The organism is Pseudomonas sp. PA-7-1E (assembly GCF_021605325.1).
GTDB classification, from domain to species: Bacteria; Pseudomonadota; Gammaproteobacteria; order Pseudomonadales; family Pseudomonadaceae; genus Aquipseudomonas; species Aquipseudomonas fluorescens_BV.
Genome location: NZ_WKFA01000016.1, coordinates 1 through 115343, shown reverse-complemented (window position 1 = coordinate 115343; position 115343 = coordinate 1). Strand labels below are relative to the sequence as shown.

Here is a 115343-nt window from a genome sequence, read left to right as displayed (position 1 = left end):
GCGCAAATCACCCAGCACGAATAACGCGTGCATATCCAGATTACTGACTGCCAAGGAAACGCCCCCACATCAAAAAAGCACTGGCCGCCAAAGCGAACAGCACAAAAAATGGCCGTTACGACACGATACAGAGTCATTAAAAAACTGAAGAGAACTCGTAAGGCTAGTACAAACCTCAACGGCGGACCTCATGGGAAGTCAACCGCGATACAGCAAATCACAGGTTCAACGACCCGAGAATACGGGTCTGCCGACTTCAGAGAATAACCCAATTAAAAATGCAGTTTTCCGACACCCCAACACAAAAAAACATCTGGGCATGGAACCAGTCACGAACTACCGACGACAATACTAGAACAGCAACCAGGGTGAAAACCACCCGAAACAACGCAGACAAGCTAACCGGATCGATCGACAGGAGCTGAGCATGCAACGACGTCAACACGACGCTACGTCTTTCCACACTCGTTCACCATGTCCCGACGAACAGCAATACTACTGCCTGCTGAACCTGAATGGGTACTCCAATTCGGTGCTTTACCAAGTTGTACCCGCAGGAAAGAACTTTTTTCATATTCTTGAAGTGCCCAGCGGCAAGATCAAGGGGTTTCGCAGCGATCACATCAAAGCCTGCGAACTGGCCAAGTCCCTTGAAGCCAAGCTATACGCCTCAGGCGGCGGAATCGTTTCGTCGCCTGGATGACTTTACCGCGCCACTGCCCCTCAACAACTGCCATACTGGCCTGTCCATGGAAGTTTGCCCCCCGCGGGTCAGGTTTCATCAACGCAGTTACCTTGAAGGGAAAGCCATACGTGACGGAATTTGATATTGGCGAATTTATTATCCACGGCGATGCGAGGGAAGTAGACGGTGAGTTTCAAGCGGTCATCATCATGCGAGCCAAACCACCGCTGAACAAGGTCACCGCGCACCAGGTGGAGAAAGACCGCTGGTTCAAAACCGCCGACGCAGCGGCCGTGGCTGGCAAAGAGGCGGCCAAGGCACTGAAAACCGCCGTGGATTGCGGCGCGCTCAATACCTGACAATCCGATAGAACTCTGGCGTGCCCTGCCCCTCACATGCATGACGATAAGCCCGCATGGAGAACGCTATGGACACCACCACCCCAACCCTTGAAACCCTGTTCGAACAACTGGGGCTGGATTCCAGCCAGGAAGCCATCGAACGTTTTACCGCCGAACATCGACTGCCCGATGATGTAAAACTCATCGACGCGCCATTCTGGAGCGAACAGCAGGCGAACTTCCTCAGGGAACAATTGCAGGTCGACGCAGAATGGGCTCCCGCAGTGGATGACCTCAATGCGCTGCTGCATGAGCCTCCCCGCGCTTGATCAATGCAGGCTGTCTGACGCTTCCCTGCGCAATAGCGCTTGCCAGGCAGCCTGGCATTCCTGCGCCTCGTCCCGGCTGGCGAATGCAGTGCCGCGCTGCTCACCGTTGAGCAACACCACCCAGCAAGCTCGCTGGCCCAGGGCACGCAGGGTTTCGGGCACGCCACTGCCGATCATTACGGCCACATCGACTTTGTTTTGCATGGAGCTTCTCCGCAGCATTAGTTAGCTGGCTAACAATGTTGGCCATGCTACGGCTTTATTCCAGTTGGAAAAAGCTATCCACGGAATAGCTTCATTGCATAAACAGCAACAATGCCGATCCAGGGCGGCCAGCTAGAGAGCCGCCCCCTTCACCGCATCAGGCTTGACGCTGGTGCTTGTCGATCTGCTCGTGGCGCTCTTGCGCTTCGATGCAGTACTTGGTGGTAGGACTGATCAGCAGGCGCTTGAGGCCGATAGGCTCGCCGCTGTCGTCACACCAGCCAAAGGAATCTTCCTTGATGCGTTCCAGAGCACGCTCAAGTTGCGGCAGCATGCGCTGGTCGCGGTCAATGGCGTTTACCAGCCAGGTGCGCTCTTCTTCGACAGAAGCCGCGTCAGCCGGGTCGGCCGGGGTGTCCAGGCTCTCAATGGCGATACGGTTCTGCTCAATGCGCTCGTGGTGCTCCACCTTCATGTCTTGCAGCAACTTCTCGAAAAAAGCGTGCTGTTCGGCATTCATGTAGTCATCCGCCGGCATGGCCAGCAACTTTTCCTTTGTCATTGATTTCTCTATAAAAAATACGTGCATTAAGGCGAATTAGGGAGCGTTCCGGCCGACCTGTGCAGGTCTCGGAAGGGCGCCATCCATTCCAAGCGCCACCCGGCACTCAATTTACGAGGGGCGGCAGTCTAAGGCCGACTTGAGGGCGCAGCAACTGAAAAGACAGGCATTTTTTCCCGATCAACCCCCAAAAGCACCAGGACGGGCTTGGCGAACGGTCATCGGAGTGCGTTTATAGCAAGAAATTCAGTGTTGTGGAGCTATATAGAAGACAAACGGTTGAAAGTGCCTGATCCCCTGTAGGCGCGAGCTTGCTGTGGCGAGGGAGCTTGCTCCCGCCGACTGCGCAGCAGTCTCCGGCTTTTATTGGGGGTGCTTCGCCCCCCGCAAGCAAGCTTGCTCGCCACACAAGCTCGCGCCTACAAGGGCAGGTACTCAGCGCTTGAGCTTGCGCTTGTTGCGGTATTGATCGATCACCACCGCCACCACGATGATCAGGCCCTTGATGATGTCCTGGATATACGCATCCACCCCGACAAAGGTAAACCCGCTGGCCATGACGCCAAGGATCAGCGCGCCGATCACCGTGCCGGTGATGCGCCCTACTCCACCGGCCAGGCTGGTACCGCCGATCACTGCGGCGGCAATCGCGTCCAGCTCGTAGGACATACCCATGCCGGCCTGCCCCGTCGCTGCACGTGCCGAGGCCACCACGCCGGCCAGGCCCGCCAGGAGACCGGCGATGCTATAGACGATGATCAGGTGACGCTTGACGTTAATCCCCGAAGTACGCGCCGCCTGCATATTGCCGCCGATGGCATAGGTGTACTTGCCATACTTGGTGTAACGCAGGGCAATGTGGAAGATTACCGCCACCACCAGGAAGATAATCACCGGCATCGCGCCATGGCCGATCGCTGTGTAGGAGTCCGAGAGCATGCTCACCGGCTGGCCTTCGGTGTAATAGCGTGCCAGGCCACGGGCCGAGACCATCATGCCCAGGGTTGCGATAAACGGCGGGATGCCGGTGACCGCGATAATGCTGCCGTTGATTGCCCCCGCTAAAAGCCCTACGCCCAAACCCATCGCCACCGGGATCCACACCGGCAAGTCGGTGAGGGACGGAAACACCGCCCGGGAAAAGTCGGAGGTCTGCGCCAGGCTGGCGGCGATCATCGCTGACAAGGCCAGCACCGAGCCGGACGACAAGTCGATGCCCGTGGTGATGATCACCTGGGTCACACCGATGGCCAGCAGGCCGATGATCGACACCTGCAGGATCATCAGCACCAGACGCTGGGAGTTCATCAGAAAGCTCTGGTCGCGCACGATCCAGCCGAACAATTCAAACACCAGGCCGATACCGATCAGCACCAGGAAGATACTCAGCTCGGTGGGCATGCGTCGACGGTTCTTGACCGGCGCGGTTGCCGGCTTGTTGTCTGTTATTGCGTTCATAACCCATCACCTTCTTATTCTGTAGATCAGTGGACTGCGGTCATCCCGGAAGCCAACTGCATGACTTTTTCCTGGGTCGCCTCGGCGCGATCCAGAGTGCCCATCAGTTCACCTTCGTGCATCACCATCACCCGGTCGCTCATGCCGAGCACTTCGGGCAGTTCGGAAGAAATCATGATCACCGCCATGCCCTCGCTGGCGAGGAAGGCGATCAAGCGATAGATCTCAGCCTTGGCGCCCACATCGATACCACGCGTCGGCTCATCCAGGATCAGCAAGCGTGGGTTGGTCATCAGCCAGCGCGCCAGCAAGGCCTTTTGCTGATTACCGCCGGACAAGGTGTCGATGCATTGCTCCAGTGACGGGGTTTTCACCCGCAGCTTCTTGCACATGTCTTCACACAGGGCACGCAAGGCTTTCTGCTGGATAAAACCGTTGCCCGAATAGTGCGGCAACACCGCCATCTCCATGTTCTCCAGCACCGACAGGCACGGGAACAGGCCGCTGAGCTTGCGGTCTTCGGTCAACAGCGCAAAGCCTTTCTCAATGGCCATATGCGGGTCGGTAATGCGCACCGCCTTGCCGTCCAGGGTGATTTGCCCGCTGGAACTTGGGGTGATACCAAAAATGGTTTCCGCCACGTTGGTGCGCCCGGAGCCCATCAGCCCGGCGATACCGAGGATCTCGCCGGCGTGCAGGTCGAACGATACATCCTTGAATACGCCGTCCAGGCTCAGGTCGCGCACCGACAGTAACAGCTCACCAATAGGCGTTTCGCGCACCGGGAACAGCTGGCTCAATTCACGCCCGACCATCATCGAGATGAGGCTGTCGCTGTTCATGCTGTCGGCCCGTTGCAAGCCGATGTATTGGCCGTCGCGGAACACCGCCACTTCATCGGCGATGGCGAACACTTCGTTCATCTTGTGGGTGATATAGACGATGCCTTTGCCCTGGGACTTGAGGTCGGCAATGATCGAAAACAGGTGGGCCACTTCCTTGTCGGTAATGGCCGAGGTGGGTTCATCCATGATCAGGATGTCGGAGTCGTAGGACACTGCCTTGGCAATCTCGACCATCTGCCGTTCGGCAATGCTCAGGTTGCCGACCTGTTCTTCGGGGTCGAGGTTGATGCGCAGGCGCGCCAGCAACTCGGCGGTGCAGCGGTGCATTTCGCGGTGGTTGACCATGTGCAGGCTGTTGAGCTGTTCGCGGCCTATCCAGATGTTCTCGGCGATGCTCATATGGGGCATCAGGTTGAGTTCCTGGTGGATCATCGCGATCCCGGCCTTTTGCGCGGCCAGCGGCGTTTCAAAGGTGATCGGCTTGCCACGCAGGCGAATTTCGCCGGCGTCGGGCTGGTAGATGCCGGCGATGATCTTCATCAGCGTCGACTTGCCCGCACCGTTCTCGCCCATCAACGCCAGCACCGTGCCGGGGCGCACCCGCAGCTGCACATCGTCCAGGGCCACGACACCGGGAAAGCCTTTGCTGATGTTGAGGATTTCCAGCAGGTAGGGTTCGTCCAGCGCCAGCGCCGGGTGGGCGGCGGGCTGAGACGTGGCGGCTTGAGCAGGCATAGGGAGGTACTCCATCTGCAGGGCGGCCGTGACCGCCCTGCCAGCTTTTGTTGTTATGTCGGGGCTACTTGAAGTCTTTGACGTTGTCCGGGGTGATCAACTGGAACGGGATCACCACGTTCTGCTCGACCGGCTCCTTCTTGGCCATCTTGCGCGCTGCCTCCACCGAACCTACCGCCTGGCCCTTGGCGTCCTGGAAGGCCGACACGGTCATGTCGCCCTTGGTGATCGCGTTCAAGCCATCGGGCGTGCCGTCGACACCGGCAATCAACACGCTGCCTTTTTCCTTGCCGGCCGATCTCAGGGCCATGGACGCCCCGATCGCCATCTCATCGTTGTTGGCCAGCACCGCATTGAACTCCCGGCCCTGGGTCAGCCAGTCGTTGACCAGGGTCATGCCCCTGTCACGCAACCAAATGCCGGTCTGTTCCTGCTCGATCTTGATGTCCGGGTACTTGGCCAGCACTTCCTTCACGCCCTTGGTGCGATTGGTGGTGGAGTTGTTCGCCAGGTCACCCAAAAGGATCACGACCTTGCCCTTGCCACCGAGTTTTTCGGCGATGTATTGCATTTGCAGGCGGCCGGCCTCGACGTCATCGGAGGTCACGGCCACCACGTCCTTGGGCAAGTCTTTCTGGTCGGGGCGGCGGTTGACGAACACCAGCGGTATACCCGCCTTGGTGGCGGCACTGATGATGTTCTTGGTCGACGCGGTATCGACCGGGTTGACGATAATCGCGTCGACCTTCTGGCTGATGAAGTTCTCGACCTGGCTCAATTGCTTGACCACATCGGCGCGGGCATCTTCGAATTGCAGTTGCACGCCATCACCTTTTGGATAGGACTTGGCTTGCTTATCCATATCCTCGCGCAGGTAGGTGAGGAAGGTGTCATCGAACGCGGACATCGTCACGCCCACCTTGAGATCGGCGGCGCCGACAACGCCACTGGCCAGCAGCATGGACAAGGCCAGGGCGGTAAAACGGATCGGGGTCTTCATGAACGGTCTGTCTCCACTTTCTTGTTGGTTTTTTTCGACGTTGCGTTGATCAGGACTCGGCTGTCAGTCGCACCACCGGCGCGCCTGGAATGCAGCACACCAGCGCGCCCTGGTTTTCGACGCACAGCACATTCAGGAAGGAGAAGTAGAACGGCCGGGCGCGGGGCAGTCCGCGTGGCGCTTGGAGGGGGCGTAAAACTCGCAGTACAGCGTTGAAGATTTTCATCTGACGGTACCTGGTTGTTTTTGATCTTGTTTTTGTTGAGTCGCCCGTAGGTTCCGGGACGTACTTTATGCAACCTGGAAAAGACTGTATTAGAAAATAATTTCCATATCAACCTGTTTTAGAATTTTATTCTATTTTCGTCGAAACCACCTGCTGACGCTCGGCACTCAGCCGCGCGGCGTCCAATATACGGGTGGTTTCCAGGGCGTCATAGGCATTGACCGGCAGCGGTCCCTGCCCCACCACGGCCGCTTGCAACTGCCGATAGAATTGGGGCCAGCAGCCCTTCTCCGACGGCACCCGCTCACGCTCCGGCCCTTGCTCAAACCAGCCCCAGCGTCGATGCTCCTCGGCGCCCCAGTGTTCACCTTCGGTTTTCGGTGACTTGCCGGCCAGCAGCGCTTCTTCCTGGCCATCCAATCCGTCGACGGTGTAGCAGCCCAGGCTGCCACTGACGCGAAATCGCGGCGCCTGGCTGTTCTGCAACGCGTTGCCCCACAGGTGCGAAATCACGCCATTGGCATGGGTGAGGGAGACAAAGAAGCCGTGGTCCACCGTGGGATGTTCTGGTGTGTAGTGCAATTGAGCGAACACCCGCTCCACCGGGCCAAACAGTTGCAACGCCTGGTCCACCAGATGGCTGCCCAGGTCACGCAGCCATCCTCCACCGCTGGCATTGCCCACGGCCTGCGGACTGTAACGTTCCACACGGGATTCAAAGCGGGTGATGGTGCCCAGGGCGCCAGCGTCGATCAGTTTGCGCAGGGTCAGGTAATCCGAATCCCAGCGCCGATTCTGATAAACACTGAGCAACGAGCCCTGACGTTCGGCAGCGGTAATCAGGGCCTGGGCTTGTTCGGCGTTGGCGGCAAAGGGTTTATCGCTGACCACCGCCACCCCGTGCTCGATGGCTTCCAGCACCAGGGCCGGGCGACCTTTGAGGGTGGTGGAAATCACCAGGGCATCGACGCCGGCTTCGACGATCTGGCCGATGGAGTCGAAGGCTTTGACACCCGGAAGGTCAGTACTCAGTTGCTTGCGACGTTCGGGTGAACGCGTCACCACGCCGACAAAGGTGGCGCCAGGCAGGGTGGCGATCAACGGCGCATGAAAAAAGCGTCCGCCGTGGCCGTAGCCCACTAGTCCGATTCGCATGTTCAACTCCAGAATTGATTTGGAAACCCAATCAACTGTGGGAGCTGGCTTGCCTGCGATAGCAGTGAGTCAGGCAATCAATCTGTCACTGATAGACCGCTATCGCAGGCAAGCCAGCTCCCACAGTGTCAACCACTTTTCTGCAGTGAGTTAGCCGTAGAAGCGCGGGCGATCCGGCAGGCTGACTTTCACAATCTGCCCACTGCCCTGGGCTTCAATACACGCATCCGCCGCCACCGCCGCCGCAAACCCATCCCAGGCCGACGGCCCGCCGACCTGCCCGGCCAGCACGCTGTCGATAAACGCCTGCAACTCCACGTCATAGGCACCGATAAACCTATCCTTCCAATCCATCAGGATTGCGTTGGACAGCTTCGCGTCGCTGCGCAGTTGCACCTGAGATGGTTCCGGCAACCTGGCGATGCCGCTCTCCCCTACCACTTCGCACTGGATGTCGTAGCCGTATTGGCAGTTCACAAACACTTCCACGTCGATACGCGTGCCTTTGGCAGTTTCCAGCAGCACGATCTGCGGGTCGCGCAGGTGCGCCAGCGCCTTGCTGGTCTTGCGCGGGAACACCACCTGCACGGACACGTAGTCGTCGTTGAGCAGCCAACGCAGCACGTCCAACTCATGGATCAGGGTGTCGGTGATCGCCATGCCGGTGTTGTAGTTCTCGCCCACCGTGGGGTTACGGTGCGCGCAGTGCAGCATTAACGGCTCGCCAATCTGGCCGCTGTCGATCACCGACTTGAGGGCACGATAGCCTTGGTCGTACGGGCGCATGAAACCCACCTGGACCAGGCGCTTACCGTGTGCCACTTCGGCCTCGACAATGTTGCGGCAGCCCTCGGCCGTCACCGCCAGCGGTTTTTCACAGAACACCGGTTTGCCGGCAGCAATCGCGGCCAGCACAAACTCTTCGTGGCTCGGCCCCCAGGACGTCACCAGTACCGCTTCGACCTCTGGCGCGTTGATCAACGCATGGCCGTCCGGGTACACCTCGGCGTCCAGCTTCAAGTCCGCCACCACCTGGGCCGCCTGCTCAAGGTTGATGTCGGTGACAGCCACCACCTGGCTGTTGAGCAAGGCCTGGCTGCAACGACGAATATGGTCCCGGCCAATGGCGCCCGTACCAATCACTCCAAGTTTCAAAGACATGCAAACACTCCTCTTGTTGTTAGTACTGCCGGGCCTTGGCCAGGTGTTCATTGAGTTTTTTTGCCGCTGCATTCGTGCGTTCACTGGTGGACACTTGCGCCACACCCACCCGCCACCACGACAGGTAGCCGTGGATCATGGTCTTGGGCAGTACCTTGATATCGATCAGCGTGGAGACGCTTTGCGTGCGGGCATCCGCCAACGCCGCTTCCAGCTGTTCCAGCATGCTGACCTTGTAGGTCTTGCAACCGTAGGCCGCTGCGCTCATGGCGAAGTCCACCGGCACCAGGCCACCGTCGAGCTTGCCGCTCTCGGGGTTGCGGTAGCGGAACTCGGTGCCGAAGCTGTCCATGCCATTGCCAATCTGCAGGTTGTTGATGCAACCGAACGCCATGTTGTCCAACAGCACCACGTTGATCTTGCGGCGCTCCTGGATCGAGGTGGCCAGCTCCGAGTGCAGCATCATGTAGGAGCCATCGCCGACCAGGGCGTACACCTCCTTGCTCGGCTCGGCCAGCTTCACGCCCAGGGCGGCATTGATCTCGTAGCCCATGCATGAATAGCCATACTCGACGTGGTAGGTGTTGACGCCCTTGCTGCGCCAGGCACGCTGCAAATCGCCGGGCAGGCTGCCGGCGGCGGCCACGATGATTGCGTCATCGGCCAGGCGTGCATTGAGCACGCCGAGCACAGCGCTCTGGGTCAGGCACGAACCGGTCAGCTCGATGAATTCCCGCAGCACGGCACGGTCCAGGTGGTCGTCGACTTCGGGGACAAACTCATCGCCCTGGTAGTGCACCTGATGCACGCGGTCCACTTCAGCGTCGAATTGCGCCTTGGCGTCGGCGATCTGCTCGCCCCAGCCCGAACGGTAATCGCCCAGGGCATCGGCCAGTGCTTCAAGGGCGACTTTTGCATCGGCCAGCACTTGCACGCCGTCCAGCTTCAACGCATCGCAGGGGCTTATATTGAGGTTGAGAAACTTCACCTCGGGGTGCTTGAACAGCGATTTTGAGGAGGTGGTGAAGTCGGTATAACGGGTGCCGACACCGATGATCAAGTCCGCCTCAGGCGCCAGCAGGTTAGCCGCCAGGCAGCCGGTTTCGCCGATGCCGCCGACGTTCAGCGGATGGCTGGACACCACGGCGCTCTTGCCCGCCTGGGTTTCCGCGAAAGGAATATCGAAACGCTCGGCAAAGGCTTGCAGTGCCTGGTTGGCGGCGGAGTATTTGACCCCGCCGCCGCAAATGATCAGCGGCTTGCGCTTGCCGCGAAACGCAGCCAGCGCATCGCCGATCATGGCGCTGGTGGCCGGGCGTCGGTCGATGCGGTGCACGCGTTTTTGCAGGAAATAGTCGGGGTAGTCCCAGGCTTCGGCTTGTACATCCTGGGGCAAGGCCAGGGTCACCGCGCCGGTTTCAGCCGGGTCGGTCAGCACGCGCATGGCATGGATCGCCGCGGTCATCAGTTGCTCGGGGCGGTTGATGCGGTCCCAGTATTTGCTCACGGAGCGGAAGGCGTCGTTGGTGCTGATGCTCAGGTCGTGGAACTGCTCGATCTGCTGCAACACCGGGTCGGGCTGACGGCTGGCATAGACATCGCCGGGCAAGAGCAGCAACGGGATGCGGTTGGCGGTGGCAGTCGCTGCGGCGGTGAGCATATTGGCCGCGCCCGGCCCGACCGAGGCCGTGCACGCATAGATCTTGCGGCGCAGGTGCTGCTTGGCGAACCCGATGGCGGCGTGGGCCATGCCTTGCTCATTGCGGCCCTGATGCACCACCAGGTCGCCGCTGTCCTGCTCCAGAGCCTGACCGAGGCCCAACACATTGCCATGCCCGAAAATAGTGAAGACCCCGGCGACAAACTTGCTCTGTACGCCGTCGACTTCGATGTATTGGTTGTCCAGGAACTTCACCAGGGCCTGGGCCATGGTCAATCTTGTTGTGGTCATCACTTGCACCTTGTATGAATGCAATTGGAATGTTCAACACCGATCCACTGTGGGAGCTGGCTTGCCTGCGATAGCGGTCTATCAGTTGCACAGGTATTGCCTGACACACCGCTATCGCAGGCAAGCCAGCTCCCACATTTTTGATCGCGTTATGGCAAGGGCTTTTGCAAATACGCCATGCTGCTGCCCAACGCCTGCCGGATATCCGCCAACCCGTGCACGCTTTCGGCAAACGGTTCGAACGACAGATAGCCGCTGTAGCCAGTGCTGAGCAAGGTGTCGATCTGCGCCGCATTCCCGAGGATATCGTCCTCGCCCACGAGCACGCGGTGGCCGTCGCGGATCGAGTCCAGCGGCGCCTCGCGGTCTTCCACCCCGGAGATGTGCACCAGCCCGGTCAGCTCCGGGAAGAACTCATGCTCGCCGGCCAGGTGATGGTGAAAGGTGTCGTGCACCACCCGGAATACATCCAGGCCACCGATGGCCTTGATTGCATCCACTGCCACGCGCTTGCGGCGCAGGGCGGATACGGTGAAGCCCAGGGGCTCGATAAAACCCAGAATCCCGTACTCGCGCAGGATCAACGCCAGCTCGCTCAACGCCGTGCGCAAACCAGCCGCGCGCTGCGCGTCGTTGCGCGTATCGCCAGGCTGATTGAACGGGCACATCACCAAGCCTTCGGCCCCGCACTCACGGGCGTAGGTGGCCAGTTCGATTGCCTGGGCACGGCGTTCGTCATTCCACACATCAAAGGGGTACAGCGCGTTGATCGACAGCACCTTGATGCCCTGCGCTGCGCACAATTCACGCACGCGGCTGGCGGGTGTGCCGTATTCGATTTCACGGTTCTTGAGGTCGTTGCGGATCTCAATGGCCTCGCAGTTGAGAGCCGCCGCCAACTGGATGAAATCTGGCAGGGACAGGTTGGGGGCGACCATGCGGTTAAGGGCAAAACGTAGCGGCGACTTCATTGTTTTTGTTCTCCGTGCAACACCGTTTACAGGTCCAGCAGCCAGCTGTGCTGCGGGTCGTTATGGAAATGCCAGGCGCGCTTGGGGCCGGCCATCACGTTCAGGTAATAAGACTCGTAGCCATACGGCACGCTGACCGGGTGATAGCCCTTGGGCACCACCACCAGGTCACTGTTTTCCACGGCCATGGCCTGGTCGATGCTGCGATCATCGGTGTACACGCGCTGGAACACGAAGCCCTGGGGCGGGTTGACCTGGTGGTAGTAGGTCTCTTCCAGAAAGCTCTGGTGCGGCAGGTCGTCGGTGTCGTGCTTGTGCGGCGGGTAGCTGGAGGAATGCCCCGACGGCGTGCGCACTTCCACCACCAGCAGCGAATGGGCCGGCTCGCTGTCAGGCAGGATATCGCAGACGTAGCGAGTGTTGGCGCCTTTGCCGCGCACACTGCGCTTGCACTGCTCGGGGCGGATCAAGCGCGGGGCAAAACCCGTAGCACCCGGCGCTGCACAGACGGCAATTTGCACATCGCTCAGGGCCGTGACTCGGGCGCCAGTGCCCGGCGGCAAATAGGCGGCGAACGGTGACTTGTCTTCGAACACCGACTGGCGATCCCCCAGGTTCTGCCAATTGAAGCCTTCGCCTTCAATATTCACCCGACCGCTGAGCAGCACCAGGCACAGTTCCTGATCGCCCGCACTGACCGGCAGGGTTTCACCCAGACTCAGGCGGTACGCGGCAAAGCCTACGTACTCCAGGCGACCCGCCTCCAGGGCAACCATGGTTTGCCCGCGTTTGCTGCTTTTGACCAACAAGCTCATCACTCAAGTCCTCTGGTTGAGAAGCGCACGCAGGGTGTCGTAACCCTTCTTCGCGTAGATATAGCTGGGCGCCACGGCCGGGTCCTGCTCGGCTTCCACCACCAGCCAGCCCTTGTAGTTCGCCGCGAGCAACACATCCAGCAACGGTGCGAAGTCGATATCACCATCGCCGGGCACGGTAAAGGTGCCGTTGACGATGCAGTCCGGGAAGCTCCACATCTGGTTACGCGCCAGTTGCACCACGGGTTTGCGTACATCCTTGAAATGCACATGGCAGACGCGCTCGATATGCTTGCGCAGCACCTCGATGGGTTCGCCGCCGCCCATGTAGCAGTGGCCCGAATCGAACAGCAAGCCGACTTCCGGGCCCGTGCGTTTCATCAACTGGTCGATGTCCTCGGGGGATTCGACGTACGCGCCCATATGGTGGTGATAGGCCAGGCGCACGCCCTGGGACAGGGTGAAACGCGCCAGCTCGGTAAGCTTGTCGGCGTAAGCCTGCCAAGCCTGTTCACTGTGAAAACGCGGGCGCTCGATCAGGCGGATGCGCGAGCCCTGGATCGAGTCAGCCACTTCGCCGTATACCAGTACCGAGGCGCCGTTGTGTTTGAGTAGTTCGACATGGGCGGCAATCGCCTCGATTTCTTCAGCCACCGAACGGTGGGCCAGACGGCTGGAGTACCAACCGGACACCAGCGCCAGGTCATAAGGACGCAGCACGTCAGCGACGCCCTTGGCATCCTTGGGGAATTTGCCGTTGAGTTCAAAACCTTCGTAGCCGATGTCCTTGCCTTCGCTCAGGGCCGTGCTCAGCGGGGTCTCACCGCCGAGGGCCGGGAGGTCGTCGTTGCTCCAGGAGATCGGGTTGATGCCAATTCGGATTGCGGGCATGGCTGCACCTTTTGTTTTTATCTTCAGAATTCACTGGGATCTGCTTTGTGTGGGAGCTGGCTTGCCTGCGATAGCAGTGTGTCAGGCAATACATTTGCAACGGATAGATTGCTATCGCAGGCAAGCCAGCTCCCACATTTGATCGTATTTACTGTCGGGCGCTGAGCCAGGCATTGATGAGCTGTTCGAAGGTCGCCTGCACCTGCTGGATCAGCGTTTCATCATCAATCTCCCCCGCCATCCACGCCCGGCTCGGCTCGTGGAAGATCGTGCGGCCCACGGCAAACCCACGGCAGGTGCTGCTCTGGCTGGCTTGCTTGAAGCCATCGGCGAGAAACTCGGGGGAAGCATTCAGGCCCAGCAACACCACGCCACGGCAGTAGGGGTCGCGTTCCTGGATCAGTTCGTCGAGCTTTTTCCAGTCTTCGGCCGATTGGGTTTCGATCTTCCACCAGGCCGGGTAAATGCCAAGGTTGTACAGGCGTTTAAGGCTGCGGTAGAGCACGTCCGGGTAGGTGGACGGGTGATCCTTGGGTGGGATGACTTCCAGCAGCAGTTCGTGGCCACTGACCAGCGACGCCTCGTACACCGCCTTGAGTTGCGCTTCCTGTTCCAGGCGCAGCATCGGCTCGTCATCGGGGTGAAACTGCACCAGGCACTTGATGATGTGTTCCTGGGGCCAGGCAATCAGGTTGCTGCCGATCGAACGCCCGTGCTCGAACGCCAGGGGCCGCGAGTTCTGCACTTCCACCGGGCGAGCGATCCACCAGCCGCGACCGCTGGCGGCGTTGAGTGCATCCTGGCCAAAGCGTTGGTCGGCGAGCAGGCCCACATCCGCCTCGACGCCCTGCTCGCTGAGTTTGCGCTCCACGCGTTCGATGGCCTGGATAAACAACTGCTTGATGTCGCTGATACGCTCAGGGGCCTGGCCGCCTTTTTGCGCCAGCTCCACCAATTGCCAGCGGTGGTCGAAGGCAAAGACGAACAGTTGCTTCCAGGCTTTGCGCGGCACCGTGACACGGTGCAGGCGTTGCAGGGTCACGTCCTGGTCCGGCCGGGTGATGGGCACGGGGCTGTTGAACAGGTAATCGAGTTCGGCGGGGGTCGGCATCGCTGGCGCACAGGCGTGGCGCGATACCACCAGGCCGCCACAGGCATTGGCCAACTGGCTGCAACGCTCATCGCTGGCGTCATTGATCCAGCCGCTGAGAAAGCCCGACATAAAAGCATCGCCTGCGCCCAGCACGTTGAGCACTTCAACCCGCACGCCAGGATAGATGGCCCCGTCTTCCAGGCGCGCCGGGATTGCGCCGTGGATCACCGTGCAGCCCTGGGGGCCGAGCTTGACCACCAGGGTGGCCGGGGTCAGTTCACGCACGGTGCGCAGGGCGGTGAGCAGGTCTTCACCGCCGCCGGCAATCAGGAATTCCTCTTCGGTGCCGACGATCAGGTCGAAACGCGGCAGGATCTTCTGCACATGCTGGCTGACATTCTGGTCGGCGACGAAACGGGTTTCGCCATCGGCCTTGCCGGCCAGGCCCCACAACACGGGGCGGTAGTCGATGTCCAGCACGCGCTTGACGTTGTGCCTGGCCGCGTAATCCAGGGCCTGGAGGCTGGCCTTGTACACGCCGTCGGTGGAGAAATGCGTACCGGTGATCAACAACGCTTTGCTGGAGGCGATAAAGGCTTCGCTGATGTCTTCGGCGCGCAGGGCCATGTCGGCGCAGTTTTCGCGGTAGAACACCAGAGGGAAGGTTTCGCGGTCCTTGAGGCCCAGCAGCACCAGGGCGGTGAGGCGCTCCGGGTCGACCTTGATGCCGCTGACATCACAGCCTTCACGGGCCAGGGATTCCACCAGGAAACGGCCCATATGGTCATCACCCACCCTGCTCAGCATCGCCGACTTGAGCCCAAGCCTGGCCGTGCCGAAAGCGATATTGGCGGAAGAACCGCCCAGATACTTGGCGAAGCTGGACACATCCTCAAGCCGCGCACCGACTTGCTGCGCATAGAGATCGACGCCCAGGCGCCCGAGGCAAATCAGATCCAATTGACGCCCACTGGCAAAACGAGTCTGGCCCATGCTGGCTCCTGTTATTTTTATCAGCCTGCGTTGTGCCGCCGTGGCGACGGCAAACGCTCTTGGTGGGAGCAGACTAGAACGTCCGCTGGCAGCAATCAATATTTATTCCATAATTATTTTTAGTGGAATATTTTTTCCAATACCTCAGGATAGCGGCACTCCAGCGCCCATGCATCGTTTCAGCAGGCCACGCGGGCCGTGATGCCGGGGTATTTTTTTGCGCCTACCCTGTAGACTTGCGCCACCTATCAGCGCATCAGACGAACACGCCAGAAGGATTGCCCATGTCCCGCACCGATCCCGAGACCACCCTGGAAGAAACTGTCGCCAGCCCTCCGATCAATGCCGAACGCCTGTTGCAGCTGATCACCGACGAATACGAGAGCCTGCCGCGCCAGCTCAAGCGTATCGCCAGCTACATGAGTCAGCAGAGTGACCGGATCATGGTCGACCGGATCAGCGACATCGCCCGGGAATGCGAAGTGCACCCTTCGGCCATCGTGCGGTTTTCCCAGCGCTTCGGTTTCAGCGGGTTCAGTGAGATGCAGGCGCTGTTTCGCGAGGCGTATACGCACAAGACTACGCCGGTGCAAAACTACCAGCAGCGCATTCGCAGCATGATCGCCAACAAGTCCCAGAAGGCCAGCGGCGGCGACCTGGCGCGCGAGTGCGTCAACGCCACCCTGTCGGGCATCGAACGCTTGGGGCTGGAGTTGGACGACGCTGCCTTCGAGAAAGCCGTGGACCTGGTAGTCAATGCCGACAACATCTACGTGGTCGGCGTGCGCCGCTCCTTTGCGGTGGCCGACTACCTGGTCTACAACCTGCAGCACACCAACAAGCGCATCCACCTGATCTCGGGGCTAGGCGGCAGTTATCGCGAGCAGATGCGCAGCGTGCGCGCCAATGACCTGGTGATAGCCATCAGCTTCACGCCCTACGGCAAAGAGACCCAGCACTGCCTGCGCATCGCGCAGCATCACCAGGCCAAGACCCTGATCATCACCGACAGCAACCTGTCGCCCCTGGCCAAGCGGGCGAATGCGGTGTTGTTGGTCAATGAAGGTTCCTCGTTTGCTTTCCGCTCGCTGAGCGCCACGCTGTGCCTGTGCCAGGCGCTGTTTATTGCGGTGGCGTATCGGTTGGAACTCAAGGTGGATGAGATTCACGAACAGGTCGGGTTCGACGACTGAACCTCCAACTGTAGGAGCGAGCTTGCTCGCGAAAAACGCAAGAACGCCGCGGCCATTTTGAATGAACGCGGCGCCCAGCAGTTCTTCGCGAGCAAGCTCGCTCCTACAATTAGTGCATGAAAATCGCGATCAGGATGATCACCGGAATCGGCACGCCGAGGAACCACAGCAGTAATGAGCGCATCATGTTCTCCTTGAATTAACGAACGTAGTTTTCGGTTTCGACATACACCACGGCATCCCGGCGGCGACCGCCGAAGGTGGCGGCGAAGCTGGCGAAGAACGCACCGATGAGCAGGGCCACGAAGGTCCACAGCGAGGTGTAGGCCGCTACTTTCGCAGCGGTGTCAGCGGCTTGTTTGGCTTTGAGCTTGGCGTCTTCAACGGCCTTGCGCGCGTCGCCATAGACCTTGTCGATACGGGCTTCGGCATCGGCCTGGCTAAGGTTGGTGCGCTGGCTGATCAGTTGGGCCAGGTAGGCGCGATCTTCCGCTGCCAGTTGGCCGTCGTTGCTCAACGTACGCGTCAGGATACGACCGACCACGGCGTGGGCTGCATCATCGCTGACCGCCGCTGGGCGATCATCGCGGAACAGGCTGTCGACGTAATAACCGAAGTCACCACTGTCGGCACCTTTTGCCGCGCTGCCAGCAGCTTGGGTGAGGCCGCTGGCGGCGCCCGATGCCACGCTGGCGCCAGCTTTCACGCCGCCGCTGACCACACTGCTGACCGAGCCGACCACCAGCATCGCCGTGATCAATGTGGCCACTGCCCACGCCAGGAAGCCATGGGCGGTGTCGCGAAAGTACACCTCGTCCCCGTGCATATTGGCCCACTTCACCCGCAAACGACCGGCGATGTAACCGCCCAGGCCCGAAGCAACGATCTGGGTGAACGCTAGCCAGACAATTGTGGAAATGCCAAGGCCCTTGGCGCTGATACCGCTGTCAGCCCAAGGCGACACCGCCGAAAAGCCCAGGCCGAAGCCCAGCAATACCAAGATCAATGACAGTGCAGCCGCCGCAGCGGCACCGGCGAAAATCGCCCCCCAGGAAACCCCGGAGAGCGTGCTTGACTCTTGCAGCGTGGTTGAGGATGTGATCATTGTTGTTTTGCTCCAGGCACGAAAAATGATGTTACAAGTTTCAAAACGGACAGTGCAGGCAGCGTGCCAGCGGCGATTAAAATTAAATTCCTTTAATTTCAATGATTTATTTAAATTGAACTTAGCCAGATCATGCAGGTTGCAATAAACGGCGATATTAGGCGGGCGTAATGCACTCCCCTGTGGGAGCTGGCTTGCCTGCGATAGCGGCATGACCGCCAACGAATATGCCAGCAGGTAAGCCGCCATCGCAGGCAAGCCAGCTCCCACAGGGCGATGTCGGTTTGAAGAAGATGAAGTTTTATTTAGGAAACATTCAGCAACTTCTTGGCAAAATGTCGTCACTTCTAGTGTGAACGCTCACCAGGTAATCCTATGACCCGCATTTTGACCATCGAGGATGACGCCGTAACGGCCCGCGAGATTGTCGCCGAGCTGAGTAGCCATGGACTGGACGTAGATTGGGTGGACAACGGCCGCGAGGGCCTGGTCCGTGCCGTGAGTGGGGATTACGACCTGATCACCCTCGACCGCATGCTGCCCGAGCTGGATGGCCTGGCCATCGTCACCACGTTGCGCACCATTGGGGTGTCTACGCCGATCCTGATGATCAGCGCCCTCTCCGATGTCGACGAGCGCGTGCGCGGCCTGCGTGCCGGCGGTGATGACTACCTGACCAAGCCGTTCGCCTCGGATGAAATGGCCGCCCGTGTCGAGGTGCTGCTGCGGCGTAAAAGCACCGTTCAGGAATTCGAAACCGCTCTGCGCGTGGCCGACCTGGAACTGAACCTGATCAGCCGCGAAGCCAGCCGGGCCGACCAGCCGCTGACGCTGCTGCCCACTGAATACAAACTGCTGGAATTCCTGATGCGCAACACCGGGCAGATCCTGTCGCGGATGATGATTTTCGAGGAAGTCTGGGGCTATCACTTCGACCCCGGCACCAACCTGATCGACGTGCACATCGGCCGTCTGCGCAAGAAAATCGACCCACCGGGCCTCACGCCGCTGATCCGCACGGTACGAGGCTCGGGCTATGTCATTGCTGAACCCCTCTAAAGGCTGGCGCTCTTCCAGCAGCCGCTTGCTGGCGCTGTACAGTTCGTTGTTCGTGGCGTGGAGTTGCATCCTCATGGGGGTGCTGTACTACGAGGTCTCAGGCTACCTCAGCGACTTGTCGCGCCATTCCCTGTTGCAGCGCCAGCATCTTTTCCAGCGTTTCGACGGCGAAGAACTGGTGGAAGCGCTGACCACCAGCATGACCTTCGACATGAAGGGTGTTGACGCCTATGGCCTGTTCGATGAGCAATTTCGCCCCTTGAGCGGGCCGATCCGCGCCGTACCACCCGACCTGCCGCTGGATGGCAAGATTTACGCCCTGACCAATTGCGTGCAATCCGATGACCCCAAACTGCCCAAGGACAGCTGCGACGCCGTGGCCACCCACACCGAAGACGGCCGCTGGCTGGTGTTGGTACGCGCCAACGGCTCGTTGTTCGGGGTAACGCGGATTATCTGGCACGCCCTGCTGTGGGCGCTGTCCTTGACCATCATTCCTGGCGCTGCCGGCTGGCACCTGCTGCGCCGCCGCCCGTTGCGGCGCATTCGCGGGATCCAGGCCAGCGCCGAGGCCATCGTCGCCGGCGACCTCACGCACCGGTTGCCGCTGTCCAACCGGCGCGACGAGCTGGACATGCTCGCCGCCATCGTCAATGCCATGCTCGACCGCATCGAAAAACTGATGAACGAGGTCAAGGGCGTGTGCGACAACATCGCCCACGACCTGCGCACCCCGCTCACTCGCTTGCGCGCCCAGCTTTACCGCATCAAGCAACAAGCCGAGGAAGACTCGGCCCACGCGGTAAAACTCGATGACGCCATCGCCGAAACCGACACGCTGATGGCGCGTTTTCGCGGGTTGCTGCGCATCTCGGAACTGGAAGACCATCAGCGTCGCTCAGGCTTCCTGGTGCTGGACCCGCTGCCGTTGCTGCGCGAACTGCATGATTTCTACCTGCCCCTGGCCGAAGAAGGCGAACTGGAGTTGGTGCTGCAGGCGCCTGACTCACTGCCGTGGATTACCGGTGACCGTGCGCTGTTGTTTGAAGCCCTGGCCAACCTGCTGAGTAACTCGATCAAGTTCACCCCGCCCAATGGCAAGGTGATCCTGCGAGCAGTCAACGACCTTGGGAGTACGCGCATCGAAGTGCTCGACTCCGGGCCAGGCATTCCAGCCGCCGAGCGCGCGTCGGTGTTCCAGCGTTTCTATCGGGTCGATGAGAGTGATCAGCAAGGCGGCTTTGGGCTGGGCCTGTCGATTGTGGCGGCGATCATCAACTTGCATGGCTTCAAGCTGGAGGTCGGCACCAGTGAGTTGGGCGGCGCCCGCCTGGTGCTGGAATGCCGCCAGCAACTGATGCCGGAATAGAACGTAGGAGCGAGCTTGCTCGCGAAAAACTCACAGACGCCGCGTTCATTCAGGAAGCACGCGTTATCGTTGGCGTTTTTCGCGAGCAAGCTCGCTCCTACATTCATATCAAGCCATCTGACGCTATAACACGCTGCCCATGGCCTTGATCAACACCGGGTCACGCGCATAAATATCCGGCGCGTACACCAACTCGCCCTGGCGATCCACTTCTACCGTCCAATACCCCAACAGCACCGGTACCGGCGTGGCCAGCCTGAATTCATGGGTTTCGCCGGTCGCCAGCAGCTCATCGGTGCGGGTGCGTTCGGCGGGCGTTACGAGCAGATCGCGCAATAACAACGGTTGCTCGACCCGCACGCATCCCGAACTGAACGCCCGTGGGCCCTTGGTGAACAAGGGCTGGCTGGGGGTGTCATGCAGGTACACCGAATACGGATTGGGAAAGCGCATCACAATCTTGCCCAGCGGATTACGCGGGCCGGCCTGCTGGCGCAGCAGGATATTGCCGGGGCGTGCCCAGTCGACTTGGTCGGGGGTCAATGGGTGACCTTCGGCGTCGAGCACCTGCAGGTTCTGCTGGCGCAGGTATTCAGGGTTGAGGCGGATGGCGGGCAGTTTGTCCTCGCGCATGATGGTCGGCGGGATGGTCCAGGTGGGGTTGAGGGTCAGCCGGGTGATGCGCGACTTGAGCAATGGCGTCTGGCGTTCGGCCCGGCCCACTTGCAGGCGGGTTTGCCACACCGGGATGCCGCTCTGATACACGCTCAGCTGCGCGGCGGCCACATTGACCACGACGCCTTCAGGCTCCAGGTCCTGGGCCAGCCAGCGGAAGCGCTCCAGGTTGATGCGCAGCTGTTCACGACGCACCGCCGGGCTGATATTGAGTTCGGCCACGGTGCCGGCGCCGACCACGCCGTCGGCCTGCAACGAGTGGCTGAGCTGAAACGCTTTCACCGCTTTGACCAGTTCGCCCTGGTATTGCTTGCCGTTGCCACTGGGCAACTGGGCCAGGTAGCCACCGCTGTGCAGGCGCCGCGCCAGTTCCGGCACGCGGGGGTCGTTCATCCCCGGGCGCAACAACGCGCCCTCGGCGACCGGGTCCCAATGGGGCAGCGGTTGCTGGCGCACGCCGGCGTAGGCATTGCGCAGGCTGCGATACAAATCAGCGCTGGGCCGCGCCTGATCGAAGGCTTGGGCCATGTCTTGCAGGCCGGTGGCGGCGAACGCCAGTACCTCGGCATTAGGATCGCCACTGGGCGGCTGTGAATGCCATAGAGGCTCAAAGCGCGATTGCTGTAGACGCCCGTAATGCAAATCCTGCAGGGCTTGCAGGTACTGCTGGCTGTTGGCGATATCGCTGCACAGCACGTTGGCCGTGGCATCCGCCGCAGGCAAGCTATAGTGGGTGGGGTCCAGGCCATCGTCGGCAAGCATCAGCAACTGGCTGTGCAAGGCTTGCCGGCGTTCGTCAGCCGACCATAGCGGGGCATCGCCCTGCTGCTGGTAAAAGGCTTGCAGGCGCACCAACGCGGCAGCATCGATACGCGGCGCAAGGTGCGGGCAGACACTGGTCAACTGCGCCAACGCCTGTTGCAGTGGCGCCAGCGCGACCGGTGCAGGGGTGGTGACGGGCAATGGCTCCAACGGCAGCGTTTCGGCTGTAGCGACCAATGGTGCAACGAGCAGGCAAATGCTCAAGTAACATGCGTGTTTTTTGAACAATTGACTTAGCTCCACTCCACAGCGGGGACTCGACTGTAGATGCTGACTTTTATACGCCTGCTCAGGCTAACCAGCCTGGGCTTGATCACTGGGTGCCTGGCTTTATTGAGCAATGTTGCGCTCGCCGCCAATGGCACCTCTCCTTCCCTGTATAGCAGCCTGGCGCGCTCGGCTCCAGAACTCAATCCCACCGTGCTGAAAAGCGCCCTGAGCGCCGTACAGTGCGCGGTCAATAACGGCGAGGAACGTTCCGATCGCCTAGCGGTTATTGACTACTCCCAGCCCTCGACCGCCCGTCGCCTGTGGATCTTCGACCTGCGCAAAAAGACCCTGGTATTACGCGACCTGGTGGCCCACGGCGCCAAGTCCGGGGAAAACTTCGCCACCCAGTTCTCCAACCTCGAGGGCAGCCACCAGTCGAGCCTGGGCTTGTTCCGCACCCAGGAAAGCTACCTGGGCGCCCATGGCTACTCGCTGCGCATGGACGGTCTGGAACCCGGTTTCAATGACCAGGCCCGCGACCGCGCCATCGTGATTCATGCCGCCGACTACGTCAGCCCCTTATGGAGCAAGCGCGAAGGCCGCATCGGCCGCAGCCAGGGTTGCCCGGCCGTGCGCCCGCAAGTTGCCCGTCAAGTGGTGGACAAGCTCAAGGACGGGCAGTTCATGTTTTCGTGGTACCCCGACCAGCGCTGGCTGAAGTCGTCGACCTACCTCAATTGCAAACCCCAACAGGTGGCGAGTAGTCGTACAATCCGTGGCGGATAGCCTGTCCCCATAGATAAAAGAGAGCGTCGCATGCTTCTACACACCTCCACCTGGATCGAAATCGGGCAGTTCCTGGAACGCAGCCGCACGGTGGTGATTCCCATCGGTTCCAACGAGCAACATGGCCCCACCGGCCTGCTGGGCACGGACTGGATGTGCCCGGAGATCATCGCCCACCACGCCCAGAAGCACGCCGATATCCTGGTCGGCCCGACCTTCAATATCGGCATGGCTCAACACCACCTGGGCTTTCCCGGCACCATCTCCCTGCGCCCTTCCACCTTTATCGCCGCAATTGGCGACTGGGTGCGCTCGTTGGCCGGGCATGGTTTCGAAAAGATCCTGTTCCTGAACGGCCACGGCGGCAACATCGCCACGATTGAAGCGGCGTTCTCCGAGCTGTACGCCGAAGCCAGCTTCGCCCGCCGCCCGGCCGGGTTCGCGCTGAAGCTCGTGAACTGGTGGGACCTGGAAGGCGTCACTGACCTGGCCCAGCGTCAATTCCCGGTCGGGCATGGCAGCCACGCCACGCCGTCGGAAATTGCTGTGACGCAGTGGGCGTATCCGGACGCGATCAAGTCTGCCGACTACTCACCACGAATTGCCAACACCGGCCCGATCCGCGAGGCCCTGGACTTCCGGGCGCGCTTCCCTGACGGCCGCATGGGCTCGGACCCGGCGTTGGCTACTGTGGAGAAAGGCGGTGAGTTGGTGGCATTGGCGGCGCAGGGATTGGTCAAGACTGTCGACAGCTTCAGCAACGAAGCCAAACCCTGATCCAAATGGGGCCAATACCCTGTAGGAGCGAGCTTGCTCGCGAAAAAATCATAGGCGCCGCGTTTATTCAGGGGGCGCGCGTTACCGTTGACGTCTTTCGCGAGCAAGCTCGCTCCTACAGGGTGTCAGAAGTTGCCCCCGCCCACCTTTGGATTTGCGTTGTGCCTGGGTTTATCTGCAATCCTGTGCGGCCTGCTCCAGCCGCGATGGCTTGATCGCCGAAGCCAGCGGCTTGCGCTCGTACAGGAAGACCTTGGTGCCGTCCTGGGACTTGTAGGCCTCCAGCACATCATCGGCGGCAATCTTGCTGGTCAGCAGCACCTTGGCGTGGCGCGAGTTCTGGGTGACGGTCGAGGTGATGCCGTGCTTTTCCAGCTTGGGCAACACGCATTGCACATAGCCGTCGGGGGTCTTGTTGGTTTGCAGGGTCAGTGATGGGGCATTTGGCGCCGTGATACAGCCGGTCAGCAATAACGAAGCACAAGCCAGGGCCGGGGCGAAGAAAGAGCGCATAAACATTCCTGAAAATAACCAAATAGGGTTCACAACCATTCGCGGGTCAACCTGCGCGAACCAGGGCCTTGAGCGACGCATCGAACTGCTTCAGGGCATCTTGCTGTACATCGCGTTGTTGCTCGATCAGTGCAGCAATCTCCGGCGCCGCCTTGTCGTGCACCCACACTGACGGCACGTGCTTGTCCACCGAGCCTTCGGCCTTGGCGATAAACTGCAGGTTCGCGTCGTAGAAGCGTGCGACAAAGCGTGCTTCGACCCGGTCATTACGCTGGGTCAGCAATTGGTTATGGGTATCGAGCACCACCACCACATCCGGGCGCGCCTGCACCAGGGCATCCAGGCTGCTATAAACCGTCACCGAGAAAAAAGTGCCCTGCAACGAGTGCATCAACCAGTCGATCGCCAGTTCCGGGTCGGAGCTGTTGACGAACGCCTCGCGAATCCGCCCATCCAGGGCATCCTTGGCGCCGTTCAGCGCCATGGCGTGGTAGCGTTCAAGGTAGCTGAGGTTGTCGCGGGTGTTTTCGCTGAACAACACCCCCACCGACTGGGCACGCTGCAGAGAGTCTACGCTACCCACCAGTGGCAGCAAATGGCCTGTACGCACGTCATCGGCCATCGCCGGGGTGGTCATGACCGCGGTGCCCAGCATCAGGGCCATCAAAGCCAACTGGATAATCGTCCTCATCGCGCATTTTCCTTGGGCTGCGTCTCGATGTGCAGATTCTGCGCGTTTGGCGAAAAAACAGAACTTGTGATCCTTGATGGTGACTATCATTTGAACCGATAGTGTCAGGCCGCCCATAAAATCTATAAGGACCCGCCATGAAGCCCTACCAGAAAATCTTCGATCGTATCCGCGAGGCAGTCCTGCCAGAGTTTCGCGAGCGAGTCGCCGACTACCTGGTCGAGTACGAAACCGTGCTGCTGGACTCACACGCCGACGCCGCAAAAGGCAGCGCCAGCGCCGAGCAACTGCGCGGCTACTTGCGTGGTTTGAACACCATGCGCGTGTTGGGCATGGCCGATTGGGAAGACCTCGACCGGCGCGTTGCCCAGCAGGCAGAGCTAGAGCGCGGGCCGTCGCAGCTCGACCCACTCGCGCACTGACGGCCGCTGCCACTGGCGTTGCGCGTAGGTCACCAGCTGCGCTGGCATGGCGTCACCGTTGAGGATCAGGCGATTGAGCATCACCGCCAGGTCCACATCGGCAATCGACCACTGGCCGCACAGGTACTCGCGGTTATCCGCCAGCAAGGCTTGCGCCGCGGTGATCAACTTGGTCGCGGCGGCTTGAGCCTCTGCTGACAACGGCGGCCTCTTCTGCCCGCAGAACACCACCAGCGTCGAGCGCTCCTGGCGAATCGGCAGCAGGTCGCTGCGCAACCACGCTTGAACCTGTCGCGCCCTCGCCCGCTGCTGCACATCCGCCGGGTACACGCGGGTCTCAGGGTAGGCCTGGTCCAGGTACTCGGTGATGGCCGAAGACTCCGACAGCGCAAAATCACCGTCTACCAGGGTCGGCACTCGCTGGGTCAGGGAGCGTTGGACGTAATCTGCCGCCTGGTTCTGCCCGGCATCGAGGTCCAGGGTGAGGGTCTCGAACGCCAGGCCTTTTTCGCGCAAGGCGACAAACACCGACATGGCATAGGGGCTGGTGAACAGCGAATCAACGTAGAGGTGCAGCGGGCCTTGGCTCATGGACAATCTCCTGGTGTGAGGCATCACGCTACGAGATCAGGGCCGATAAAGACAATGCAGGGTTTTTATGGGGGCATTCCTGGCAGGAATAGCGCGGCTAGTGGCAATATTATGGCTCACGCTGATTTTCAAGGAAGGAACAGCACATGAAACAAGCAGTTGTGGTTATCCACGGCATCGGCGAACAGCGCCCAATGGACACCTTGCGCGGCTTTGTCGAAGCGATGATCCCCACGGACACCCCCGATGGCACACCTCTGTACTGGAGCAAGCCGGATCGGCTGTCGCGCAACTTCGACCTGCGCGTACTGAAGGCCTCGGGCCGTACCTCGACGGATTTCTATGAGTACTACTGGGCCCACAAGATGCAGGGCACCAAGTTCGGCCATCTGCTGGGCTGGCTGTGGGACATCTTCAAGCGCCCGCGTCGCGACATTCCCGAGGCCATCGTGCCGATCTGGCGCAGCACGCGCTGGACGGTGCTGGTGTTATTGCTGCTGGTTGCCAGCGGTACATTGGCCACGGCCTGGGGCCAATTGCCCCCCAGCGACAACCCCTTCGCGCTGATCCCCCTGCTGCTCGCGGCCATGGGACTGGCGCTGCGCTATTCGGCGCTGGCCTACCTGGGAGACGCCGCACGCTACCTCAGCCCCAACCCGCAAAACGTGATGGTGCGCGAGCAGATCCGTGCTGATGGTGTCGACCTGCTGCGCGCTCTGCACAATCAGGGTGACTACGAGCGCATCATCGTCGTGGGCCACAGTTTGGGCAGCGTGATTGCCTATGACATCGTCGGCTACCTCTGGCATGAGTACCACGACAAACTGACCCAACTGACGCCCAGCAACCGTGAGCTGGCAGCCCGTTATGCCAACCGCGAACCGCTGCAACCGGTGGTCAAGGAGGCCCTGCCCGCAGCCGGCGCCTTGCTGGACGGCAGCCTAAGCAGCCTGTTGAATTTTCGTCAGCAACAGACCGAAGCTTTTGCCGAACAGCGCGGCCTGGGCAACCCCTGGCGCATCACCGACCTAGTCACGGTCGGCAGCCCGATGGCCCACGCCAGCCTGTTGCTGGGCCGCAGCGTCAGTGACTTCAAACAGCGCATGGAACGCCGCGAAGCCCCGGCCTGCCCGCCGACCGAAGACACCCAAGGCTACGGCCACAACGCTCGCCAACCGCTGATGCTCGGCCAAAAGCCCTTCACCCCGCACTACCTGCACCACGCCGCAGCCTTTGCCGTCACGCGCTGGACCAACCTGTACTTCCCTGCCCCCTTCGGCCTGTTCGGCGACATCGTCAGCGGCCCGGTCAAGCCCGTGATGGGCGGCGGCGTGCTGGACTTGCCGGTGACCGTGGGCAACGGCAAAGGCTGGCTGGCCAAGTCCTGGCTCAGCCATACTCACTATTGGAGCGAACGCGGCGGTGCCCAGGGTTACCTCGACGCACTGGGCCAGGATGAACAGGCGATCACCCAAGGCCCGCGTCCTTCAGCCACTGAAGCGTTGCGGTGGGCGATAGACCTCAAGGGCGTGCGGCGGTTTCGCCGTGTCGCCACCCAGCAGAGCCTGGCGCCAGAACACGCCTAACCGGCGAAGCCACCGGCCTTGAGGAAGGCGAGTTCTTCATCGGTGCTCGCCCTGCCCAACACCCCATTACGATGGGGAAACCGCCCGAACCGCTCGATGATGTCGGCATGCTCCTTGGCCCAGTGATAGGTGCTGGCATCCAACTGCTGGTTCAGGGCCAGGGAGCGTTGCTGGTCCTGCGGGTCTTCCGAATGTTCAAAAGGCAAATAGCAGAACGCGCGCAACTGAGGTTCAACCTGTTGATCCAATCCCGCGTCCACCATCTTTCGCGCATAAAACCGCGCCAGCGGGTCGGTGGCGAACATATGCGCCGTGCCGCGAAAGGCGTTGCGCGGGTACTGATCCAGCAGGATCAATAACGCCAGCGCGCCATCCGCCGTGGTCAACCAACCTTCGAGTTCACGCCGTGCAGCCTGCATATGAGTCGCGTTGAATCTATCGCGAAAGTCCCTATCGAACCCCTCGTCCTTGGCGAACCAACGCTTGGGCCCCGCCTGTTTCCAGAACGCGATTACAGCTTCGGCCGAGTGTGGGGTCATGCTTGTCATCAGCGCCTCGCTTAATGTTATAGAATAACGTCAATATTTTGCCTGCGTGTGATCCTTAACTTATGACTGACGCTATGACTTTACGCAAACGCCTGCTATCCATCGACGCCCTGCGCGGCCTGGTGATCCTGTTCATGTTGCTGGACCACGTGCGGGAAACCTTCCTGCTGCACCGCCAGGTCAGCGACCCCATGAGCATAGACAGCACCGAGCCTGCGTTGTTTTTCAGCCGCACCCTGGCTCACTTGTGTGCGCCGGTGTTTGTGCTGCTCACCGGATTGTCGGCTTGGCTGTACGGTCAGAAATATCAGGGTCGTCGCGACGTGTCGGCATTCTTGTTCAAGCGCGGGCTGTTCCTGGTGGTGCTGGAATTCACCCTGGTCAACTTCGCGTGGACCTTCCAACTGCCGCCCAGCGTGATCTACATGCAAGTGATCTGGGCCATCGGCATCAGCATGATCGCCCTCGCCGCGTTGGTCTGGCTACCGCGTGCCTGGCTGATCGGCTTGGCGCTGGTGATTATCGCCGGGCACAACCTGCTCGATGGGCTGCACTTCGCACCGGGTTCGATGTTGCATGTGCCGTGGGCCATCCTGCATGAACGCACCTGGATTGAAGTCTCTGAAAACCTGCGCCTGCGCACCACCTACCCGGTGCTGCCATGGATCGGTGTGATTGCCCTGGGTTACGGCCTCGGGCCATGGTTTGCCAATGCCACGCTGCCGGCTGTGCGTCAGCGTTATTTACTGGTCGCAGGGGTGGGCGCGTTGGTGGGCTTTGGGTTGTTGCGAGCGCTCAACGGCTATGGCGAGCAGCCTTGGCAGGCGTATGACAGCAGCGTGCTGACGCTGATGAGCTTTTTCAATATCACCAAGTACCCGCCTTCGCTGTTGTTCCTGGCGTTGACCCTGGGGATTGGCTTGCTGTTGCTGCTGGCGTTTGAACGCGCCGGGCATAAGCGCTGGATCGGCGTGCTGGCGGTGTTCGGCGCGGCGCCGATGTTCTTTTATCTGTTGCACCTCTATGTATTGAAAATCCTCTATGTAGCCTGCGTTGCGCTGTTTGGCCTCAACCATGGCACTTACTTTGGCTTCGACGATATCGGTGCGGTGTGGTTGGCAGCGCTGCTGTTGCCGATTGCCCTGTACTTGCCCGCGCGTTGGTTCGCCGGCCTGAAAGCACGGCGGCGGGATCTGGCGTGGCTCAAATACCTCTGACCTGATGCAGGGGGCGAATATTGCCCCCTCCCCTTGTAGGAGCGAGCTTGCTCGCGAAAAACTCACAGGCGCCACGTTCATTCAGAAGCTACGCGTAATCGTTGGCGTTTTTCGCGAGCAAGCTCGCTCCTACAGTTTGACTCAGCACGCAGTTGCCGAGCGGCGGTGACCATATGAATGAGCGCCGCCTCGGTCTCCGGCCAGCCCCGCGTCTTCAAGCCGCAATCGGGGTTCACCCATAAGCGCTCTGCCGGAATCCGCTTGGCGGCCTTGCGCAGCAAGTTGGCCATTTCCGAGGCATCCGGCACCCGTGGCGAGTGGATGTCGTAGACCCCCGGGCCGATCTCATTCGGGTAGGCGAAGGCTTCGAACGCGTCGAGCAGCTCCATGTCCGAGCGTGAGGTCTCGATGGTGATCACGTCGGCATCCATGGCGGCGATGGACTCGATCACATCGTTGAACTCGCTGTAGCACATGTGGGTGTGGATCTGGGTTTCATCGCCCACGCCACTCGCGCACAAACGAAACACCTCAGTCGCCCAGTCCAGGTAGTGCTGCCACTGCGCCTGGCGCAACGGCAAGCCCTCACGAAAAGCCGCTTCGTCGATCTGCACGATCTTGATGCCGGCCGCTTCCAGGTCCACCACTTCGTCACGAATCGCCAGGGCCAGTTGCCGGGCCTGCACTTCGCGGCTCAGGTCTTCCCGTGGGAACGACCACATCAACATGGTCACCGGGCCTGTGAGCATGCCCTTCATCACCTTGTCGGTGAGGCCTTGGGCATAGCGAATCCACTCCACGGTCATGGCGTTCGGGCGGCTCAGGTCACCGACAATCACTGCGGGTTTCACACAGCGCGAACCATAGCTCTGCACCCAGCCGAACCGGGTGAACGCGTAGCCATCCAGTTGTTCGGCGAAGTACTCGACCATGTCGTTACGCTCGGCTTCACCGTGCACCAACACATCCAGGCCGAGATTTTCCTGCACCTCGACAGCGTGCTTGATCTCACTGTGCATGGCTTCGACGTATTCGGCGTGGCTCAACTTGCCCGCCCTGTACGACTGACGCGCCAGGCGGATCGACGCGGTCTGTGGGAACGAGCCGATGGTGGTGGTCGGGAACAGCGGCAAGTTAAGGCCGGCCCGTTGCTTTTCGATGCGCTGGGCAAACGGCGACTGGCGCTGGCTGTCCCGTGCAGTGATGGCCGCTACACGAGCTTGAACGGCAGGCTTGTGAATGCGTGGCGATGCAGCACGAGCTGCCTGCACCGCGCGGCTCGCAGCCAGGGCGGTGAGTACGCCAGGGGCTTCGGGCTGATCGACGGCCTTGGCCAGTAGCGCCACTTCCGCGCACTTCTGCACGGCGAAGGCCAGCCAGCTTTTCAGTTCGGCACCCAACTGATCTTCCCGCTCCAGGTCCACCGGGCTGTGCAGCAGCGAGCAGGACGGCGCGACCCACAGGCGATCGCCCAACTTCTCATGGGCATGCTGCAAGGTGGCCAGGGCTTTTTCCAGGTCGCAACGCCACACGTTTCGGCCGTTGACCACGCCCAGGGACAGCACCTTGTACGCTGGCAGGCGGTCGAGAATGGTCGGGTACTGGTCCGGCGCACGCACCAGGTCGATATGCAGGCCATCCACCGGAAGGTTGGCAGCCAGGCCAAGGTTTTCTTCCAGGCCGCCGAAGTAAGTGGCCACCAATTTTTTCAGCGGGTCGCGCTGGATCAGGTTATAGGCGCGCTCGAAAGCGTTCTTCCAATCCTGAGGCAGATCGAGCGCCAGGATTGGCTCGTCGATCTGCACCCACTCAACGCCCAATTCGGCCAGGCGCTGGAAGATCTGGCCATACAGCGGCAGCAGTCGCTCGAGCAGGTCGAGCTTGTCGAAGTCAGCGCCCTTGGCCTTGCCCAGCCACAAATAGGTCAGCGGGCCGATCACCACGGGCTTGACGCTGTGCCCCAGGTCGAGGGCTTCCTGGACCTCTTCGAAGAGTTGGTCCCACGCCAGGTGGAATTGCTGATCGACGCTGAACTCCGGCACCAGGTAGTGATAGTTGGTGTCGAACCACTTGGTCATCTCCTGGGCATGGGCACCGCCGCAGCAGCTGTCACTGACGCCACGGGCCATGGCGAACAAGGTATGCAACGTGGCCTGGCCATCCGCCGGGCGGAACCGCTCAGGGACCACACCGAACATCAACGAATGGGTCAGCACCTGGTCGTACCAGGCGAAATCACCGACCGGCAACAGTTCGATACCGGCTTGCTGTTGCAGCGCCCAGTGGGTACTGCGCAAATCACGGCCAACGGCGCGCAGGCCGGCTTCGTCGAGCTCACCCTTCCAGAACGCTTCCTGCGCTTTTTTCAGTTCACGATCGCGTCCAATGCGCGGAAACCCGAGGGAATGAGCGACTGCCATGACTTACAACTCCGATGGTGTGATTGATGGCGGTCATTGTCGGCAGAGGGGTTTCTTGAGACAAACTCATTCTGTTCTAGATCATCACAAGATTTACTCATGTTCAGGTAAGCATGATATTCGCGGCGCTATTGTTGATGTGTGGGGTGCCAGGACGGCCGTCATCGCGGCCTCGCTTAGGCTCGAGCGCTCCCACAGGAGGCGGCATGATTCTTATGAACGGTCATACTTACGCCCTATGCTTAACGTGGCGCGCAAAATCCGCCGGCTAACCTTTCGATCTGTTCCAAGTGCGGGCACAATGCGTGTCCTTTTTTGGCAGGCACCGCCGCAGGCTCTCAAAAATGATCAAAACGCCGTACTACCTCATCGATAAACAGAAGCTTCTGGTCAACATGCAGAAGATTGCCTACGTGCGCGAACAGTCCGGCGCCAAGGCTCTGCTGGCGCTCAAGTGCTTTGCCACCTGGTCGGTATTCGACTTGATGCAGCAATACATGGACGGCACCACCTCGTCGTCGCTGTATGAGCTCAAGCTCGGTCGCCAGAAGTTCGAAGGCGAAGCGCACGCCTACAGCGTGGCCTGGGCCGACGATGAAATCGAAGAGATGCTGGAGAACTGCGACAAGATCATCTTCAACTCCATCAGCCAGCTGCAGCGTTTTGCCGAACGCAGCGAAGGCAAGACCCGCGGCCTGCGTGTGAACCCGCAGGTGAGCAGCTCTGACTACCTGCTGGCCGACCCGGCGCGCCCGTTCAGCCGCCTGGGCGAGTGGGACCCGGTGAAGATCGATGGCGTGATCGATCAGATCTCCGGTTTCATGTTCCACAACAACTGCGAGAACGGTGACTTCAGCCTGTTCGACAAGATGCTCGGCACCATCGAGGAACGCTTCGGTGAACTGCTGCACAAGGTCAAGTGGGTCAGCCTCGGCGGCGGCATCCATTTCACCGGTGAAGGCTATGCACTGGATGCATTCTGCGCACGGCTCAAAGCGTTCTCCGAGAAGTACGGCGTGCAGGTCTACCTGGAACCCGGCGAAGCGGCGATCACCAACAGCGCCTCCCTGGAAGTCACCGTGCTCGACACTCTCTACAACGGCAAGAACCTCGCCGTGGTCGACAGCTCCATCGAAGCCCACCTGCTGGACCTGCTGATCTACCGCCTCAACGCCAAACTGGCGCCGAGCGAGGGTGAACACACCTACATGGTGTGCGGCAAATCCTGCCTGGCCGGGGACATCTTCGGCGAGTATCAATTTGATCGTCCGCTGGCCATCGGCGATCGGCTGTCGTTCATCGACACCGCAGGCTACACCATGGTCAAGAAAAACTGGTTCAACGGCCTGAAAATGCCGTCCATCGTAGTGAAACAACTCGACGGTACAGTCGAGGTGGTTCGTGAATTTGGTTACGACGACTACCTGTCCAGCCTGTCCTGAGCTGGCGGATAAAGGAGAGATAAAGCAATTGAAAAAGAACGTTCTTATCATTGGTGCAGGAGGTGTCGCCAAGGTGGTGGCCCACAAGTGCGCGCAGCACAACGACGAACTCGGTCGTATTGCTATCGCGTCGCGCAACATCTCCAAATGCCAGGCCATCATCGACAGCGTCAAGGCCAAGGGTAGCCTCAAGGTTCCCGCCGATATCCAAGCCTTCGCGCTGAACGCCCTGGACGTGGAAGCGACCAAGGCCTTGATCCGCGAGACTGATTCGCAGATCGTCATCAACGTCGGCTCCGCCTTCCTCAACATGTCGGTACTGCGTGCCTGCATCGACACGGGCGTGGCTTACCTCGACACCGCCATCCACGAAGAGCCGGGCAAGGTCTGCGAGACCCCGCCGTGGTACGGCAACTACGAGTGGAACCACCTGCAAGAGTGCAAACAGAAGAACATCACCGCCATCCTTGGCGTGGGCTTCGACCCAGGTGTCGTCAACGCGTATGCCGCGCTGGCGCAGCAACAGCATTTCGACCGCATTGATTCGATCGACATTCTCGACGTCAATGCCGGCTCCCATGGCAAATACTTCGCCACCAATTTCGATCCGGAAATCAACTTCCGCGAATTCACCGGGCAGGTGTGGAGCTGGCAGAACAGCCAGTGGACCAGCAACACCATGTTCGAAGTCAAACGCACCGACGACCTGCCGGTAGTCGGTTCGCAGAACCTCTACCTCACCGGCCACGATGAAGTGCACTCGCTGTCGAAAAACCTCGACGTGCCCAACGTGCGTTTCTGGATGAGCTTCGGCGAACACTACATCAACGTGTTCACCGTGCTGAAAAACCTCGGCCTGCTTTCCGAACAGCCGGTCAAGACCGCCGAAGGCCTGGAAGTGGTGCCGTTGAAAGTGGTCAAGGCCGTGCTGCCCGACCCGTCCTCGCTCGCCCCGGGCTACACCGGCAAGACCTGCATCGGTGACCTGGTCAAAGGCACCAAGGATGGCCAACCGCGTGAGATGTTCATCTACAACGTGGCTGATCACGAAGAGGCCTATGCCGAGACCGACAGCCAGGGCATCTCCTACACCGCAGGCGTACCACCGGTAGCCGCTGCGCTGCTGGTGGCGCGTGGCGAGTGGGATGTGAAGCACATGGCCAACGTCGAGGAACTACCGGCCGAGCCGTTCCTCAAGGCGCTGGATGTGATGGGCTTGCCGACTCGGATCAAAGACGAGAACGGTGATCGGGCCTGGGATGCGACGGCCTGATAGGCCATAGCTGACCGAGCAAAAGAATGCGCCCCAAGGGGCGCATTTTTTGTTTGGGCTCACCCACAGCTCAAAGAACAATACAGATTCAAAATGTGGGAGCGGGCTTGCCTGCGAAGGCGGTTTGTCAGTCAATGATTTTTCCACTGAACCACCGCCATCGCAGGCAAGCCAGCTCCCACAATGAGTCGCCGGTGTATCCGGGGCTTCGGCTCACTCCAGGTTCCGCGCCGAATTATTCCGCGCCCTTGAGCACTGCCACAGCACGGGGGCTCATATTGGCGCAGGCGTGGCCTGGTATAGCTTGTTGGATAGGTTGAAGGTCCGTTAGATCGCCAATCGCTCTTGCAACTGTCAATTCCAACAGGTTACCGCCTAGGGGAATGCCGTTAGTCTGAGCGAGCCCGTCATAGATTGGCTCACCCATTCACCATGTGCGAAAGGAATCGTCCATGAAACGGCAAACCTCTTCAAACACCCTCACGGCACGCTTGGCTGGCCTGGTCTATAGCACCTGCTGCTACCTGGTGTTCTTATTCACCCTGCTGTACATGATGGGCTTCGTGGGGGCTGTGGTCGTACCCAAACACATCGAGTCCGGCGCACGCATCGACTGGGCGCTGGCACTCATGATCAATGCGTCACTGATCATTGTGTTTGGCGTCCGGCACAGCACCATGGCGCGTAAACGCTTCAAGCGCTGGCTGGCAGTCTTCGCCCTGGCAGCGGTGGAGCGTTCCACCTATGTGTTGCTCTCCAGCCTGATGCTCGCGCTGCTGTTCTGGCAGTGGCGGCCTATTACGCACACCGTTTGGGAAGTTGACGCCGCCTGGGCCAAGGCATTGCTGAGCGGCCTGTTCTGGCTGGGCTGGGGCATTGTGGTGCTGGCAACCTGTTTGATCAGTCACTTCGAGTTGTTCGGGCTGAAGCAGGCCATTGATCGTTGGCGCAACGCCCCACCCTCAGGCCTGACATTCAGGACGCCGCTGCTCTACAAAGTCGTGCGTCATCCGCTGTACCTGGGCTTCCTGATCGCCTTTTGGGCAACGCCGCATATGACCGTAGGGCATCTGCTGTTTGCCCTGGGGATGTCGGTGTATCTCTTCATCGGCGCCCGTTTCGAAGAACGGGATTTGGTGGCGCTGTTTGGTGAGCGGTATCGGCGCTATCAGCGTGAGGTGGGCATGATCGTGCCACGCCTCAACAGGCCCCGTCGTTAGCGCTCGAGTGTGTCGCACGCTCTGCGTGGGAATGCACTCAAATCCAGGGCATATATTTCATCGGTAGCTGCTGCGCTGCTGGTTGCGTGTAACGAGTGGAACACGAAGTACATGTCCAACGTCAAGGAGCTGCTGGCCGAGCCACTCCTCCCAACGCTGGATGTGACGGGCTTGCTGACTCGAAGTAGAAACAGAAATGGCGATCGGGCTTAGGATGCAATCGCCTACAAGCGATAGCTGACAGAGCAAAAAATGCATCTGAAGGGGCACACTTTTAGTTTGGGCGAGCATCGACCTCGAAATCAACGAAGGTAAAAAAAAGCGATTTGATAATCCGAGATACTATTTTGGTATCATCGGATATTCGCCATCAACCCACCACATAAACAAGGATGTTGATAAATGACTCCTCGCCCATTCAAGCCCCTGGCGCTTGCTGCTCTTTTTATAGGTTTAGCAGGCTGTAAAATGGCGCCACCTCTTAATGGCTATACGCAGTATTACCAGTCGGCAAATGGATTCACGCCAGAAATCATCGCGGCAGAGCGCTCAGGGCCGCCCCCCACTGTGCCGATAATCGACCATGCCACACTAAGCACCTACGAAAACGTCGCAAGAACTTGGTTCCGTCGTGGATACGCAGCTGTTGGTAAATCCGAATTCAATTCGTCCATGCCGATTCCTGAACAACAAGCTATTGATCAGGCAAAGGCCATTAAGGCTGATCTAGTAATCATTATCGAACCGCAATACCAAGGCACCACGACTACCACGACGAAAGTATCCAGACCTACATCCAGCACTTCTGTTACGTCAGTCACGGCAGGCAAACTGAACGGTTCGGCAACCACCTCGACATACGGTACTACAACGGATTACGTGCCGATTACCCAGAAGCAAGTAGCCTATGGCGCACTCTACTTTGTCAAAGCACATATCATCCTTGGCGCAGCCACTATTGAACTGGATGAAGCAGAACGTCAGTCTCGTCAGACGAACTATGGCGTGAAAATCACGATGGTTTCCGATGACTCACCCGCTTTCAAAGCCGACTTACTGATCGGAGATACTATAGAGAAGCTTGATGGCCAGCGCATCAGCAGTGCGGCTCATCTATCGAGCTTGATTAATGCGAAGAAAGGTCAAGTCATCAATTTGTCCCTAACCCGCAAAGGTAAGGCTTTCGAGAAATCAATCCAACTCAACAATTGACGCTTGATCACCAGTCAGATAGCGCCTACCCATCGGCCTAGGCAGTGATCACTTCCAAGCTCTGCATTGGCACCAGAAAGTGCGCCCCGCAAGGCGTGGCGCTATGGTGAACGCTATCGGTAGAACGACTGTGCCGCGGCTGAACAAGCCCATAGCCAACCTTAGCTTGTTCGTTAAGATCATCAACGATAACGCAGATAACCTGGATGACCGCAGGGCCTGGGCTTTTTTCGCGAGCAAGCTCGCTCCTACAGTTCAACGAACAATAGAGATCAAATGTGGGAGCTCGCTTGCCTGCGATGGCGCTATGTCAGCCAGCATATGCGGCGCTGAAAAACCGCTATCGCAGGCAAGCCAGCTCCCACAGAGGATTTGCGGCGTTAGGATATTTCCCACAGCTGTTTCAGGTTGTCGCTCGGAACTTCACTGACTAACCTCTGGGCCGTCGCTGCCAATTCAGCGGCCGGATTTGACCGTCCGACTCCCAACTGCATCTGTGCCACATCGAATCAGGCGTTTTCTTTACGCCTGCTGTATCGTGTCGCGGCAGCTGTACGCGGGATACCTCCGGGTATGCCGGGCTCCTTGGGACCGGTCGGTCAACCCGCGTATAGCTGCCACCCTAATTCGTTTGACCGCGAACCGTGGCAGCTCCATATCCCTTGGAGTTTCACCATGATCAAAGACAGCCCCAACCCACCAGAACAACTCTTCAACGTGCGCCCCGGCCTAGGCACCGAAACCCTGCTGATCAACGCCTCCCAGGATCTAGCCTCCATCAATGACATCGCTACTCATCTTGCCTTTGAAATCGACGGTACCCAACGCAACGTAGCGCTGGGCATCTGCCGCATGCTCGAAGGTGTGCAGTTGCTCGTGGACAAGGCTCGGGATGACACCCACCCAGCCACTTGACCTGATGCTCGCGCCGCGCCCTTAACCACTGTAGGAGCGAGCTTGCTCGCGAAGATCGTCAACGATGACGCGGGCAACCTGGATGACCGCAGGGCCTGGGCGTTTTTCGCGAGCAAGCTCGCTCCTACAGTGATCGATGGCACTGAAAAACCGCTATCGCAGGCAAGCCAGCTCCCACAGGGGGACCGAGTTCAAAACACCGACCACCCAATCCGCTCACTCAACAATTCCAACGCCTTCATCCCCGCCAGCGAATTGCCCGCTGCGTTCAGCTCCGGCGACCACACGCACACCGTGAACTGCCCCGGCACCACCGCGACGATCCCTCCGCCGACCCCGCTCTTGCCCGGCAGGCCCACGCGGTATGCAAAATTGCCCGCCTCGTCATACAGCCCGCTGGTGGCCATGATCGAGTTCACTTGCTTGGTCTGGCGCGCCGTCAGCACCTGCTCGCCACTGTGGGCACTCACGCCTTCATTGGCCAGGAAGCTGAACGCTCGGGCCAGGTCCAGGCAGCTCATCTGCAACGCGCAATAGTTGAAGTAGCTGTGCAGCACCGCGTCCACATCGTTATGAAAGTTGCCGAACGACTTCATCAGGTAGGCCATGGCCGCATTGCGCGCACCATGCTGGGCTTCAGATTCGGCCACGACGCTGTTGACCAGGATCTGCGGGTTGCCCGACAGGCGCCGTACAAAGTCGCGCATCGACAGAATCGGCACGGCGAAGCGTGACTGGTTGATGTCGCAGATCACCAGCGCGCCAGCGTTGATAAAGGGGTTGCGCGGGCGGCCACGCTCGAATTCCAGCTGCACCATGGAGTTGAACGGCTGCCCCGAGGGCTCGTGGCCCAAGCGCTCCCAGATGGATTCGCCGCCATGGTCGATGGCCTGCACCAGGCTGAAGACCTTGGAAATGCTTTGCACCGAAAACAGCGTGTCTGCATCTCCAGCGCAGTAGGCCGTGCCGTCGTTGCCGTATACCGCGATGCCGAGTTGGTTGGCGGGCACGTCGGCCAGCGCGGGAATGTAATCGGCGACTTTGCCGAGGCCGATCAAGGGGCGCACTTCGGCGAGGATCGACTCCAGCAGCGCCTGCATAGCTTGTCCTGTCATCTTTGTTCGAATCAGTGGTAAACGAGGCGCGGAGGATACGTCAATGGGCGCGCAACACCCACACAATCTCTACCACCCGCTCGGCAATCACCACGTAGATCAGGATCAACAACAGTTGCAACGCCAAGTGATAACGCAACTTGGCCAGGCGGCGGATGCCGTCGCTGACGTTCAACAACATCAGCACCGTGGACAGCACAATCAAGCCCCAGCCCGCGACGCTGGAGGCGAAGATACCGATCAGCAACTCGTGCGGTCCCACCAGCGCGTTGGTCCCCGCCGCAAACAACAACGCGCAGACCAACAGGTTTTTAACATTGTCGAAAATCTGCGTGCTCAGGTCGTTTTCCAGCAACGCCAGGTACCGCGTCCATAAAGTGCGCATGCTTGAGTACCGAGTGGGAAGGCTCGTCAATCAAGGTAGTTCAATTGTGGACGCTGTCGAGCTTTGGCCAGGCTCAGAAATACGCCACATCCGACACTTCTGCATCCAGCACATCCTGGGCCAACGCCCAGGCGCGATCCTTGGACTCCACCACCAGCAGCGGGTAACCCCAGGCCTTGCCGAACGTCACGGCAAAGGGCTTGAGGGCCAGGCGCTTGGCAGCGCTGGGCTCCACCTGGATCATGCCTTTGACGTAAGCGCGCAAGGCAGCCTTGTTTTTCTTCATCCAGATAGAAGCGCGCTTGCGCTCTTCGTGGGCGTGTTCGTGATTGTTCTCATCCACGGCTTTTTCGTGCAGCAGCAAGAAGGGCTGCTCACGCGCCAGCAGACGTTCGAATGTCAGGAAGGCGTCTTCCGGCGCTCCCTCGCTAGGCGCGTCGAAAAAGATTTTCACCACCGGGAAAGTTGAACTGTCGAGTCGCATGGCAAAGCTCCTTTGATGAGATTGGTTCTCATCATAGGGCGCATGACGCTGGACAGCATTGCACAGAATAGCCAGAATATTTCGCAATCCAGCCACGGCAGTTATCAGCATGGTTCATCACCGCCTCGACCAATACGACCCCTGCCGGGTCCGGGACGCCGCCGCGATCCCTCGCTCGATTGTTGCAGTGGGCGCCTCGAGTACGTCCGAACGCTGGGAACATATCCCTCACCACCATCAACACGGGCAATTGATCTACACCTTGCGCGGCGTGGTGCATTGTGTGATCGAGGCGGGTATCTGGATCGTGCCGCCGCAATGCGCATTGTGGATTCCCGGCGGTGTGACCCACGCGGCCCGTGGCGCTGGCGAAGCAGATGTATATTGCCTGTTGATCAGCCCGGACGCCGCCAGCGCCCTGCCCCGGCAATGTTGCACGCTGTCGGTGTCGCCATTGCTGCACGAATTGATCGGCAAGGCGGTCAGCTTCCCGCAGCTCTACGACGAAGACGGCGCCCCGGGCCGGCTGGTGGCGACGTTACTCGACGAGTTGGCCTTGGCCCCCCTCGAGGCCCTGCATTTGCCCATGCCCCAGGACCCTCGCTTGCATCGGCTGGCCACCAGCTTATTGGCCAACCCCGGCGACAAATCGACCCTGGGCGAATGGGCCGTGCGCATCGGCATGAGCGAACGCAGCATGACCCGCCTGCTGCTGGAAGAGATCGGCCTGAGCTTCGGTCGCTGGCGCCGGCAGTTGCATGTAATCCTTTCACTGCAGCGCCTGGCTAACGGCGAGAGTGTGCAGAGCGTGGCGCTGGACCTGGGTTATGAAAATGCCAGCGGGTTTATCACCATGTTCCGCAAGGCCATGGGCCAACCGCCGGCGCGTTACCTGGCAGACCGAGCCAGTACCGTCGGGCCGCACAGCAACGTGTCAACTATCGCCTTGACGTGAGGTTTTGATGATCGTTCCCACGCTCTGCGTGGGAATGCCTCGTGTGCCGCTCCGCGTCACGCTTAGGGACGCAGAGCATCCTGGGCTGTGTTCCCACGCAGAGCGTGGGAACAATCCACCCGACTCAGTTCTTGTAGTCGGTATCGGTACGCTCAAGCTGGCGCACCAGCGCATTCCAATGCCGCGCCACGCCCGGGCCTTCGCCATTGCTGAACACCTTGGCCTGCTGCTCGACCTTGGCCACCACGTCAGCCGGTGGGAAGATCAACTCGGCATTCCCCGCTGCCTGTGCCGCAATCTGGATGTTGCAGGCCCGCTCCAGGCTTTGTAGTTGCTGGAAGGCATGCTCGACGCTGACGCCGCCCGTCAACAAGCCGTGGTTACGCAGGATCATCACACTCTTGTCGCCCAAATCCGCCACCAGCCGTTCACGCTCGTCCAGGTCCAGCGCCACGCCTTCGTAACCGTGGTAAGCCACACGCCCCGAGAATGCTATAGCGTGCTGGGAGATCGGCAACAACCCTTGCTTCTGCGCCGACACCGCAATACCGTCGCGGGTGTGGGTGTGCAGCACCGCTTGCAAATCATGGCGTGCGCCGTGGATGGCGCTGTGGATCACATAGCCGGCGTAGTTGATCCCCAGGCCCGTAGGGTCATCGACAAGGGTGCCGTCCAGATCGACCTTGACCAGGTTGGAGGCGCTGATTTCGTCGAACAACAGCCCGAAAGCATTGATCAGGAAATGCGCCTCGGCCCCTGGCACCCGCGCCGAGAAATGCGTGTAGATATGATCGGTCCACTTGTACAACGCCGCCAGTCGGTAGGCCGCGGCCAACTTGACCCGCACCTCCCACTCTTGCGGTGTGACCCGCTGGCGCACATTGCTCAAGACACTGGAAATCGGCGTGACGCTACTCATGGCAAATCTTCCTGGATGACCTAAGGGACTTCCAGGCAAGACTAGGGGATGGTCATAAATAATAAAAAGCACATTTTAATCTAAGCTAATTATTATATTTTTTTATAAAAAGTAGCAGTGGCAGCTTTCAGGCCGCCACAGGATCTCGTTCCTTTTCCACCGATCAACTCAGAAGGTTCAACGCCCGTTGTTGAGTTTCTCGTTGATTGCATCCGTTTGCCGTTCAATGTCCTTGATCGAGGTCGGCGTCACGACTTTGTCGATGGTTTCAGTCTTGGGGTTCGCAGGTTCAAGCGTCTGCCCTTTGGTGGTCTCGGCATTACCTTTTTGCGCGTCTTCAGAGCTGACGGGGTCGGGGGTTTTATCGGCGGTTTTACGATCAGTCACAGTGCAATCCTCCTGGCAGTGGCAGGCCCCTGAGATGGCGGCCCTATGCAGCAGAACCCTGCGAATCCGGATTGGTTCAAGTCAATTGCCTCGCCTCACCACTGGGCAAAAAAGCGCAAAAAAATTTAAACCTTTTACCCGCCTCTCGATTCAACAGTCAGGTAACGGCATCCCGCCATTTCCAAGGAGAGACACCATGAAAACTCGACTGATGAAACCGATGGGCCTTACCTTCATGCTGATTGCAGGCTCGATTTCCACCGCGATGGCGGCGACCTCCAACGACTTTGTCGACAACGCCGCCGAGGGCGGTATCACCGAGGTGGAAGCGGGCAAGCTGGCCCTGGAAAAAAGCAGCTCGGCGGACGTAAAGACCTTCGCCCAGCATATGGTCACAGACCATACGAAGGCCAATCAGGAACTGATGGCCCTGGCGAAAAAACTCGATATCGAAGTACCCGATGACGCTGCGCTCACCGACCAGGCGAAGAAAGCCATTCTGGAAATGCGCGATGAATCCTTCGACAAGGCCTATGCCAACAACCAGGTAGCGGCCCATGAAAAAACCGTCGAACTGTTCAAGAAAGAAGCGGCCTCCTCGGACAATCCCGAGCTGAAAGCCTTCGCCACCAAGACCCTGCCCACCCTTGAAGCCCACCTGAAAATGGCCAAGGAACTGCAAACCAAATACGCCCATTAATCCATCCATGACCCAAGGAGACACTCGACCATGAGCTCGCAACTCAACGGCAAGCACATCCTCGTCATCACCTCCAACACCGGCATCGAGCGCGACGAGTTGCTCAAGCCTCTGGAGACGCTGCGTGGCTACGGCGCGACCGTGACGCACGCCTCCAGCAAAGGGGGCACAACCCAGACATTTGTCGGCGACACGGAAAAAGACCAGACCGTGGAATCCGACGTGCAACTGTCGGATGTTGTCAGCGCCGACTTCGATGCGCTGGTCATCCCGGGCGGTACAGTGAATGCCGATACACTGCGCCAGGATGCCGCCGCGCTGCGCTTGATCAATGAGTTCGTGCAGGCCGGCAAGACCATCGCGGCGATCTGCCACGGGCCATGGACCCTGATCGACGCTGGCGTGGTCAAGGGCAAAACCCTGACCGCCTATAAAAGCGTGCGCATCGACCTTGAAAACGCCGGCGCTGCCGGCGTGGTGGATGCCGAGGTTAAAGAGTGCCAGGCCAATGGCTGGACCTTGATCACCTCGCGCACGCCGGACGATCTACCGGCGTTCAATGAGGCGATTGCCAAGGCCGTCGGCGGCTGATCGGTTGACCGCAATGAAAACAGGCGCCCCATGGGCTAATGCCAGTCAGTTAAGAGCTCGAGCAGACAACCAGTGACTTGTGGCGAGGGAGCTTGCTCCCGCTGGACTGCGTAGCAGTCCCATTTTTGGGGCCGCTTCGCGCCCCAGCGGGAGCAAGCTCCCTCGCCACAGTTACCGATTCTGTCTTAACTGACTGGCATTAGCCCCATGGGCGCCTGTTTTTTTATCACTTACCGTTTCAGCTTTTACGCTGCTGCGCCATTTCACGCTTGGGTCCGAACATCGCCCACGCAATCAACCCCAGCAGCGGCACGAACACCAGCACCACGACCCACAACCCCTTGGTCTCCCATCCGCCAGTGCTGCGCAAAACGATATTGATCGCCCAGAGTTCCAAGAGCAGCAGAACCACCGCCAATACGATCCAGATATATTCAATTTGCATGATTCACCTCCTGAAGTCTAAGCGTTAGGTCAAGCAGATGCCCCAAGGGTTCCATTAGAATTTTCCTGGCCACACTTTCTGGCCGCCCGTTGCGCTGGAGCGTCAGCAACCGGTTGTGCGTTGTGCAATCTCAACGCGGCCCGACCATGCAAGCTGCACGACCTCCAAGCACACAAAAAAATACAACCAACTGATTTATAAGATAATTTTTAACCATAAAAGTTGGTACGCCTGATGCAACCTTCCTCACCACGAGGCGTGCACTTCGACACGCCCGCATACCCCCCCGTGAGGTTACCTATGAATGCCATCGACCTGCTAAAAGCCGACCATGAACGCGTCAAGACCCTGCTGACCCAGTTAAGCGAATCCACTGAACGCGGGGTAAAAAAGCGTACCGAGTTGTTGGCCAAACTCGAAATGGAGATCACCCTGCATACCCAACTCGAAGAAGAGATCCTCTACCCCGCGTTCAGGAAAGCTGGTGGCAAGGAACAGGACATCATGTACCACGAAGCCAAGGAAGAGCACCGTACCGTCGACTCGCTGGTACTGCCGGACTTGAAGAAAACCGACCCCTCGTCCACCGAGTTTTCCGGTCGCGTCAAAGTGGTCAAGGAGTTGCTTGAGCACCATATCGAAGAAGAAGAAACCGAGATGTTCCCTCAGGCCAAGAAACTACTGGGTAAAGCGCTGCTCGAAGAGCTGGGGGCCGAAATGGAAGCGATGAAGGCCGCGCACAAAAAAGCCATGGCGAAAAAACCGCTGGCGGCGTAACGGCTACCTCCTCGCAGCAAAGTTCGCGCGACAGTGACCCACAGGCCCTGTCGCGCTATCGATTTGCACCGATGATTTCTCCTCGCTCACTCAGCGATCCGGCTGACCGAGCCGGCCTGGCGCCCCATGCTAGCGTGCCATTGCCCTTGGCAGTGGCCGGGGGCTTTCAGGAGATTCATCACAATGGACACGCACTCCCCCACCTATACCCACCTGTTCAAAGAGGACTGGCACCTGCTGTGTTCGGCCTCTTCCATGTCGGCAATCGACTCCCCGATCGCCTACCTGAAGGCGTTATACCTGTTTGCCCAAGCGCTGGAAAAAAGCGGTAAAGGCAAACAGCCCAAGATCACCCTCGACCGGCGACGACCCGAACTCAAGACACTGCCCCTGGACGAACGCGGCCTCAGCGCTGTGATTCCTCAACTCTCGATGATCAACGAAACCCTGTCCCGCCAGATCGACGCTCATCTCAAGCAAACCCGCCGTGAATACCGCGGCCGCTCCCTTGATGAGGTGCTCGGCAGGCAACGCTTCCCCTTCGTGCTGCCGTTCGAACGCGCGCATCGCCAGTGCTGGCTCGGTTTGTCCGGCGGCAAGCCACAATTGGGCGAACTCAGTTACCGCATCAGCCTCAAGCTGCCCACCAGCCAGCGCGCGCAAAACACTTACGGCGTGGTCAGGCACGAGGCCTATGAAGCGCAACGTTTGCTGTCAGGGCTGAGCCCTGCCCAGCAGGTGTTATTGACCGAGCCTTTGTTAATAAGAACGGGAGACGTACAGGCAGAAGATTTTTTTACCCAGCACTATGGTACCCAGGAGCAGCCCCTTGAGGAGTTGTCCCACTGGTTGCAGAAAACCGGACTCACCGCCGATCAGACCGAAGCGCTACTGGCCTGCGGCAAGTATGTGCCGATGCTGTCGAGCAATGTTCTGGCAAGCGCCCTGCCAACGCCGCCGGCCAAGCTGCGCCTGCACAACGGCGCCGCGTACGTGAACGGGCCGATCACCGAGGCCGGCGCGACCCAGTCGCCCCTGTCGATCAATGCGCAGGACAAGGATGGTGCGCGCCTGCTCAATACCTCATGGGAACGTTATCAGCGCCTGCACCGAATGATCCGCCTGCAACGCTGGACGCAATTGCCCTTCGACGCACTCGACGCCCTGTCGACGAGCGTGGTGCGGCGTGAACACGAGGGCGACCCGGCGCAGCCCGCCAACGACAATACCCTGCGCGCACTGGGCGTCTATCGCTATCTGGAGCGCCGCTACAGCCTGTCATTGCAAGCCTTTGCCGCCGTGCTGGATGAGATACCGGTGTGGGCACCCGGCACTCGTCTGTCGCTGTACGACCAGCTGTTCAATCCCGGCCCGTTGCCAGGCCAGGCATTGACGCTGGACAGGCCGACCCTGGCCTTGAGGGAGGAAATCCCGACAACCCTGCGCCACCAGCTCTGCACCGGCCTGCACCTGAGCGACACCCCGGCCTCGTTGCACTGGCTGATCAAGCAGGCCCGCCTGCATCTACCCGCTTCTTGCCCGACGCTTACGTTTTATAGCGCGCTGTATCGCCAAACCCGGATCGCGCGGTTGTTCGGGCTGTCAGTGCTCGACAGCTACCATGTGGCGGCGCTGCTGGGCGGTAAGGATTACACCGCACAACTGGTCAACCCGAGCCTGCGTCGCTCCGGCGTCAATGCCCCTGCCGACCTGCTCGATGTGCTGATGCAAATGGACTGGCTGGTCCGCTGGCTCAACGACACGGGTCAAACGGTTGATCAGCTTCGCCGCCAATTGCTATTGGATGCCCAATCTCCACCGCCCCACGTGCAGACGTACATCACCCAACTCGATGAGGTGGTCGAACTGACCCGGCATGGCCTGTTGGCGCAAGAAGACCTCGCTGACCTGTCATTGCCCCAGCCCGAGCCTGATACCAAAGCGGCGCCCATTGCCTGGCATGCCCTCATCGTACAAGGGCTGCTGCACAGCCAACCGCTGCTCAAGCCCGCGCCGCCCAAAGAACTGCCCAATGCGCTGGTGCAGCTTATCGAAGCCCAGACCCTGAGCCTCGACCCAGAAGGCAACACGGCTCTGCACAGCGATGCCAAACAGGCAGTGACCAAGAAGCTGGGCGCGTTCTACCAACAAATGCAGCCGCTGAAAGCAAAAATCGACACGCTGCTCAACGCTCCCTCACACCTTGCCGGTGACCCCGCCGCGTACCTGCAATGGCGCAAACTCGTGGTTCGACAAATTGCCCGAACCGCCACTGCCGAGTCCACCACGGATCTGCACAAAAATGTACTGCTGAGCCTGCCGGATGCCGAAGTGTCCTTGGGGCTGGCAGTGAGCCGTGAGGCCTTGCAGGCCTTCGTGCTCCATCCGCACTGGCTGAGCCCGGACCACACCGCGGCCTCGCTGCTCAAGCTGACGCTGAGCACGCTGTACCTGCTGCAACGCTTTGCCCATTGCCTCAGCACCTACGGGCTGGCCCAGGACAGCGTGCTCGCCTATTTGCAGTGCGCCAATTCATCCTCCGTCGAAGGCTCCGCCATAACTGACAATGGGGCTTGCACCTCGCAACTGGCCGCATTGCTCAAGTGGGATGTCGATGAAATCAACCTGCTCGTTGAATACCTGCCTGCCAAACAGGTGAAGACCCTGGCCGACCTGGACTGGCTCCTGCGTTGCCATGAAGCCGTCAGGCTCACCGGCCTCTCCGCCAGCGCCTTGCTCAAGGCTGCCGACCTGCATGCCACCTTGATGAATGAAGACTGGCAACACGTTGGCTCGGCATTGATCGCCACAACCCCCTAATCCCGTTGTATTTCGCCTGGTTCAAGGAATGACCATGTCTGACACCCTCACCCAACACCTCAACGAATACCTGCGCGACGCGATGCTGGGGTTCTACCTCAACAGCGTGCTGCCTGAAGACACGGCAGTGGCCGATACCGTCAAGACCGTAGACGATGTCTATACCTATTGGCTGCTCGACCCCCAGGTCAGCCATACGGTGCCTACCACCCGTGTCGCCAGCGCCATTGCCAGCCTGCAGCAGTACATCACAGGCATTTACCTGGGCCTGGAGCCCGGCTACGACGAACAGGGCATGAGCGCTGACGAGCAGAGCGAGTGGCGAGACCAGTTGCTGTCCTATTCACTGTGGCGTGCCCACCAGCAACTCCAGCACTACCCGGCCACCTACCTGAGCCCTGCATTGCGCCATGACAAAAGCGACAACTTCAGGCAACTGGAGAACCAGCTCAACCAATTTCGCATCGAGCCTGCGCCGCTGCAGACAGCCGTCCACAGTTACCTCAGCCGCTTCGAAGCACTTGCCAACATCAAGACCCTCAATGGTTATATCGACGGTGATAAAGACAGCTTTGCCAGCAGCACTTATTACTTCACCGGCAAGTCCAGTCCGGAAAACACCTATTACTGGCGCACGCTGAAAATGGCCTCGGGCGACGCGGCCACTCCGCCAGCCTGGTCCTCCTGGCAAAAGATCCCGCTGTCGATTGACGATAACGTCCCCGAACAGACGATTCGCCCGGTGGTGTTCAACGGGCGCCTCTTCGTGGTGTGGGCCCAATGCATCAACCCGACGTCCTCGTCGAGGGACATCACCCCGATTGGACGAGGTGATGTCGAATCGGAGAGGGAATACCAACAACGGCTGGAAACCCGGATAAAGACCACCTATCTACAGTTGCGCTTGTACTTTTCCTATAAAAAACTGGATGACAGTTGGAGCGTGCCGCAGGCCTGCATTCAGGAATACAGCCTTGCACAGGGCCTTGACGAATTGAGCTCGGAAGACCTGATGAGTGCCACTGCGTCCATCGCCGTACTCGATTCAAAAAGCCAACCGCCGTCACTGTTCCTGGGCCTGAGCGCACAGCCGAACCATCAAACGGCTTCCTCGCACAACGGCGTGCATCGGCATTTCTTTCAAGCGGTACGGCTGGATCAGCACTTCAACGTCCATTGGCTGGAAACCCTGGGCAGCACTCGGCGGATGTTCTCCTGGCATAAAGAGTCTGAACTGGCCGGGCGGTACCAGGCCCTGTTCGGGCACCACAACAGGTCAAGATTTCAATTCAGGGCGCCCGAAACGGTCCAGGTCAAAGTTCACTCCCTGACCAACAATGCGCCCCATGGCACCACCCATGGCTGGAATTACGAAGACAATCAACAGCATATCCGCAGTCTTTCGGCTGAGAGCGATATCCGGTTCAACCGAACGACGTCAGTACTGGAGGTCACCACCCGCCTGGCGAAACGCTTCGAACCGCACCGCACTGTCAGGTTCAGCAAGGCAGACGCAATGGCCAATTTGACCATCACCCTCAGCAGCAGCGGTCCTGCCCAGAACGAGATGCTGGCGTTAGGCCCCACCGCCGAGATTTTCCTGGAGAGCGCCAGGCTGGCAACCTTCTCCAACGTGCGCATCGACTTGACCCTCAAGTGCAACGAGACCGGCGTCAGCTATGCCCAATTCATAAAAAATGCAGCGAATCAGCCGACGACCTTTACCCTGCCGCAGATTGAAAAAGATCAAGAAACCCCGAAAAGCGCGACATTCAATCTGCGCGACCAACGCATTAGCCAAGAAGCCTTCGATTATTTTTTCAATACGCCGGACGCCACCTATACCGTCATTCTCTCGTTCTACAACAATCAAGCGGAGTCCAGCAGCCATGCCTACGACTTGGTACTGGACAAGGTCCAGGTCCAGCAGAAACAACGCCTGTACAAACCCGTGTTGATGTATCCCAGACAGGGAGACAGCGCTTTACCGGAAAGCCCTCATCGCAATAACACGGTACTCGTCGGCCTGGCAGACGCCTCTCGGCGCACCCTGCGCGACACGTTCACTGAACTCTCCGAAACGCACACGCTTGAGGCGCAGATCGAACTCTCTCCCTCGACCTTGCACCCCTACGACGAGGACTCCACTGACACGACGGCTTCCACATTGACGCTGATTCACGGCGTGTTGCTACTGGAAAGCGATGTGCATTACCCCGACCCCATCATCCTGGGCTACGCGCTGAAAACCGCGACTTTCACCCTGCCGCCCGATAACAGCACCCCCATCATTCCACTGGCTCCGTTTATCCGGCGACTCGCTACCCCGCCCTATGGCACGGCAGAGTTCATCGACTTCAGCGGGTCCACTATCGAGTCTCTCGATAAGCCTGAAAACAAACGAGCGCCCATACGCACCAACACCTGCGTGGCCGGGCTGCTGGCAAAAACCGCGGGCGCAGGTTTGCATGAGCTGTTTGCGTTGGCGCCGGATGCCTGGCGCGAGCCGCCCTTGCCAGGCGAGAAAAAGCCCAGTCCCCTGGACTTTCACGGCCCCCATGGCACCTATTACTGGGAGTTGTTTCTTTACCTGCCCTGGCTGTTGGCACAACGCCTGAACCAGGAGCAACAATACGCCGAGGCCGAAACGTGGATACGCTACGTGTTCGATCCCGTACACCCATCCGGGTTCTGGCGCCTGCCTGCGCTGCTTACCAGTGCGCCACAACGCCACGACGTCTCGTCCGTGTCCCACCCATTGGCGACAAGCAGCGCGGTACATTTTCGTCAGGCGCTGTACCTGCTGTACGTCGACATCCTGCTCAATCGCGGGGATGCGGCCTACCGGCAAATGACCCGTGACGGCCTGGCCGACGCCAAGTTGTGGTACATCCGCGTCAAGGGCTTGCTCGGGCCAAGGCCGCCGCTCAACCCGGTCGATCCCTGGGCAGCCACGACCCTGGACAAACTGCAAAACCCTTCCACGCTCGACAGCACGACAGTACCTGCGGGCACCTCGCGGCTGTGTCGGTCCCTGAGCCCTGATTTGCTGCTGCGCTGGGACAAGATCGAATCTCGCCTGCACAACCTGCGCCATCACCTGGATCTGACCGGCAAACCCTTGAGTCTGCCGCTGTACGCCGCGACCCTGACGCCTCAAACGCTGCTTGCCGCGTACCAGCAAGGGGCGGTCGGCGCCAGCCTGCGCCCGTCCCTACGCACCGCCCAGGCCGCGCACTATCGCTTCCAGGTGCTGCTGGGACACGCCTTGCAAGCGGTCGACAACCTGATCCAGTTGGGGACGACCTTATTGTCGTTGTTCGAACGCAAAGAGCAGGCCCAGTACCTGGAAACCCAGCAGCAGCAAGCCTGGGACTTGGCGAGGCTGGCCGTCGAGCAACAGGCCCAGGCCGTACAGTTCGATGCGAGGAACCAGGAGGCGCTGTTGGCAGGACGCCGCATGGTCGAAGCGCGGGTGGCGTTCTTCGAACAGCAGCTCAAGCGAGGCATCAGCCCGGCCGAGGCCCAGGCCACCCAGGAGTACCAGGACAGTGCGCGCTGGGACACCGCCGCCGCCGTGGCACAAGCCGGCGCGGGGCTGGCGATGCTGATACCGAATATTTTTGGCACCTCCAACGGCGGCGTGCGCTACGAGGGCGCTTTTCACGCCCTGCACGCGGCGTCCCAAGGCATTGCCAATGAAAAGCGCGCCAACGCTGCCCACCTGGACCGCACCGACCTGTTTGCCCGACGCGCCGCCGAGTGGGCCCATTCGCTTGAACAGGCACGCCTTGAGCTGGCCCAGGTCGACGCCCAACTGCAGGCTTATACCGAACAGCAAGCCCATACCCGCTTGCAACTGGGCCTGGCCCAGACCAGCCTGACCCAGGCACGAAGCCTGTACGACCAGCTCGGCAAACGCTTTACCAACGCCCAACTGTATCAATGGCTCAATGGCCAACTTTCCACTTTCTACTACCAAGCCTATGACTCGACCCTGTCGCTGTGCCTGGCGGCCGAGGCCTGCTGGCAGGAAGAACGGGCTCAGTGGGACAAGCACTTCATTCAAACCCAGCATTGGACCCATCAATATCGCGGCTTCAGCGCCGGCGAAGCGCTCAAGCAAAATCTACTGAGCATGAGTAACGCCTACGTCACCCACAACGAACGTTTGCTGGAGATCACTAAAACCGTGTCGCTGCGCCATCTGCACAGCCAAGACCCGATGGCCACGCGCGACATGCCCTGGGCCGCGCTTAAAGCCGAGCTGGTAAAAACCGGTACCTTGACCTTTGAACTGACCCTCAAGCTGTTTGACGACGACTACCCAGGCCATTACCTGCGGCGTATCAAGCACGTCAGTGTGTCCCTGCCCGCCACGCTGGGCCCCTATGAAGACATCAAGGCCATCCTGACCCAAACCGCCAATACCACGCACGTCACCCCCGCGACCAGACACACCGAAGCCGCGGTAAAAAAAGACCTGCGCGCCAAACAGCAAATCGCCCTGTCCAGCGGGCTCAACGACAGCGGCTTGTTCACCTTGAACTTCGACAGCGACGAACGTTACCTGCCGTTCGAATAAACAGGAGCGATCTCCACCTGGCAACTGACCTTTCCCAACCATGCCCGGCAAAACGCGCTGCTCGAATCCCTCACCGATATCATCGTGCACCTGCGCTACACCGCTAAAAACACCGGAGGTCAACGATGAGCGTGCAGTCGCCCGAACTCTTGGAACCTAAGATTCCTGCGCTGCCCAAGGGCGGTGGCGCCATCCAGGGCCCCGGCGCGCAATGGGGCGCCGTGGGCACACGGGGTGAGGCGTGCCTGGAGGTGCCCTTGCCGATTTCGCCGGGCCGTGGCTTCACGCCGGCCTTGAGCCTGGGTTATCGCAGCGCCCAAGGCAACGGGCCCTTCGGCCTCGGCTGGGCGATGTCGGCAGGCGCCATCAGCCGTGATACCCGCAAAGGCGTACCGGCCTACGGTGATGACGACCGTTTCATCAGCCCCCAAGGCATCGACATGATCCCTGAGCGTGATGCCGACGGAGCAATTCAGGCCACGACCTGGGACCACTATAACGGCCTGGCCCTGGGTGAATCCCACCGAGTGGTGCGCTATTTTCCGGTGATAGAAGCGCGCTTCGACCGTATCGAGCATTGGTCTTGCGACAGCGACAAGGCCGGGTTCTGGTTGGTTCAGGGGGCCGACGGCTGCGTGCACCTGTTCGGCAAGACCCTGATCGCGCGCTGTGCAGACCCGAACGACGATCTACGTGTTGCCCAATGGCTGTTGCAGGAAAGCCTCAACCCCCTGGGTGAGCAGATCTATTACCACTACAAACGCGACGACCAGCCACCAAGCGCCGCCAGGGACTATCGCGCCCAGCGTTATCTGGCGCGGGTGTGCTACGGCAACCTCAAGCCCCTTGAGCACCTGGCGCTGTGGCGCGCGGACGCCCTCGCTGACAAGCAATGGCACTTCGAACTGCTGCTGGATTATGGCGAACGCCACACCGGCCTGAGCCAAGTGCCGACCTATGCCGAACAACACGCCTGGCCGGTCCGCAACGACCCGATCAGCAGTTATGCCTATGGCTTTGAACTCGGCACCCTGCGGCGGTGCCAGCAAGTGCTGATGTTTCATTACTTCCCCGACGAGCCGAGCCTGGGCGCCGAGCCGGTGCTGACGCGGCGTCTGTTGCTGGAGTACACCCATCGCCACGCCATCGGCAGTTGCCTGAACGCCGTGCACAACCAGGCCTTTGACGCCCAGGGGAACGCCAGTGCCTGGCCGCCCCTGGAACTGGCCTACAGCGCCTTCGTGCCGACGCTGGACGCCGCGCGCTACCAAGCGTTCGACGCCATGGCGGGCATCAACGACGGGCAGCATTATCAACTGGTGGACCTGTACCGCGACGGTTTGCCGGGCATCCTGCACCGCACCGATAAAAGCTGGTATTACCGCGAGCCGCTCAGGGCCCCCGGCCCGGCCAGCAGCAATGCGCTGATCTATGGCCCATGGCAGGCCCTGCCACGCATCCCCCTCGCCGATACCGTCCAAGCCACGCGCCAGGCACTGGCGGATCTTGACGGCGATGGGCATCTGGAATGGGTGGTGGCGCAACCGGGGCTGAGTGGTTTTTTCAGCCTCGACTCGCAGCGGCAATGGTCGGGTTTCGTGCCTTTTGCGGCGATGCCCCAGGAGTTTTTCCATCCCCACGGGCAACTGGCCGACCTGATGGGCAGTGGGAGGCTGGACCTGGCCTTGATCGGCAGCCGTAGCGTGCGTCTGTATGCTCAGCGCCAGGACGGCGGGTTTGATCCTGGCCAGGAGGTGCGCCATGCGCCCGACGATGAGGGGCTACCCACCCTCAGCCATTCTCCGGCTGAATTGATCGCCTTTTGCGACCCCCTGGGCAGCGGCCAACAACACCTGGTGCGTATCCGCCATAACGAAATCAAATGCTGGCCCAACCTCGGCCGTGGACGCTTCGGCAAAGGGTTTGTCTTCGCCACACTGGCGTTCGACCACGCCAGCTTCGATGCCGCCCATATTCGCCTCGCCGACCTGGATGGTTCAGGCGCGGTGGACCTGATTTACCTGGCGCCTGAACACGCACAGATCTATATGAACCGCGCCGGCAGCGGGCTGGCATCGGAGCCACTGACATTGCCTTGGCCCGAGGGCGTGCGCCATGACGCGACGTGCCAGGTCAGCTTTGCCGACCTTCAAGGCCTGGGCTGTTCCAGCCTGATCCTGAGCGTGCCGCACATGACCCCCCAGCACTGGCGGTATGACTTCGTCAGTCTCAAACCGTATTTGTTAACCGCCACGCTCAACAACCGGGGGGCCACCACCCAGCTGAGCTACCGCAGCAGCGCCCAGGAATGGCTCGACGAAAAACAGCACTGGCAAACCCTGGGAGTGCCCCAAGGCAGTAGCCTTGCGTTCCCAGTGCAGGTGGTCAAGCGGCAACAGCAAAAGGACCTGGTCAGCGGCAACCGCTCCACCCAGTATTTTCGTTACCGGCAAGCCTGCTATGACCGTGAGGAGCGCCAGTTCCTCGGCTTTGGCCTGGTGTTGCACACCGAGCAACCCCCTACGGCCGATGCGCAGCCTGGGGTGTTGACCAAACGCTGGTTCCACACCTTTGAGCCCTCGCAGGAGGCTTTTTACCCGGGCGACCCACAGGCGCCCGCGCTGGGGCCAACCCTGCTGGGCCAGTTGGAGGGCGGGCGCACAGGAGACACGCTGATCGCCACGCCCGTCGCAACCACCCGCCGCGCGATGCAGCGTGCATTGGCGGGGAGCCTGCTGCGTGAAGAGGTGTATGCCGCCGCCGATTCGCCACCACAGGCAGTGCCGTATTCGGTGCAGCAACAGCGCTATCTCATACGGCAATTAAGCCCGTCGGCCAAGGCCGGCGAACCGGCGGTGCTGCTGCCACTGTTGCTGGAGTCGCTGACCTGTCGCTACGAGCGCCAACCGGACGACCCGTGCTGCCGGCACATCCTCAATCTGCGCTGGGACCGCTACGCCGGCAATCTGCACAGCGTGGTGGTCGACTATGCCCGTCGCAGGACAGCCAGCGACTCCCCACCGCCTGGGCCAGCCCACCAGCAGCAGTGGTGGCGTGACGCACACGACTCAGCGCAGCAGACGTATTACCTCAACGAAACCCGCGCCCGCTTCATTCACCTGGACGCCGCGCAGCGCTGGCGCTTGCACTTGCCCTACCAGCAACGAAGCAACGTGCTGGTGCTGAGCAAAGAGGCGTTAGCGATTGAAAAAATAAGCTATGAACACTTCATCGCGCAGGGCCCGTCCGATCCATTGGGAACAGCGGCCGAACGCAGGCTGGGGGGGCTGTCGGTGCAGCACTACTGCGTGGCGGAGCACACCGAACCCTTGCCGGCCGGCACCGCGAGTTTTCAGGCGCTGCCTGCCTATATCGAGACAGCCGAACTCGATCAGCAAGCGCTGGAGGTATATGAGGGCCGCACTGTCACTGCTACGCTCAGTGCACAGCACTATCGGGCCATGGCCGCGTTCCTGTCACCGGACCCCGGGCAGGACGAGGCCATCACCCTGTGGTCCCTCGGCCAGGGTTACACCCGCTACGGCCAGGCCGAAATGTTCTATCGGCCTCGTCGGCATCAGGCGAGCCTGAGCCATGGGTTCACGCAGTCCGAGTACGACCGCTATGGGCTGTACATCATCAAAGTGCAATTGGCGGACGGCTGCACGACCCAGGCGCAGTACGACTACCGCCTTGGCCTGCCGGTGACGGTGACTGACGCACAGCGTACACAACGCTACGCGCACTACGACGCCCACGGGCAGCTGCTGGCGACCGGCCTCAAGGGTGAGGAGCACGGAAAGCCCGTGGGCCATGACGCCCCTACGCCCTTCATCCGCACGCCCGATACGGGCCCGGCGCAGGCCCTGGCTGATCCGAAGGCGGCGTTGCTCAACGCTCAAAGCGCGTGCTTCTACGACGTGTTCAGTTGGATGGGGCGCATTCCACCCGCCAGCATCCAGGCGCAATGGGTAAGCAACGGTTACCTGCTGCCCAGCGGGCATATTCGTGCCTCGGCGTTGGCACGCCTGAACAGCCTGAGCACTGCACTCCCCCATCATCAAACCCTCAAGCGCCTGATTCAGGCGGCCAGGCAAGTGCCGGTGCACGTCGTGGTACTGCACGCCGACCGTTGGCAAGGCACGTCGCAAACGGCGCAGATCCAGGTAGCCCTCGCCTTCAGCGACGGCTTTGGCCGCGTGCGGCAAACCCAGGAAAAGGCGCAACCGGGCCCGGCCTTTGCAGTCGATGACGCCGGTATGTTGAGCGCGGGTGCCGAGCCAATCGATGCCACTCGCCGTTGGCGGATCAGCGGCCGTGTGGAGTATGACAATCAGGGTTGCCTGGCGCGCACCTGGCGACCTTATTTTGCCGACCGTGCCGGCTATATCGACGATGCGGCCTTCAACACCTTGCGTCCCAGCGAGCAGCACTTTCATGACGCGTTGGGGCGCCCGGTACGCGTGCTCAATGCCAATGGCGACACGCGGCGCCAGACCTACCACGCCTGGTACAGCATCGCTGAAGACGAAAACGACACGCACGCGCCGGCCTGACAACAGAGCCGGGCCGTTACACGGCCCGCGCTCCTTGGCCTGACGTTGCGCGTATTAACGGCGGTGAGGGTCCATCACCCTGACCGCCCGATAGTTAAGCCCACTGATGTGCTGGATCATCACCCGATAGGCGCCACGACCGCGCTGCCCGCGATAACGCGGCAAGTCAAAACTGCGGACATTCTGCCCACCCGCCATGGCATGGCCGGTATGAAAATCCAGTGTGCGGTCTTCCAGCCGATCAATCACCCTTCTGAGAATTTCACCTCCCGGGCCATGTAATTCATTCTGAATAGGTGTGACGTCAATCTCGAGGGGCTCAGGCACCAGCCCGGAGGAAGGTCCCGGGCTTACCGGTTGCGCGGCGGGCACCTCAGAAGCGGAGCCTCTGCGGCCCACGCTCGTGACTCTGGTTTGCGGTTGTACTTCGGTATGGGTCAGCCCAGCCGCTGGCAGCGGGCTGGCGCCCACTTTGCGTGCCGGGGCGCGCAGTTCTATGCCTACAAACCCCAACCTGGCAAGCGTAAAGCTAGGGTTACGCTCCGTTCGTGAGGCTGTTTCAGCCCGGTCCCGATGCTCGGTGGGCCCAACGTACCCATAGAGACCGCCCCGCGCTGCCGGGGTCAGCCCGTAGGACAGACTCTTAGTGTCAGCGGTAGCCAGACGGTGTTCCAGGAAAAATTCCGCCAACTCGCTGACTTCATGTTCGGTAGCGCCCTGTCTGCGGCCCAGCTCTTGCGCACCGACCGTTACGGACTGCTCATAGAACGCTCTGCGCTGAACGTCAGTGGTGCCTAATCGCTGAAGCGCGTAAAGCGCCACGCCCACCACACCTGAAATCAGCCCGAAATAAGCCAGTTCAGCCCTATAGCCTATCTCTACCCCTACTCCGTGCCCGATCAACAACACCAGGAGCAGAACCGTCACCACCTCCAGCATCGAGCGGCGCTGCAAACCGTCTTCGTCTACATAACCCATGGGGTTGTTCCCCACCATCGCATACAGGTTCAGCCCATCCACATCCCCCGCCGGGTCAGCGCTGATCCACCGCAACAACCACGGCGCGTAGTACCTGAAGCCGTAGTAATACAGCCCGCTGGCGTCGCGCTCCTTGCCCGAATAACGTCGGGTTTTATAGTTCGCCTCCAAGGCACTTTTTGCCGCCCACCAGGCGGTTGCGCCGAAAGGGTAATAACTTTCCTGGCTCAACAGGCCGGCTGCCTCGTCCAGCTCCAGAGTGCCGCTGCCCAAATGATCGTCGAGGCTGAACCGCAGTTGCTCGTCCTGCATCTCGTCGGGGCGCTGCTGCTCCCACTGCAGACCTCTGACCGAATGGCGCCCGCCCGAAGCAAGCACCACATTCAACCACTCGCCATCCGGCCCGTGGCGATGCAGCTCCAGCCCTGGCAGATAAAGCACTTCATGGGTGTGAGTCTGCGTCTTGCCATGTGCCACGCGACGCTTGATGACTCGCTGGCCGGCGCCGTCGTACAGATACACCTCATCGTCATGTTCGCCATTGTCACGCAGCACCTGCGCAACGCGAACCAACTGGTTGCGCCCGTTCCAGGTCAACGCCTGACCAGGCGCCAGTGCCTGGAGATTGCCACGTTGGTCGAAGCCGTTGCCCAGGCCCGGCGCCTTTGCGCCCTCGCGGGCAATCACGCTGTGATTGCTGTGTTCGCCCACCTGCATCCGTTGGGTATAACCGCTGCCGGTGCTGGGCACATGGCGCATCTGCGTCAGGTTACTGGCCGAGTCGTAGGCATAGTGGCGGGTGTAGTTGCCCCAGAGATTGTCGTCTGTGGCGCCGAACGTGATTCGCCCCGGCAGTGCGGATGCGCCAGTATTGCGCGCGTTTTCACGACCGGTGGCCTTGATCAATCGCGACAGGCTGTCGTATTCGAATGTGCTTACTGCCTCCACCTGCACGTTGCTGGCCCAGCGGGTCGGCTGCGCCGCATCGCGGATGCGCAACACATTGCCGACCCGGTCGTAGCTGTAGAAGAGGTCTTGCAGTCGCTTGCCTGCCGAATCCTTGAGGTGGGCGCTCAAGCGTGTCAAACGTCCATCGGTGTCCGAATACTCGGCAACGCTGAGCACGCCATTACCCAAGCGTTCGCTCAACACCTGGCCCGAGGCGTTGACGCTGCGTTGATCCACCAGGGTCTTGCGCGCTCCGCTTTTGAACAGGATCTCGCTTTTCGTCAATTGGCCGTCGACACCGTATTGAGATTGCTGGCGATTGCCGCGCGCGTCGACCTGCTCCAGGCGTTGCCCCAGCGCATCGTGCTGCCAGGTGGTGGTGAAGGTCTGGGCTTGCAACTGTGCATCCCGCTCACTCACGGGCAGCGGCCAGTCGGGCGCGGTGTGCGACGTGCACAGGCGCCGGGTTTGCTCGGTGATGTTGCCTTGCACGTCGTAGCGCTCAACGAGCAACGTGCCTGCCGGGTCATCGTGACGAATCATGCGCCCACAGCGATTGCGAGCCGCCTCCGTGGACGTCATGCCCGCGTAACTCATGCGCTCGACACAGCGTTCAGCCGCCGCCTCCTCCGCGCGCTCGAATACCGCGACGGGGCGCAGCAACGGGTCGTATTCGAACCGCTGGCGCGTGCCTCGACTGTCCCACTGTTGCACGACCTGGCCGCCACTGCCGAGCAAGCGCGTCTGACGGCCCGCATCCGCGCTGTCGGTGCTCAGCACTTGCCCGCTCAAGCTATAACGATGAGACAGATTGGGCAGCACGTCGGGATCGGCAGCGTGCAACTCGAACAGCCTGGGGTCCCACTGTTGCTGCAACAGGCCGCGAGCGTCGAACACCTGCCGCGTGACCTGCGCGCTGGGTGATTGCTGCGCGGTATTGCGATGGTACGCCACGCTGCGCACGGTCAACCCTCGCGGGTCGACCACCGTCAGCGTGGGCGTGTTGTGATGCAAAGAAGACATAACCTGATGACCTGGAAACCAAAGAAGCCTAGAGCCTAGTCATCAAGCCAGTGCCAGCCTGCGGGCTCCGCACGCTGCGCAGTGTGCGGCGCTTCCGAGGGTGTCGTGAGGCTTACCGGACGCGGCGCTTCATGGCACCGGCAGCCAACCGCTGAAAGCACCTTGGGCACCCAACGGGGACCAGGCAAAATCCCAGGCGGGCGACGGCAATGCCGGTCGCGGCGCGGCTATCGAAGGGTGGCCCTTCCAGTCGAACAGGGTGCAATCGCGCCAGCTCAAGACAATGCCTGCCGCCGGGCTGTCATCCGTCAGCACCCAACGCGCAGCAGCGGCGGCCATGAAGGCCTCGATCGGTTCCTCATCGATCTGTGTGCAGTACGCCGAACTCAGCAACCAGCGGCATACGTTCAGATGGTACGTCCAGTCCAGCGGCGGCTGGTTGCGATAGGCCCAGGTCATGAAGGCGCGAAACAGGTTCAAGCCCTCCGGTGGGTCGAGCTTGAGCAACGCCGGGCAGATGTCGAACAAGGTATGCCAGTGAGGCAGCAGGCGTGCGTCCAGGTGCACGAAGCAGCGCGAATTACTCGGGTAATCAGACAGCGCCGGTTGCGCACGCAGGCGCCGCGACGCCTTGCTGACCAGGCGGCCGGCGCCGGCAGGCAATTGAGGGTCCATAGAGTGTTCTCACAATCGTGACGAGAGAATGCCTCCTGGTTACAGGAAGCCCAAGGCACACGTCAGGATGCGGGAGAAGCGCGGGGGTTGGCCGAGGGCCAGGAATAGCGCGGAGGCGCCTTGTTGCGCCGCTCATGGGCGACACGCGGGGCTTGGGTGAGGCCGAGCAGCCAGGCCAGGCCGATCAGAAACACCAGGGCAACGGTAACCGCGTTGCACACCGGGCAGGCAAAGTAGTTCGAGATGTTGCTGGAGGACGGGTTCGCCAACCCTTTGTCGGAAATTGGCGACTGCCCGCCGTCCACCGAACAGAACAGCCCGCCGATGCCCTTGAGCTGCTGCCCCATCATCTGGCCATGCCCCAAACCGCAGGCGAACAGGTTCATCAGCACGCAGAAGTACAGGGCCCAGGCGATCAGTGAGCGGTCAGAGTGGCGCAATTTCATGGCGGCGACTCTACCACCGAAGCCATAAAAGGACGCAATGCGACGCGCCCCTGTGGCAGAACGTCGCAGATTACGCGCGCCGGCCAGGGTTGCTAGACTCTGCACCCTTCTCGTTACTCCTTTTCAAAGCCTGGCGGAGCAGCTCCACGGCCCTACAGGCGTTTCACAGGATGCACAGTTGATGAGTACGTTATTCACCCGCCGCAAAGTGCTGACCGGCATGGGCCTATTGGGCCTGGGCAGCCTGCTGGGCGGCTGTGACTACAGCCCCAAGCTGAACTTCAAGTACGGCAAGGACCTCAGTGACAAGATCATGGGCCGCACCTTCAAGCTCAAGAACACCGACGGCGAAACCGTCACCCTGAGCTCGTACCGCGGCCTGATGCCGGTGGTGTTCTTCGGCTTCACCCAGTGCCCGGCCGTCTGCCCGACAGCCCTGGCCCGCGCCGCCCAGGCCAAGAAGCTGATGGGCCGCGATGGCAAGATCATGCAGGTGGTGTTCATCACCCTGGACCCCGAGCGCGACACCCCCGAAATTCTCGACAACTACGTCAAGGCCTTCGACCCAAGCTTCGAAGCGCTCTACGGCACCCCGGAAGAAATCGCCGTGGCCGCCAAGGAGTTCGGGATCTTTTATGAAAAGATCCCCGCCGGCGACACCTATACCCTCTCCCACACCGCCACCAGTTTCGTGTTCGACACCCGTGGCAACCTGCGCCTTGGCTTGCAGGCATCCCTTACCGCTCAAGAGTGCGCAGAAGACCTGCTCACCGTCATGGAGGTCTGCTAATGACTGCCGTTCAACACCTCAAGCGTCTCACCCTCGGTCTAACCCTGCTGGGCCTCGCTGCCCACGCCAGTGCCCAGGTACAAGTCACTGACGCCTGGGTACGCGCCTCCGTAGTGGGCCAACCGTCCAGTGGCGCCTTCATGACCCTCACCGCCGACAGCGACAGCAAACTGTTGAGCGTGGCATCGCCAGTGGCCAAGGACGTGCAGATTCATGAGATGAGCATGAAGGACGATGTCATGCGCATGGGCCCGGTGGGCTCGGTGGCCCTGCCTGCCGGCAAAGCCGTCAAGCTCGACCCCAACGGCTACCACGTCATGTTGATGGGCCTGACCGGCCAGATCAAGGAAGGCGACCAGGTACCACTGACCCTTACGGTAGAAGATGCCAAGGGTGAAAAGCAGGCCGTCGAAGTGAAGGCAACGGCGCGTGGGCTGGATGGCATGGACCACAGCAAGATGGACCATAGCAAGATGCATTGATTGCGCAAACAAGCCTGCAGCTCTTGCTCTGCTCCCCGGTAACGTTGGTTGAGGGTTGCCCCTCAACCATAGAATCTCCCACAGTTTGATTGCCGGGAGTGATCAGATAGGCTGTCAGGCCGCCCTCCCCAGGAATCATCGGTAATGCTGTTTGTCGTCATGCTCGGGGGCAAGCACCCGCGGGCCAGGATCGAAGTACACGATGTGGTGTTCGCCGTGGCGGACACCCTGCAAGCCACCTACCCGCAATTACGCGACGCCTGGTTCGGCAGCCCCAAAGGCGTACACATCGATTCATGGATGGCCGTCGATGGCGTCGACGGCTGGAAGGTTGAACTGAGCCACCTGGCGCCCCACGGCGATGCACTCCGCCTGTACTTCATCAACCTGGGCGGTTACGAAGCCAATAGCTTTGGCGAGTCCCATCACTACCTGCTGGTGATCGCCCGTAACAAAAAGGAGGCCATGGGCAAAGGCAAGCAGCAGATGCTCAGCCACTGGTCCCAGGCCCACACCGACGCGGTGCTGGATATCGACGACTGCCTGCCCATCGACCTGGTGGACGGCCGCTATATCCACCTGGTGCAAGCGGCGCACCGCCCGATCGTGCAGCGCAACGACTACCTTGTGCTGCCTTGAATCCTCACGGCGAAAACAGTGCCGGCTGAAACCCAGTGGAACTTTGCCGAGAAATAACCGCCTGAATCCGGTACGCTCACCGTTTTTTACTCTAGGAGTTACTCACCATGGCCAAAGCCACCGCCCGTCACATCCTCGTTGCCTCTGAAGACAAGTGCAACGAACTCAAGGCCCAAATCGAAGGCGGCGCTGATTTCGCAGAAATCGCTAAAGCCAACTCCAGCTGCCCATCCAGCCGCCAGGGCGGTGACCTCGGTTCGTTCGGCCCAGGCCAGATGGTCAAGGAATTCGACACCGTGGTCTTCAGTGCCCCGGTCAACACCGTGCAAGGCCCGGTGAAGACTCAGTTCGGCTACCACCTGCTGGAAGTCACCAGCCGCCAGGATTGATTCAATCCGCGCTGATGCTATAAACAACGGCCCGCCCTTTGGTGGGCCGTTGTGCATCTGATGACTGGCGATGCCCAGGCCGTTAGCGTACAAATCCTTATGACTCTTACCCGGCGCTCAAGGCTGATAATGCGATTGGCTTTTTCATCTCTGCTCTGTTCCACCCTGGCCTTGCTAATGGCCAGCACTGCGGTGATCGCAGCCCCGCAAACCTACCTGACGGTGTACGGCGAGCCCGCCAAATACGCCGAAGGTTTCAGCCATTTCGACTATGCCAACCCCAACGCTCCCAAGGGCGGCAGCCTGCGGCGTTCCGCGCTGGAGGTGGGGCGGTTTGACCATGTGCTGCCGTATATCGACAAAGGCATCGGCGTATCCCAGGTCGACGGCTGGGTGTATGCGCCCTTGGCGTTGCGCTCGCTGGATGAGCCTTACACCGTCTACGGCCTGGTGGCGCAAAAGATGGAGCGCGCCGACGATGGCCTGTCACTGCGCTTCTACCTGAACCCCAAGGCGCGCTTTGCCGATGGCAAGCCCATCACCGCGCAAGACGTGCGCTACAGCTTTGACGTGCTGATGACCCAAGGCAGCTTGCGCTTTCGCACGCTATTTGCCGACGTGAAGCACGTCGAGGTCGAAGGTGAGCGCCAGGTGCGCTTTGACTTTTCCAGCAACGAAAACCGTACCCTGCCCCTGGATATCGCTACCTTGCCGGTGTTCCCCGAGCACTGGTGGAAGACCCGCGACTTTGCCAACGGCGGTGGCTACGAAGCGCCACTGGGCAGCGGCCCTTACAAGGTCAGCAAGATCGACTCCGGCAGTACCATCACCTTCACCCGTGACCCCGACTGGTGGGGCAAGGACTTGCCGGTCAGCCGCGGCCTGTACAACTTCGATCACCTGAGCCTGGAGTACTTCGGCGACACCGAAGTAGCGCGACAAGTGCTACGCGGCGGCGCCTATGATTTCAACCGTGAATTCTCCGCCACCGGTTACTCCATCGGCTACAACGGCCCGGCCTTGGACGATGGCCGCCTGCAGCGCGCGCACCTGGCCAAGGAGATGCCGCAGCCGGCCCAGGGCTATGTGTTCAACGTGCAAAAACCGATATTCAAGGATCGCCGCGTGCGCCAGGCCCTGGCGATGCTGTGGGATTTTGAATGGGCCAACCGGCAGATGATGCGCAACTTGTACATCCGACAGCAGAGCTATTTTTCCAATAGTCCGCTGGCCGCCAGCCAGTTGCCCACCCCGGAAGAACTGGCAATCCTCGAACCCCTGCGCGGGCAGATTCCCGACGAGGTGTTCACCCAGGTGTTCAAGGCCCCGGTCACCGATGGTAGTGGCATGATCCGCGACAAACAGTTGCAAGCCTTGGCCCTGCTGGAAGACGCCGGCTGGAAACCTGTGGGCGACAAACTCGTCAATGCCCAGGGCGAGCCGCTGGAGTTCACCTTTCTCAACGTCCAGAACGGCGTTGAGCGCCTGTTGCTGCCCTACAAACGCAACCTGGCGCAGATCGGCATCACCCTGAATATTCGCCGCATCGACTCCTCGCAGTACGTCAACCGACTGATGGCCCGCGACTACGACATGATCGTCACGGGTTTCCCGGTCACCACCTCGCCGGGCATGGAGCTGTACAACTATTTCGGCTCTGCCGCCGCGTTCGATTCGGGCGCCAATAACTACATCGTGCTCAAGGACCCGGCCGTCGATACGCTGATCCATGGCCTGGTCAAGGCTGACACCCAGGCCAAGATGCTCACCTATGCCCACGCCCTGGACCGCGTACTGCAATGGAATTACCTGTGGATCCCCAACTATTACCCACCGGGCACCTCCGCCGCATGGTGGAACCGTTTCGGGCGCCCGGCCATCGAGGCGAAGAACGACGAAGCCCTGGAAACCTGGTGGGAAGTCAGCCCCACCCCGCTGACGAACGAACAAATGCAGGCTGAGTTGAAAAAACGCGGAGAGGCCCACTGATGTTTGCCTATATCGTACGGCGCCTGCTGCTGATCATCCCGACGCTGGTGATCATCCTGCTGGTGAACTTCGTGATCGTGCAGGCCGCGCCCGGCGGGCCGGTGGAACAAGCCATCGCTCACCTGCAAGGCATTGGTGGCGGTGGTGTAGCCGGCGCATCCGGCGAAGGCATCAGCGGCTCGCGAGCCAGCCGCGGCCTGGACCCGAAGCTGATCAAGGACATCGAGAAACAATACGGCTTCGACAAATCCGCGCCGGAACGCCTGTGGTTGATGCTCAAGAACTATGCCCAATTGGACTTTGGCAACAGTTTCTTCAGAGGCGCAACGGTAACTGACCTGATCCTGGAAAAGATGCCCGTCACGATATCCCTCGGCCTGTGGGCCACGCTGATCACCTACCTGGTGTCGATCCCGCTGGGCATACGCAAGGCCGTGCGCCATGGCAGCAGCTTTGATATGTGGAGCAGCACGGCCATCGTCATCGGTTACGCGATGCCGGCGTTCCTGTTTGCGATGTTCCTGATCGTGGTGTTCGCGGGCGGCACCTCGCTGAACTGGTTCCCGGTACGCGGGCTGGTCTCGGAAAACTTCGCCGAACTGAGCACCGTGGGCAAAATCGCCGACTATTTCTGGCACCTGGTACTGCCAGTAACGGCGCTGGTGATCGGCGGCTTTGCCACCTTGACCATCCTGACCAAGAACTCGTTCCTCAATGAAATTACCCGCCAGTACGTGGTCACCGCCCGCGCCAAGGGTTTGAGCGAACGCCGGGTGCTGTACGGTCACGTGTTCCGCAATGCGATGTTGCTGGTGATCTCGGGGATTCCCCAAGCGTTTATCAGCGTGTTCTTTGCCGGTTCGCTGCTGATCGAGGTGATCTTCTCCCTCGATGGCCTGGGCCGCATGAGCTACGAGGCGGCCGTGTCCCGCGACTACCCGGTGGTGTTCGGCTCGCTGTTTATCTTCACCCTGTTCGGCCTCTTGATAAAACTCATCGGTGACCTCTGCTACACCCTGGTGGACCCGCGTATCGACTTCGCCGCGAGGAACGCCTGATGCTCAACCTCTCCCCCGTGGCCCGCCGACGCTTCGAGCGCTTCAAGAAAAACCGCCGTGGCTGGTGGTCGCTGTGGCTGTTTATCGGCCTGTTTATCCTGACCCTGGGCGGCGAGTTGATCGCCAATGACAAGCCCCTGGTGCTCAGTTTCAAGAACGAGCTGTATTTTCCGGTGTTCAAGCGCTACACCGAGCAGCAGTTCGGTGGGCAGTTGCCGTTCCAGGCGGACTACCGCAGTGACTACGTGCAAAAGCTGATCAAGCAGGATGGCGGCTGGATGCTGTTCCCGCCGATTCCGTTCAGCGATGACACGCCCAACTACGAACTCTCCCGCCCTGCCCCGAGCCCGCCGTCGGCGGTGAACTGGCTGGGCACCGATGACCAGTCCCGCGATGTGTTGGCCCGGGTGATCTTTGGTGCACGGGTGTCGATCCTGTTTGCCCTGGCCCTGACCGCCATCAGCGCCGTCATTGGCATTGCCGCCGGGGCGTTGCAGGGGTACTACGGTGGCTGGGTGGACTTGCTCGGCCAGCGCATCCTCGAGGTTTGGTCTGGCCTGCCGGTGCTGTACCTGCTGATTATCCTGTCGGGGTTTGTGGAGCCGAACTTCTGGTGGTTGCTGGGGATCATGGCGCTGTTTTCCTGGTTGGCCCTGGTGGACGTGGTGCGCGCCGAGTTCCTGCGTGGGCGCAACCTGGAGTACGTCAAGGCCGCACGCGCCCTGGGCCTGGGCGACGGCAAGATCATTCGCCGGCACATCCTGCCCAACGCCATGACCGCGACCCTCAGCTATTTGCCATTTATCTTGACCGGGGCGATATCCACCTTGAGCGCTCTGGATTTCCTTGGCTTCGGCATGCCCGCCGGCAGCGCCTCCCTGGGCGAGCTGATCGGCCAGGGCAAGCAGAACCTGCAAGCGCCGTGGCTGGGCTTGACGGCGTTTTTCACCCTGGCGCTGATTCTGTCGTTGCTGGTGTTTATCGGCGAGGCACTGCGTGATGCCTTCGACCCCCGCTCATGAGTGACTGCGTATGAACCTGATCGAAATCCGCGACCTGTGCGTCGCCTTCAACGGCCAGACCGTCGTGCGCAACCTGAGCCTGGACGTGCGCCCGGGCGAGTGCCTGGCGCTGGTGGGCGAGTCGGGCTCGGGCAAGTCGGTGACGGCCCATTCGATCCTGCAACTGCTGCCGCAAGCCGGCACCGAAACCCTGGGCTCCATCAAGTATCGCGGCCAGGAACTGATCGGCGCCTCACCGAGCACCTTGCAAAAATTGCGCGGCAACCGCATTGCCATGATCTTCCAGGAGCCGATGACCTCCCTCAACCCGCTGCACAGCATCGAAAAGCAGATCGGCGAAACCCTGCTGCTGCACAAGGGCCTGGGCGGCAAGGCGGCGCAGGCGCGCATCCTCGAACTGCTGGAACTGGTGGGCATCCAGAAACCCCAGGAACGGCTCAAGGCCTACCCCCATCAATTGTCCGGCGGCCAACGCCAGCGGGTGATGATCGCCATGGCCCTGGCCTGCGAGCCCGAACTGCTGATTGCCGACGAGCCCACCACGGCGCTGGACGTGACGGTGCAGCGCAAGATCCTGCTGCTGCTCAAGTCCTTGCAACAACGCCTGGGCATGTCGCTGCTGCTGATCAGCCATGACCTCAACCTGGTGCGCAGTATCGCCCAGCGGGTCTGTGTGATGCGTGCCGGCGAAATCGTCGAGCAGGCTGACTGCCAGGCCTTGTTCACCGCACCGCAGCATCCCTACAGCCGCCTGCTGCTGGACGCCGAGCCCTCGGGCGATGTGCTGTGCAGCGAGCCCCGTGAGACGGTACTGGAAGTGGATGACCTGAGCGTGCAATTCCCCCTCGGTGGCGGGCTGTTCCGGGCCAAGACCTACCTGCGCGCGGTGGACGGCATCAGCCTCAGCGTGCAGCGCGGCAAAACCCTGGGGATTGTCGGCGAGTCCGGTTCCGGCAAGTCCACCCTGGGCCAGGCGATCCTGCGCTTGCTCGACTCCAGCGGCGGCATTCGCTTCCAGGGTGAGGCCCTGGACCCGCTCAACCATCAGCAGATGCGCCCATGGCGCAAGCAGATGCAGGTGGTGTTCCAGGACCCCTATGGCAGCCTCAGCCCGCGCATGTCGGTGCAGCAGATCATCAGCGAGGGCCTGGAAGTACACGCGCCGTGCAGCCTGGCCGAGCGTGACGCGCAAGTCATCCAGGTGCTCAAGGACGTGGGCCTCGACCCTGCCAGCCGACATCGCTACCCCCATGAGTTTTCCGGTGGCCAGCGCCAACGCATCGCCATTGCCCGCGCCCTTGTACTCAAGCCAGCGCTGATGCTGCTCGACGAACCGACCTCGGCCCTCGACCGTACAGTGCAGAAACAAGTGGTGGCGCTGCTGCGCGAACTGCAGGACAAATACGGCCTGACCTACCTGTTTATCAGCCATGACCTGGCGGTGGTGCGGGCCATGGCCCATGACATGATCGTGGTCAAGGATGGCAAGGTGGTGGAGCGTGGCGCGAGCCATGATGTGTTCGAATCGCCCCAACACCCGTACACCAAAGAACTGCTGGCAGCAGCGCACATCCCTTTGTGAGGTGAGATTGTTCCCACGCTCTGCGTGGGAACACAACCCGAGACGCTCCGCGTCGTGTCTTGGCCCTACGCCGAGTGACGCAGAGCGTCACGGTAGACATTCCCACGCAGAGCGTGGGAACGATCATTAACAGGATTCTGTACCCATGAGTACCAGCCTCAAGGACTACCAACAGGTTCGCGGCCTGGCCATCCAGTCGCTGTTCGAGATCATCGAGCAGTCCAGCGAGGGCACAGTCATCGTCGACCGCGATGCGAACATCGTGTGGATGAACGAGCGTTACGCCAAGCGTTTTGGCCTCAAGAGCGCCGACCAAGCCATCGGCCAGCCTTGCGAGCAGGTGATTTCCAACAGCCTGCTGCGCCAGGTGGTGCGCAATGACCGGCCGATCCTGCTGGACATCCAGGACACCCCCAAGGGCCCGCTGGTGGTGATGCGCCTGCCGATCCACGACGAGGCAGGGGCGGTGATCGGCGCGATTGGGTTTGCGCTGTTCGATGAACTGCGCAACCTGTCGCCGCTGATCGAGCGCTACCTGAGCATGCAGCAGGAGCTGGCCTCCACGCGCTCGCTGCTGCGTTCGCGGCAAAGCAAATACAATTTTGCGCACTTTATCGGCACCAGCGCCGCCAGCCTTGAGGTCAAGCGCCGGGCGCGGCGCAGTGCGAGTGCCGAGTCGCCGGTATTGCTGCTCGGGGAAACCGGCACCGGCAAGGAACTGCTGGCCCAGGCCATCCACGGCGCATCGCCCCGGGCGCACAAAGCCTTCGTGAGCGTCAACAGCGCAGCGATCCCCCATGATCTGCTTGAAGCCGAATTCTTCGGCACCGCACCCGGCGCCTTTACCGGTGCCGACCGCAAGGGTCGCCCCGGCAAGTTCCAGATTGCCCAGGGCGGCACGTTGTTTCTCGATGAGATCGGCGACATGCCGCTGCCACTGCAAAGCAAATTGCTGCGGGTGTTGCAGGAAAAGGAATTCGAACCGGTGGGCTCCAACGAGATGCTGCACAGCGATGTGCGGGTGATTGCCGCGACGTCCATGGACCTGGAGGCAGCGATCAAGCGTGGCGAGTTTCGCGCCGATCTGTATTACCGCCTCAACGTGCTGCCGATCCAGGTGCCGCCGCTGCGTGAACGGCTGGAGGATATTCCGGCGCTGAGCGAGGCGATCCTTGAGGAGTTGCGCAGCCAGCACGAACTGGACCGCGATGCCCTGGCGCTGTTGGCCCAACATGCCTGGCCGGGCAATATCCGCGAGCTGCGCAATGTGCTGGAGCGGGCGGCGTTGCTGAGTGATGACTTGGTGTTGAATGCCGAGGAGATACGCACAGCGATTGGCACTTTTACGCCGGTTGAACGCCGTGCGCTGGTGTCGATGGAAGAAGAGACATTCAGTGCGGCACGGGAACGGTTAGATCGGCAGGTGATCGCAGCCGCGCTCACGGCGTGTGAAGGGAATGTGGTAGAGGCAGCCAAGCGGTTGGGGCTTGGGCGGTCAACGTTGTATAAAAAAATGCTGGCTCTTGGAATAACCCAGTCTCATTAAAGAGACTAGATTCCCACTATGGAGACAATCCTGTGTGGGAGCTGGCTTGCCTGCGATAGCGTTGGTTCAGCTAGGGAATATGGCACTGTTACACCGCTATCGCAGGCAAGCCAGCTCCCACAAGGGATCTCCACTCGTCTCTCGATTGAGACTGCCTTCTGGAAAACCGTCGTTAAAAAGTAAATAAATCTATATATATCAACAAGTTATAAATCTGGCACACATCTCGCTATAGCTCCCTCCCACAGCCTCACCCACAACAATAACAATCCGATGGAGACACACCATGAGTGTGATCATTGCCCTGGCCGCGCTCGCGCTGCTGATGCTGGCCGCCTACCGTGGCTATAGCGTTATCCTGTTCGCCCCCATCGCCGCCCTTGGCGCGGTGCTGCTCACCGACCCGTCCGCCGTCGCACCTGCCTTTACCGGGGTGTTCATGGAAAAGATGGTCGGTTTTATCAAGCTGTATTTCCCGGTATTCCTGCTCGGTGCGGTGTTCGGCAAGCTCATTGAGCTGTCGGGGTTTTCGCGCTCGATCGTGGCCGCTGCGATCCGCTTGCTCGGCACGCGCCAGGCGATGCTGGTGATTGTGCTGGTCTGCGCCCTGCTCACCTACGGTGGCGTGTCGCTGTTCGTGGTGGTGTTTGCGGTGTACCCGTTTGCCGCCGAGATGTTCCGCCAGAGCAATATCCCCAAGCGCCTGATCCCGGCGACCATCGCCCTCGGCGCCTTCTCGTTCACCATGGACGCCCTGCCCGGCACGCCGCAGATCCAGAACATCATCCCCAGCACCTTCTTCAACACCACCGCCTGGGCGGCGCCGTGGCTGGGGCTGATCGGCACGATGTTCGTGTTTTGCGCCGGCATGCTCTACCTCGCACGCCAGCGCAACAAGGCCCAGCGTGCCGGTGAAGGCTATGGCACCGAGTTGCGCAATGAGCCGGAAACCGCCGACAACCTTGCCTTGCCCAACCCATGGGTCGCGCTGTCGCCGCTGATCCTGGTGGGGGTGATGAACCTGTTGTTCACCCACTGGATCCCGCAGTGGTACGGCAAGACCCACAGCCTCAGCCTGCCGGGCATGAGCGCGCCGGTGACCACCGAAATCGCCAAGCTCACCGCGATCTGGGCGGTGCAGGCGGCATTGCTGGTGGGAATTATCGTGGTGCTGGTGTTCGGCTTCTCGGCGATCAAGAGCAAGCTGGCCGAAGGCAGTAAAAGCGCGGTAAGCGGTGCATTGCTTGCGGCGATGAACACCGCGTCGGAATATGGGTTTGGCGCCGTGATCGCCTCGCTGCCAGGCTTTCTGGTACTGGCGGACTGGCTCAAGGGCATCCCCAACCCGCTGGTCAACGAAGCGATCACCGTGACCTTGCTGGCCGGTATCACTGGCTCCGCTTCCGGCGGCATGAGCATCGCCCTGGCGGCGATGTCCGAGAGCTTCATTGCAGCCGCCCACGCGGCCAACATCCCCCTTGAGGTGCTGCACCGAGTCGCGGCCATGGCCAGCGGCGGCATGGACACCCTGCCCCACAACGGCGCGGTGATCACGCTGCTGGCGGTCACCGGGTTGACCCACCGCGAAGCCTACAAGGACATTTTTGGCATCACGATCATCAAGACCCTTGCGGTGTTCGTGGTGATCGGCACTTTCTACGCCACCGGCATTGTGTGAGGTTTTCATGACAACTTTGAATGGCAAGACCGCCCTGGTCACCGGCTCCACCAGCGGCATCGGCTTAGGGATTGCCCTGAGCCTGGCCAAGGCCGGCGCCAATCTGATTCTCAATGGCTTCGGCGACGCCAGCGCGGTGATCGCCCAGGTACAGGCGTTTGGCGGCAAGGTCGGGCATCACCCGGCAGACGTCAGCGACCCGGCGCAGATCGCCGACATGCTCGCCTACGCCGAGCACGAGTTCGGTGGCGTGGACATCCTGGTCAACAATGCCGGTATCCAGCATGTGGCGGCGGTGGAAGACTTCCCTGTGGAGCGCTGGGATTCGATCATCGCCATCAACCTGTCCTCGGTGTTCCACAGCACACGCCTGAGCTTGCCGGGCATGAAGACCAAGGGCTGGGGGCGCATCGTCAATATCGCCTCGGTGCATGGGCAAGTCGGCTCAGTGGGCAAGGCGGCGTATGTGGCGGCCAAACATGGGGTGATCGGCCTCACCAAGGTGGTGGGCCTGGAAACCGCCACCAGCAATGTCACCTGCAACGCCATCTGCCCGGGCTGGGTGCTGACGCCGCTGGTGCAGAAGCAGATTGATGATCGCGTGGCCACTGGAATAGACCCCCAGCAGGCGCAGCAGGATCTGTTGGCAGAGAAACAGCCGTCGCTGGAGTTTGTGACGCCGTCGCAGCTCGGGGAACTGGTGTTGTTCTTGTGCAGTGAAGCCGGCGCCCAGGTGCGCGGCGCGGCCTGGAACATCGACGGTGGCTGGCTGGCCCAGTAAACCCGTGATGATCGTTCCCACGCCCCGCGTGGGCACGCAGACCGGGGCGCTCCGCGCCCCAAAAGCGGACGCCGAGCGTCCAGTCAGGCATTCCCACGCGAAGCGTGGGAACGAGAAGAGGCAGCTTATGTCCGACATCCTCTGGCAACCCTCCCCGGAACGCATCGCCACCACGCGCATGGATCAGTTCCGCCGCTTCATCAACCAACGGCACGGCGTGCAGCTCGACGACTACCCCGCCCTGCACCAATGGAGCATCGACCAGCGCCCGGATTTCTGGCAGGCGATTGTCGCGTTCTTCGACGTGCAGTTTCGCAGCCCATCCAGCGTCACGCTGATCGAAGACATCGAGATGCCCAGCGCCCAATGGTTTCCCGGCGCCACCCTGAACTTCGCCGAACACCTGTTGCGCCGGCGCGACGATCATCCTGCGGTGGTGGCTGTCAGCGAAGACGGCCAACGTGAACAATTGAGCTATGCGCAACTGGCGGAACAGGTTGCCGGCCTGCAAAAAAGCCTGCGGGCGGCCGGGGTCGGCATAGGTGACCGGGTGGCCGCGTGTATGCCCAATACCTGGCAAACCCTGGTGGGCATGCTCGCCACCACCAGCCTCGGTGCGATCTGGTCGTGCTCCTCGCCAGACTTCGGCACCCAAGGCGTCATCGACCGCTTCGGCCAGATCGAGCCCAAGGTGCTGATCACCTGCGCGGGCTACCGCTATGCCGGCAAGCGCATCGACCAGAGCGCCAAGCTCAATGAGATCCTTGAACGCCTGCCCTCCCTGCAACAGCTGATCATCGTGCCTTACGCCAAGCCCGAAGCGCAGGCTGGGGACTACACCACCCACGCCCACGTCGCGCTGTGGGACGACTTCTATCAAGCCGGCGGCGAACCGGAATTTGTCGCGGTGCCGTTCGATCACCCGCTGTATATCCTTTATTCCAGCGGCACCACCGGCATCCCCAAGTGCATCATCCACGGCACTGGCGGCGTATTGCTGACGCACCTCAAGGAACACGGCCTGCATGCCGACCTGAACCCCGAGGACTGCCTGTTCTATTACACCACCTGCGGCTGGATGATGTGGAACTGGCTGGTGTCGGTGCTGGCGATCGGTGCCACCGCGGTGCTGTACGACGGCTCGCCGTTCCACCCCGGCCCCGAACGTTTGATCGACCTGATCGATGCGGAAAAAATCAGCGTGTTCGGCACCAGCCCCAAATTCCTCGCCACCCTGGAAAAGTCCGGGTTGCAGCCGCGCCTGAGCCACGATCTGGGCAGCCTCAAGGGCTTGATTTCGACCGGCTCGCCGCTGTCGCCCCAGAGTTACGACTACGTGTACCGCGAGATCAAAGCCGAGCTGTGCCTGTCCTCGATGTCCGGTGGCACCGACATTGTCTCCTGCTTTGTGATCGGCAACCCGGTGCTGCCGGTGCGGCGTGGTGAGATGCAATGCAAGAGCCTGGCCATGGCCATCGAAGTGTGGGACGACCAGGGCCGGCCCCTGATCGGAGAGAAAGGCGAACTGGTGTGCACTCGGCATTTCCCTGCCATGCCCATCGGGCTGTGGAACGACCCGCAGCAGCAGAAACTGCGCGCTTCGTATTTCAGTCAGTTCCCCGGTGTATGGGCCCAGGGTGACTATGCCGAGCAACGCGCCAACGGCAGCCTGTTGATCCACGGGCGTTCCGATGCGGTGCTCAACCCCGGCGGCGTGCGCATTGGCACCGCCGAGATTTATCGCCAGGTGGAAAAGGTCCCGCAGGTGCTGGAAAGCCTCGCCATCGGCCAACATTGGCAGGACGACGTGCGCGTGGTGCTGTTTGTGCGCCTGGATGATGGAATTGAACTGGACGAGGCGCTGCAACAGCAGATCCGCCAGGTGATTCGCGCCAACACCACACCGCGCCATGTACCGACCAAGATCCTCGCTGTCACGGATATCCCCCGCACCATCAGTGGCAAAATCGTCGAATTGGCGGTGCGTAACGTGGTGCATGGCGAGCCGGTGAAAAACACCGATGCCCTGGCCAACCCCCAGGCACTGGAGCAATTTCGCGACAGAGCTGAGCTGGCTTATTAGATGAAAGGTTTCAGCGCTGACGCAGCGTTTTGAAGAAAAACCCTCAAGGCATGCTATTTTTCCGGGGTAGCCACCCGTTGCCGCTCCTTGGGATAATGGGTGTTGTCATTTTTCAAAGCGTCATGCTCAGGGCTTTTTATGAATGGAACATCCACCGGTAGCGAAGCCGCTGCGTTGATCAAGCGGCTGGACTGGGCGCAAAGCCCACTCGGTGAGGCCAGTGAGTGGCCGCAAAGCCTGCGCACTGCCGTTGATATCGTCGTGCATTCGCCCATGCCGATGGTACTGCTGTGGGGCCCGCACCTCACGCAACTCTATAACGATGGCTTTGCACACCTGATTGGCAGCAAGCACCCCGGCGCCCTCGGCCAGCCGGCGCACCACACTTGGCCAGAGCTTGAAAGCTTCGCCGCGCCGGTGTACGACGCCGTGCTCGGCGGCCAGGTGCGCACCTTCAGCGAGCAACGCTTTGTGCTGCATCGCCAGGGCTGCGATACCGAAATCTGGCTGGATCTGACCTACAGCCCGGTGCGCGATGAAAGCTGCCGGGTAGCCGGCATTCTGGTCACGGCCATTGAAACCAATGAGCGACGCAGCAAAACCCTCGAACTGCAACAGCGCTCCGAAGCAAGCCTCAAGGCCCAGCACAACACCGAGCAACGCCTGCAACTCGCGTTGGCGGCCACAGACGCGGTGGGTACCTGGGACTGGGATATCGGTGAAGACCGCTTCATCGCCGACGCCCATTTCGCCTACCTGCATGGCGTCGACCCCAACGATTCAAGCCTGCTGCCCATCAGCGCCTACCTGCACGGCGTGCATCCCGAAGACCGGGGCACGGTGACGCGTAGCATCAAGCATTGCATCACCCATGGCACCGAGTACGCCGAGGAATACCGCCTGCAACAGGCCGATGGCCAGGTGCGCTGGGTGTTCGCCCGTGGCCGCTGCTACAAGGATCAACAGGGCCGGCCGGCGCGGTTCCTCGGCGCCGCGCTGGACCTCACCGAGCGCAAAAACACCGAGCAGGCCTTGCGCCAGAGCCAGACCGAGCTGCAACTGATCATCAACGCCATGCCGGTATTGATCGGCTACGTTGACCACGAACAGCGCTTTCGCCTCAACAACAGCGCTTACCTCGAGTGGTATGGCAAAACGCCCCAGGAGCTGTACGGCAAGACCATCCGCGAAGTGCTCGGCGACGAGGTGTATGCCGGGCGCGCAGACAAGATCGCCGCCGCGCTCAAGGGCAAGGCGTGCAGCTTCATGACGGTGACGCCTCATCGCGACGGCCGCCCCCGCCATGCGCTGATGAAGTACCTGCCGCGGTTTAGCAGTGACGGCTCGGTGAATGGTTTCTACATCTTTGTGATCGACGAGACCGAACGCAAGCTCACCGAAGAGGCCCTGCGCCACCTCAACGAGAACCTTGAAGAACGCGTGGCCCAGCGCACCCAGGCGCTGGCCGAGGCCAACCAGCGCCTGCAGAACGAGATGTTCGAGCGCGAACGTGCAGAAGATGCCCTGCGCCATGCGCAGAAGATGGAAGCGGTCGGTCAGCTCACCGGCGGTATCGCCCATGACTTCAACAATATGCTCACCGGCATCATCGGCAGCCTGGACCTGATGCAGCGCTATATCGCCGCCGGGCGCAGCGACGATATCGGCCGTTTTGCCGATGCTGCCGTGTCCTCCGCGCACCGTGCCGCCGCCCTTACCCACCGGCTGCTGGCGTTCTCGCGGCGCCAGTCACTGGACCGTCGCCCCACCGACCCCAACCAACTGGTGGCGTCCCTGGAGGACCTGTTCCGGCGTACCAAGGGCGCGCATATCGAACTCAAGGTACAACTGGGCAAGGACATCTGGCCGGTGAACACCGACGCCAGTCAACTGGAAAACGCCCTGCTCAACCTGGTGATCAACGCCCGCGACGCCATGCCCGACGGCGGCGAGCTGCTGATCGAAACCGCCAACAGTTACCTGGACGGCACCGACATCACCACCCTGGAACCGGTCAAGGCCGGCGACTATGTGATGCTTGGCGTGAGCGACAACGGCAGCGGCATGGCGCCGAAAATCCTCGCCAAGGCGTTCGACCCGTTCTTCACCACCAAACCCATCGGCCAAGGCACTGGCCTTGGGTTGTCGATGATCTACGGTTTTGCCCAGCAATCCGGCGGCCACGTGACCATCCAGAGCGAACCGGGCCAGGGCACCTGCGTGCGCCTGTACCTGCCGCGTTTGTATGGCACCGCACTGGAAAGCAGCCTGCCTACCAGCCTGACCGAAGCCCCCGTGGCCCTGGCCGGTGAAGCGGTGGTGGTGGTCGAGGACGACCCGGCGGTGCGCATGCTGGTGGTCAATGTACTTGACGAACTGGGCTATACCGCGCACCAGGCGGCGGATGCGCGTGCGGCGCTGCCGTTGCTGGAATCGGATTTGCGCGTGGACTTGCTGGTGACCGACGTTGGCTTGCCCGGCATGAACGGCCGGCAACTGGCGGAAATCGCCCGCCAGCATCGCCCCGGCCTGCGCGTGCTGTTCATGACCGGTTATGCCGAGAAAGCCGCCGAACGCCAGGGGTTCCTGGAGGACGGCATGGACATGGTCGCCAAGCCTTTTTCCATTGACCTGTTGGCCAACAAAATCCGTAGCATGATCGGCGTCGAGGCCTGAGTTCAGGCATAATCGCGCGCCGTCGCACAGCTGGTAGAGCCCCATGAAAGCCCAAGCCCGTCATATCCTGGTGAAAACCAGCGAAGAAGCCGAACAACTCAAGCAGCGCATTGCCAAAGGCGAAGCCTTTGATGTGCTGGCCAAGAAGTACTCCACCTGCCCGTCGGGCAAACGCGGTGGTGACCTGGGCGAAGTGCGGCCCGGGCAGATGGTGGGGGCGATTGATGCGGTGATCTTCAAGAAACCGGTGAAGGTGGTGCACGGGCCGATCAAGAGCAAGTTTGGGTATCACCTGGTGCAGGTGTTTTACCGCGATTGAGTGGATGGCTTCAGTCCGATCGTTCCCACGCTCTGCGTGGGAATGCCTCACTGGACGCTCTGCGTCCGCTTCTGGGACGCGGTGCGTCCCGGGCTGCACTCCCACGCAGAGCGTGGGAACGATCAGTGATCATCTCGGTATCAGCGCCCCGGGCACCTGAATCACCCGGCTTGCCAACCGATGCCCCGCCAGTGCGGCGTCTTGGGGCGAGTCACCCTTGAGTCGACAGGCCAAATACGCCGCACTGAACGAATCCCCCGCCGCCGTGGTGTCCACCACCTTCTCCACTTTCAACGACGGCACCGCAAAGCGCTCGCCCGCGCAACGAATCAGGCACGCATCCGCTCCCCGCTTGAGCACCACTTCTGCAATCGACGGGTACGCCGCAAACACCTGCTCGCTATCCTCATAGCCAAACAACGCGCGCTCGTCATCCTCGGTGAGCAAGGCAATGTCCACTTCGGCCAACACCCTGCGATACGCCTCACGAGCCGTTTGCACATCGGCCCACAACCGGGGCCGGTAGTTGTTATCGAACACCACCCTGGCGCCGCGCCGGCGGGCTTCGATCAGCGCCTGCAGTAAACGCTCACGCCCGATGTCTCCCAGCACGGCCAAGGTAATGCCGCTGAAATACACCACATCATAGCCCGGCAGGGCCGCCAGCACCGGCTCGGCGGCAGGCGTGGTGAAGCAGTCGCGCACGGCCGCCTCGTTGCGCCAGTAGAGGAATTTACGTTCGCCCTGGGCGTCGGTCTGGATGCAATACAAGCCCGGCAGGCGCCCAGGCAGACGCTGGACCCTGTCCAGGCCAAGGCCTTCGGCGTGCCAATGCTCACACATGGCATCGCTGAAGCTGTCATCGCCCAGGGCGGTGACGTAGTCAACGCTGCCGGCATCGCCCAGCTCGCGGCGCAGGTACACCGCGGTGTTCAAGGTGTCACCGCCGAAGCTCTGGTGCAGGCTGCCGTCGGCGCGGTGTTGCAGTTCGATCATGCATTCGCCGATGAGGGCGATGCGGGGGTGGATGTTCATGGCAAAGTTCTCAGGTGTGCTGGAGGGCCCCATCGCGGGCAAGCCCGACTCCCATATTCGACTGCATTCCTTCAGTTAAAACGCGGTCACTGTGGGAGCTGGCTTGTCGGGTCGCCGCATCGCTGCGATAGCCGCGACTCGGTCTAGAAGCAGGTATGCAGAGACTCGACCACCTGCAACTGCTCATCCACCAGGCACCCCACCTGCCACTTGTCAAAGGTCAGGCAAGGGTGGGACGTACCAAAGGAAATGATGTCGCCAATACGCAATTCAACCTCCGGCGCCACAGTCATGAACGCATGCTGGTCCATCACCGCCGTGACCTTGCACCCGCTCACATCATCACCTTGCGCCGGCACGATCCCGGCCCTGTAGCGCTTGAGCGGCACTGGCAAACCGGCGTCGTAGGCCACGTCGCGCTTGCCCAGGGCAACCACCGCAAAACCAGGCTCCGGCAGCGACTGCACATGCGCCCAGACTTCCATTGCCGGGCGCAGGCCCTCGTTGAGGTCGCTGCGGCGTTCGAGTACGCAGCACTGCGCCTCTTTATAGATGCCATGGTCGTGGGCCACGTAACTGCCAGGGCGCAACACGCTGAGGAAGCGGCCGGCGGCGTTCTGCGTTTCGAACGACTCGGCGATCAGGTCGTACCAGGCCGAGCCCGATGCGGTGATGATCGGCTTGGGCAGGTCGAACAGGCCGCTGTCTTGCAGTTCCACCGCCAGGCTCACCAGGCTGGCGGCGAAGGCGCGGATACCGCTGATGGCGTGCTCGCCGTGGATCACGCCTTCGTAACCCTCGATACCGGTGAGGGCCAAGGCCGGCTGGGCCTGGATCGCCTTGGCCAGGTCGCGCACTTGCTGCTCGCTGCGGCAGCCGCACCGGCCACCGACCACGCCGTACTCGATCATCACGTTGAGGCGCTGGCCACGGGCGGCGAAGAACAGGCCCAGGTCGGCGACGTTGTCCGGGTGATCGACCATGCAATGGAAGTCAAAATCCTTGTCGGCCAGCAGGTCGGCGATCAAGGCCATGTTCGCCGCGCCCACCAGTTGGTTGGCCATCAGCACGCGACGCACGCCGCTGGCGTAGGCGGCGCGGGTCTGCACGGCGGTAGCCAGGGTGATGCCCCAGGCACCGGCGGCGATCTGGCGCTGGAACAGCGCGGGCATCATGCTGGTCTTGCCGTGGGGCGCCAGCTCGGCGCCGCTGCTGCGGACAAAGTCCTGCATCCAGCGGATGTTATGTTCCAGGGCGTCACGGTGCAGCACCAGGGCCGGCAGGCTGACATCGCGAACCAAATGGGCACCGACGGCGGCGGCACCTTTTTCAACGGCATTGAGGGCAGACATGGAAAACTCCTATTCGTTGATGCGCCGGGCCAGGCTGTTGGCACTGTCGATCAGTACCCGGCGATAGTCATGGTAGTTTTTGCTCGCATCAGCCCGGGGGGCGACGATGCACAGGGTCGCGATGCTGATGCCCTGGGCATCGCGCACCGGGGCGGCAAAGCAGTGGGTGAAGGTGTCGGCCACACTGTCGAAGGAGAAGAACCCATCCAGGCTGGCCTGGCGAATCTGCGCCAGAAAGGTGTCCAGCGGCAGGCGCAGGCCATCCGGCAGGATGAAATCGTCGGGATCGATCAGGTCGACGATCTGCTGATCGCTCAAATGCCCCAGCAACAAGCGTCCCGAGGCAGTCCACGGAATGGGCGCGTTTTCACCGATGTCCGAAGAAATACGGAAATGCCGCTGGCCTTCGCGCATCAGCGCCACCGTGTATTTGCGCCCGTTGAGCAGGCACATCTGCGCGGTTTCGTGGGTCTGGCTGACGATCTCCTGCAAGGCGTGGTCGGCCTCGCGGGTCAGGTCGAAGTGACGCAAGTGTGCCTGGCCGAGGAAATACAGCTGACGCCCCAGATACACGTGGCCGTCCTTGCCCACGGTCTCCAGGATGCGCCGCTCCAGCAACGACGCCACCAGTTCGTAGACCGTGGATTTGGGGCTGCCAATGCCGCTGGCAATATCATTCGGGCGCAGGGGTTGGCCGATTTCCTTGAGAAAATCGAGGATATCGAACGCACGGTCCAGGCCTTTGGCGCGGCGTTTGATGGTGTCTTCGGTCATGGCAGTACTCGGTCCCGTTCCAGATGATCGTTCCCACGCTCTGCGTGGGAATGCATGCGGTGACGCTTTGCGTCACATGCGCGGACGCAGTGCGTCCAAGGCGGTATTCCCACGCAGAGCGTGGGAATGATCAGTTAGGCCTTTTTCTTGTAGGCCACGCAATCGATCTCGACCTTGCAATCGACCATCATATTGGCCTGAACACAGGCGCGCGCCGGTGCGTGCTCCGGGGTGAAGTATTCGCCGAATACCTTGTTGAAACTCCAGAAGTCCCGTGGGTCTTCCAACCACACGCCCACCCGCACCACATCCTTGAGCTCGTAGCCGGCTTCTTCGAGGATCGCCACCACGTTGCGCATCGTCTGGCGGGTTTGCTCGATGATGCCGCCATTGATGATTTCACCGTCCACCGCAGGCACCTGGCCCGACACGTACAGCCAGCCATCGGCTTCCACCGCGCGGGCGAACGGACGTGGCTGGCCGCCACCTGCGGTGCTGCCGGTGCCGTAACGAGTAATGCTCATAAAGTTGCTCCTTGTTAAAAACGAATGTTCTTGAGAAATTCTGCCAGGCGCGGCGACTGCGGCCGTTCGAAGATGTCCTTCGCACTGCCCTGCTCTTCAATGCGGCCCTGGTTCATGAAGACGATCTGGTCCGAGACCTCATAGGCAAAGCGCATCTCGTGGGTGACCAACAACATGGTCATGCCCTCCTCCGCCAACCCCTTGATCACGCTGAGCACTTCGCCCACCAACTCCGGGTCGAGGGCCGAGGTGACTTCGTCGAACAGCATCAGGCTGGGGTTCATGGCAATGGCCCGGGCAATGGCCACGCGTTGTTGCTGACCACCGGACAATTGGCCGGGAAAGTGGTTGCGGCGCTCCAGCAGGCCGACGCGGTCCAGCCATTTTTCGGCCAGCGCTACCGCTTCATCCTTGCCCATTTTCTTGACCTTGAGCAAGCCGAGGGTGACGTTCTGCAGCGCGGTCAGGTGCGGGAACAGGTTGAATTGCTGGAACGCCATGCCGGTCATTGCGCGGTGCTGGGCGATCACCCGCTCCGGGTGGCGTACACGCTTGCCGCCGACATCGCTGTAGCCGATGGACTCGCCATCCAGGGTGATCTGCCCGCCCTGGAACTCTTCCAGCAGGTTCACGCAGCGCAGCAAGGTGGTCTTGCCCGAGCCGCTGGAGCCGATCAACGTCACCACATTGCCGCGCTGCATGGACAGGTCGACGCCCTTGAGCACTTCCACCTGGCCGTATTGTTTACGCAGGCCACGAATGTCCAGCAGCGCTGGGTTGGTTTGAGCTTGGTTCATGGCAAGGCCACCCGCTTTTCAATGTAGCGCCCGAATAATTCGATGGCGTAGTTGATGACAAAGAACAGAAAACCGGCGAACAGGTAGAACTCCAGGGTCATGAAGGTGCGCGCGATCACCTGCTGGGTACTGAGCAGCAATTCGGCCACACCGATCACCGACAGCAAGGTGGAAGCCTTGACGATTTCCGTAGAGGAGTTCACCCAGGTCGGCAAGATCTGCCGCAGCGCCTGGGGCAACAGCACGTAGCCCAGGGACTGATAGAACGTCAGGCCAATCGCCTTGCCCGCTTCCAATTGCCCACGGGGAATGGCCTGCAGCGCGCCGCGCACGATTTCCGATACATGGGAGCCACAGAACAAGGTGAGCCCGACAGCACCGGCCTGGAACGCACTGATTTGCCAGCCAAGGGCGGGCAGCATGTAGAAACATGCCAACACCAGCACAAACACCGGCGTGCCACGGATCAAATCGACATACAGACGGAACGGCGCACGCATCCAGAACTTGCCGTAGGTGAGGATCAACCCGGCGACGATGCCGATCAGGGTGCCAAAGACAATCGCCAGCGCCGAGACCGCCACGCTGGCCTGAAAGCCGGCCCAGAGGGTCTCGCGGGCGATCCACAATTCATGCAGCCAACTGGGGGATTCGTACATGAGGCCCTTCCTTAACGACGGATAGCCAAACGCTGTTCCAGGTAACGGAGCAGCATGGCAATCAGGTAACAGGCAGCCACGTAGAGCGCGGTCGTGACCAGCCAGGTTTCAATCACCCGGTAGCTTTCGACGTTGATCTTGCGGGCGTAATAGGTCAGTTCCGGCACCGCGATCGCGGCGGCCAGGGAGGTGTCCTTGAACAGCGAGATGAAGTTGTTCGAGAGTGCCGGCAACACGTTGCGCAGCATCACCGGCACGGTGATGTAAGCGCGAATCCGCCACTCCCCCAGGCCGATGGCCAGGCCGGCTTCCCGCAAGCCCTTGGGAATATTCACCAGGCCTGCGCGGAATACCTCGGTGAGATAGGCGCCGGCATACAGCGACAGGGTGATGATGAACGAGGGAATCTTATCCAGCCGAATGCCCAGGGAGGGCAAGGCGAAGTAGATCAACAGGATCAACACCAGGATCGGGGTGTTGCGCACCACGGTGACATACACCGAGGCAATAATACGCAACGCGCGGTGCCTGGAAAGCATGGCAAACGCCATCAACAGGCCGATCACGCAGCCGATGGCGATCGACAGCAAAGCCAACTGTAGCCCAAGGCCGAGCCCCGCCAGCAAGGTGTCGAAATCACGCCAGACTGCGGCAAAGTTCAACTGATAGTTCATGGTCAGCAGCACCTGAAGGGGGCGTGTTCAGGCACGCCCCTGTTGTTGCGGGTCACTTGAATTCCACGGGAAAACCAATCGCCGGTTCTGGCAGGTCCACGCCGAACCACTGCTTGAACGAGGCTTTGTAGGCGGGGAATTCCACACCGGTCATGGCTTCGTGCAGCGCGGTGTTGACGAAATTCAGCCAGTCCTGGTCGCCGCGCTTGACCGCACAGGCATAGGTTTGCGGGCTCCAGGCGTAGGTGGGGCTGCGGTAGCGGCCAGGGTTCTGCACCATCAGGTATTTGACCGAGGACTGATCGGTGGCGGCGGCATCGGCGCGGCCTGAGTTCACGGCCTGGTACATCAAGTCGACACTGTCGTACTGGTCGACCTTGGCCTTGGGCAGCGCCTGGTGCACCAACTCTTCGGCGTATACGTTTTGCAGCACTGCCACGGTAACGTCATCACCTGCGGCTTGGAGATCTTCGATTTCCTTGTACTTGCTGTTGTTGGGCAGCAGCAGGCCGACGCCTTCCCGGTAGTACGGCAGGGTGAAGGCCACCTGCTGCGCACGGCTGGCGGTGACGGTGATGAACTGGCAGCTCATGTCGACCTTGTCGGTGAGCAGGTTGGGAATACGTGCATCGGATGACTGCACCACAAACTCCACCTTGCTCGGGTCATTGAACAAGCCTTTGGCCACGATGCGGCCGATGTCGATATCAAATCCCTGCAACTTGCCATCCGCTCCCTGGAAGTGCCACGGCGCATTGGTACTGCCTGTACCTACGATCAAGTGCCCACGCTTGAGCACATCATCGAGCTTGCTGTCCGCCGCCTGCACAACGCTGGCGAGGGAAGCCGATGCAGCGACGAGAAAAACACACGCTTTGAATACGGAAGGTCGGTGATGCATGACAAGCACTCCAGGGATTGTGTATTCCGCTATACCGGAACTTGGTATGTAACAACGGAATAGACAGCAGAAAGTGTGCCATAGGTGCTCATGGAAAGACATGCGCCCCGCAAATGCCTTTTGGATCAGTCAGATAGCGGCCTGATGGGAATGCGGCGCCTGCCCGTGAGTACAAACGCTTTGCTACGCAAGACCTCAAACCCTGTTACTGCGCACCAATACCGAACACCTGGGCTACCCTCTAAGAGCGTGCTTGCTCGCCCTTACATGGAACCCTGACTGATGAAACTGCGATATATCTTGCCCGTGCTTTTGCTCGGGGTGGCTGGCAACGCCCTGGCCAGTAGCGACCGCCGTGAATGCAAGGAAGAACTGCAGAAACTCAAGGAAGCCTTCAGCACCGACTACACCGCCCAGAATCACCATGGCTATCGCCGGGCCAAGGCCTCCCGCGACAATGAGGAATACGAGAAGTGCGCGAGCCAGGCCCGCAAGGCCAGGGAGCGCATAGAGCGCGAGGCAGACCTGTGAAGGTTGACAGTAGACGGTGGCAAGCCACGGGCTTAGCGTTGGCAAACACCCACGCGGCTTGAAGGGAGATCACCATGGGAATGGCCACCCGCATCATTTCCAGCGCCAAAGCGTTCGAACGCGTACTGAATACACCGCGCCCGGTGTTCCTCCTGTTTGTATCAGAGCACTGCCCCGCTTGCGCGCAGGCAGGCTCCTTGTTCGAACAGCACGCCTGGCAGCATCCCTGGGTCGTGAGCCTGGTACTCGATTGCGCCCATACGCCGAGGCACCCTGACGTGTCAGGCACCCCGACGCTGCTGATCTATCGCAAGGGCGCCCTGGTGGAACAACACAAAGGTTTGGGCCCCCTTGAAGAACAAGAGCAGTACGTGAAGAACATCTTCAGCCGTTATGACCTGAGCAAGGGTGCAAGTGCACTTGCGTCACTCGACGCTCCTCCACTTCAGCCACGGTCAAACGCCAGCCTTCATGTTCCAGGCTATCGCCCACCACCGGCAGGCGGTCAAGCAGGCTCATCACCAAACCTGCCAGGGTTTGATAATCCTCGGTCGTCACCGCCTTGAAGCCCGTGCGTTGACGCACCAGGTTGAGGTTCAAGGCGCCATTGGCACGGAAGCCATCGCCTTGCTCGACAATATCGGGCCCTTCGATTTCGCTGGCATCGGGCAATTCACCGGCGATGGATTCCAGAATATCCGTCATGCTCAATACGCCCATGAAGTCGCCGAATTCGTTGATCACGAACGCGATGTGAGTGGACTCCTGGCGCATCTGCTCCAGGGCATTGAGGATCGAAAAGCTCTCCAGCAGGTTGATCGCCCGACGCGCCAGGTGTTCCAGGTTCGGCTCGTTGCCGGCCAGGTACTCCTTGAGCAACTCCTTCTTGTGCACAAAACCCAGGGGCTCATCCACCGCACCGTTACGGATCAACGGCAGACGCGAGTATGACGAGTGCATCAGTTTCAGACGGATCGTCTCGGGGTCATCCGCCAGGTCGATGCAATCAACCTTGGCCCTTGGGGTCATCAGGGTGCGAATCGGCCGCTCGGCCAGTTGCAGCACGCCGCTGATCATCACCCGTTCGCGTCGGTCAAACAGCGGACCCTGCGCAGCATCCGGCTCGCCCAGCAGGTCAGCCACGTCTTCACCCACCTCTTCCACCGCCAGGCTGCGGCCGCCCAACAAGCGCATCACCGCATGGGCGGTACGCTCACGCACCGGCAACACGCCCTGCGCCGACTTCTTGCGACGGGCTCGGGCGATCTGGTTGAACACCTCGATCAGAATCGAGAAGCCAATGGCCGCGTACAAGTAGCCCTTGGGAATATGGAAGCCCAGGCCTTCGGCGGTCAGGGCGAAACCGATCATCATCAGGAAGCCCAGGCACAGCATGATCACGGTGGGGTGCGCATTGACGAAACGGGTCAGCGGCTTGCTCGCCACGATCATCAGGCCGATGGACACGATCACGGCGATCATCATCACCGCCAGCTCGTCAACCATGCCCACGGCGGTAATCACCGCGTCGAGGGAGAACACCGCATCCAGCACCACGATCTGCGCGACGATCGGCCAGAACATGGCGTAAGCCACACTGCCCTTGTGCTGCGCCACATGGCCTTCAAGGCGCTCATGCAATTCCATGGTGGCCTTGAACAGCAGGAATATACCGCCGAACAGCATGATCAGGTCACGGCCGGAGAAGCTCTTGTCGAACACCTCGAACAGCGGCTGGGTGAGGGTCACCAACCAGGAAATACTCGCCAACAGGCCCAGGCGCATCAGCAGCGCCAGGGATAAACCGATCAAACGTGCACGGTCACGCTGCTCCGGCGGCAACTTGTCCGCCAGGATCGCGATAAACACCAGGTTGTCGATACCCAGCACCAGTTCCAGCACAATCAAGGTCGCAAGGCCGAGCCAGGCCGTAGGATCCGCTAACCATTCCATTTATAAATTCTCTGTCTTTAAAGTGTTCAGAACGCCGGGCACGGCAAAGTGCGGTCATGCGACCGGGACAAGGTTAGTTGACGGAATACGGGGTGCTTCAGCGGGAACAGCGACAGCGGTTGTCTTGGGGAAAGACGACTGGGAGGCTCCGAGAGGGTGTTCATGCAAGTCCTGAAATGACAAAAGGACTTGAATCCTACATTCGAAATACAAATTTCCCACAACGCAAAACTATTACAAAACCTGTAAACCCCATCAGAAGCACAGCAACTCTTGTGGGAGCTGGCCTGCGATGCCGGCACCTCGATGCATGATCGTTCCCACGCTCTGCGTGGGAATGCCGCCTTTGACGCTCCGCGTCCCACACGCGCAAGGATGACGCGGAGCGTCACAGGATGCGTTCCCACGCTGGAGCGTGGGAACGATCTGTATCAGGTTTTACGAGTGGCATCGTCCAGCGCCAGGATGGTGTGGGCATTGGTGACGGTGGTCGCCAGCGTATTGATCACCCCCGAACGCAACGCCCCCAAGGTCGCCGCCGCCTTGGTGTTCTCGCTGGCAATCGCCACCACATCCGGGATGCGAAACAGCTCCTGCACCGTCAACCCGATCACGCGCCCCTGGATGGCGTTGACCGCCGGCTGGCCGTGAATGTCGATAAAGTCATAGCCCATCATGTCGCCCACGGTGCCAGACAACCGCGCCTGGGCGATTTCCTGGGGCGAGAACCAGCCCATGCGCACCATGTTGCTGTTCTCGCTCATGTCGCCGATGCCGATCAGGGCGATATCGGCACGGCGGGCGCGGTCAAGGGTCGAACGCACCGTGTCGTTGTTGATCAGCACCCCGCGCAGTTCCGGGTTGGCCACCAGCGCCGGGGCGTACAGGCTTTCACTTTCGCCACCAAAGCGCAGGGCCAGGCGTCGGCAGATGTGGTCAGGGTTCATGTATTCGCCGGCCTTGAGCGAACCGCCGATGGCACACACGAAAGTGCAGTTGCGGGTCACCGGCAGAAACACGTTATCGGCCACCGCGCCGACGTTACGCCCCATGCCCACGGCAACGATCATCCCATCACTCAGGGTCTTGTTGAGGTAGTTGGCGACCAGGCTGGCGACCGCCGAGCGCTGGGTGTCGGGGTCGCTGTGGTCGACCGCGATCAAGGCGCGGTCGAGCTTGAAGCGCTCTACCAGCGCCCGCTCCAGCTCGTTGTTCATCGCCGGGTGCTGCAACACGCGCACCTCGACGATCCCTTCATCCCGAGCACGCTTGAGCAGGCGGCTGACTTTGGCCCGCGACAGGTCAAAGCGCTTGGCAATGGCCTCCTGAGTGACGTTCTCAAGGTAATAGAGCATCGCCACTTCGGTCATCTGATCGATATCACTGGCCATGCGCTGGGCACTGTCACTCATGGGGGCGGGCTTCCGTTTCGGCGTCAAAGGCGCATTCTCCCGACTCTTGCCCCGCGCCGTCCACTACTGATGCCCATCGCGCTCGATCGCATTGATGCGTTCGACCTTGGCCCCGGACCGCGCCGCTTCGAACTCCGAGGCCAAAAACGCACTGACGATGCTTTTGGCCAACTCCGCACCGATGACCCGCGCACCGATGGAGAGGATTTGCGCATCGTTACTCTTGCGCGCCCGCTCCGCCGAGTAGGTGTCATGGGCCTGGGCCGCACGGATACCCAGCACCTTGTTGGCCGAGATGGCCATGCCTATGCCGGTGCCGCATACCAGCACGCCGAGGCGCTGTTGCCCGGCATTGATGGCGGTGGCCACGGCCAGGGCGATGTCCGGGTACAGCACCGGCACCGTTGAATGCGTACCGAAGTCGGTCACCGGGTATCCCAACGCCTCGATATGGCGCTTCAACAACTCTTTGAGCTCAAAACCCGCTTCATCACATCCGATAGCCACCGGGAAAGGTGTGTTCATGGCGCCAAACTCCACTGATCAAATGATCACTTAGTGAAATATCTCTCACCCATTTCGCAAGCATTCACCCCTTACTGTCAAGCGAGATTTAACTGACCTGCCAGTCAAAGCCCTATACCAAGGCAATAACCGCGTCAAAGATGAGAATCACACCTTTTAAGTGAAAGAGATTGACTGATCAGAATTTCATTTGATACACATATGATCACAGCGAAACATGACTGTGCGACCTAATAAGAATTCACAGCACGAGGACACGCCGATGGCCACGCCATTACTGCTCCAGGCTGAACACGTCGCCAAGGCTTACGCCGGGGTACCAGCCCTGCGCGACGGGCGCCTTTCTCTGCGCGCCGGCAGCGTCCACGCCCTGTGCGGCGGCAACGGTGCCGGCAAGTCAACCTTCCTGAGCATCCTGATGGGCATCACCCAGCGTGACGCCGGCAGCATTCTGCTCAACGGCGCACCGGTGCAGTTCAATCGCCCGAGTGAAGCCTTGGCGGCGGGGATCGCAATGATCACCCAGGAGCTCGAACCCATCCCCTACATGACCGTCGCCGAAAACATCTGGCTGGGCCGCGAACCGCGCCGCGCCGGTTGCATCGTCGACAGCAAGGCCCTCAACCGCCGCACCCGTGAACTGCTCGAAAGCCTGGAGTTCGACGTCGACGCCACCAGCCCCATGCACCGCTTGAGCGTGGCGCAGATGCAATTGGTGGAAATCGCCAAGGCGTTCAGCCATGACTGCCAGGTGATGATCATGGACGAGCCCACCTCGGCCATCGGCGAGCGCGAGGCCGAAACCCTGTTCAAGGCGATTCGCCGCCTTACCGCGCGCGGCGCCGGCATCGTGTACGTGTCCCATCGACTGAGCGAACTGGCGCAGATCGCCGATGACTACAGCATCTTCCGTGATGGCGCCTTTGTCGAAAGCGGGCGCATGGCCGATATCGACCGCGACCACCTGGTGCGCGGCATTGTCGGCCAGGAACTGACGCGCATCGACCACAAGGCGGGCCGCGAATGTGCGGCCAGCACCTGCCTGCAAGTCGACAACCTGAGCCGCAACGGTGAGTTCCACGACATCAGCCTGCAACTGCGCCGTGGCGAGATCCTCGGCATTTATGGGTTGATGGGCTCCGGGCGCAGTGAATTCCTCAATTGCATCTACGGCCTGACCGTGGCGGATTCCGGCAGCGTTACCTTGCGAGGCAAGCCCATGCCCATCGGGCAGCCCAAGGCGACCATCGACGCCGGCATGTCGCTGGTTACCGAAGACCGCAAGGACAGCGGCCTGGTGCTGACCGGCAGCATCCTGTCGAACATTGCACTGTCGGCCTATAAGCGCTTGTCGAGTTGGTCGCTGATCAACGCACGTAAAGAAGCGCAACTGGCCGAGGAGATGGTCAAGCGCTTGCAGATCAAGACCAGCTCCCTGGAGCTGCCGGTGGCATCAATGAGCGGCGGCAACCAGCAAAAGGTGGTGCTCGCCAAATGCCTGTCCACCGAGCCGGTATGCCTGCTCTGCGATGAACCCACCCGCGGCATCGACGAAGGCGCCAAACAGGAGATCTACCACCTGCTCGACCAGTTCGTGCGCGCCGGTGGCGCAGCCATTGTGGTGTCGTCGGAAGCACCGGAACTGCTGCACTTGAGCGACCGCATCGCCGTCTTCAAAGGCGGCCGGCTGGTCACTATCAGCACCGACACCGCCCTTTCCCAGGAAGCCTTGTTGAGTCTTGCCTCATGAATGCCAAAACCATCGTTGCTCCCGTTACTGCCGCGCCGCGCAACCGCCTGCGCCTGTCCCTCGACCGCTTCGGCCTGCCGCTGGTGTTTATCCTGCTGTGCGTGGTGATGGCGTTTTCCAGCGAATACTTCATGACCTGGCGCAACTGGATGGACATCCTGCGCCAGACCTCCATCAACGGCATTCTCGCCGTGGGCATGACCTATGTGATCCTGACCAAGGGCATCGACCTGTCGGTGGGGTCGATCCTGGCGTTCGCCGGGTTGTGCAGCGCCATGGTCGCCACCCAGGGTTATGGCCTGTTGGCGGCGGTCAGCGCGGGGATGTTTGCCGGCGCGATGCTCGGGGTGGTCAATGGTTTCATGATCGCCAACCTGTCGATCCCGCCGTTCGTGGCCACCCTCGGCATGCTCAGCATCGCCCGGGGCATGACCTTTATTCTCAACGACGGCAGCCCGATCACCGACCTGCCCGACGCCTACCTGGCCCTGGGCATCGGCAAGGTCGGCCCGGTGGGCGTGCCGATCATCATCTTCGCCGTGGTCGCGCTTATTTTCTGGATGGTGCTGCGCTACACCACCTACGGCCGTTATGTGTACGCGGTGGGCGGCAATGAAAAAAGCGCGCGCACATCGGGCATTGGCGTGCGCAAGGTGATGTTCTCGGTCTACGTGGTCTCGGGCCTGCTCGCCGGGTTGGCCGGCGTGGTGCTGTCGGCACGCACCACCTCTGCCCTGCCCCAGGCCGGGGTTTCCTATGAGTTGGACGCGATTGCCGCGGTGGTGATCGGTGGCACCAGTTTGTCCGGCGGTACCGGCAGCATTGTCGGCACCTTGTTCGGGGCACTGTTGATCGGCGTGATCAACAACGGCCTGAACCTGCTCGGCGTGTCCTCCTATTACCAGCAGGTCGCCAAGGGCCTGATCATCGTGTTTGCAGTACTGATCGACGTGTGGCGCAAGAAGAAACGCTGAAGAACGACCCATAACAATAACTGGAGTTCTACTTATGAAACTGGGTACCACCCTGGCCGCTGCGGCGGCCCTCTCCCTGCTCGCCAGCAGTATCGCCCTGGCCGCCGACGGCAAGACCTACAAGATCGGCGCAGCCGTCTATGGCCTCAAGGGTCAGTTCATGCAGAACTGGGTCCGCGAGCTCAAGGAACATCCGGCCGTCAAGGATGGCACCGTGCAGTTGACCGTGTTCGACGGCAACTACGACGCCCTGACCCAGAACAACCAGATCGAAAACATGGTGACCCAACGCTACGACGCGATTCTGTTCGTACCGATTGATACCAAGGCCGGCGTCGGTACCGTCAAGGCCGCCATGAGCAACGACGTGGTGGTCATCGCCTCCAATACGAAAGTAGCCGATGCCAGCGTGCCGTATGTGGGTAACGACGACGTGGAAGGCGGCCGCCTGCAGGCCCAGGCCATGGTCGACAAGCTCAATGGCAAAGGCAACGTGGTGATCATCCAGGGCCCGATTGGCCAGTCGGCGCAGATCGACCGGGAAAAAGGCGAGCTGGAAGTGCTGGGCAAACACCCGGACATCAAGATCATCGAAAAGAAAACCGCCAACTGGGACCGCGCCCAGGCCATGACGCTCACCGAAGACTGGCTCAACGCCCACCCCAAGGGCATCAATGGCGTGATCGCCCAGAATGACGACATGGCCCTGGGCGCCGTGCAGGCGTTGAAGTCCCATGGCCTCACCTCCAAGAATGTGCCCGTGACCTCTATCGACGGCATGCCGGATGCGATCCAGGCGGCGAAAAAGGACGAAGTCACCACCTTCCTCCAGGATGCCCAGGCCCAGTCCCAAGGCGCGCTGGACGTAGCGTTGCGCGCCCTGGCCGGCAAGGACTACAAGCCACAATCGGTGATCTGGGAGCGCTATGCCAAAGACGTGAAATGGGGTGACGGCACGGCCAAGAACTACATCCTGCCCTGGGTGCCGGTGACCAATGCCAATGCGGACGCGCTGTACAAGCAAGTCAGCGGCGGTAAGTAGTTTGATCGTTCCCACGCTCCGCGTGGGAACGCATCCCGTGACGCTCCGCGTCACTTAACATCGGAACGCAGAGCGTTCCACGCGGCATTCCCACGCAGAGCGTGAGAACGAGGAGTCATTCATGTCTGGTTTCTGGAACCAAGCCTTCGACCTCAGCGGCCGTTGCGCGGTGATCACCGGTGGCGCCGCCGGCATCGGCCTGGCCTGCGCCACCTTGCTGGCGGAACGCGGCGCAAGGGTGGCGCTGCTGGACCGCGACCCGGCCGTGGTCGAGGCGGCCGCCAGCCTGGGTGCCGGGCACCTTGGCATTGCCGTCGACCTCGGGAGGATCGACCAGATACAACCGACCGTCGACAAGGTGTTCGCGCATTTCCAGCGCCTGGATTACCTGATCAACAGTGCAGGCGTGGTGCTGCTGGACAAGGCCATCGAGGTCAGCGAAAGCGCCTGGGACACCACCCTGGACATCAACCTCAAGGCCAGTTTTTTCATGGCTCAGGCCTGCGCCAGGCACATGATCGCCCAGGGCGGCGGGCGCATCGTCAACCTGGCGTCCCAGGCTGCCGTGATTGGCCTGGACCGTCACGTCGCCTACTGCGCCAGCAAAGCCGCCATCGTCGGCATGACCAAAGTATTGGCCATGGAGTGGGCGCCGCAGATCAACGTCAACGCCATCTCCCCGACCATCGTCGAAACCGCCCTGGGCAAAAAAGCCTGGGCGGGCGAGGTGGGTGAGCGGGCCAAATTGCAGATTCCGGCAGGTCGCTTTGCCCAGCCGGAAGAAATCGCCGGGCTGGCGTTGTACCTGCTCAGTGATGCCGCGCAGATGATCACCGGTGCCAACATGGTGATCGACGGCGGCTACAGCATTCAGTAATTCATCGTTATGTCGTGAGGTTTTGTCATGTCCACCGTCACCGAACGCACACCTGAACAACTCGCCCCGAGCATCCCGAAAACCATGCAGGCTGTGGTCTGCCACGGTCCCGAAGATTACCGCCTGGAAACCGTCGACGTGCCCACACCCGGCCCCGACGAGATCCTGACCAAAGTCGAGCTGTGCGGCATTTGCATGGGCGATATCAAGACCTATCGCGGCGCGCCGTCGTTCTGGGGCGATGCCGAACAACCGCGCTACGTGAAGCCACCGATGATCCCCGGGCATGAGTTCGTGTGCCGCGTGGTCGCCCTTGGCCCAGGCGCCGAGAAGCGCGGCGTGGCCGTGGGCGACCGGGTGATCTCCGAGCAGATCGTGCCGTGCTGGGGCTGCCGCTTTTGCAACCACGGCCAGTACTGGATGTGCCAGAAGCACGACCTGTATGGCTTCCAGAACAATGTGCAGGGCGCCATGGCCCAATACATGATCTTCACCAAGGAAGGCATCATCCACAAAGTACCGGAATCCATCGCCCCCGATGAAGCGATCCTGATCGAACCCCTGGCCTGCTCGCTACACGCGGCGGAACGCGCCAACGTCGACCATGACGACATCGTGGTGGTCGCCGGCGCCGGCACCCTGGGCCTGGGCATCATCGGCGCGGTGCGGTTGCGCAACCCGAAAAAACTCATCGTGCTGGACATGAAACCCGAACGCGCCGCCCTCGCCCTGCGCCTGGGCGCCGATGAAGTGTGGAACCCGGCCGAGGTGGATGTGTTGGCGAAGATCCGCGAAATCACCGATGGCTACGGCTGCGACATTTATATCGAGGCGACCGGGCATCACAAGGCGGTGAACCAAGGCCTGGCGATGCTGCGCAAGCTGGGACGCTTTGTGGAATTCAGCGTGTTCAATGACGAGGCCACGGTGGATTGGTCGATCATCGGTGACCGCAAGGAGCTGGATATCCTCGGCTCGCACCTGGGGCCGTATATGTACCCAAGGGCCATAGACTTTATCGGCAACCGCAAGATCGATATGCGCGACGTGGTGACCCACAAGTTTGCGCTGGCGGACTTCAAGGAAGCCTTTGCAGTGATGGAACGCGGCGATAAATCGCTGAAGGTTGTGCTCGAACCCTGATCTCAGTAACAACACAAAACCCTGTGGGAGCTGGCTTGCCTGCTCCCACAATGGAAGGGTGTCGCCCCTTAGAACAAGAACACAGGAACCCGCGTTATGAATCGAGTCATCAACGATCCCGACCAAGTGGTCGAAGACATGCTGCGCGGCATCCTGGTCGCGCACCCCGAACTGCGCCAGTACGAAAGCAACCCACGGGTCATTGTCCGGGCCAGACCGTCCGCCCAGGGCCGCGTCGGCATTGTCACCGGCGGCGGCTCCGGGCATGAACCGGCGTTCCTCGGCTATGTTGGCCCGGGCCTGGTGGATGCGGTGGCCGTCGGCGAGATTTTTTCCTCGCCCACCGCCAAAAGCTTTTTCGACGCCTTCCGCGCCGCCGACCATGGCGCAGGCGTGGCCTGCCTGTATGGCAACTACGCGGGCGACAACATGAACGTGAAGCTGGCAATGAAAATGGCCGCCAGCAAAGACATGCGCATCCGCACCGTGGTCGCCAACGACGACGTGGCCTCCGCGCCCAAGGCCGATATTGCCAAGCGTCGCGGCGTGGCCGGGGAGATCTTCATGTGGAAGATCGGCGGTGCCGCCGCTGCCCAGCATTACGACCTGGACGGCGTGATTCGGGTGGCGCAGAAAACCGTCGACCACTGCCGCTCGATTGGTATCGGCCTTACGCCCTGCACGATAGCCGCGGTGGGCAAGCCGAACTTCCAGATTCCCGACGGCCAGATGGAGCTGGGTATCGGCCATCATGGCGAACCGGGCATCGAAGTCATCCCGATTGAACCGGCCGCCGCCATGGCCGAGCGCATGCTGGCGCCGATCCTCGCCGACCGCGATTTCAACCAGGACGACAGCGTGGTGGTGCTGGTCTCAGGCCTGGGCGCCACCCCGGTGATGGAGTTGTATATTTTCTACGCAGAGGTGGAAAAACAGCTCAAGGCCAAAGGTTTGAAGATTCACCGTTGCTACGTGGGCAACTACTTCACGTCCCTGGAGATGATGGGCGTGACCTTGACCCTGCTCGGCCTCGACGCCGAGCTGAAAACCCTGATCGACCAACCCTGCCGCTCCATCGGCATGACCCAGGCGGAGTGAACCATGAGCCAGCATTTTTCCACCCATGACGGTAGCGCCATTGTCGCCGACCTGGTCAGCGTGATCGTGGCAAACCGGGAGTACCTCAGCGAAGTCGACGGCGCTATAGGCGATGGCGACCATGGCATCAACATGGCCAAGGGCTTTGCCCATTGCGGCCGCACGATCGAAGGCCGCCAACTGACCCTGGCCGAAGCCCTGGATGAACTGACCCTGAGCCTGATGGAAGGCATCGGCGGCTCCATGGGGCCCTTGTATGGCAGCCTGTTTATCGGCATGGCCGACGAAGTGCGCGGCAGTGAAGACATCGACGCCGCCACCTTCGCCCACCTGCTGCGCGGCGGCTTGACCTCGTTGCAGGACATCACCGAAGCGGGCGTGGGCGACAAGTGCTTGATGGACACGTTGATCCCGGCGGTGGAAGCCTTTGAACGGGCGCATGCAGCGGCGCGTTCTTTCAGCGATGCACTCGATGCGATGAAAAGCGCTGCTTCTCAGGGGCGGGATTCGACCAAGGACCTGGTGGCCAAGATTGGCCGAGCCAGTCGTTTGGGTGAGCGTTCCCTCGGCGTTCTGGATGCCGGGGCCGTATCGTGCTGCCTGATCCTTACGCAGTTGGCGGACTCGATTAAACCCCGTTTGACCTGACATGATCGTTCCCACGCTCCGCGTGGGAATGCAGCCTTGGACGCTCCGCGTCCCACCTACGCCAGGGTGACGCAGAGCGTCACTGGAGGCATTCCCACGCGGAGCGTGGGAACGATCGACAAGGGACTACCTGGTTTCAGTACTGGGTTACCAGAACCGCTGCTGGGTCAAGCGGCTCCACCAGGTCAACAGCACCCGGTCCACCGAACCGCTGGCCGCCAGGCCCACGCGCTCCTGCAGGCTCTTACGCTCGGCATAGTGCAAGTGGAACACTTCGGCGGTCTTGGCCTTGGTGGCCAGGTATTCATCGCTGGTTTGCAGCTCATCGACCAGTTGTTTGTCGAGAGCGGCAACCCCCAACCACACTTCGCCAGTGGCCACCTCGTCAATCGCCAACTGCGGGCGGTAACGCGAGACGAAGTTCTTGAACAGCTGATGGGTGATGTCCAGGTCTTCCTGGAACTTCTCCCGGCCCTTCTCGGTGTTTTCGCCGAACACTGTGAGCGTGCGCTTGTATTCACCGGCGGTCAGCACTTCAAAGTCGATGTCGTGCTTTTTAAGCAGGCGATTGACGTTGGGCAACTGCGCCACCACGCCAATGGAACCGAGGATGGCGAAGGGTGCACTGATGATCTTCTCGCCGATGCAGGCCATCATGTAGCCGCCGCTGGCCGCGACTTTGTCGATGCACACGGTCAACGGTACGCCGGCCTGGCGGATACGCGCCAGTTGCGAAGAGGCCAGGCCATAGCTGTGCACCATGCCGCCGCCGCTTTCCAGGCGCAGCACCACTTCATCCTTGGGCGTGGCCAGGCTCAGCAGTGCGGTGATTTCATGGCGCAGGCTTTCGGTGGCCGAGGCCTTGATGTCACCGTCGAAATCCAGCACGAATACCCTCGGCTTGGGCTCGGGCTTCTTCTTGTCTTTCTTCTTTTCAGCTTTGCTTTCGGACTTGCGCAGGGCCTTGAGCTGGTCCTTGTCGAGCAAGCTGGACTCCAGGCGCTCACGCAAGCCCTTGTAGAAATCATTCAGCTTGCTGACCTGCAATTGGCCGGCGGATTTACGACGACCTTTGCTGCGCAGTGCTGCAAAGCTGATCAGTACCACCAGAATAGCGACCACCAGGGTGACGGTCTTCGCCAGAAAGCTCGCGTATTCGGCCAAAAAATCCATATGTCTCCTTAAAAAATGCACTGCGCCAGGCGCGGATGGCCCCAGCATACCGACGCCGCTGCGAAGGAGCCAGTGATCAAACCGCCAGCAGGCGGGCTCCAACGCGCTTTTAAAACAAGCGTATGTTTTTTCATTGACAGCTCGCAGGCATCCTCATAACCTCGCCAGACTTTCAACGTACCGGGAAAACGGACGTGGGCAGCATTTATCTGATTCGACATGGCCAGGCTTCCTTCGGTGCAGACGACTATGACGTCCTCTCGCCCATTGGCGTGGAACAAGCGCAAGTGCTCGGTCGCCACCTGGCAGACCTGGGCATTGCGTTTGACCGCTGCATCGCCGGCGACCTGCGTCGCCAGCAGCACACTGCCAGCGCCACGTTCGACCAGTACAGCGCCCTGGGCTTGCCGGTTCCGGCATTGGAAACAGACAGCGCGTTCAACGAGTTCGACGGCGAGGCAATCATTCGCGGCCTGTTACCCGACCTGCTCAGCAGTGAGCCGGATGCCGTGCACATCCTGCGCAATGGCCCGCAGAACCGCAGCGAGTTCCAACGCATTTTCGCCCTGATCATCGAACGCTGGCTGGCCGGCACCTATGATCCACCCGGGCTGGAAAGCTGGCTGGGGTTTGTCGAGCGGGTCCAGGGTGGTTTGCAGCGCATCCTTGAAGCCGCCAACCACACCGACAAAATCGCTGTATTCACCTCCGGCGGCACCATCACCGCCCTGCTCCACCTGATTACCCGAATGCCTGCCGCCCAGGCCTTCGAAATGAACTGGCAAATTGTTAACACCTCGCTCAACCAACTGAAGTTCCGTGGTCGCGAGGTGGCACTGGCTTCCTTCAACAGTCACGCCCACTTGCAACTGTTGAAGGCGCCGCAGCTCATCACTTTCCGATGAACTGCGGCCAACCGTGACCCCAAGGTCACTGGACTCTACCCTTAAGGATCGAAACCATGACTGACGTAGCTAAAGCAGTAGAAGCAATGAAAGCCAAATTCAACCCAAGCGCTGCCGAAGGCTTGGACCTGGTGTTCGGTTTCCGTATCGACGACAGCAAGAATTTCTCGCTGGTGGTCAAGGACAAGACCTGCGAACTCAAAGAAGGCGAAAACCCTGACGCGCAGGTCACCCTGGTGATGGACAGCGAGACCCTGGAAGGCATCGTCGACGGCTCCACCGACGGCATGCAAGCGTTCATGGGCGGCAAGCTGCGCACCGAAGGCGACATGATGCTGGCGATGAAGCTGAGCGAGCTGTTCCCTTCCTGATTCACGGGTAACCCTGAATCCTGATCCCGCCTCCCCAGGCGGGATTTTTTTGCCTGCATTCTCGCGGTGAATGAAGATCCCCTGTGGGAGCTGGCTTGCCTGCGATGGCATCTACTCCATCACCGCGGTGCCTGTATCGCAGGCAAGCCAGCTCCCACAGAAAAGCAAATCCGTAGGACTGCTCAGGTTTTTGGCTGTAGCAACAACGCCACCAACGCGCTCCACCCGGTCTGGTGTGAAGCCCCCAACCCTCGCCCTGTCTCACCATGAAAATACTCATGGAACAACACCAGGTCACGACTGGCCGGGTCTTCCTGCAACTGCGCATACCCCGCCATCGACGGCCGCACACCGTTTTCATCTTTGAGAAACAGCCGCGTCAGCCGCTCGCTGAGGCTGTCAGCCACTTCCTCGAGTGACGCCAGATACCCACTGCCCGTCGGGTACTCCACGGAAAAATGCTCCGCGTAATAGCGATGAAATTCGCGCAACGATTCAATCAGCATGTAATTGACCGGCATCCACAGCGGCCCGCGCCAATTGGAGTTGCCGCCGTACAAGCGTGAGTCGGATTCACCGGGTTGGTAACTGGCGCACAAGGTGTCGCCATTCATCTTCAACGCCAGGGGCTGCTCGGCGAACGCCTTGGACAGGGCGCGCACGCCAAAGGCCGACAAGAACTCCTGGTCATCCAGCATGCGTCGCAGCAAATCCTTGGTGCGTTCACCGCGCAGCAGCGCCAGCAACAGGCGGTTGCCCTGCCCCGGTTCGGTCCAGCGCGAAACCAACCTGGCCAGGTCCGGCCGATGATGCATAAAGCCCAGCAGGCGCTCGCGCAAGCCTCCCAGGCCCTCGTGCTCGCGCTGTTCCAGCACAAGCACCGCGAACAGCGGCATTAACCCGACGATGGAGCGCAGGCGCACCGGTTCGCTCTGGCCATCAGGACGGTGCAGTACGTCGTAGAAAAACTGGTCCTGCTCATCCCACAAGCCTTCGGCGCTGTCATCGACGCGGTTGATAGCGCCGGCGATGTAGAGGAAATGCTCGAAAAACTTCACGGCAATGTCCACGTACACCACATTGCGCTTGGCCAACTCCAGGCCGATGCGCATCAGGTCCAGGGCATAGGCCGCCACCCAGGCGGTGCCATCGGCCTGGTCCAACTGGTAACCCGGCGGCAACGGGGCCGAGCGGTCGAACAAGGCGATATTGTCCAGGCCCAGAAAACCGCCCTGGAACAGGTTGCGGCCCTCGGCGTCCTTGCGGTTGACCCACCAGGAGAAATTCAGCAGCAGCTTGTGAAAGATGCGCTCCAGGAAATCCATGTCGCCCACGCCGGTCAACGCCTTGTCCTGCTGATATACGCGCCAGCTGGCCCAGGCGTGCACGGGCGGGTTGGCGTCGTCAAAGCGCCATTCGTAGGCCGGCAATTGGCCGTTGGGGTGCATGAAGCGGTCCTTTACCAGCAGCAACAGCTGTTGCTTGGCGTAACCGGGGTCGATCAGCGCGATGGCCACCGCCTGGAAGCCTTGATCCCAGGAGGCATACCAGGGGTATTCCCAAGTGTCGGGCATGGACAAGATGTCGAAGTTGCTCAGGTGCCGCCAATGGGTATTGCGGATAAGCAGACGCTCGGGCGGTGGCGCGGGCTGGGCCGGGTCGCCGTCAAGCCACTGGTTCACGTCGAAATAGTACAGCTGCTTGGACCACAGCAGGCCGGCCAGGGCCTGGCGTTGCACATTGCGCGCATCGTCATCGGCAAGGCCCTGTTGCAAGACCGCGTAGAAGTCATCGGCCTCCTGGCGGCGCTGTTCGAATAGCTTGCGCGCATTGACATCGGGCGCGTCCAAAGGCGCCAAACGCAGGTAAAGGGTTTTGCTTTCCTGGCCCGCCAGTTCAAGGGTGAAATGCGCGGCCACCTTGGTGCCGGCGTCCCGGCGAACGGCCGACTCAACCCCGCCCACCACGTAATCATTAATGCCATCCTTGAATGGCCCCGGCGCCGGTTGCCCGTCCAGTTTGGGCCGATTGGTTTGGTTTTCGCAGAACAGCCACTGCAACCCGTCCTGGCCCCAGGCACTGAGGTGGCGATCATCGAGTTCATGATGACGCGCCAGAACCCGCTCGCCGTCCAACCTCAAGCTGGGCTTGGGTGCATCGAAGGTCCAGCTCCAGTCATTGCGCGCCCAGAGCTGGGGCAGCACCTGCAGGCGTGTGGGTTGGTCCGAACGGTTATGCACGGTGACGCGCATGAAAATATCGTCGGGCTGATGCTTGGCGTATTCGACACTGACGTCGCAGTAGTGGTTGTCTGCGAACACACCGGTATCAAGGATTTCATACTCGGCATCCGCCAGCCCACGACGGGCGTTTTCGGCGATCAGGTCAGCGTAGGGAAAGGCCGCATGGGGATATTTGTAGAGCATGCGCATGTAGGCATGGCTCGGCACGCCATCGACGAAAAAGTACAGTTCCTTGACGTCTTCACCGTGGTTGCCTTCGGCGTTGTCGAGGCCGAACAGACGTTCCTTGAGGATTGCGTCACGCTCGTTCCACAGCGCCAGGCCCAGGCACCAGCGTTGAGCCTTGTCACTGAAACCGGCCAATCCATCCTCGCCCCATCGATAGGCGCGGCTGCGTGCATGCTCATGAGGGAAGTAGGCCCAGGCGTCACCGTCGGCGCTGTAGTCTTCGCGAACCGTGCCCCATTGGCGTTCACTCAGGTACGGGCCCCACTCGCGCCACTGCTCGGCGCCTGGCGCTGCCAGGCGCTGGCCTTCGAGGGTGTCCAGCAGGTTGGTTGCGGGTTTGGCCGTCATTGAGTCCTCCTTCACCTACACAGTGAGGCGCAGTGTAGAGCCCAATGACGCCCGCTTGCACATGAAGACTTGGACGCAGGGTCAACTCATTCATTTGCAGAATGAAGTCCAGAGGAATCTTCGTTTGCAAGCCGGCCGGCCGCTCAACAAAATCAGGCAAAGGCCACGTTCATCGTTCCAGTCATCAGGAATTTTTCTATGCACACCACTGCACATGTCAGCGCCGACGAGATCCGCAAGGGCTTTTCCAAGGCCATGTCCGACATGTATCGAGATGAAGTTCCGTTATATGGGGCGTTGCTGGAGTTGGTGGCCGAAACCAATGCACATGTGCTCGACAGCGAACCGGGCCTGGCGCACCAACTCAAACGTACCGGCGAAATCCAGCGCCTGGGCATGGAACGCCACGGCGCCATCCGCTTGGGCACCGCTGCGGAACTGGCAACCATCAGCCGTTTATTCGCGGTGATGGGCATGCAACCGGTGGGCTACTACGACCTCACCCCCGCTGGCGTGCCTGTTCACTCCACCGCCTTTCGGGCCGTGCATGAACACGCGCTGCAAACCAGCCCGTTTCGCGTGTTCACTTCATTGCTGCGCCTGGAACTGATCGAAAACCCCGACCTGCGTGCCTTCGCCGAAAGCGCCCTGGCCAAACGCTCGATCTTTACCGCCGAAGCCTTGGCGTTGATCGAACAAGCAGAGGCCGAAGGCGGCTTGAATGCCAGCGACGCCGAGGCCTTTATCCGCCAGGCTCTGGAGACGTTCCGTTGGCACCACACTGCCACGGTCACCAGCGCCCAGTACCAGCAACTGAGCGACCAGCACCGTCTGATCGCGGATGTCGTCGCGTTCAAAGGCCCGCACATCAACCACCTGACCCCACGGACCCTGGACATCGACCAGGTGCAGGCGGCGATGCCCGGCAAAGGCATCACTCCCAAAGCCGTGATCGAAGGCCCACCCCGGCGCCAGTGCCCGATCCTGCTGCGCCAGACCAGCTTCAAGGCCCTGGAAGAACCCATCGCCTTCACCGATGCCCACGGTAGCCACAGCGCGCGCTTCGGCGAAATCGAACAACGCGGGGTCGCACTTACCCCTAAAGGCCGCGCCCTGTACGACCAACTGCTGAACGCCGCCCGTGACGAACTCGGCACATTCCCCAATGAAGCCAACGCCGAGCGCTATGTGCAATTGATGGAACAGCACTTCCACGCCTTCCCCGATAACTACCCGCAGATGCGCGAGCAGGGCTTGGCGTATTTTCGCTACTTCGTCACCGATAAAGGCCTGACGGCACGCGCCCAGGCCGATCAGCCGCGCACATTGGAGGCGCTGGTCGGTGCCGGTCATGTGGCGGTGGAGCCGTTGGTGTATGAGGACTTTTTACCGGTCAGTGCGGCGGGGATCTTCCAGTCAAACCTGGGGGATGGGGCGCAGAGTCACTACGCGGGCAACTCCAACCGAGATGCCTTCGAACAGGCGCTGGGGCGCAGCACGATTGATGAGTTGCAGTTGTATGAGCAGACGCAGCAGCGTTCCATGGATATATGCGTTGAAACGCTGTTGAAATGACTGGATGCAAGACCGAACGCCAAGCGTCACGGCGTTGATGGTAACCACGATGCGAAGCGAGCCGCTTTTGATCTTGATCTTGCTCTTGATCTGCTTTTGATCTTAGGCGCCCCATCAAACCACGCTGGCGGATTAGGGGCACACCGAGCCTAAGCGAGGTGCCGAGTGGTGGGGCAAGAGCCTTTTGCTTACTTTTGGCTGGGCCGGCATTCCGGCTCTTTTCAAAAGTGAGCCGCTGTAAAAGCGGAACCCTAAGTGGCCGTTACCGCAGGAATGGATATACACCCGGTATACCTGCGTCGCCTGTCAGGCCGCCTTCGCGAGCAAGCCCGCTCCCACAGATGGATCGCGGTGTGTCAGGTAGATAGGCGTCGGCTGGGAGGCCGTCATCGCAGGCAAGCCAGCTCCCACATTTGGACTGCGGGGGTGTCAGGTAGATAGGCGTCGGCTGGGTGGCCGCCATCGCAGGCAAGCCAGCTCCCACATTTGGACTGCGGGGGTGTCAGGTAGGTAGGCGTCGGCTGGGAGGCCGCCATCGCAGGCAAGCCAGCTCCCACGGGCAGCATTTGCAGCCGACCGATTCGGCCCTGTGTTGCATGAATTCTGAGGATGCCCACCCGGCTCAAACAACGCAATCCTTGCGCCGCAACAAGCCCCAGAGCCGAGTGGACGGGGCGCATCATAAGGAGAGAAGCGGCACTTGTCCTCAAGACAATTCTGAACAAATGTGCACATTCCGTGTGTGTGTGTGGCGGGGGAGCTTCCTCCCGCTGGGGTGCGAAGCGCCCCCAGCGGGGGCCGCTTCGCGCCCCAACGGGAGCAAGCTCCCTCGCCACAGGTTACGGGTTTGCTTAACCCAGCCGCTGCGCAATTTCGTCTTTGATCGACAGCCGCTTCTTCTTCAGGTTCTCCACCTCTTCATCGCTGGCACTGGCTTTTTCCGCTTTTAGCACCTTGGCGTCGGCGTCGTCGTATTGAGTGAGCAGTGAGTCCAACCGGTTGTCTTGCGCCCTGCGCTTGTGAACGTCTTCCTTGCTCAATCCCAAGTCCTGATACAGGTCGTGTTTCACTGGCATGGCGTACCTCCACAGATTGATCGATGGTCTACGCCCTTGAAGCTAGCCCATTCCAACAAGCCTTGTCATGTTTGAAGTCAAGAACGACCCGTTCGTCGCGGCGCACGCGATGGGATCAAACCTTTGCCCCGCCCTGCCCTCCACTGTAGATCGCCACCCCAGGGAGAACGGTTTTATGAATCACGTTGCCACTGCTGCCGACACCCAATGCATCAATACCCTACGCACCTTGGCCATGGATGCCGTGCAGAAGGCCAATTCGGGTCACCCTGGCACGCCCATGGGCCTGGCGCCCGTGGGGTACACACTGTGGAGTCGCTTCCTGCGTTATCACCCCGAACACCCCGACTGGCCCAACCGTGACCGTTTTGTGTTGTCGGTGGGGCATGCCTCGATGTTGCTGTATTCGCTATTGCACTTGGCCGGCGTGGTAGAGATCGACGCCCACCGCCAGCGTTCCGGCCAACCGGCCGTCAGCCTCGAGGATATCAAGCAGTTCCGGCAGATGGGCTCCAAGACCCCTGGCCACCCCGAGTACCGCATGACCACAGGCGTAGAAACCACCACGGGCCCGTTGGGCCAGGGCTGCGCCAACAGCGTGGGCATGGCCATGGCTGAGCGTTGGCTGGCTCAGCGCTTCAACCGCGACGGCCAGGTGCTGTTTGACTACGACGTCTACACCCTGTGCGGTGACGGCGACATGATGGAAGGCATCAGCAGCGAAGCCGCGTCCCTGGCCGGGCACTTGAAGCTCGATAACCTGTGCTGGATCTATGACAACAACACCATCAGCATCGAGGGCCACACTGAGCTGGCGTTCAGTGAAGACGTGATCCAACGCTTCCAGGCGTATGGCTGGCACACCGTGCATGTCACCGACGCCAATGACTTGCAGGCCTTGAGCGTGGCGCTGGAAACCTTCAAGGCCAACACCGGCGCGCCCACCTTGATCGTGGTGGACAGCGTGATCGGCTACGGCTCACCGCACAAACACAATACCGCTGCTGCCCATGGGGAGCCGTTGGGGGACGATGAAATTCGCCTGACCAAGGCCGCCTATGGCTGGCCGCAGGATTCGAGCTTCCTGGTGCCGCAAGAGGCTCGCACAGTGTTGCGCGATGCCCTTTACGAACGTGCCGAGCCGTTGTACGCCGAATGGAACCAGACCCTGGCCTCCCTCGAGCCGCAACGGGCCGATGAACTGCAACGCATGCGCGCCGGGGAAATGCCCGAGCAATGGCAAGCGCACCTGCCAGACTTTGCCGCCGATGCCAAAGGCGTCGCCAGCCGTGCCTCAGGCGGCGAAGTGTTGAATGCCTTCGCCCAACAGATCCCCTGGCTGCTGGGCGGCTCGGCGGATTTGTCGCCCTCGACCAAGACCAACCTCACCTTCGACGGTGCCGGGCGTTTCAGCGCGGATGATTACAGCGGGCGCAACCTGCACTTCGGTATCCGCGAACACGCCATGGGCGCAATCGCCAACGGCATGGCGCTGTCCTACCTGCGCCCGTATACCTCGACCTTCCTGGTATTCAGCGATTACATGAAACCGCCGATCCGCCTGGCGGCGATCATGGAATTACCCGTGATCTTCGTGTTTACCCATGACTCCATCGGCGTCGGCGAGGATGGACCGACACATCAGCCTATCGAACACCTCACCCAACTGCGGGCCACGCCGGGGCTGTTGACCTTGCGCCCGGGCGATGCCAATGAAACGCTGGAATTGTGGAAAGTCGCCTTGGCCCAGACTCATCGGCCCAGCTGTGTCGTGCTGTCACGCCAGCCGCTGCCCACCCTGGATCGCACCCAGTACGCGGCGGCCTGCGGTGCGGCCAAAGGTGCCTACGTGCTGGCCAGTGCGCAAGAGCCTGAGGTCATCCTGATAGGAACAGGCAGCGAAGTCAGCCTGGCGGTCGCCGCGTATGAGCAGCTCAAAGGTGAAGGCATTGCCGCCAGCGTGGTATCGATGCCCAGTTGGGAGCTGTTTGAAGACCAGGATCAAGCCTACCGCGACAGTGTGTTGCCGCCCGCAGTGAAAGCCCGCGTGGTGGTGGAACAGGCCGGCCCCTTGGGCTGGGACCGCTATGTCGGGCAGACCGGCGCCAAGGTGGTGATGAACAGCTTTGGCGCCTCGGCACCGCTGGCAAAGTTGCAGGAGAAATTCGGGTTTACCCTGGACAATGTGGTGAAGCTGGCCAAGCAACAGGTCCAGTTGGCCGAGCACTGACCCGCATAAGCGCGCGGGGCTGGTTCGCAGTCACGCCAGTAACCGCGCAAGTTCTTCACGGCAATAGTCGACAAACAATTGCACCGGCTTGGTCAGCGGTGCACGGCGCAACCACACGGCCGACAACCCGGACCCCGTGACCGTTTCCGCCAAGGGAATGCACACCACCTTCTGCCCATCATAGGTGTACTCGCTGAAGGGTTTGGTCACCAGGATCGAGAACCCGAACCCGCGCCCCACCATGCCCCGCACCATTTCGATGGAGGGCGAGCTGAATACGATATTCGGGGTCAGCCCGCGCTCTTCGAAGATGCTCACGAAGTAGGTACGGCTGGGCAACACGTCCAGCAAAATCATTGGCTCCAGCACCAGGTCGGCCAAGGACACCCTGGCCTGCTGGGCGAAGCGGTGATCGGCCGGCAGCAACGCATAGGGCTGTTGGGGCGGCATCAGTGGCGTGGTCTCGATGGTGCCGCCCAGGTCGTGCTCAAACAACATCGCCACGTCGATACTGCCTGCGGTCAGCGCCTGCACCAATTCCTGCTGCTCGCCATCGCGGATGCGGATCTCCACCCCTGGCCAGCGTGCCTTGAAGCCGGCGATCAAGCGTGGCAGGTACAACGGCGCCACGGTTTCAAAGCAGCCGATGTCGATCTGCCCGGCCACCACGTCATTATCCGCCAGGGCGTTCTGCTCGAACTCATGGGCCACCCGCAACAGCTCCAACGCCTTGCGATAAAAGCGCGCGCCACTGGGCGTAAGGGAAACGCCCTGGGCGTGGTGGCGGATAAACAGCTGCACGCCAAAGCTGTCTTCCAGCTGTTTGATCGCCGTGGACACCGACGGCTGGGCGATATACAGCTTGCGCGACGCCTCGGCGACGCTGCCGCATTCGGCCGTGGTCACAAAATATCTGAGCTGGCGCAGGTTGTAGGCAGCCATCGGCACCTCCATAAACGTGGGTTTTCGCCCCAAACAGGTGCGCAGATACACCGGTTTTTCAAGCCATTGAAGCCCATGCAACATACCGGAGCATAAAACCACGTGAGATATTTTTTTTAAGGTCTATAGCAACAAACTTACTAATTTACCTGCCTGCGCCCATTACAGATGATCACTCCAACAACAAAGCGCCGCCCGTGCAGCGCATAGCGAAGTACGTCCACGTACTCACCTTGCCTTGGAGCTCGTCATGGTTACCACTGCAACATCCTCCGCCCCGCTCATCGAAAAACACACGATTGGATACGTGCCTCCGGAAGATCGCCATGGAAAGGTAAGAGACCTGTTCACCCTGTGGTTCGGCGGCAACATCGCGCCGTTGCCTATCGTCACTGGCGCACTGGGTGTGCAACTGTTCCACCTCAACCTGGTGTGGGGCATTGTCGCCATTCTTGTCGGCCATTTGGTCGGCGGTGTGTTGATGGCATTGCACTCGGCCCAGGGCCCGCAGATGGGCATCCCGCAGATGATCCAGAGCCGTGCTCAGTTCGGCTCCCTCGGCGCGTTGCTGGTGGTGGTGATTGCTGGGGTGATGTACATCGGCTTCTTCGCCTCCAACATTGTGCTGGCCGGTAAATCCCTGCATGGCGTGGTGGACGCCGTGCCTGTGCCGGTGGGCATCGTCATCGGCGCAATCGGTTCCGGGATCATCGGCATCATCGGCTATCGCTTCATCCACGTACTCAATCGCATCGGCACCTGGGTGCTGGGCGCCGGCATCGTGCTGGGCTTTGGCTACATCTTCACCCATGTACAGACCACGGATTTCCTCACCCGTGGCAGCTTCAACATCTCCGGTTGGCTGGCCACCGTTTCCCTGGCCGCGCTGTGGCAGATCGCCTTTGCGCCCTACGTGTCGGACTATTCCCGCTACCTGCCAGCCGACGTGCCGGTAGCCGCCACCTTCTGGACCACCTACCTGGGCTCGGCGCTGGGGTCGAGCCTGGCGTTCATCTTCGGCGCCGTGGCAGTGCTCGCCACGCCGGTAGGCATGGACACCATGGACGCCGTCAAACTTGCCACCGGCGCCATCGGCCCGTTGATGCTGGTGCTGTTCCTGCTCAGCGTAATCAGCCACAACGCCCTCAACCTGTACGGCGCGGTGCTGTCGATCATCACCTTGGTACAGACCTTCGCCTACCGCTGGATCCCGACCGCGAAAAGCCGTGCGGTGATCTCCATCATCGTGCTGGCCGCCTGTTCGATTGCGGCGGTGTTTGCCTCCCAAGACTTCATCGGCCACTTCGTCGACATGGTGCTGGTGCTGCTCGTGGTGCTGGTGCCCTGGACGGCGATCAACCTGATCGACTTCTACGCCATTCATAAAGGCCAATACGACATCGCCTCGATCTTCCGCGTGGATGGCGGCATCTACGGCAAGTACAACCCGCAAGCGCTGCTGGCCTATGCGGTGGGGATCGCGGTGCAGATTCCGTTCATGAACACGCCGCTGTACGTCGGGCCGATTTCGCAGCACATCAACGGCGCGGACTTGTCGTGGGTGGTGGGGCTGGCGGTGACCTCGCCGTTGTACTTCTGGTTGGCGAGTCGGGACAGTGCGTATAAGCGCCGGATGGACAGTGGCAAGTTGGTGGGTGGGGTTTGATACAGACGCTCGGTCGCGCCTGCCCTACCCTTACAACGTGTAGGAGCGCGCTTGCTCGCGAAAAACTCGCAGGCGCCGCGTTCATCCAGGAGGCGCGCGTTATCGTTGACGTTTTTCGCGAGCAAGCTCGCTCCTACAAGGGGTGATGAATGGCCGCGCGGTGCCATAGGCCCGATGTTTCTCTATGATGTGGCCTTTCACTGAACATCCCTGGAACCGCCCATGCCCACTCTCACCCTGCGCAACGCCCTGCCCACCGACGCAGCACGCTGCTTTCACATTGAAACCACCGCTTACGAAGGCGACGAAGCCGCAACGCTTGAAAAGATCGCCACGCGCATCGCGCAGTATCCCGAGGGATTTCTGATACTGGAGGAAGATGGCGCAGTGGTGGGGTTCATCAACTCGGGCTGTGCCCATGAGGTGGTAATGTCGGACGAGGCTTTCAAGGAGTTGGTGGGCCATGACGCCGAGGCGCCGAATGTGGTGATCATGTCGGTGGTGGTCGACCCGGCCCATCAAGGCAAGGGCTATGCGAAAAGACTGATGACCGCGTTCGTGCAGCGCATGGGAACACTGGGCAAGCAGACGATTCATCTAATGTGCAAGCAACAGCATGTGCCGTTGTACACCCGCATGGGCTATACCTACGTGCGCCCTTCGCCGTCGGATCACGGTGGGATGGCGTGGCATGAAATGGTGATGGCGTTGAAAGCCACACCGTCGCAGTAGTGATTGTGTGTTGCAAGGCATGAAACTGCCGAAAAGCCGTGCAGGGAACGAATGCTTTTCAACAGGTAAAAATCCTGGATTTGTCTGTGCTGTCTGACGTCAAGCCTGACGCTGCAAAGCGTTATCTCAGATTGTGCCTACAGCAACTTCTCCCGCTGTATGAGCTAACCACACAGGGGTTTCACACGCTTACATTCACGCGAAACAGGCCACATTGAGTGAAGGTTCCGGGCGCTGTAGCCTGCGAAACACCCCGCCAGGACCCTGCCCCGGCGGGGCATCTTCCTAGCTATCACAGAGGTGTAATCGTGTCTTCAATCAGTGGCTTCACCCCATCCATCCCGACCCATCAACCTGTTGACGCAAACAAGATCGATAACGATAAACCCAGGTACAACCCCTTGGAAGAAAACAGGGTTGGCGATGATGCAGAAGTGTCCGGTGGCAAGTGCGGCTGGAAGAGCGTCGGCGACGAATATCGGGCCTACGCCAATCGCAATCGGTTTGATCGCCTCTTCCTGCCTTCGGACAAAAAAGCCATCCACGTCGCTCAGGTCCATCCTCTTCCCCATCGGTTTGATCACCACTTCGTGCCTTCGGACAAAAAGGTCATCGACGACGCGCAGTTCCACCCTCTTCCCCATCGGTTTGATCAGATCTTCCTGCCTTCGGACAAAAAGGTCATCGACGACGCGCAGATCCACCCTCTTCCCCGTCGGTTTGATCACCTCTGCCTGCCGTCGGACAAAAAGGTCATCGACGACGCGCAGATCCCCCCTCTTCCCCATCGGTTTGATAACGGTTACCTGCCTGCGGACCAAAAGGTCATCGACGACGCTCCGAGCGTCGCCAATCGCGCCCCCATAGATTCCTAAATCAAATCCGACGGCAAGGGCGGTTGGGTCAAGGCGTAACAGTGCAAACGACTGTTTGCTATCCAAGCCGTTGCGCCTCTCCATGGTATTGCCAAACACGCGCTTGCCATGGGTGGGGTGCGAAAGCGTGGGCATCCGCCAGCGAGTCACCAACTGCCGGAAGCCCCACCACCGCCACTGGAACCACCACCACCGGACGAGCTGCTGCTAGAACTGCTGGAACTTGAACCGGAGCCACCGCCCGAGCCAGATCCAGCCCCCTCGCCAACCTTGCCAAAGATAATCAGCGCGACAAACGATGCGATAGGAAACGCCAGCAGCCAGCCGTCGCGGCCGTCGTCAATCACCCATCCTGCCACCACGTACACCACTACCGCCGCCAGCAACCGCACAATAAAACCGGCGCGGCTGGTGCGCCATGCCTCTCTCATGATCAGCAGCAGTACCAGGTACAACCCCAGCACCACCAAGACGCCCAATGGCCACAGCAGCCAATGGATGAAACTGACATCCACGTAATGGTTTGCCATAACCAACCCGAGGCTGTAAGCCAGCAGCCCGATCACACAGTAAAACAGCGTACGCACCTGCCACAGCGCGCCGAATATCGCGCCGCCTATCAACAGCGTCAGCGGCATGACAAACAGGAACATCGGCCACTCCAAACCGCCCGCCAGCAGCGTCAACAACAGCGTGGCCGCCACGGCGGCGATCAACGCCTTGCGCCAATGCAGCTTGCCGGCTGCAATCGCCACGCCGCCCAAGCCGCCCAGGATAAGCGCCGCCAACAATGCCATGAATTGGGGGTTGATCCCGGCTCCCGCCAGTTGCGGCAGGTCACCGCCGTCCACCAGCACGGTCAGGGCGTCCACCCCCTGTTGCACACCGCCGGCAAAATCGCCCTGGCGAAACGCCGGGGTGATCTGTTCTTCAATAATACGATGGGCCAGCAGGTCGGTGACGATGCCTTCCAGGCCGTAGCCCACCTCGATACGTACCTTGCGATCGTCCTTAGCCACCACCAGCAGGATGCCGTCGTTGACGTCCTTGCGTCCCAGTTTCCAGGCACGAAACAGCTGGTTGGCGTAGCCTTCGATATCGGCGCTGCCGGTGGTTGGCACCAGCAGTACCGCCACTTGCGCGCCTTTGCGTTGTTCAAGGTCAGCCAGTTGTTGCTTGAGGCGCTGGGCGGTGCCCGAGTCGAGGGTGTTTGTCAGGTCAATGACCCGCTGATCAAGGGCTACCCCAATCGGCGAGGTGTCCGCATGAGCGGTGATCAACAGGCTGGAAAATACCAGGGCCAGTAGGCTGAACACCGATTGCCGCACAAGCACGATCATGTATGGTTACCTGAAGTCTCTCCCTGAAGGCGCCGACTTTACCTTATCTGCGTGCAAACGCGTGACCCAGGGCCTGCGACTATCTAAACTGCCGATCAGCTGCATAGCAATAAGCCATCTACGGGACGCCCATGGACCTAAGTCACCGCAACAATGTACATGTGATGGGCAACGGTCCCTCGACCCTGGTGTTTTCCCACGGTTTCGGTTGCAACCAGGCCATGTGGGATGCCCTGGCGCCGCACTTTCTCGACCGCTTTCGCGTGGTGCTGTATGACCTGGTTGGCGCCGGCCTGTCGGACTTGAGTGCGTTCGACAAAGCCAAATACAGCCGCCTGGATGGCTATGCCCATGACCTGAACGAGATTATCGACGCCTACGCCCAAGGCCCGGTGATTCTAGTGGGCCACTCGGTGAGCTCGATGATCGGCACTCTCGCTGATCGTTTCATCCCGGAACGCATTGCCGCGCATGTGATGATTGGCCCATCGCCGCGCTATATCGATACTGAGGAGTATGTCGGCGGTTTCAAGCACGATGACATCGACGACCTGCTCGACACCCTCGACAGCAACTACCTTGGCTGGTCCAGCGCCATGGCCCCGGTGATCATGGGCGCCCCGACGCAGCCGCACCTGAGCGAGGTGCTCACCGACAGCTTCTGTCGCACCGAGCCGGACATCGCCAAGCAGTTCGCCCGCGTGACCTTCCTGTCGGATAACCGCCAGGATGTGTTCGGCCTGACCACCCCGGTGCTGATCCTGCAATCGACCGACGACCTGATCGCCCCCGTGGCCGTGGGTGAATACCTGCACACCGTATTACCTAACAGCACTTATTGCCTGGTCGAGAATGTCGGCCATTGCCCGCATATGAGCGCCCCCCAGGCGTGTGCCGCGGCGATGGACCGGTTCCTGGCCCCTTGGGCGGCTGCCGATGCCCGTTGACCCGCTGTTTGACAGCGCGGCCTGTGCCCTGGCGGTGACCCAGGAAGATGGCACGATCCTGCACGTCAACCCACGCTTGTGCGATTGGCTGGGCTTCACAGCGGCCCAACTGCTGGGCCGGCGTTTCCAGGACCTGCTGGCCATGGGCGGGCGGATTTTCTACCAGACGCACCTGGCGCCAATGCTGCGCATGCACGGCAGCGTCACCGAGGTGAAGCTCGACATCCGCCATTGCAACGGGCACAAAGTCACGGTCTTGCTCAATGCCAACCAGCGCCAGCAGCCGGCCGGCGTGGTGTATGACCTGGCGCTGTTCGGCACCACCGACCGTGACAAGTACGAGCGCGAACTGCTCAATGCGCGCAAGCAGGCCGAAGCCCTGCTGCAGGAAAAAACCGCCACGGAACTGGCCCTGCAACAGGCCCAGGCCGAGCTGAGCGAGGCCTATGCCATTGCCCAGCGCAGGGCGTTGTTTGCCGAACAGATGGTGGCGATTGTCAGCCACGACCTGAAAAACCCTCTGACTGCGATCCGCATGGCCGCCGACTTTCTCCAGCGCGGCGAGCGCACGGCCAAGGAGCGCCAGTTACTGGGGCACATCGGCCAGTCTTCCGAACGCGCCCATCGCATGATCGCCGACCTGCTGGACTTCACCCAGGCCCGGGTCGGCCAGGGCATTACCATCAAGCCGCAACCGCTGGACCTGCATGGCGTTATTCGTCGCAGCGTCGACGAACTGCGGGTGGCCTTCCCCAAGGCCACGCTGGTGCATCACGCCGAGGGCCAGGGCGACGCCTGCCTGGACGCCGACCGTGTGCAACAGATGATCGGTAACCTGGTGGCCAACAGCGTGGCCTATGGCGACTTGCTGCAGCCGATTACCATCACCTCACGCCTGGGCGACAACACCTGCGCGGTTGCGGTGCACAACCACGGCCCGGCGATTCCGCAAACCCTGCTGGCCGGGTTGTTCGAACCCATGACCCGCGGCACCGACCAAGGCAGCGACGTGCGTAGCGTAGGCCTGGGCCTGTATATCGTGCGCGAACTGGCCAAAGTACATGGCGGCGACGTGGCGGTGAGTTCCTGTGCGAGTGCCGGCACCACGTTTACCGTGAAGTTCTAGTCCAGGTACGCGGTGCCCTGCATGATCGGCTCGACACGGCCGGTCAATATCACGCCGCCCTGCCCGTCCCATTGCACCGTGACCGCGCCACCGTCGCACTGGACTTCCACACGCTCATCGAGCAGCCCTCGCCGGATGCCGTTGACGACCGCCCCGCAACAGCATGAGCCGGACCCCAGCGGCACACCGCCGCCACGCTCCCAGATACGCAGGCGGATATGGCCGCGGTCCAGCACTTGCACGAAATGCACATTGGTCCTGGCCGGAAACAGCGGGTGAACTTCCAGGGCCAAGCCCATGGCCTCAATATCGAGCGCAGTCACATCCTCTACAAAAAACGTGCAATGCGGGTTGCCCATGCTGCACGCTGCCGGCTGGCCGTCGATAGGCAACACGCAGGTGTCCATCGCCTTGGCCAAGGGTACCGACGCCCAGCCCAGCGAGGGTGCGCCCATGTCCACCGACACCCGCTGCCCATCAGCACGTGTGCATGTCAGCAAACCGCGGTCGCTAAGCAGCACAATCGTCTCGGCACCTGCCTCATGCATCAGGCGATCGGCCACGCCACGAGTCGCGCTGCCGCAGGTTTGCAGGCGTGTTCCGTCGGGGTTCCAGAACTGAACGCGCGCGGCGGCCTGCTCACAGTCGAGCACCACCGCCAGTTGATTGAAACCGATGCCGGTGCGGCGGTTACCCAGATGGCGGGCAATCTGCGCATTAATGGGGTTATCCTCGCCACGGCGGTCGATGATAATGAAGTCATCGCCGTGGGCGTGCATCTTCACGAACGGCAGGGTCATGGGCGCTCCTGTGGGTGAAATGAATCACGCGGTTCTAATACCACTGTAGGAGCGAGCTTGCTCGCGAAAAACTCACAGGCACCGCGTTTATTCAGGCAGTACGCGTTTTGTTGGCGTTTTTCGCGAGCAAGCTCGCTCCTACATATGGGGTTGATGGGTCATGCTTATTGTATTCAGCGGCTTGCCTGGCAGTGGCAAGACCACGATTGCCAGGGAGCTGGCGCGACAGTTGGGCGCGGTTTACCTGCGTATTGATGTGATTGAGCAGGCGCTGCGAGAGGCTGCGGTGTTGGCGGGCGATGTGGGGGCCAGTGGCTACGGTGTGGCGAATGCGCTGGCGCTGAGTAACCTGCGCCTGGGACAGCGGGTAATCGCCGATTGTGTGAACCCGGTGAAGGAAAGCCGCGATGCCTGGCAAGCGGTGGCGACAGCGGCCGGCGTGGCACTGATCAATATCGAGGTAGTGTGTACCGATCAGCAGGCGCATCGGCGCCGAGTCGAAGGGCGTGTGGGCGATATTCCGGGGCTGGTGCCACCGACCTGGGAATCGGTACAGGTACATGAGTATGAACGCTGGGAGGTACCACCGTTCAGGCTGGATACGGCGCAGATGACGCCGGCAGAGGCTGTCGCGGCAGCCTTGCTCCATATAGGCTAAACCCCACCTGTGGCGAGGGAGCTTGCTCCCGCTGGGGCGCGAAGCGGCCCCGCTCTTTGTGGGACTGCTACGCAGTCCCGCGGGAGCAAACGCCCCCGCCCCCATCTTTAGAAATTAACCCCGCGCGCCGCCAACCCGCCCCCGTCAATACCGGC

The 115343-nt window shown here is 60.8% G+C and carries 101 protein-coding genes and 2 pseudogenes (1 of these 103 running past the window's edge); 56 read left to right on the top strand and 47 right to left on the bottom strand.

The genetic code is table 11. The features are described from left to right. Positions 1-33: the start of a hypothetical protein gene (locus GIW79_RS13480; protein ID WP_052199932.1), read on the bottom strand. Its footprint begins 417 nt before the window's first position; only the first 33 of its 450 coding nucleotides appear in the window; its start codon is at positions 31-33; its stop codon lies beyond the left edge, outside the window. 394 nt (positions 34-427) lie between these two features. On the opposite strand from GIW79_RS13480, the gene GIW79_RS13475 reads away from it, so the two are divergent. The 3 genes from GIW79_RS13475 (at position 428) to GIW79_RS13465 (ending at position 1355) form a co-directional block, all read left to right on the top strand. Continuing rightward, positions 428-703 carry a hypothetical protein gene (locus GIW79_RS13475; RefSeq protein ID WP_032872432.1) on the top strand — a complete coding sequence of 92 codons (276 nt, stop codon included), beginning with the start codon at positions 428-430 and terminating at the stop codon, positions 701-703. A gap of 110 nt (positions 704-813) precedes the next feature. Next, complete coding sequence (locus GIW79_RS13470) at positions 814-1044, top strand: hypothetical protein (protein ID WP_034125688.1); 231 nt, start codon at positions 814-816, stop codon at positions 1042-1044. A 68-nt stretch (positions 1045-1112) separates the two neighbouring features. Beyond that, the gene (locus GIW79_RS13465) at positions 1113-1355 is read left to right on the top strand and encodes a DUF2789 domain-containing protein (protein ID WP_034125689.1); all 243 of its coding nucleotides are present in this window, start codon (positions 1113-1115) and stop codon (positions 1353-1355) included. Here GIW79_RS13465 and GIW79_RS13460 read toward each other — a convergent pair whose 3' ends face one another. The 13 genes from GIW79_RS13460 to GIW79_RS13400 all read right to left on the bottom strand — a co-directional run bounded on the left by GIW79_RS13460 (position 1356) and on the right by GIW79_RS13400 (position 15415). Beyond that, positions 1356-1559 carry a hypothetical protein gene (locus GIW79_RS13460; RefSeq protein WP_058410528.1) on the bottom strand — a complete coding sequence of 68 codons (204 nt, stop codon included), beginning with the start codon at positions 1557-1559 and terminating at the stop codon, positions 1356-1358. Positions 1560-1716: 157 nt separating this feature from the next. Beyond that, positions 1717-2121, bottom strand: a complete 405-nt coding sequence (locus GIW79_RS13455; protein WP_003191666.1) for a TraR/DksA family transcriptional regulator — start codon at positions 2119-2121, stop codon at positions 1717-1719. A 435-nt stretch (positions 2122-2556) separates the two neighbouring features. After that, entirely contained in the window at positions 2557-3579 is a 1023-nt protein-coding gene (locus GIW79_RS13450) for an ABC transporter permease (RefSeq protein ID WP_003191668.1), read from the bottom strand. A 26-nt stretch (positions 3580-3605) separates the two neighbouring features. Beyond that, the gene (locus GIW79_RS13445; protein ID WP_054897785.1) at positions 3606-5159 is read right to left on the bottom strand and encodes a sugar ABC transporter ATP-binding protein; all 1554 of its coding nucleotides are present in this window, start codon (positions 5157-5159) and stop codon (positions 3606-3608) included. 64 nt (positions 5160-5223) lie between these two features. After that, positions 5224-6159, bottom strand: a complete 936-nt coding sequence (locus GIW79_RS13440; RefSeq protein ID WP_057977503.1) for a sugar ABC transporter substrate-binding protein — start codon at positions 6157-6159, stop codon at positions 5224-5226. 49 nt (positions 6160-6208) lie between these two features. Further along, a complete protein-coding gene (locus GIW79_RS13435) occupies positions 6209-6385 on the bottom strand; it encodes a hypothetical protein (protein WP_003191673.1) in 177 nt (58 codons plus the stop codon). A gap of 126 nt (positions 6386-6511) precedes the next feature. After that, the gene (locus GIW79_RS13430; RefSeq protein ID WP_054897784.1) at positions 6512-7540 is read right to left on the bottom strand and encodes a Gfo/Idh/MocA family protein; all 1029 of its coding nucleotides are present in this window, start codon (positions 7538-7540) and stop codon (positions 6512-6514) included. A gap of 150 nt (positions 7541-7690) precedes the next feature. After that, positions 7691-8701, bottom strand: a complete 1011-nt coding sequence (locus tag GIW79_RS13425; RefSeq protein WP_072447792.1) for a Gfo/Idh/MocA family protein — start codon at positions 8699-8701, stop codon at positions 7691-7693. Positions 8702-8720: 19 nt separating this feature from the next. Further along, the gene (iolD, locus tag GIW79_RS13420) at positions 8721-10652 is read right to left on the bottom strand and encodes a 3D-(3,5/4)-trihydroxycyclohexane-1,2-dione acylhydrolase (decyclizing) (protein ID WP_236454855.1); all 1932 of its coding nucleotides are present in this window, start codon (positions 10650-10652) and stop codon (positions 8721-8723) included. A gap of 149 nt (positions 10653-10801) precedes the next feature. Further along, positions 10802-11623: a TIM barrel protein gene (locus tag GIW79_RS13415; RefSeq protein ID WP_054897781.1), complete on the bottom strand. Its 822-nt coding sequence runs from the start codon at positions 11621-11623 to the stop codon at positions 10802-10804. A 26-nt stretch (positions 11624-11649) separates the two neighbouring features. Further along, positions 11650-12438, bottom strand: coding sequence for a 5-deoxy-glucuronate isomerase (gene iolB / locus GIW79_RS13410; protein ID WP_057977494.1), 789 nt, complete (start codon positions 12436-12438; stop codon positions 11650-11652). Between the two features lie 3 nt (positions 12439-12441). Continuing rightward, entirely contained in the window at positions 12442-13329 is an 888-nt protein-coding gene (gene iolE, locus GIW79_RS13405) for a myo-inosose-2 dehydratase (protein ID WP_236454854.1), read from the bottom strand. Positions 13330-13477: 148 nt separating this feature from the next. After that, positions 13478-15415 carry a bifunctional 5-dehydro-2-deoxygluconokinase/5-dehydro-2-deoxyphosphogluconate aldolase gene (locus tag GIW79_RS13400; RefSeq protein ID WP_054897779.1) on the bottom strand — a complete coding sequence of 646 codons (1938 nt, stop codon included), beginning with the start codon at positions 15413-15415 and terminating at the stop codon, positions 13478-13480. 284 nt (positions 15416-15699) lie between these two features. Here GIW79_RS13400 and GIW79_RS13395 point away from each other — a divergent pair, with 284 nt between their 5' ends. Continuing rightward, positions 15700-16608, top strand: a complete 909-nt coding sequence (locus GIW79_RS13395; protein WP_005787722.1) for a MurR/RpiR family transcriptional regulator — start codon at positions 15700-15702, stop codon at positions 16606-16608. A 199-nt stretch (positions 16609-16807) separates the two neighbouring features. Here the strand turns inward: GIW79_RS13395 and GIW79_RS13390 are convergent, their stop codons facing one another. Further along, positions 16808-17713 carry a hypothetical protein gene (locus GIW79_RS13390; RefSeq protein WP_054897777.1) on the bottom strand — a complete coding sequence of 302 codons (906 nt, stop codon included), beginning with the start codon at positions 17711-17713 and terminating at the stop codon, positions 16808-16810. Positions 17714-18088: 375 nt separating this feature from the next. Here GIW79_RS13390 and GIW79_RS13385 point away from each other — a divergent pair, with 375 nt between their 5' ends. Both GIW79_RS13385 and GIW79_RS13380 read left to right on the top strand, forming a co-directional pair. After that, positions 18089-18772, top strand: a complete 684-nt coding sequence (locus GIW79_RS13385) for a response regulator transcription factor (RefSeq protein WP_003191687.1) — start codon at positions 18089-18091, stop codon at positions 18770-18772. Further along, positions 18750-20141 carry a sensor histidine kinase gene (locus tag GIW79_RS13380; RefSeq protein WP_034125702.1) on the top strand — a complete coding sequence of 464 codons (1392 nt, stop codon included), beginning with the start codon at positions 18750-18752 and terminating at the stop codon, positions 20139-20141. Before GIW79_RS13385 ends, GIW79_RS13380 begins: the two co-directional genes overlap by 23 nt. A gap of 123 nt (positions 20142-20264) precedes the next feature. Here GIW79_RS13380 and GIW79_RS13375 read toward each other — a convergent pair whose 3' ends face one another. After that, positions 20265-21866 (bottom strand): L,D-transpeptidase family protein, encoded by a 1602-nt coding sequence (locus tag GIW79_RS13375; protein WP_072447781.1) that lies wholly within the window; start codon positions 21864-21866, stop codon positions 20265-20267. 39 nt (positions 21867-21905) lie between these two features. On the opposite strand from GIW79_RS13375, the gene GIW79_RS13370 reads away from it, so the two are divergent. After that, a complete protein-coding gene (locus tag GIW79_RS13370) occupies positions 21906-22634 on the top strand; it encodes a murein L,D-transpeptidase catalytic domain family protein (RefSeq protein WP_019817186.1) in 729 nt (242 codons plus the stop codon). Between the two features lie 30 nt (positions 22635-22664). Beyond that, entirely contained in the window at positions 22665-23411 is a 747-nt protein-coding gene (locus GIW79_RS13365) for a creatininase family protein (protein ID WP_020301789.1), read from the top strand. Between the two features lie 171 nt (positions 23412-23582). Here GIW79_RS13365 and GIW79_RS13360 read toward each other — a convergent pair whose 3' ends face one another. Both GIW79_RS13360 and GIW79_RS13355 read right to left on the bottom strand, forming a co-directional pair. Next, on the bottom strand, positions 23583-23924 hold the full coding sequence (locus GIW79_RS13360) for a hypothetical protein (RefSeq protein WP_034125705.1): 342 nt from the start codon (positions 23922-23924) through the stop codon (positions 23583-23585). A 46-nt stretch (positions 23925-23970) separates the two neighbouring features. Next, positions 23971-24615, bottom strand: coding sequence for a hypothetical protein (locus tag GIW79_RS13355; RefSeq protein ID WP_034125706.1), 645 nt, complete (start codon positions 24613-24615; stop codon positions 23971-23973). 137 nt (positions 24616-24752) lie between these two features. Between GIW79_RS13355 and GIW79_RS13350 the strand changes: the two genes are divergently transcribed. After that, the gene (locus GIW79_RS13350) at positions 24753-25037 is read left to right on the top strand and encodes a hypothetical protein (protein WP_034125707.1); all 285 of its coding nucleotides are present in this window, start codon (positions 24753-24755) and stop codon (positions 25035-25037) included. On the opposite strand, the gene yfcF is transcribed toward GIW79_RS13350, so the two are convergent. Next, positions 24996-25628, bottom strand: a complete 633-nt coding sequence (yfcF, locus tag GIW79_RS13345) for a glutathione transferase (protein ID WP_054897773.1) — start codon at positions 25626-25628, stop codon at positions 24996-24998. The genes GIW79_RS13350 and yfcF overlap by 42 nt on opposite strands. A 146-nt stretch (positions 25629-25774) precedes the next feature. On the opposite strand from yfcF, the gene GIW79_RS13340 reads away from it, so the two are divergent. After that, entirely contained in the window at positions 25775-27214 is a 1440-nt protein-coding gene (locus tag GIW79_RS13340; protein WP_236456226.1) for a lipase family protein, read from the top strand. On the opposite strand, the gene GIW79_RS13335 is transcribed toward GIW79_RS13340, so the two are convergent. Beyond that, complete coding sequence (locus GIW79_RS13335) at positions 27211-27753, bottom strand: DUF924 family protein (protein ID WP_236456228.1); 543 nt, start codon at positions 27751-27753, stop codon at positions 27211-27213. The two genes, GIW79_RS13340 and GIW79_RS13335, sit on opposite strands and share 4 nt — an antisense overlap. A 71-nt stretch (positions 27754-27824) precedes the next feature. Between GIW79_RS13335 and GIW79_RS13330 the strand changes: the two genes are divergently transcribed. After that, positions 27825-28979, top strand: coding sequence for a DUF1624 domain-containing protein (locus tag GIW79_RS13330; RefSeq protein WP_236477374.1), 1155 nt, complete (start codon positions 27825-27827; stop codon positions 28977-28979). Between the two features lie 77 nt (positions 28980-29056). Here GIW79_RS13330 and metE read toward each other — a convergent pair whose 3' ends face one another. After that, complete coding sequence (metE, locus tag GIW79_RS13325) at positions 29057-31399, bottom strand: 5-methyltetrahydropteroyltriglutamate--homocysteine S-methyltransferase (protein ID WP_236455951.1); 2343 nt, start codon at positions 31397-31399, stop codon at positions 29057-29059. A 344-nt stretch (positions 31400-31743) separates the two neighbouring features. Here metE and GIW79_RS13320 point away from each other — a divergent pair, with 344 nt between their 5' ends. From GIW79_RS13320 to GIW79_RS13295, 5 genes are all read left to right on the top strand, one after another. Beyond that, positions 31744-32841 carry a carboxynorspermidine decarboxylase gene (locus tag GIW79_RS13320; protein ID WP_005787689.1) on the top strand — a complete coding sequence of 366 codons (1098 nt, stop codon included), beginning with the start codon at positions 31744-31746 and terminating at the stop codon, positions 32839-32841. Between the two features lie 28 nt (positions 32842-32869). Further along, positions 32870-34114 (top strand): saccharopine dehydrogenase family protein, encoded by a 1245-nt coding sequence (locus GIW79_RS13315; RefSeq protein ID WP_032901677.1) that lies wholly within the window; start codon positions 32870-32872, stop codon positions 34112-34114. Positions 34115-34566: 452 nt separating this feature from the next. Continuing rightward, positions 34567-35334 carry a methanethiol S-methyltransferase gene (mddA, locus tag GIW79_RS13310; protein ID WP_054918535.1) on the top strand — a complete coding sequence of 256 codons (768 nt, stop codon included), beginning with the start codon at positions 34567-34569 and terminating at the stop codon, positions 35332-35334. A 402-nt stretch (positions 35335-35736) separates the two neighbouring features. Next, positions 35737-36546 carry a PDZ domain-containing protein gene (locus GIW79_RS13300; RefSeq protein ID WP_089042574.1) on the top strand — a complete coding sequence of 270 codons (810 nt, stop codon included), beginning with the start codon at positions 35737-35739 and terminating at the stop codon, positions 36544-36546. A 675-nt stretch (positions 36547-37221) separates the two neighbouring features. Next, complete coding sequence (locus GIW79_RS13295) at positions 37222-37461, top strand: DUF6124 family protein (protein WP_054918539.1); 240 nt, start codon at positions 37222-37224, stop codon at positions 37459-37461. Between the two features lie 191 nt (positions 37462-37652). Here the strand turns inward: GIW79_RS13295 and glsB are convergent, their stop codons facing one another. The 3 genes from glsB to GIW79_RS13280 all read right to left on the bottom strand — a co-directional run bounded on the left by glsB (position 37653) and on the right by GIW79_RS13280 (position 39445). After that, on the bottom strand, positions 37653-38561 hold the full coding sequence (glsB, locus tag GIW79_RS13290; RefSeq protein ID WP_236455953.1) for a glutaminase B: 909 nt from the start codon (positions 38559-38561) through the stop codon (positions 37653-37655). Positions 38562-38616: 55 nt separating this feature from the next. After that, positions 38617-38961 (bottom strand): hypothetical protein, encoded by a 345-nt coding sequence (locus GIW79_RS13285; protein WP_034125713.1) that lies wholly within the window; start codon positions 38959-38961, stop codon positions 38617-38619. A 73-nt stretch (positions 38962-39034) separates the two neighbouring features. Further along, a complete protein-coding gene (locus tag GIW79_RS13280; protein ID WP_034125714.1) occupies positions 39035-39445 on the bottom strand; it encodes a hypothetical protein in 411 nt (136 codons plus the stop codon). Positions 39446-39554: 109 nt separating this feature from the next. Between GIW79_RS13280 and GIW79_RS13275 the strand changes: the two genes are divergently transcribed. Continuing rightward, positions 39555-40400, top strand: a complete 846-nt coding sequence (locus GIW79_RS13275; protein ID WP_054897762.1) for an AraC family transcriptional regulator — start codon at positions 39555-39557, stop codon at positions 40398-40400. Positions 40401-40524: 124 nt separating this feature from the next. On the opposite strand, the gene GIW79_RS13270 is transcribed toward GIW79_RS13275, so the two are convergent. Continuing rightward, positions 40525-41319: a class II aldolase/adducin family protein gene (locus tag GIW79_RS13270; protein ID WP_054897761.1), complete on the bottom strand. Its 795-nt coding sequence runs from the start codon at positions 41317-41319 to the stop codon at positions 40525-40527. A gap of 177 nt (positions 41320-41496) precedes the next feature. Then, on the bottom strand, positions 41497-41706 hold the full coding sequence (locus GIW79_RS13265) for a hypothetical protein (RefSeq protein WP_054897760.1): 210 nt from the start codon (positions 41704-41706) through the stop codon (positions 41497-41499). Between the two features lie 196 nt (positions 41707-41902). Between GIW79_RS13265 and GIW79_RS13260 the strand changes: the two genes are divergently transcribed. Both GIW79_RS13260 and GIW79_RS13255 read left to right on the top strand, forming a co-directional pair. Continuing rightward, positions 41903-42406: a DUF4142 domain-containing protein gene (locus GIW79_RS13260; protein ID WP_020303039.1), complete on the top strand. Its 504-nt coding sequence runs from the start codon at positions 41903-41905 to the stop codon at positions 42404-42406. 30 nt (positions 42407-42436) lie between these two features. Then, complete coding sequence (locus GIW79_RS13255; RefSeq protein WP_003191729.1) at positions 42437-42997, top strand: type 1 glutamine amidotransferase domain-containing protein; 561 nt, start codon at positions 42437-42439, stop codon at positions 42995-42997. A 238-nt stretch (positions 42998-43235) separates the two neighbouring features. Here the strand turns inward: GIW79_RS13255 and GIW79_RS13250 are convergent, their stop codons facing one another. Then, a complete protein-coding gene (locus GIW79_RS13250) occupies positions 43236-43442 on the bottom strand; it encodes a hypothetical protein (protein ID WP_003191730.1) in 207 nt (68 codons plus the stop codon). 300 nt (positions 43443-43742) lie between these two features. Here GIW79_RS13250 and GIW79_RS13245 point away from each other — a divergent pair, with 300 nt between their 5' ends. The 4 genes and pseudogenes from GIW79_RS13245 to GIW79_RS13230 all read left to right on the top strand — a co-directional run bounded on the left by GIW79_RS13245 (position 43743) and on the right by GIW79_RS13230 (position 56180). Continuing rightward, positions 43743-44219 (top strand): hemerythrin domain-containing protein, encoded by a 477-nt coding sequence (locus GIW79_RS13245; protein ID WP_003191732.1) that lies wholly within the window; start codon positions 43743-43745, stop codon positions 44217-44219. A gap of 183 nt (positions 44220-44402) precedes the next feature. After that, the gene (locus tag GIW79_RS13240; RefSeq protein WP_236455350.1) at positions 44403-47039 is read left to right on the top strand and encodes a Tc toxin subunit A; all 2637 of its coding nucleotides are present in this window, start codon (positions 44403-44405) and stop codon (positions 47037-47039) included. A gap of 28 nt (positions 47040-47067) precedes the next feature. Beyond that, positions 47068-51753, top strand: a pseudogene (locus GIW79_RS13235) (neuraminidase-like domain-containing protein). Beyond that, a complete protein-coding gene (locus tag GIW79_RS13230; RefSeq protein WP_236455352.1) occupies positions 51750-56180 on the top strand; it encodes a SpvB/TcaC N-terminal domain-containing protein in 4431 nt (1476 codons plus the stop codon). The pseudogene GIW79_RS13235 and the gene GIW79_RS13230 overlap by 4 nt, the downstream one beginning before the upstream one ends. Positions 56181-56234: 54 nt before the next feature. Here GIW79_RS13230 and GIW79_RS13225 read toward each other — a convergent pair whose 3' ends face one another. The 3 genes from GIW79_RS13225 to GIW79_RS13215 form a co-directional block, all read right to left on the bottom strand. After that, positions 56235-59129 carry an RHS repeat-associated core domain-containing protein gene (locus GIW79_RS13225; protein ID WP_236455354.1) on the bottom strand — a complete coding sequence of 965 codons (2895 nt, stop codon included), beginning with the start codon at positions 59127-59129 and terminating at the stop codon, positions 56235-56237. Positions 59130-59258: 129 nt separating this feature from the next. Continuing rightward, positions 59259-59804, bottom strand: a complete 546-nt coding sequence (locus tag GIW79_RS13220; RefSeq protein ID WP_236455356.1) for a putative natural product biosynthesis protein — start codon at positions 59802-59804, stop codon at positions 59259-59261. Between the two features lie 62 nt (positions 59805-59866). Further along, a complete protein-coding gene (locus tag GIW79_RS13215; protein WP_236455358.1) occupies positions 59867-60250 on the bottom strand; it encodes a DUF2946 domain-containing protein in 384 nt (127 codons plus the stop codon). 181 nt (positions 60251-60431) lie between these two features. Here GIW79_RS13215 and GIW79_RS13210 point away from each other — a divergent pair, with 181 nt between their 5' ends. The 14 genes from GIW79_RS13210 (at position 60432) to GIW79_RS13145 (ending at position 77284) form a co-directional block, all read left to right on the top strand. After that, positions 60432-61040 (top strand): SCO family protein, encoded by a 609-nt coding sequence (locus tag GIW79_RS13210; protein WP_034125726.1) that lies wholly within the window; start codon positions 60432-60434, stop codon positions 61038-61040. Further along, entirely contained in the window at positions 61040-61522 is a 483-nt protein-coding gene (locus GIW79_RS13205) for a copper chaperone PCu(A)C (protein WP_054896538.1), read from the top strand. The genes GIW79_RS13210 and GIW79_RS13205 overlap by 1 nt, the downstream gene beginning before the upstream one ends. Positions 61523-61666: 144 nt before the next feature. Beyond that, positions 61667-62161 (top strand): DUF1543 domain-containing protein, encoded by a 495-nt coding sequence (locus GIW79_RS13200; RefSeq protein WP_127881307.1) that lies wholly within the window; start codon positions 61667-61669, stop codon positions 62159-62161. Between the two features lie 107 nt (positions 62162-62268). Continuing rightward, positions 62269-62550, top strand: coding sequence for a peptidylprolyl isomerase (locus GIW79_RS13195; RefSeq protein WP_034125729.1), 282 nt, complete (start codon positions 62269-62271; stop codon positions 62548-62550). Between the two features lie 129 nt (positions 62551-62679). Beyond that, complete coding sequence (locus GIW79_RS13190; RefSeq protein WP_089042565.1) at positions 62680-64539, top strand: extracellular solute-binding protein; 1860 nt, start codon at positions 62680-62682, stop codon at positions 64537-64539. Next, positions 64539-65597: a microcin C ABC transporter permease YejB gene (locus tag GIW79_RS13185; RefSeq protein WP_005788805.1), complete on the top strand. Its 1059-nt coding sequence runs from the start codon at positions 64539-64541 to the stop codon at positions 65595-65597. Before GIW79_RS13190 ends, GIW79_RS13185 begins: the two co-directional genes overlap by 1 nt. Then, positions 65597-66619, top strand: coding sequence for an ABC transporter permease (locus GIW79_RS13180; RefSeq protein ID WP_034125731.1), 1023 nt, complete (start codon positions 65597-65599; stop codon positions 66617-66619). Before GIW79_RS13185 ends, GIW79_RS13180 begins: the two co-directional genes overlap by 1 nt. 10 nt (positions 66620-66629) lie before the next feature. Next, positions 66630-68201 (top strand): ABC transporter ATP-binding protein, encoded by a 1572-nt coding sequence (locus tag GIW79_RS13175; RefSeq protein WP_054896540.1) that lies wholly within the window; start codon positions 66630-66632, stop codon positions 68199-68201. Between the two features lie 145 nt (positions 68202-68346). Beyond that, the gene (locus GIW79_RS13170) at positions 68347-69747 is read left to right on the top strand and encodes a sigma-54 interaction domain-containing protein (protein WP_236456582.1); all 1401 of its coding nucleotides are present in this window, start codon (positions 68347-68349) and stop codon (positions 69745-69747) included. Between the two features lie 286 nt (positions 69748-70033). Beyond that, complete coding sequence (locus GIW79_RS13165; RefSeq protein WP_236453299.1) at positions 70034-71425, top strand: GntP family permease; 1392 nt, start codon at positions 70034-70036, stop codon at positions 71423-71425. 7 nt (positions 71426-71432) lie between these two features. After that, positions 71433-72206, top strand: a complete 774-nt coding sequence (locus tag GIW79_RS13160; protein ID WP_236477373.1) for a 3-hydroxybutyrate dehydrogenase — start codon at positions 71433-71435, stop codon at positions 72204-72206. Between the two features lie 127 nt (positions 72207-72333). Further along, a complete protein-coding gene (locus GIW79_RS13155) occupies positions 72334-74289 on the top strand; it encodes an acetoacetate--CoA ligase (protein ID WP_236453306.1) in 1956 nt (651 codons plus the stop codon). A gap of 138 nt (positions 74290-74427) precedes the next feature. Next, a complete protein-coding gene (locus tag GIW79_RS13150) occupies positions 74428-76965 on the top strand; it encodes a PAS domain-containing hybrid sensor histidine kinase/response regulator (protein WP_096144338.1) in 2538 nt (845 codons plus the stop codon). 43 nt (positions 76966-77008) lie between these two features. Beyond that, complete coding sequence (locus GIW79_RS13145) at positions 77009-77284, top strand: peptidylprolyl isomerase (RefSeq protein ID WP_003174397.1); 276 nt, start codon at positions 77009-77011, stop codon at positions 77282-77284. Between the two features lie 129 nt (positions 77285-77413). Here the strand turns inward: GIW79_RS13145 and GIW79_RS13140 are convergent, their stop codons facing one another. The 8 genes from GIW79_RS13140 to GIW79_RS13105 form a co-directional block, all read right to left on the bottom strand. Continuing rightward, the gene (locus GIW79_RS13140) at positions 77414-78319 is read right to left on the bottom strand and encodes a sugar kinase (protein ID WP_054918588.1); all 906 of its coding nucleotides are present in this window, start codon (positions 78317-78319) and stop codon (positions 77414-77416) included. 143 nt (positions 78320-78462) lie between these two features. Then, complete coding sequence (locus tag GIW79_RS13135; protein ID WP_054896545.1) at positions 78463-79671, bottom strand: amino acid deaminase; 1209 nt, start codon at positions 79669-79671, stop codon at positions 78463-78465. Between the two features lie 9 nt (positions 79672-79680). After that, a complete protein-coding gene (locus GIW79_RS13130; protein ID WP_003191821.1) occupies positions 79681-80445 on the bottom strand; it encodes an IclR family transcriptional regulator in 765 nt (254 codons plus the stop codon). Between the two features lie 134 nt (positions 80446-80579). Further along, positions 80580-80969, bottom strand: coding sequence for a RidA family protein (locus tag GIW79_RS13125; RefSeq protein WP_003191822.1), 390 nt, complete (start codon positions 80967-80969; stop codon positions 80580-80582). Positions 80970-80983: 14 nt separating this feature from the next. After that, complete coding sequence (locus GIW79_RS13120; protein ID WP_020301585.1) at positions 80984-81766, bottom strand: amino acid ABC transporter ATP-binding protein; 783 nt, start codon at positions 81764-81766, stop codon at positions 80984-80986. Beyond that, positions 81763-82425: an amino acid ABC transporter permease gene (locus tag GIW79_RS13115; RefSeq protein ID WP_034135844.1), complete on the bottom strand. Its 663-nt coding sequence runs from the start codon at positions 82423-82425 to the stop codon at positions 81763-81765. Before GIW79_RS13115 ends, GIW79_RS13120 begins: the two co-directional genes overlap by 4 nt. A gap of 11 nt (positions 82426-82436) precedes the next feature. Then, a complete protein-coding gene (locus tag GIW79_RS13110) occupies positions 82437-83099 on the bottom strand; it encodes an amino acid ABC transporter permease (protein WP_034125741.1) in 663 nt (220 codons plus the stop codon). A 52-nt stretch (positions 83100-83151) separates the two neighbouring features. After that, on the bottom strand, positions 83152-84000 hold the full coding sequence (locus GIW79_RS13105) for a transporter substrate-binding domain-containing protein (RefSeq protein ID WP_054918568.1): 849 nt from the start codon (positions 83998-84000) through the stop codon (positions 83152-83154). A gap of 282 nt (positions 84001-84282) precedes the next feature. Here GIW79_RS13105 and GIW79_RS13100 point away from each other — a divergent pair, with 282 nt between their 5' ends. Both GIW79_RS13100 and GIW79_RS13095 read left to right on the top strand, forming a co-directional pair. Continuing rightward, positions 84283-84531 carry a hypothetical protein gene (locus tag GIW79_RS13100; RefSeq protein WP_034125743.1) on the top strand — a complete coding sequence of 83 codons (249 nt, stop codon included), beginning with the start codon at positions 84283-84285 and terminating at the stop codon, positions 84529-84531. 74 nt (positions 84532-84605) lie between these two features. Continuing rightward, a pseudogene (locus tag GIW79_RS13095) lies at positions 84606-84893 on the top strand (thioredoxin family protein); the annotation flags it as partial. A gap of 22 nt (positions 84894-84915) precedes the next feature. On the opposite strand, the gene GIW79_RS13090 reads toward GIW79_RS13095, so the two are convergent. The 3 genes from GIW79_RS13090 to rpiB all read right to left on the bottom strand — a co-directional run bounded on the left by GIW79_RS13090 (position 84916) and on the right by rpiB (position 88421). After that, positions 84916-86484 carry a TerC family protein gene (locus tag GIW79_RS13090; RefSeq protein ID WP_054918570.1) on the bottom strand — a complete coding sequence of 523 codons (1569 nt, stop codon included), beginning with the start codon at positions 86482-86484 and terminating at the stop codon, positions 84916-84918. Positions 86485-86915: 431 nt separating this feature from the next. Then, complete coding sequence (locus GIW79_RS13085; RefSeq protein ID WP_236453309.1) at positions 86916-87896, bottom strand: sugar-binding transcriptional regulator; 981 nt, start codon at positions 87894-87896, stop codon at positions 86916-86918. Between the two features lie 63 nt (positions 87897-87959). Next, positions 87960-88421, bottom strand: a complete 462-nt coding sequence (gene rpiB, locus GIW79_RS13080; RefSeq protein ID WP_034125746.1) for a ribose 5-phosphate isomerase B — start codon at positions 88419-88421, stop codon at positions 87960-87962. Positions 88422-88683: 262 nt separating this feature from the next. Here rpiB and GIW79_RS13075 point away from each other — a divergent pair, with 262 nt between their 5' ends. The 7 genes from GIW79_RS13075 (at position 88684) to dhaL (ending at position 95953) form a co-directional block, all read left to right on the top strand. Next, entirely contained in the window at positions 88684-90171 is a 1488-nt protein-coding gene (locus tag GIW79_RS13075) for a sugar ABC transporter ATP-binding protein (RefSeq protein ID WP_054896549.1), read from the top strand. Beyond that, a complete protein-coding gene (locus GIW79_RS13070) occupies positions 90168-91145 on the top strand; it encodes an ABC transporter permease (RefSeq protein WP_014718193.1) in 978 nt (325 codons plus the stop codon). Before GIW79_RS13075 ends, GIW79_RS13070 begins: the two co-directional genes overlap by 4 nt. Positions 91146-91179: 34 nt before the next feature. After that, positions 91180-92187, top strand: coding sequence for a substrate-binding domain-containing protein (locus tag GIW79_RS13065; protein WP_236453312.1), 1008 nt, complete (start codon positions 91180-91182; stop codon positions 92185-92187). 121 nt (positions 92188-92308) lie between these two features. After that, positions 92309-93064 (top strand): SDR family oxidoreductase, encoded by a 756-nt coding sequence (locus GIW79_RS13060; protein ID WP_054918576.1) that lies wholly within the window; start codon positions 92309-92311, stop codon positions 93062-93064. 27 nt (positions 93065-93091) lie between these two features. After that, complete coding sequence (locus GIW79_RS13055; protein ID WP_019817618.1) at positions 93092-94207, top strand: erythritol/L-threitol dehydrogenase; 1116 nt, start codon at positions 93092-93094, stop codon at positions 94205-94207. A 96-nt stretch (positions 94208-94303) separates the two neighbouring features. Then, on the top strand, positions 94304-95305 hold the full coding sequence (locus GIW79_RS13050; RefSeq protein WP_236453315.1) for a dihydroxyacetone kinase subunit DhaK: 1002 nt from the start codon (positions 94304-94306) through the stop codon (positions 95303-95305). A 3-nt stretch (positions 95306-95308) separates the two neighbouring features. Next, a complete protein-coding gene (dhaL, locus tag GIW79_RS13045) occupies positions 95309-95953 on the top strand; it encodes a dihydroxyacetone kinase subunit DhaL (RefSeq protein WP_057977185.1) in 645 nt (214 codons plus the stop codon). A gap of 147 nt (positions 95954-96100) precedes the next feature. Here dhaL and sohB read toward each other — a convergent pair whose 3' ends face one another. Beyond that, a complete protein-coding gene (gene sohB / locus GIW79_RS13040; protein ID WP_014718187.1) occupies positions 96101-97126 on the bottom strand; it encodes a protease SohB in 1026 nt (341 codons plus the stop codon). Positions 97127-97320: 194 nt separating this feature from the next. Between sohB and GIW79_RS13035 the strand changes: the two genes are divergently transcribed. After that, positions 97321-98031, top strand: a complete 711-nt coding sequence (locus tag GIW79_RS13035) for a histidine phosphatase family protein (protein ID WP_034135852.1) — start codon at positions 97321-97323, stop codon at positions 98029-98031. A 56-nt stretch (positions 98032-98087) separates the two neighbouring features. Beyond that, positions 98088-98402 (top strand): SCP2 sterol-binding domain-containing protein, encoded by a 315-nt coding sequence (locus tag GIW79_RS13030; protein ID WP_034125754.1) that lies wholly within the window; start codon positions 98088-98090, stop codon positions 98400-98402. A 182-nt stretch (positions 98403-98584) separates the two neighbouring features. Here GIW79_RS13030 and GIW79_RS13025 read toward each other — a convergent pair whose 3' ends face one another. After that, positions 98585-101221 (bottom strand): MGH1-like glycoside hydrolase domain-containing protein, encoded by a 2637-nt coding sequence (locus tag GIW79_RS13025; RefSeq protein WP_236453318.1) that lies wholly within the window; start codon positions 101219-101221, stop codon positions 98585-98587. Between the two features lie 198 nt (positions 101222-101419). Here GIW79_RS13025 and hglS point away from each other — a divergent pair, with 198 nt between their 5' ends. Continuing rightward, on the top strand, positions 101420-102796 hold the full coding sequence (gene hglS, locus GIW79_RS13020; RefSeq protein WP_236453321.1) for a 2-oxoadipate dioxygenase/decarboxylase HglS: 1377 nt from the start codon (positions 101420-101422) through the stop codon (positions 102794-102796). 851 nt (positions 102797-103647) lie between these two features. Here hglS and GIW79_RS13015 read toward each other — a convergent pair. Continuing rightward, complete coding sequence (locus tag GIW79_RS13015; protein WP_034125758.1) at positions 103648-103872, bottom strand: YdcH family protein; 225 nt, start codon at positions 103870-103872, stop codon at positions 103648-103650. A 175-nt stretch (positions 103873-104047) separates the two neighbouring features. Between GIW79_RS13015 and tkt the strand changes: the two genes are divergently transcribed. Beyond that, on the top strand, positions 104048-106102 hold the full coding sequence (gene tkt, locus GIW79_RS13010; RefSeq protein WP_236453324.1) for a transketolase: 2055 nt from the start codon (positions 104048-104050) through the stop codon (positions 106100-106102). 30 nt (positions 106103-106132) lie between these two features. Here tkt and GIW79_RS13005 read toward each other — a convergent pair whose 3' ends face one another. Continuing rightward, positions 106133-107044, bottom strand: a complete 912-nt coding sequence (locus tag GIW79_RS13005) for a LysR family transcriptional regulator (RefSeq protein ID WP_034125760.1) — start codon at positions 107042-107044, stop codon at positions 106133-106135. A gap of 250 nt (positions 107045-107294) precedes the next feature. On the opposite strand from GIW79_RS13005, the gene GIW79_RS13000 reads away from it, so the two are divergent. The 3 genes from GIW79_RS13000 (at position 107295) to GIW79_RS12990 (ending at position 110317) form a co-directional block, all read left to right on the top strand. After that, positions 107295-108710, top strand: coding sequence for a purine-cytosine permease family protein (locus tag GIW79_RS13000; RefSeq protein WP_198716272.1), 1416 nt, complete (start codon positions 107295-107297; stop codon positions 108708-108710). Between the two features lie 222 nt (positions 108711-108932). Beyond that, entirely contained in the window at positions 108933-109442 is a 510-nt protein-coding gene (locus GIW79_RS12995) for a GNAT family N-acetyltransferase (protein WP_060765081.1), read from the top strand. A gap of 308 nt (positions 109443-109750) precedes the next feature. Continuing rightward, positions 109751-110317 carry a hypothetical protein gene (locus GIW79_RS12990; protein ID WP_139271524.1) on the top strand — a complete coding sequence of 189 codons (567 nt, stop codon included), beginning with the start codon at positions 109751-109753 and terminating at the stop codon, positions 110315-110317. Between the two features lie 146 nt (positions 110318-110463). Here GIW79_RS12990 and GIW79_RS12985 read toward each other — a convergent pair whose 3' ends face one another. Continuing rightward, entirely contained in the window at positions 110464-111657 is a 1194-nt protein-coding gene (locus GIW79_RS12985; RefSeq protein WP_197901111.1) for a TPM domain-containing protein, read from the bottom strand. A gap of 131 nt (positions 111658-111788) precedes the next feature. On the opposite strand from GIW79_RS12985, the gene GIW79_RS12980 reads away from it, so the two are divergent. Further along, complete coding sequence (locus GIW79_RS12980) at positions 111789-112604, top strand: alpha/beta fold hydrolase (protein WP_054896561.1); 816 nt, start codon at positions 111789-111791, stop codon at positions 112602-112604. Beyond that, positions 112594-113730 carry a PAS domain-containing sensor histidine kinase gene (locus tag GIW79_RS12975; RefSeq protein ID WP_236453326.1) on the top strand — a complete coding sequence of 379 codons (1137 nt, stop codon included), beginning with the start codon at positions 112594-112596 and terminating at the stop codon, positions 113728-113730. The genes GIW79_RS12980 and GIW79_RS12975 overlap by 11 nt, the downstream gene beginning before the upstream one ends. Here GIW79_RS12975 and dapF read toward each other — a convergent pair. Further along, positions 113727-114530 (bottom strand): diaminopimelate epimerase, encoded by an 804-nt coding sequence (gene dapF, locus GIW79_RS12970; RefSeq protein WP_236453329.1) that lies wholly within the window; start codon positions 114528-114530, stop codon positions 113727-113729. The genes GIW79_RS12975 and dapF overlap by 4 nt on opposite strands. A gap of 160 nt (positions 114531-114690) precedes the next feature. Between dapF and GIW79_RS12965 the strand changes: the two genes are divergently transcribed. After that, positions 114691-115188, top strand: a complete 498-nt coding sequence (locus GIW79_RS12965; protein WP_034125769.1) for an AAA family ATPase — start codon at positions 114691-114693, stop codon at positions 115186-115188. Positions 115189-115343: the final 155 nt, after the last annotated feature.

Bases quoted from the DNA above. Each gene is read 5' to 3' on its own strand.
- GIW79_RS13475 (WP_032872432.1), top strand. From the start codon at position 428: ATGCAACGACGTCAACACGACGCTACGTCTTTCCACACTCGTTCACCA.
- GIW79_RS13465 (WP_034125689.1), top strand. From the start codon at position 1,113: ATGGACACCACCACCCCAACCCTTGAAACCCTGTTCGAACAACTGGGG.
- GIW79_RS13460 (WP_058410528.1), bottom strand. From the start codon at position 1,559: ATGCAAAACAAAGTCGATGTGGCCGTAATGATCGGCAGTGGCGTGCCC.
- GIW79_RS13455 (WP_003191666.1), bottom strand. From the start codon at position 2,121: ATGACAAAGGAAAAGTTGCTGGCCATGCCGGCGGATGACTACATGAAT.
- GIW79_RS13450 (WP_003191668.1), bottom strand. From the start codon at position 3,579: ATGAACGCAATAACAGACAACAAGCCGGCAACCGCGCCGGTCAAGAAC.
- GIW79_RS13445 (WP_054897785.1), bottom strand. From the start codon at position 5,159: ATGCCTGCTCAAGCCGCCACGTCTCAGCCCGCCGCCCACCCGGCGCTG.
- GIW79_RS13440 (WP_057977503.1), bottom strand. From the start codon at position 6,159: ATGAAGACCCCGATCCGTTTTACCGCCCTGGCCTTGTCCATGCTGCTG.
- GIW79_RS13435 (WP_003191673.1), bottom strand. From the start codon at position 6,385: ATGAAAATCTTCAACGCTGTACTGCGAGTTTTACGCCCCCTCCAAGCG.
- GIW79_RS13430 (WP_054897784.1), bottom strand. From the start codon at position 7,540: ATGCGAATCGGACTAGTGGGCTACGGCCACGGCGGACGCTTTTTTCAT.
- GIW79_RS13425 (WP_072447792.1), bottom strand. From the start codon at position 8,701: ATGTCTTTGAAACTTGGAGTGATTGGTACGGGCGCCATTGGCCGGGAC.
- iolD (WP_236454855.1), bottom strand. From the start codon at position 10,652: ATGACCACAACAAGATTGACCATGGCCCAGGCCCTGGTGAAGTTCCTG.
- GIW79_RS13415 (WP_054897781.1), bottom strand. From the start codon at position 11,623: ATGAAGTCGCCGCTACGTTTTGCCCTTAACCGCATGGTCGCCCCCAAC.
- iolB (WP_057977494.1), bottom strand. From the start codon at position 12,438: ATGAGCTTGTTGGTCAAAAGCAGCAAACGCGGGCAAACCATGGTTGCC.
- iolE (WP_236454854.1), bottom strand. From the start codon at position 13,329: ATGCCCGCAATCCGAATTGGCATCAACCCGATCTCCTGGAGCAACGAC.
- GIW79_RS13400 (WP_054897779.1), bottom strand. From the start codon at position 15,415: ATGGGCCAGACTCGTTTTGCCAGTGGGCGTCAATTGGATCTGATTTGC.
- GIW79_RS13395 (WP_005787722.1), top strand. From the start codon at position 15,700: ATGTCCCGCACCGATCCCGAGACCACCCTGGAAGAAACTGTCGCCAGC.
- GIW79_RS13390 (WP_054897777.1), bottom strand. From the start codon at position 17,713: ATGATCACATCCTCAACCACGCTGCAAGAGTCAAGCACGCTCTCCGGG.
- GIW79_RS13385 (WP_003191687.1), top strand. From the start codon at position 18,089: ATGACCCGCATTTTGACCATCGAGGATGACGCCGTAACGGCCCGCGAG.
- GIW79_RS13380 (WP_034125702.1), top strand. From the start codon at position 18,750: ATGTCATTGCTGAACCCCTCTAAAGGCTGGCGCTCTTCCAGCAGCCGC.
- GIW79_RS13370 (WP_019817186.1), top strand. From the start codon at position 21,906: ATGCTGACTTTTATACGCCTGCTCAGGCTAACCAGCCTGGGCTTGATC.
- GIW79_RS13365 (WP_020301789.1), top strand. From the start codon at position 22,665: ATGCTTCTACACACCTCCACCTGGATCGAAATCGGGCAGTTCCTGGAA.
- GIW79_RS13360 (WP_034125705.1), bottom strand. From the start codon at position 23,924: ATGCGCTCTTTCTTCGCCCCGGCCCTGGCTTGTGCTTCGTTATTGCTG.
- GIW79_RS13355 (WP_034125706.1), bottom strand. From the start codon at position 24,615: ATGAGGACGATTATCCAGTTGGCTTTGATGGCCCTGATGCTGGGCACC.
- GIW79_RS13350 (WP_034125707.1), top strand. From the start codon at position 24,753: ATGAAGCCCTACCAGAAAATCTTCGATCGTATCCGCGAGGCAGTCCTG.
- yfcF (WP_054897773.1), bottom strand. From the start codon at position 25,628: ATGAGCCAAGGCCCGCTGCACCTCTACGTTGATTCGCTGTTCACCAGC.
- GIW79_RS13340 (WP_236456226.1), top strand. From the start codon at position 25,775: ATGAAACAAGCAGTTGTGGTTATCCACGGCATCGGCGAACAGCGCCCA.
- GIW79_RS13335 (WP_236456228.1), bottom strand. From the start codon at position 27,753: ATGACCCCACACTCGGCCGAAGCTGTAATCGCGTTCTGGAAACAGGCG.
- GIW79_RS13330 (WP_236477374.1), top strand. From the start codon at position 27,825: ATGACTGACGCTATGACTTTACGCAAACGCCTGCTATCCATCGACGCC.
- metE (WP_236455951.1), bottom strand. From the start codon at position 31,399: ATGGCAGTCGCTCATTCCCTCGGGTTTCCGCGCATTGGACGCGATCGT.
- GIW79_RS13320 (WP_005787689.1), top strand. From the start codon at position 31,744: ATGATCAAAACGCCGTACTACCTCATCGATAAACAGAAGCTTCTGGTC.
- mddA (WP_054918535.1), top strand. From the start codon at position 34,567: ATGAAACGGCAAACCTCTTCAAACACCCTCACGGCACGCTTGGCTGGC.
- GIW79_RS13300 (WP_089042574.1), top strand. From the start codon at position 35,737: ATGACTCCTCGCCCATTCAAGCCCCTGGCGCTTGCTGCTCTTTTTATA.
- GIW79_RS13295 (WP_054918539.1), top strand. From the start codon at position 37,222: ATGATCAAAGACAGCCCCAACCCACCAGAACAACTCTTCAACGTGCGC.
- glsB (WP_236455953.1), bottom strand. From the start codon at position 38,561: ATGCAGGCGCTGCTGGAGTCGATCCTCGCCGAAGTGCGCCCCTTGATC.
- GIW79_RS13285 (WP_034125713.1), bottom strand. From the start codon at position 38,961: ATGCGCACTTTATGGACGCGGTACCTGGCGTTGCTGGAAAACGACCTG.
- GIW79_RS13280 (WP_034125714.1), bottom strand. From the start codon at position 39,445: ATGCGACTCGACAGTTCAACTTTCCCGGTGGTGAAAATCTTTTTCGAC.
- GIW79_RS13275 (WP_054897762.1), top strand. From the start codon at position 39,555: ATGGTTCATCACCGCCTCGACCAATACGACCCCTGCCGGGTCCGGGAC.
- GIW79_RS13270 (WP_054897761.1), bottom strand. From the start codon at position 41,319: ATGAGTAGCGTCACGCCGATTTCCAGTGTCTTGAGCAATGTGCGCCAG.
- GIW79_RS13260 (WP_020303039.1), top strand. From the start codon at position 41,903: ATGAAAACTCGACTGATGAAACCGATGGGCCTTACCTTCATGCTGATT.
- GIW79_RS13255 (WP_003191729.1), top strand. From the start codon at position 42,437: ATGAGCTCGCAACTCAACGGCAAGCACATCCTCGTCATCACCTCCAAC.
- GIW79_RS13250 (WP_003191730.1), bottom strand. From the start codon at position 43,442: ATGCAAATTGAATATATCTGGATCGTATTGGCGGTGGTTCTGCTGCTC.
- GIW79_RS13245 (WP_003191732.1), top strand. From the start codon at position 43,743: ATGAATGCCATCGACCTGCTAAAAGCCGACCATGAACGCGTCAAGACC.
- GIW79_RS13240 (WP_236455350.1), top strand. From the start codon at position 44,403: ATGGACACGCACTCCCCCACCTATACCCACCTGTTCAAAGAGGACTGG.
- GIW79_RS13230 (WP_236455352.1), top strand. From the start codon at position 51,750: ATGAGCGTGCAGTCGCCCGAACTCTTGGAACCTAAGATTCCTGCGCTG.
- GIW79_RS13225 (WP_236455354.1), bottom strand. From the start codon at position 59,129: ATGTCTTCTTTGCATCACAACACGCCCACGCTGACGGTGGTCGACCCG.
- GIW79_RS13220 (WP_236455356.1), bottom strand. From the start codon at position 59,804: ATGGACCCTCAATTGCCTGCCGGCGCCGGCCGCCTGGTCAGCAAGGCG.
- GIW79_RS13215 (WP_236455358.1), bottom strand. From the start codon at position 60,250: ATGAAATTGCGCCACTCTGACCGCTCACTGATCGCCTGGGCCCTGTAC.
- GIW79_RS13210 (WP_034125726.1), top strand. From the start codon at position 60,432: ATGAGTACGTTATTCACCCGCCGCAAAGTGCTGACCGGCATGGGCCTA.
- GIW79_RS13205 (WP_054896538.1), top strand. From the start codon at position 61,040: ATGACTGCCGTTCAACACCTCAAGCGTCTCACCCTCGGTCTAACCCTG.
- GIW79_RS13200 (WP_127881307.1), top strand. From the start codon at position 61,667: ATGCTGTTTGTCGTCATGCTCGGGGGCAAGCACCCGCGGGCCAGGATC.
- GIW79_RS13195 (WP_034125729.1), top strand. From the start codon at position 62,269: ATGGCCAAAGCCACCGCCCGTCACATCCTCGTTGCCTCTGAAGACAAG.
- GIW79_RS13190 (WP_089042565.1), top strand. From the start codon at position 62,680: ATGCGATTGGCTTTTTCATCTCTGCTCTGTTCCACCCTGGCCTTGCTA.
- GIW79_RS13185 (WP_005788805.1), top strand. From the start codon at position 64,539: ATGTTTGCCTATATCGTACGGCGCCTGCTGCTGATCATCCCGACGCTG.
- GIW79_RS13180 (WP_034125731.1), top strand. From the start codon at position 65,597: ATGCTCAACCTCTCCCCCGTGGCCCGCCGACGCTTCGAGCGCTTCAAG.
- GIW79_RS13175 (WP_054896540.1), top strand. From the start codon at position 66,630: ATGAACCTGATCGAAATCCGCGACCTGTGCGTCGCCTTCAACGGCCAG.
- GIW79_RS13170 (WP_236456582.1), top strand. From the start codon at position 68,347: ATGAGTACCAGCCTCAAGGACTACCAACAGGTTCGCGGCCTGGCCATC.
- GIW79_RS13165 (WP_236453299.1), top strand. From the start codon at position 70,034: ATGAGTGTGATCATTGCCCTGGCCGCGCTCGCGCTGCTGATGCTGGCC.
- GIW79_RS13160 (WP_236477373.1), top strand. From the start codon at position 71,433: ATGACAACTTTGAATGGCAAGACCGCCCTGGTCACCGGCTCCACCAGC.
- GIW79_RS13155 (WP_236453306.1), top strand. From the start codon at position 72,334: ATGTCCGACATCCTCTGGCAACCCTCCCCGGAACGCATCGCCACCACG.
- GIW79_RS13150 (WP_096144338.1), top strand. From the start codon at position 74,428: ATGAATGGAACATCCACCGGTAGCGAAGCCGCTGCGTTGATCAAGCGG.
- GIW79_RS13145 (WP_003174397.1), top strand. From the start codon at position 77,009: ATGAAAGCCCAAGCCCGTCATATCCTGGTGAAAACCAGCGAAGAAGCC.
- GIW79_RS13140 (WP_054918588.1), bottom strand. From the start codon at position 78,319: ATGAACATCCACCCCCGCATCGCCCTCATCGGCGAATGCATGATCGAA.
- GIW79_RS13135 (WP_054896545.1), bottom strand. From the start codon at position 79,671: ATGTCTGCCCTCAATGCCGTTGAAAAAGGTGCCGCCGCCGTCGGTGCC.
- GIW79_RS13130 (WP_003191821.1), bottom strand. From the start codon at position 80,445: ATGACCGAAGACACCATCAAACGCCGCGCCAAAGGCCTGGACCGTGCG.
- GIW79_RS13125 (WP_003191822.1), bottom strand. From the start codon at position 80,969: ATGAGCATTACTCGTTACGGCACCGGCAGCACCGCAGGTGGCGGCCAG.
- GIW79_RS13120 (WP_020301585.1), bottom strand. From the start codon at position 81,766: ATGAACCAAGCTCAAACCAACCCAGCGCTGCTGGACATTCGTGGCCTG.
- GIW79_RS13115 (WP_034135844.1), bottom strand. From the start codon at position 82,425: ATGTACGAATCCCCCAGTTGGCTGCATGAATTGTGGATCGCCCGCGAG.
- GIW79_RS13110 (WP_034125741.1), bottom strand. From the start codon at position 83,099: ATGAACTATCAGTTGAACTTTGCCGCAGTCTGGCGTGATTTCGACACC.
- GIW79_RS13105 (WP_054918568.1), bottom strand. From the start codon at position 84,000: ATGCATCACCGACCTTCCGTATTCAAAGCGTGTGTTTTTCTCGTCGCT.
- GIW79_RS13100 (WP_034125743.1), top strand. From the start codon at position 84,283: ATGAAACTGCGATATATCTTGCCCGTGCTTTTGCTCGGGGTGGCTGGC.
- GIW79_RS13090 (WP_054918570.1), bottom strand. From the start codon at position 86,484: ATGGAATGGTTAGCGGATCCTACGGCCTGGCTCGGCCTTGCGACCTTG.
- GIW79_RS13085 (WP_236453309.1), bottom strand. From the start codon at position 87,896: ATGAGTGACAGTGCCCAGCGCATGGCCAGTGATATCGATCAGATGACC.
- rpiB (WP_034125746.1), bottom strand. From the start codon at position 88,421: ATGAACACACCTTTCCCGGTGGCTATCGGATGTGATGAAGCGGGTTTT.
- GIW79_RS13075 (WP_054896549.1), top strand. From the start codon at position 88,684: ATGGCCACGCCATTACTGCTCCAGGCTGAACACGTCGCCAAGGCTTAC.
- GIW79_RS13070 (WP_014718193.1), top strand. From the start codon at position 90,168: ATGAATGCCAAAACCATCGTTGCTCCCGTTACTGCCGCGCCGCGCAAC.
- GIW79_RS13065 (WP_236453312.1), top strand. From the start codon at position 91,180: ATGAAACTGGGTACCACCCTGGCCGCTGCGGCGGCCCTCTCCCTGCTC.
- GIW79_RS13060 (WP_054918576.1), top strand. From the start codon at position 92,309: ATGTCTGGTTTCTGGAACCAAGCCTTCGACCTCAGCGGCCGTTGCGCG.
- GIW79_RS13055 (WP_019817618.1), top strand. From the start codon at position 93,092: ATGTCCACCGTCACCGAACGCACACCTGAACAACTCGCCCCGAGCATC.
- GIW79_RS13050 (WP_236453315.1), top strand. From the start codon at position 94,304: ATGAATCGAGTCATCAACGATCCCGACCAAGTGGTCGAAGACATGCTG.
- dhaL (WP_057977185.1), top strand. From the start codon at position 95,309: ATGAGCCAGCATTTTTCCACCCATGACGGTAGCGCCATTGTCGCCGAC.
- sohB (WP_014718187.1), bottom strand. From the start codon at position 97,126: ATGGATTTTTTGGCCGAATACGCGAGCTTTCTGGCGAAGACCGTCACC.
- GIW79_RS13030 (WP_034125754.1), top strand. From the start codon at position 98,088: ATGACTGACGTAGCTAAAGCAGTAGAAGCAATGAAAGCCAAATTCAAC.
- GIW79_RS13025 (WP_236453318.1), bottom strand. From the start codon at position 101,221: ATGACGGCCAAACCCGCAACCAACCTGCTGGACACCCTCGAAGGCCAG.
- hglS (WP_236453321.1), top strand. From the start codon at position 101,420: ATGCACACCACTGCACATGTCAGCGCCGACGAGATCCGCAAGGGCTTT.
- GIW79_RS13015 (WP_034125758.1), bottom strand. From the start codon at position 103,872: ATGCCAGTGAAACACGACCTGTATCAGGACTTGGGATTGAGCAAGGAA.
- tkt (WP_236453324.1), top strand. From the start codon at position 104,048: ATGAATCACGTTGCCACTGCTGCCGACACCCAATGCATCAATACCCTA.
- GIW79_RS13005 (WP_034125760.1), bottom strand. From the start codon at position 107,044: ATGGCTGCCTACAACCTGCGCCAGCTCAGATATTTTGTGACCACGGCC.
- GIW79_RS13000 (WP_198716272.1), top strand. From the start codon at position 107,295: ATGGTTACCACTGCAACATCCTCCGCCCCGCTCATCGAAAAACACACG.
- GIW79_RS12995 (WP_060765081.1), top strand. From the start codon at position 108,933: ATGCCCACTCTCACCCTGCGCAACGCCCTGCCCACCGACGCAGCACGC.
- GIW79_RS12985 (WP_197901111.1), bottom strand. From the start codon at position 111,657: ATGATCGTGCTTGTGCGGCAATCGGTGTTCAGCCTACTGGCCCTGGTA.
- GIW79_RS12980 (WP_054896561.1), top strand. From the start codon at position 111,789: ATGGACCTAAGTCACCGCAACAATGTACATGTGATGGGCAACGGTCCC.
- GIW79_RS12975 (WP_236453326.1), top strand. From the start codon at position 112,594: ATGCCCGTTGACCCGCTGTTTGACAGCGCGGCCTGTGCCCTGGCGGTG.
- dapF (WP_236453329.1), bottom strand. From the start codon at position 114,530: ATGACCCTGCCGTTCGTGAAGATGCACGCCCACGGCGATGACTTCATT.
- GIW79_RS12965 (WP_034125769.1), top strand. From the start codon at position 114,691: ATGCTTATTGTATTCAGCGGCTTGCCTGGCAGTGGCAAGACCACGATT.